Source organism: Pseudomonas sp. I2 (genome assembly GCF_040984075.1).
Taxonomy (GTDB): domain Bacteria; phylum Pseudomonadota; class Gammaproteobacteria; order Pseudomonadales; family Pseudomonadaceae; genus Aquipseudomonas; species Aquipseudomonas guariconensis_B.
Window position 1 is genome coordinate 1 of sequence record NZ_JBCGFQ010000017.1, and the last position, 104,054, is coordinate 104,054.

Annotated in this window: 115 protein-coding genes, 3 tRNA genes and 4 pseudogenes; 82 read left to right on the forward strand and 40 right to left on the reverse strand. The window is 63.5% G+C overall.

From position 1 onward, the window contains the following. The 42 genes and pseudogenes from WCE05_RS10630 to WCE05_RS10835 all read left to right on the forward strand — a co-directional run. Positions 1–387 (forward strand): annotated as a pseudogene (locus WCE05_RS10630) (helix-turn-helix domain-containing protein); the annotation flags it as partial. Continuing rightward, positions 380–1,762, forward strand: a complete 1,383-nt coding sequence (gene dnaB, locus WCE05_RS10635) for a replicative DNA helicase (RefSeq protein WP_368815872.1) — start codon at positions 380–382, stop codon at positions 1,760–1,762. The pseudogene WCE05_RS10630 and the gene dnaB, both read left to right, overlap by 8 nt. Next, positions 1,759–1,968, forward strand: a complete 210-nt coding sequence (locus WCE05_RS10640; protein ID WP_368815873.1) for a hypothetical protein — start codon at positions 1,759–1,761, stop codon at positions 1,966–1,968. Before dnaB ends, WCE05_RS10640 begins: the two co-directional genes overlap by 4 nt. Beyond that, entirely contained in the window at positions 1,950–2,246 is a 297-nt protein-coding gene (locus WCE05_RS10645) for a DUF1364 domain-containing protein (RefSeq protein ID WP_368815874.1), read from the forward strand. The genes WCE05_RS10640 and WCE05_RS10645 overlap by 19 nt, the downstream gene beginning before the upstream one ends. Further along, the gene (locus WCE05_RS10650; RefSeq protein ID WP_368815875.1) at positions 2,243–2,410 is read left to right on the forward strand and encodes a hypothetical protein; all 168 of its coding nucleotides are present in this window, start codon (positions 2,243–2,245) and stop codon (positions 2,408–2,410) included. Before WCE05_RS10645 ends, WCE05_RS10650 begins: the two co-directional genes overlap by 4 nt. Further along, positions 2,407–2,817, forward strand: coding sequence for a VRR-NUC domain-containing protein (locus WCE05_RS10655; protein ID WP_368815876.1), 411 nt, complete (start codon positions 2,407–2,409; stop codon positions 2,815–2,817). Before WCE05_RS10650 ends, WCE05_RS10655 begins: the two co-directional genes overlap by 4 nt. Next, the gene (locus WCE05_RS10660) at positions 2,814–4,103 is read left to right on the forward strand and encodes a tyrosine-type recombinase/integrase (protein WP_368815877.1); all 1,290 of its coding nucleotides are present in this window, start codon (positions 2,814–2,816) and stop codon (positions 4,101–4,103) included. Before WCE05_RS10655 ends, WCE05_RS10660 begins: the two co-directional genes overlap by 4 nt. Further along, positions 4,100–4,417 (forward strand): hypothetical protein, encoded by a 318-nt coding sequence (locus tag WCE05_RS10665; RefSeq protein WP_368815878.1) that lies wholly within the window; start codon positions 4,100–4,102, stop codon positions 4,415–4,417. Before WCE05_RS10660 ends, WCE05_RS10665 begins: the two co-directional genes overlap by 4 nt. Before the next feature lie 10 nt (positions 4,418–4,427). Next, entirely contained in the window at positions 4,428–4,769 is a 342-nt protein-coding gene (locus WCE05_RS10670) for an antiterminator Q family protein (RefSeq protein WP_368815879.1), read from the forward strand. Positions 4,770–4,931: 162 nt separating this feature from the next. Further along, positions 4,932–5,255, forward strand: a complete 324-nt coding sequence (locus tag WCE05_RS10675) for a phage holin, lambda family (RefSeq protein WP_368815880.1) — start codon at positions 4,932–4,934, stop codon at positions 5,253–5,255. Between the two features lie 4 nt (positions 5,256–5,259). Then, the gene (locus WCE05_RS10680; protein ID WP_368815881.1) at positions 5,260–5,454 is read left to right on the forward strand and encodes a hypothetical protein; all 195 of its coding nucleotides are present in this window, start codon (positions 5,260–5,262) and stop codon (positions 5,452–5,454) included. Beyond that, on the forward strand, positions 5,454–5,789 hold the full coding sequence (locus tag WCE05_RS10685; RefSeq protein ID WP_368815882.1) for an HNH endonuclease: 336 nt from the start codon (positions 5,454–5,456) through the stop codon (positions 5,787–5,789). The genes WCE05_RS10680 and WCE05_RS10685 overlap by 1 nt, the downstream gene beginning before the upstream one ends. 164 nt (positions 5,790–5,953) lie before the next feature. Further along, a complete protein-coding gene (locus WCE05_RS10690; protein WP_368815883.1) occupies positions 5,954–6,430 on the forward strand; it encodes a terminase small subunit in 477 nt (158 codons plus the stop codon). Positions 6,431–6,433: 3 nt separating this feature from the next. Next, positions 6,434–8,113 (forward strand): terminase large subunit, encoded by a 1,680-nt coding sequence (locus tag WCE05_RS10695; RefSeq protein WP_368815884.1) that lies wholly within the window; start codon positions 6,434–6,436, stop codon positions 8,111–8,113. A 2-nt stretch (positions 8,114–8,115) separates the two neighbouring features. Continuing rightward, positions 8,116–9,327, forward strand: a complete 1,212-nt coding sequence (locus WCE05_RS10700) for a phage portal protein (protein ID WP_368815885.1) — start codon at positions 8,116–8,118, stop codon at positions 9,325–9,327. After that, a complete protein-coding gene (locus tag WCE05_RS10705; protein WP_368815886.1) occupies positions 9,314–9,955 on the forward strand; it encodes an HK97 family phage prohead protease in 642 nt (213 codons plus the stop codon). The genes WCE05_RS10700 and WCE05_RS10705 overlap by 14 nt, the downstream gene beginning before the upstream one ends. After that, positions 9,952–11,154 carry a phage major capsid protein gene (locus WCE05_RS10710; protein ID WP_368815887.1) on the forward strand — a complete coding sequence of 401 codons (1,203 nt, stop codon included), beginning with the start codon at positions 9,952–9,954 and terminating at the stop codon, positions 11,152–11,154. Before WCE05_RS10705 ends, WCE05_RS10710 begins: the two co-directional genes overlap by 4 nt. 54 nt (positions 11,155–11,208) lie before the next feature. Further along, on the forward strand, positions 11,209–11,427 hold the full coding sequence (locus WCE05_RS10715) for a hypothetical protein (protein WP_368815888.1): 219 nt from the start codon (positions 11,209–11,211) through the stop codon (positions 11,425–11,427). Then, positions 11,428–11,727: a head-tail connector protein gene (locus tag WCE05_RS10720; RefSeq protein WP_368815889.1), complete on the forward strand. Its 300-nt coding sequence runs from the start codon at positions 11,428–11,430 to the stop codon at positions 11,725–11,727. Beyond that, a complete protein-coding gene (locus WCE05_RS10725) occupies positions 11,727–12,047 on the forward strand; it encodes a phage head closure protein (RefSeq protein WP_368815890.1) in 321 nt (106 codons plus the stop codon). Before WCE05_RS10720 ends, WCE05_RS10725 begins: the two co-directional genes overlap by 1 nt. An 8-nt stretch (positions 12,048–12,055) precedes the next feature. Continuing rightward, positions 12,056–12,232, forward strand: a complete 177-nt coding sequence (locus WCE05_RS10730; protein ID WP_368815931.1) for a hypothetical protein — start codon at positions 12,056–12,058, stop codon at positions 12,230–12,232. Between the two features lie 3 nt (positions 12,233–12,235). Next, positions 12,236–12,811: an HK97 gp10 family phage protein gene (locus WCE05_RS10735; RefSeq protein WP_368815891.1), complete on the forward strand. Its 576-nt coding sequence runs from the start codon at positions 12,236–12,238 to the stop codon at positions 12,809–12,811. Further along, positions 12,804–13,190 carry a DUF3168 domain-containing protein gene (locus WCE05_RS10740; RefSeq protein WP_368815892.1) on the forward strand — a complete coding sequence of 129 codons (387 nt, stop codon included), beginning with the start codon at positions 12,804–12,806 and terminating at the stop codon, positions 13,188–13,190. Before WCE05_RS10735 ends, WCE05_RS10740 begins: the two co-directional genes overlap by 8 nt. Before the next feature lie 55 nt (positions 13,191–13,245). Then, a complete protein-coding gene (locus tag WCE05_RS10745) occupies positions 13,246–13,746 on the forward strand; it encodes a phage tail protein (protein WP_253168277.1) in 501 nt (166 codons plus the stop codon). A gap of 40 nt (positions 13,747–13,786) precedes the next feature. Continuing rightward, positions 13,787–14,131, forward strand: coding sequence for a hypothetical protein (locus tag WCE05_RS10750; protein WP_253168278.1), 345 nt, complete (start codon positions 13,787–13,789; stop codon positions 14,129–14,131). Continuing rightward, positions 14,128–14,352: a hypothetical protein gene (locus WCE05_RS10755; protein WP_368815893.1), complete on the forward strand. Its 225-nt coding sequence runs from the start codon at positions 14,128–14,130 to the stop codon at positions 14,350–14,352. Before WCE05_RS10750 ends, WCE05_RS10755 begins: the two co-directional genes overlap by 4 nt. Before the next feature lie 48 nt (positions 14,353–14,400). Then, on the forward strand, positions 14,401–17,691 hold the full coding sequence (locus WCE05_RS10760) for a phage tail tape measure protein (protein WP_368815894.1): 3,291 nt from the start codon (positions 14,401–14,403) through the stop codon (positions 17,689–17,691). After that, entirely contained in the window at positions 17,691–18,029 is a 339-nt protein-coding gene (locus WCE05_RS10765) for a phage tail protein (protein WP_368815895.1), read from the forward strand. Before WCE05_RS10760 ends, WCE05_RS10765 begins: the two co-directional genes overlap by 1 nt. Further along, the gene (locus tag WCE05_RS10770) at positions 18,026–18,775 is read left to right on the forward strand and encodes a phage minor tail protein L (RefSeq protein ID WP_368815896.1); all 750 of its coding nucleotides are present in this window, start codon (positions 18,026–18,028) and stop codon (positions 18,773–18,775) included. The genes WCE05_RS10765 and WCE05_RS10770 overlap by 4 nt, the downstream gene beginning before the upstream one ends. Before the next feature lie 2 nt (positions 18,776–18,777). Then, positions 18,778–19,533 (forward strand): C40 family peptidase, encoded by a 756-nt coding sequence (locus WCE05_RS10775; RefSeq protein WP_368815897.1) that lies wholly within the window; start codon positions 18,778–18,780, stop codon positions 19,531–19,533. Between the two features lie 30 nt (positions 19,534–19,563). After that, positions 19,564–19,986, forward strand: a complete 423-nt coding sequence (locus tag WCE05_RS10780; RefSeq protein WP_368815898.1) for a hypothetical protein — start codon at positions 19,564–19,566, stop codon at positions 19,984–19,986. Between the two features lie 44 nt (positions 19,987–20,030). Beyond that, a complete protein-coding gene (locus WCE05_RS10785) occupies positions 20,031–20,627 on the forward strand; it encodes a tail assembly protein (protein WP_368815929.1) in 597 nt (198 codons plus the stop codon). 56 nt (positions 20,628–20,683) lie between these two features. Next, on the forward strand, positions 20,684–24,601 hold the full coding sequence (locus WCE05_RS10790) for a phage tail protein (protein ID WP_368815899.1): 3,918 nt from the start codon (positions 20,684–20,686) through the stop codon (positions 24,599–24,601). A gap of 37 nt (positions 24,602–24,638) precedes the next feature. Continuing rightward, positions 24,639–24,923 (forward strand): hypothetical protein, encoded by a 285-nt coding sequence (locus tag WCE05_RS10795; RefSeq protein WP_368815900.1) that lies wholly within the window; start codon positions 24,639–24,641, stop codon positions 24,921–24,923. Beyond that, the gene (locus tag WCE05_RS10800; RefSeq protein WP_368815901.1) at positions 24,923–25,597 is read left to right on the forward strand and encodes a hypothetical protein; all 675 of its coding nucleotides are present in this window, start codon (positions 24,923–24,925) and stop codon (positions 25,595–25,597) included. The genes WCE05_RS10795 and WCE05_RS10800 overlap by 1 nt, the downstream gene beginning before the upstream one ends. A 12-nt stretch (positions 25,598–25,609) precedes the next feature. Continuing rightward, positions 25,610–27,592: a pyocin knob domain-containing protein gene (locus tag WCE05_RS10805; protein ID WP_368815902.1), complete on the forward strand. Its 1,983-nt coding sequence runs from the start codon at positions 25,610–25,612 to the stop codon at positions 27,590–27,592. Beyond that, positions 27,592–28,032 carry a hypothetical protein gene (locus WCE05_RS10810; RefSeq protein ID WP_368815903.1) on the forward strand — a complete coding sequence of 147 codons (441 nt, stop codon included), beginning with the start codon at positions 27,592–27,594 and terminating at the stop codon, positions 28,030–28,032. The genes WCE05_RS10805 and WCE05_RS10810 overlap by 1 nt, the downstream gene beginning before the upstream one ends. Further along, a complete protein-coding gene (locus tag WCE05_RS10815; protein WP_368815904.1) occupies positions 28,019–28,297 on the forward strand; it encodes a tail fiber assembly protein in 279 nt (92 codons plus the stop codon). The genes WCE05_RS10810 and WCE05_RS10815 overlap by 14 nt, the downstream gene beginning before the upstream one ends. Before the next feature lie 57 nt (positions 28,298–28,354). Next, entirely contained in the window at positions 28,355–28,798 is a 444-nt protein-coding gene (locus tag WCE05_RS10820) for a structural protein P5 (RefSeq protein WP_368815905.1), read from the forward strand. Then, positions 28,795–29,292: a DUF2514 domain-containing protein gene (locus WCE05_RS10825; protein ID WP_368815906.1), complete on the forward strand. Its 498-nt coding sequence runs from the start codon at positions 28,795–28,797 to the stop codon at positions 29,290–29,292. The genes WCE05_RS10820 and WCE05_RS10825 overlap by 4 nt, the downstream gene beginning before the upstream one ends. 34 nt (positions 29,293–29,326) lie before the next feature. Further along, on the forward strand, positions 29,327–29,515 hold the full coding sequence (locus WCE05_RS10830) for a hypothetical protein (RefSeq protein WP_253080884.1): 189 nt from the start codon (positions 29,327–29,329) through the stop codon (positions 29,513–29,515). A 467-nt stretch (positions 29,516–29,982) separates the two neighbouring features. Beyond that, the gene (locus tag WCE05_RS10835) at positions 29,983–30,165 is read left to right on the forward strand and encodes a hypothetical protein (RefSeq protein WP_225790754.1); all 183 of its coding nucleotides are present in this window, start codon (positions 29,983–29,985) and stop codon (positions 30,163–30,165) included. Between the two features lie 122 nt (positions 30,166–30,287). Here WCE05_RS10835 and WCE05_RS10840 read toward each other — a convergent pair whose 3' ends face one another. Both WCE05_RS10840 and WCE05_RS10845 read right to left on the reverse strand, forming a co-directional pair. Further along, positions 30,288–30,710, reverse strand: a complete 423-nt coding sequence (locus WCE05_RS10840) for a hypothetical protein (RefSeq protein ID WP_225790753.1) — start codon at positions 30,708–30,710, stop codon at positions 30,288–30,290. Positions 30,711–31,743: 1,033 nt separating this feature from the next. Then, positions 31,744–32,325 carry a hypothetical protein gene (locus WCE05_RS10845; protein ID WP_368815907.1) on the reverse strand — a complete coding sequence of 194 codons (582 nt, stop codon included), beginning with the start codon at positions 32,323–32,325 and terminating at the stop codon, positions 31,744–31,746. A 521-nt stretch (positions 32,326–32,846) separates the two neighbouring features. Between WCE05_RS10845 and WCE05_RS10850 the strand changes: the two genes are divergently transcribed. Further along, positions 32,847–33,038, forward strand: a complete 192-nt coding sequence (locus WCE05_RS10850; RefSeq protein ID WP_253081183.1) for a hypothetical protein — start codon at positions 32,847–32,849, stop codon at positions 33,036–33,038. 61 nt (positions 33,039–33,099) lie between these two features. On the opposite strand, the gene WCE05_RS10855 is transcribed toward WCE05_RS10850, so the two are convergent. Together WCE05_RS10855 and WCE05_RS10860 are read right to left on the reverse strand one after the other, a co-directional pair. Then, a complete protein-coding gene (locus tag WCE05_RS10855; RefSeq protein ID WP_368815908.1) occupies positions 33,100–33,513 on the reverse strand; it encodes a DoxX family protein in 414 nt (137 codons plus the stop codon). Positions 33,514–33,613: 100 nt separating this feature from the next. Continuing rightward, positions 33,614–33,698 (reverse strand) — tRNA-Leu (locus tag WCE05_RS10860). Between the two features lie 200 nt (positions 33,699–33,898). On the opposite strand from WCE05_RS10860, the gene WCE05_RS10865 reads away from it, so the two are divergent. The 4 genes from WCE05_RS10865 to WCE05_RS10880 all read left to right on the forward strand — a co-directional run bounded on the left by WCE05_RS10865 (position 33,899) and on the right by WCE05_RS10880 (position 37,307). Next, on the forward strand, positions 33,899–34,183 hold the full coding sequence (locus WCE05_RS10865; RefSeq protein ID WP_225790777.1) for a hypothetical protein: 285 nt from the start codon (positions 33,899–33,901) through the stop codon (positions 34,181–34,183). Positions 34,184–34,323: 140 nt separating this feature from the next. Next, positions 34,324–35,484: a nitrogen regulation protein NR(II) gene (locus WCE05_RS10870; protein ID WP_225790749.1), complete on the forward strand. Its 1,161-nt coding sequence runs from the start codon at positions 34,324–34,326 to the stop codon at positions 35,482–35,484. Positions 35,485–35,489: 5 nt separating this feature from the next. After that, on the forward strand, positions 35,490–36,935 hold the full coding sequence (locus WCE05_RS10875) for an ATPase domain-containing protein (RefSeq protein WP_253081185.1): 1,446 nt from the start codon (positions 35,490–35,492) through the stop codon (positions 36,933–36,935). Between the two features lie 12 nt (positions 36,936–36,947). Next, the gene (locus WCE05_RS10880; protein ID WP_225790747.1) at positions 36,948–37,307 is read left to right on the forward strand and encodes a response regulator; all 360 of its coding nucleotides are present in this window, start codon (positions 36,948–36,950) and stop codon (positions 37,305–37,307) included. 69 nt (positions 37,308–37,376) lie between these two features. Here the strand turns inward: WCE05_RS10880 and csrA are convergent, their stop codons facing one another. The 7 genes from csrA to WCE05_RS10915 all read right to left on the reverse strand — a co-directional run bounded on the left by csrA (position 37,377) and on the right by WCE05_RS10915 (position 42,333). Beyond that, positions 37,377–37,574, reverse strand: a complete 198-nt coding sequence (gene csrA / locus WCE05_RS10885; protein WP_043211735.1) for a carbon storage regulator CsrA — start codon at positions 37,572–37,574, stop codon at positions 37,377–37,379. Between the two features lie 449 nt (positions 37,575–38,023). Further along, positions 38,024–39,115, reverse strand: coding sequence for a molybdenum ABC transporter ATP-binding protein (gene modC, locus WCE05_RS10890; protein ID WP_368815909.1), 1,092 nt, complete (start codon positions 39,113–39,115; stop codon positions 38,024–38,026). 1 nt (position 39,116) lies between these two features. Continuing rightward, positions 39,117–39,797 carry a molybdate ABC transporter permease subunit gene (modB, locus tag WCE05_RS10895; protein WP_225790745.1) on the reverse strand — a complete coding sequence of 227 codons (681 nt, stop codon included), beginning with the start codon at positions 39,795–39,797 and terminating at the stop codon, positions 39,117–39,119. Beyond that, on the reverse strand, positions 39,797–40,555 hold the full coding sequence (gene modA, locus WCE05_RS10900) for a molybdate ABC transporter substrate-binding protein (RefSeq protein ID WP_225790744.1): 759 nt from the start codon (positions 40,553–40,555) through the stop codon (positions 39,797–39,799). Before modA ends, modB begins: the two co-directional genes overlap by 1 nt. Positions 40,556–40,748: 193 nt before the next feature. Then, on the reverse strand, positions 40,749–41,822 hold the full coding sequence (locus tag WCE05_RS10905) for a nitronate monooxygenase family protein (protein ID WP_253091425.1): 1,074 nt from the start codon (positions 41,820–41,822) through the stop codon (positions 40,749–40,751). A gap of 29 nt (positions 41,823–41,851) precedes the next feature. Beyond that, entirely contained in the window at positions 41,852–42,022 is a 171-nt protein-coding gene (locus WCE05_RS10910; RefSeq protein WP_225790742.1) for a hypothetical protein, read from the reverse strand. Positions 42,023–42,030: 8 nt separating this feature from the next. Next, positions 42,031–42,333, reverse strand: coding sequence for a DUF1883 domain-containing protein (locus WCE05_RS10915; RefSeq protein WP_225790741.1), 303 nt, complete (start codon positions 42,331–42,333; stop codon positions 42,031–42,033). A 174-nt stretch (positions 42,334–42,507) separates the two neighbouring features. On the opposite strand from WCE05_RS10915, the gene WCE05_RS10920 reads away from it, so the two are divergent. The 9 genes from WCE05_RS10920 (at position 42,508) to WCE05_RS10960 (ending at position 51,500) form a co-directional block, all read left to right on the forward strand. Next, positions 42,508–42,867, forward strand: coding sequence for a hypothetical protein (locus WCE05_RS10920; RefSeq protein ID WP_225790740.1), 360 nt, complete (start codon positions 42,508–42,510; stop codon positions 42,865–42,867). 145 nt (positions 42,868–43,012) lie between these two features. Then, on the forward strand, positions 43,013–43,663 hold the full coding sequence (locus WCE05_RS10925) for a cytochrome c (protein ID WP_225790739.1): 651 nt from the start codon (positions 43,013–43,015) through the stop codon (positions 43,661–43,663). Further along, complete coding sequence (locus WCE05_RS10930; RefSeq protein ID WP_225790738.1) at positions 43,660–44,574, forward strand: c-type cytochrome; 915 nt, start codon at positions 43,660–43,662, stop codon at positions 44,572–44,574. The genes WCE05_RS10925 and WCE05_RS10930 overlap by 4 nt, the downstream gene beginning before the upstream one ends. 141 nt (positions 44,575–44,715) lie before the next feature. Further along, on the forward strand, positions 44,716–46,077 hold the full coding sequence (locus tag WCE05_RS10935; RefSeq protein WP_253103281.1) for a UDP-glucose/GDP-mannose dehydrogenase family protein: 1,362 nt from the start codon (positions 44,716–44,718) through the stop codon (positions 46,075–46,077). Positions 46,078–46,126: 49 nt separating this feature from the next. Further along, positions 46,127–46,966, forward strand: a complete 840-nt coding sequence (gene galU, locus WCE05_RS10940; RefSeq protein ID WP_253081190.1) for a UTP--glucose-1-phosphate uridylyltransferase GalU — start codon at positions 46,127–46,129, stop codon at positions 46,964–46,966. Between the two features lie 119 nt (positions 46,967–47,085). Further along, positions 47,086–48,441, forward strand: a complete 1,356-nt coding sequence (gorA, locus tag WCE05_RS10945; RefSeq protein ID WP_368815910.1) for a glutathione-disulfide reductase — start codon at positions 47,086–47,088, stop codon at positions 48,439–48,441. Between the two features lie 500 nt (positions 48,442–48,941). Continuing rightward, a complete protein-coding gene (gene ahpC / locus WCE05_RS10950) occupies positions 48,942–49,505 on the forward strand; it encodes an alkyl hydroperoxide reductase subunit C (RefSeq protein ID WP_225790636.1) in 564 nt (187 codons plus the stop codon). Between the two features lie 125 nt (positions 49,506–49,630). Beyond that, positions 49,631–51,193, forward strand: a complete 1,563-nt coding sequence (gene ahpF / locus WCE05_RS10955; RefSeq protein WP_225790637.1) for an alkyl hydroperoxide reductase subunit F — start codon at positions 49,631–49,633, stop codon at positions 51,191–51,193. A gap of 115 nt (positions 51,194–51,308) precedes the next feature. Further along, on the forward strand, positions 51,309–51,500 hold the full coding sequence (locus WCE05_RS10960) for a hypothetical protein (RefSeq protein ID WP_225790638.1): 192 nt from the start codon (positions 51,309–51,311) through the stop codon (positions 51,498–51,500). A 1-nt stretch (position 51,501) separates the two neighbouring features. Here WCE05_RS10960 and WCE05_RS10965 read toward each other — a convergent pair whose 3' ends face one another. From WCE05_RS10965 to nhaR, 3 genes are all read right to left on the reverse strand, one after another. Further along, the gene (locus WCE05_RS10965; RefSeq protein WP_253081192.1) at positions 51,502–52,149 is read right to left on the reverse strand and encodes a YceH family protein; all 648 of its coding nucleotides are present in this window, start codon (positions 52,147–52,149) and stop codon (positions 51,502–51,504) included. 158 nt (positions 52,150–52,307) lie between these two features. Next, on the reverse strand, positions 52,308–53,519 hold the full coding sequence (sstT, locus tag WCE05_RS10970) for a serine/threonine transporter SstT (RefSeq protein ID WP_225790640.1): 1,212 nt from the start codon (positions 53,517–53,519) through the stop codon (positions 52,308–52,310). Between the two features lie 116 nt (positions 53,520–53,635). Further along, positions 53,636–54,529, reverse strand: a complete 894-nt coding sequence (gene nhaR / locus WCE05_RS10975; RefSeq protein WP_225790641.1) for a transcriptional activator NhaR — start codon at positions 54,527–54,529, stop codon at positions 53,636–53,638. A gap of 135 nt (positions 54,530–54,664) precedes the next feature. Between nhaR and WCE05_RS10980 the strand changes: the two genes are divergently transcribed. Both WCE05_RS10980 and WCE05_RS10985 read left to right on the forward strand, forming a co-directional pair. After that, complete coding sequence (locus WCE05_RS10980; protein ID WP_225790642.1) at positions 54,665–54,904, forward strand: hypothetical protein; 240 nt, start codon at positions 54,665–54,667, stop codon at positions 54,902–54,904. A 25-nt stretch (positions 54,905–54,929) separates the two neighbouring features. Continuing rightward, entirely contained in the window at positions 54,930–55,682 is a 753-nt protein-coding gene (locus tag WCE05_RS10985; protein ID WP_225790643.1) for a TerC family protein, read from the forward strand. A gap of 54 nt (positions 55,683–55,736) precedes the next feature. Here the strand turns inward: WCE05_RS10985 and WCE05_RS10990 are convergent, their stop codons facing one another. Then, the gene (locus tag WCE05_RS10990) at positions 55,737–55,916 is read right to left on the reverse strand and encodes a hypothetical protein (protein ID WP_225790644.1); all 180 of its coding nucleotides are present in this window, start codon (positions 55,914–55,916) and stop codon (positions 55,737–55,739) included. A 155-nt stretch (positions 55,917–56,071) separates the two neighbouring features. Between WCE05_RS10990 and WCE05_RS10995 the strand changes: the two are divergent. Beyond that, positions 56,072–56,814 (forward strand): annotated as a pseudogene (locus tag WCE05_RS10995) (peptidase C39 family protein). Positions 56,815–56,923: 109 nt separating this feature from the next. On the opposite strand, the gene WCE05_RS11000 reads toward WCE05_RS10995, so the two are convergent. Beyond that, the gene (locus tag WCE05_RS11000; protein WP_225790645.1) at positions 56,924–58,207 is read right to left on the reverse strand and encodes an FAD-binding oxidoreductase; all 1,284 of its coding nucleotides are present in this window, start codon (positions 58,205–58,207) and stop codon (positions 56,924–56,926) included. A 202-nt stretch (positions 58,208–58,409) separates the two neighbouring features. Between WCE05_RS11000 and WCE05_RS11005 the strand changes: the two genes are divergently transcribed. After that, positions 58,410–58,486 (forward strand) — tRNA-Val (locus WCE05_RS11005). A gap of 139 nt (positions 58,487–58,625) precedes the next feature. Beyond that, positions 58,626–58,835 (forward strand): annotated as a pseudogene (locus WCE05_RS11010) (ABC transporter substrate-binding protein); the annotation flags it as partial. Positions 58,836–58,884: 49 nt separating this feature from the next. Here the strand turns inward: WCE05_RS11010 and WCE05_RS11015 are convergent. From WCE05_RS11015 to WCE05_RS11065, 11 genes and pseudogenes are all read right to left on the reverse strand, one after another. Then, on the reverse strand, positions 58,885–59,391 hold the full coding sequence (locus tag WCE05_RS11015; RefSeq protein ID WP_253103293.1) for a GNAT family N-acetyltransferase: 507 nt from the start codon (positions 59,389–59,391) through the stop codon (positions 58,885–58,887). A gap of 3 nt (positions 59,392–59,394) precedes the next feature. Next, positions 59,395–59,952 (reverse strand): annotated as a pseudogene (locus tag WCE05_RS11020) (HD domain-containing protein); the annotation flags it as partial. A 117-nt stretch (positions 59,953–60,069) separates the two neighbouring features. Next, on the reverse strand, positions 60,070–60,627 hold the full coding sequence (locus WCE05_RS11025; RefSeq protein WP_368815911.1) for a helix-turn-helix domain-containing protein: 558 nt from the start codon (positions 60,625–60,627) through the stop codon (positions 60,070–60,072). Positions 60,628–60,914: 287 nt separating this feature from the next. Beyond that, positions 60,915–61,619 (reverse strand): GntR family transcriptional regulator, encoded by a 705-nt coding sequence (locus WCE05_RS11030; RefSeq protein ID WP_253081193.1) that lies wholly within the window; start codon positions 61,617–61,619, stop codon positions 60,915–60,917. A gap of 183 nt (positions 61,620–61,802) precedes the next feature. Further along, complete coding sequence (locus WCE05_RS11035; protein WP_368815912.1) at positions 61,803–62,831, reverse strand: proline racemase family protein; 1,029 nt, start codon at positions 62,829–62,831, stop codon at positions 61,803–61,805. Positions 62,832–62,841: 10 nt separating this feature from the next. Beyond that, a complete protein-coding gene (locus tag WCE05_RS11040) occupies positions 62,842–64,323 on the reverse strand; it encodes an aldehyde dehydrogenase family protein (RefSeq protein ID WP_225790650.1) in 1,482 nt (493 codons plus the stop codon). After that, entirely contained in the window at positions 64,320–65,600 is a 1,281-nt protein-coding gene (locus WCE05_RS11045; RefSeq protein ID WP_253081195.1) for an FAD-binding oxidoreductase, read from the reverse strand. The genes WCE05_RS11040 and WCE05_RS11045 overlap by 4 nt, the downstream gene beginning before the upstream one ends. Before the next feature lie 142 nt (positions 65,601–65,742). Further along, positions 65,743–66,618 carry a dihydrodipicolinate synthase family protein gene (locus WCE05_RS11050; protein ID WP_225790652.1) on the reverse strand — a complete coding sequence of 292 codons (876 nt, stop codon included), beginning with the start codon at positions 66,616–66,618 and terminating at the stop codon, positions 65,743–65,745. 22 nt (positions 66,619–66,640) lie between these two features. Beyond that, positions 66,641–67,306, reverse strand: coding sequence for an amino acid ABC transporter permease (locus tag WCE05_RS11055; RefSeq protein ID WP_225790653.1), 666 nt, complete (start codon positions 67,304–67,306; stop codon positions 66,641–66,643). Positions 67,307–67,316: 10 nt separating this feature from the next. Then, entirely contained in the window at positions 67,317–67,988 is a 672-nt protein-coding gene (locus tag WCE05_RS11060; RefSeq protein WP_225790654.1) for an amino acid ABC transporter permease, read from the reverse strand. 10 nt (positions 67,989–67,998) lie between these two features. Continuing rightward, on the reverse strand, positions 67,999–68,820 hold the full coding sequence (locus WCE05_RS11065) for an amino acid ABC transporter ATP-binding protein (RefSeq protein WP_225790655.1): 822 nt from the start codon (positions 68,818–68,820) through the stop codon (positions 67,999–68,001). Between the two features lie 622 nt (positions 68,821–69,442). Here WCE05_RS11065 and WCE05_RS11070 point away from each other — a divergent pair. The 3 genes from WCE05_RS11070 to WCE05_RS11080 all read left to right on the forward strand — a co-directional run bounded on the left by WCE05_RS11070 (position 69,443) and on the right by WCE05_RS11080 (position 71,890). Then, positions 69,443–70,264, forward strand: coding sequence for a transporter substrate-binding domain-containing protein (locus WCE05_RS11070; protein ID WP_368815913.1), 822 nt, complete (start codon positions 69,443–69,445; stop codon positions 70,262–70,264). An 84-nt stretch (positions 70,265–70,348) separates the two neighbouring features. Next, positions 70,349–71,119 carry an SDR family NAD(P)-dependent oxidoreductase gene (locus tag WCE05_RS11075; RefSeq protein WP_253081197.1) on the forward strand — a complete coding sequence of 257 codons (771 nt, stop codon included), beginning with the start codon at positions 70,349–70,351 and terminating at the stop codon, positions 71,117–71,119. A gap of 15 nt (positions 71,120–71,134) precedes the next feature. Then, a complete protein-coding gene (locus WCE05_RS11080; protein ID WP_225790658.1) occupies positions 71,135–71,890 on the forward strand; it encodes an SDR family NAD(P)-dependent oxidoreductase in 756 nt (251 codons plus the stop codon). Positions 71,891–71,944: 54 nt separating this feature from the next. Here the strand turns inward: WCE05_RS11080 and WCE05_RS11085 are convergent, their stop codons facing one another. Beyond that, positions 71,945–72,997 (reverse strand): proline racemase family protein, encoded by a 1,053-nt coding sequence (locus WCE05_RS11085; protein WP_368815914.1) that lies wholly within the window; start codon positions 72,995–72,997, stop codon positions 71,945–71,947. Between the two features lie 305 nt (positions 72,998–73,302). Between WCE05_RS11085 and WCE05_RS11090 the strand changes: the two genes are divergently transcribed. From WCE05_RS11090 to WCE05_RS11105, 4 genes are all read left to right on the forward strand, one after another. Next, positions 73,303–74,694, forward strand: a complete 1,392-nt coding sequence (locus WCE05_RS11090) for an FAD-binding oxidoreductase (RefSeq protein WP_225790660.1) — start codon at positions 73,303–73,305, stop codon at positions 74,692–74,694. A 10-nt stretch (positions 74,695–74,704) separates the two neighbouring features. Then, entirely contained in the window at positions 74,705–75,673 is a 969-nt protein-coding gene (locus WCE05_RS11095; RefSeq protein ID WP_253081198.1) for an NAD(P)-dependent oxidoreductase, read from the forward strand. Next, on the forward strand, positions 75,670–77,121 hold the full coding sequence (locus tag WCE05_RS11100; protein WP_253081199.1) for an aldehyde dehydrogenase family protein: 1,452 nt from the start codon (positions 75,670–75,672) through the stop codon (positions 77,119–77,121). Before WCE05_RS11095 ends, WCE05_RS11100 begins: the two co-directional genes overlap by 4 nt. A 392-nt stretch (positions 77,122–77,513) precedes the next feature. Next, positions 77,514–78,842: an MFS transporter gene (locus tag WCE05_RS11105; RefSeq protein ID WP_225790663.1), complete on the forward strand. Its 1,329-nt coding sequence runs from the start codon at positions 77,514–77,516 to the stop codon at positions 78,840–78,842. Positions 78,843–78,988: 146 nt separating this feature from the next. Here WCE05_RS11105 and WCE05_RS11110 read toward each other — a convergent pair whose 3' ends face one another. Then, positions 78,989–79,156 carry a hypothetical protein gene (locus WCE05_RS11110; protein WP_225790664.1) on the reverse strand — a complete coding sequence of 56 codons (168 nt, stop codon included), beginning with the start codon at positions 79,154–79,156 and terminating at the stop codon, positions 78,989–78,991. Between the two features lie 3 nt (positions 79,157–79,159). Next, positions 79,160–79,405, reverse strand: coding sequence for an FCD domain-containing protein (locus tag WCE05_RS11115; RefSeq protein WP_225790665.1), 246 nt, complete (start codon positions 79,403–79,405; stop codon positions 79,160–79,162). A gap of 53 nt (positions 79,406–79,458) precedes the next feature. Here WCE05_RS11115 and WCE05_RS11120 point away from each other — a divergent pair, with 53 nt between their 5' ends. Next, complete coding sequence (locus WCE05_RS11120; RefSeq protein WP_368815915.1) at positions 79,459–80,043, forward strand: fumarylacetoacetate hydrolase family protein; 585 nt, start codon at positions 79,459–79,461, stop codon at positions 80,041–80,043. Between the two features lie 135 nt (positions 80,044–80,178). Then, positions 80,179–80,255: transfer RNA gene (locus tag WCE05_RS11125), tRNA-Val, on the forward strand. Between the two features lie 246 nt (positions 80,256–80,501). Here WCE05_RS11125 and WCE05_RS11130 read toward each other — a convergent pair. Further along, the gene (locus WCE05_RS11130; protein WP_368815916.1) at positions 80,502–81,482 is read right to left on the reverse strand and encodes an MBL fold metallo-hydrolase; all 981 of its coding nucleotides are present in this window, start codon (positions 81,480–81,482) and stop codon (positions 80,502–80,504) included. A gap of 93 nt (positions 81,483–81,575) precedes the next feature. Beyond that, on the reverse strand, positions 81,576–82,784 hold the full coding sequence (locus tag WCE05_RS11135) for an OprD family porin (protein WP_225790668.1): 1,209 nt from the start codon (positions 82,782–82,784) through the stop codon (positions 81,576–81,578). A gap of 297 nt (positions 82,785–83,081) precedes the next feature. Here WCE05_RS11135 and hpaR point away from each other — a divergent pair, with 297 nt between their 5' ends. The 9 genes from hpaR (at position 83,082) to WCE05_RS11180 (ending at position 90,591) form a co-directional block, all read left to right on the forward strand. Then, positions 83,082–83,504 (forward strand): homoprotocatechuate degradation operon regulator HpaR, encoded by a 423-nt coding sequence (gene hpaR / locus WCE05_RS11140; protein ID WP_225790669.1) that lies wholly within the window; start codon positions 83,082–83,084, stop codon positions 83,502–83,504. Between the two features lie 235 nt (positions 83,505–83,739). Beyond that, positions 83,740–84,669, forward strand: coding sequence for a LysR family transcriptional regulator (locus WCE05_RS11145; RefSeq protein ID WP_368815917.1), 930 nt, complete (start codon positions 83,740–83,742; stop codon positions 84,667–84,669). A 160-nt stretch (positions 84,670–84,829) separates the two neighbouring features. Beyond that, the gene (locus WCE05_RS11150; protein ID WP_368815918.1) at positions 84,830–85,324 is read left to right on the forward strand and encodes a hydroxyquinol 1,2-dioxygenase; all 495 of its coding nucleotides are present in this window, start codon (positions 84,830–84,832) and stop codon (positions 85,322–85,324) included. Positions 85,325–85,359: 35 nt separating this feature from the next. Then, entirely contained in the window at positions 85,360–86,376 is a 1,017-nt protein-coding gene (locus tag WCE05_RS11155) for a hydroxyquinol 1,2-dioxygenase (RefSeq protein ID WP_368815919.1), read from the forward strand. A 69-nt stretch (positions 86,377–86,445) separates the two neighbouring features. Continuing rightward, the gene (locus WCE05_RS11160; protein WP_368815920.1) at positions 86,446–87,909 is read left to right on the forward strand and encodes an aldehyde dehydrogenase family protein; all 1,464 of its coding nucleotides are present in this window, start codon (positions 86,446–86,448) and stop codon (positions 87,907–87,909) included. A 12-nt stretch (positions 87,910–87,921) separates the two neighbouring features. Then, on the forward strand, positions 87,922–88,989 hold the full coding sequence (locus WCE05_RS11165) for a maleylacetate reductase (protein WP_368815921.1): 1,068 nt from the start codon (positions 87,922–87,924) through the stop codon (positions 88,987–88,989). 68 nt (positions 88,990–89,057) lie between these two features. Further along, positions 89,058–89,933 (forward strand): intradiol ring-cleavage dioxygenase, encoded by an 876-nt coding sequence (locus tag WCE05_RS11170; RefSeq protein WP_368815922.1) that lies wholly within the window; start codon positions 89,058–89,060, stop codon positions 89,931–89,933. Then, positions 89,930–90,235, forward strand: coding sequence for a YciI family protein (locus WCE05_RS11175; protein ID WP_368815923.1), 306 nt, complete (start codon positions 89,930–89,932; stop codon positions 90,233–90,235). Before WCE05_RS11170 ends, WCE05_RS11175 begins: the two co-directional genes overlap by 4 nt. 17 nt (positions 90,236–90,252) lie before the next feature. Further along, positions 90,253–90,591: a Rieske (2Fe-2S) protein gene (locus tag WCE05_RS11180; protein ID WP_368815924.1), complete on the forward strand. Its 339-nt coding sequence runs from the start codon at positions 90,253–90,255 to the stop codon at positions 90,589–90,591. Between the two features lie 75 nt (positions 90,592–90,666). Here WCE05_RS11180 and WCE05_RS11185 read toward each other — a convergent pair whose 3' ends face one another. From WCE05_RS11185 to WCE05_RS11195, 3 genes are all read right to left on the reverse strand, one after another. Continuing rightward, on the reverse strand, positions 90,667–91,962 hold the full coding sequence (locus WCE05_RS11185) for an alginate export family protein (RefSeq protein WP_368815925.1): 1,296 nt from the start codon (positions 91,960–91,962) through the stop codon (positions 90,667–90,669). Positions 91,963–92,171: 209 nt separating this feature from the next. Next, positions 92,172–93,143: an MBL fold metallo-hydrolase gene (locus WCE05_RS11190; protein ID WP_368815926.1), complete on the reverse strand. Its 972-nt coding sequence runs from the start codon at positions 93,141–93,143 to the stop codon at positions 92,172–92,174. A 133-nt stretch (positions 93,144–93,276) separates the two neighbouring features. After that, complete coding sequence (locus tag WCE05_RS11195; RefSeq protein WP_368815927.1) at positions 93,277–94,968, reverse strand: arylsulfatase; 1,692 nt, start codon at positions 94,966–94,968, stop codon at positions 93,277–93,279. A gap of 274 nt (positions 94,969–95,242) precedes the next feature. Here WCE05_RS11195 and WCE05_RS11200 point away from each other — a divergent pair, with 274 nt between their 5' ends. From WCE05_RS11200 to WCE05_RS11210, 3 genes are all read left to right on the forward strand, one after another. Next, entirely contained in the window at positions 95,243–97,513 is a 2,271-nt protein-coding gene (locus WCE05_RS11200) for a tetratricopeptide repeat protein (protein WP_368815928.1), read from the forward strand. 455 nt (positions 97,514–97,968) lie between these two features. After that, positions 97,969–99,195, forward strand: a complete 1,227-nt coding sequence (locus WCE05_RS11205; protein WP_225790670.1) for an NADH:flavin oxidoreductase/NADH oxidase family protein — start codon at positions 97,969–97,971, stop codon at positions 99,193–99,195. Positions 99,196–99,286: 91 nt separating this feature from the next. After that, the gene (locus WCE05_RS11210) at positions 99,287–99,430 is read left to right on the forward strand and encodes a hypothetical protein (protein ID WP_225790671.1); all 144 of its coding nucleotides are present in this window, start codon (positions 99,287–99,289) and stop codon (positions 99,428–99,430) included. Here WCE05_RS11210 and WCE05_RS11215 read toward each other — a convergent pair. From WCE05_RS11215 to WCE05_RS11235, 5 genes are all read right to left on the reverse strand, one after another. Beyond that, positions 99,384–100,013, reverse strand: a complete 630-nt coding sequence (locus WCE05_RS11215) for a TetR/AcrR family transcriptional regulator (protein ID WP_225790672.1) — start codon at positions 100,011–100,013, stop codon at positions 99,384–99,386. The two genes, WCE05_RS11210 and WCE05_RS11215, sit on opposite strands and share 47 nt — an antisense overlap. Positions 100,014–100,087: 74 nt before the next feature. Further along, complete coding sequence (locus tag WCE05_RS11220; protein ID WP_225790673.1) at positions 100,088–101,494, reverse strand: cytosine permease; 1,407 nt, start codon at positions 101,492–101,494, stop codon at positions 100,088–100,090. Between the two features lie 103 nt (positions 101,495–101,597). Continuing rightward, positions 101,598–102,743 carry an acyl-CoA dehydrogenase family protein gene (locus tag WCE05_RS11225; RefSeq protein WP_225790674.1) on the reverse strand — a complete coding sequence of 382 codons (1,146 nt, stop codon included), beginning with the start codon at positions 102,741–102,743 and terminating at the stop codon, positions 101,598–101,600. 2 nt (positions 102,744–102,745) lie between these two features. After that, entirely contained in the window at positions 102,746–103,903 is a 1,158-nt protein-coding gene (locus WCE05_RS11230) for a CaiB/BaiF CoA-transferase family protein (RefSeq protein ID WP_225790675.1), read from the reverse strand. Positions 103,904–103,914: 11 nt separating this feature from the next. Next, a partial coding sequence (locus WCE05_RS11235) for a hypothetical protein (RefSeq protein ID WP_368815930.1) occupies positions 103,915–104,054 on the reverse strand: 140 nt, incomplete at its 5' end.

The window sequence follows — 104,054 nt, forward strand, 5'->3', positions numbered from 1 at the left end:
GCCCCCCACCCCGGCACCTCGTGCCCCCAGAACCGTAAAGGAACCATCAAGGAACCGTCAGGAGACTCCACGGGCATGCGCGAATGTTCGAAACGAGTTCCGGTGGATGGGATCGTCGGTCTGTTCAACGAGCTGCTGCCAGAACTGCCGAGCGTGGTCCTGATCAACAAGGACCGCACGAGCAAGATCAAAGCGCGCTGGGAGGAGAGCCCGGTTCACCAGGATCTGGAGTTCTGGCGGGACTTCTTCACCACGGTCAAGAACAGCGATTTCCTGATGGGCAAGATCGACGGCCGGAATGGCGCGAAACCATTCCGTTGCACCTTCGACTGGCTGATCTCCCCGTCCAACTTCGTCAAGGTGGTGGAGGGTAACTACCATGCGTGAGCCCTACAACGCCGAGGCCGAGCACGGCCTGCTGGGTGCCATGCTCCAGCGCCCGGAGCTGATCGACACCCTGTCCGACGACCTGTCGCCGGAGTCGTTCTACTTCGCCGAGAACGCCGAGGTGTTCCGCGGAATCATGGCGCTGCGTGCTGCTGGCAAGGCTGTGGACTTTCTGACCGTTGCGGATCACATCGGCGTTCTCGACAACGGCGACAAGGCGCTGGGTCACTGCGCTGCCCTGGTCGCCAACACGCCCAGCGTGGCCAACGCCGGCACCTACGCGGGCATCGTTCGGGAGCGGGCCATTGAGCGCGCCCTGTACGACCTGAGTGACAAGACCCTGGAGATTGTCCAGGGCAGCGGCGATATCCAAGACAAGATCGCCGCGGTGCAGGCCGCCGCCATGGCTATCGATTCGGGCAGTGATGCCGATGAGGTGGTGAAGGCTGCTGACCTGATGGCGGACCAGGTGGAGGTTTGGCAGGAGCGGCATGATCGCCATTGCCGAGGCGAGACCTTGATTGGCCTGTCCACGGGCCTGGCTGACCTGGATGCGAAGCTGGGCGGCCTCCAGCCGGAGCAGTTGATCATCGTCGCCGGTCGCCCAGGCATGGGCAAAACAACCCTGGCCATGGGGTTTGCCCTCGATGCTGCGGTGCGCCAGAAGAAATCGGCCCTAGTGGTCAGCCTGGAGATGAGCCAAAGCCAGCTGATCGACCGCGCTGTGGCTTCGGAAGGGCGAGTCCCGCTCAATCTGATCAAGAACGGCTCCGCGTGCCAGTCCCACTCGACCGAGCTTGGCCTCGGCGCACGAAATGTGCAGCAGGCCAACCTGTTCATCGCTGACCGCTCGGGCGGCACCGTGGGGCGCATCCGCTCCCTGGCCCGCCGTCACAAGATGCGTTACGGCCTGGACCTGCTGGTGATCGACTACCTGCAGTTGATGGATGGCGAGGGCGGCAACCGCACCGAGGAAGTCAGCAGCATCAGCCGCGGTTGCAAGCTGCTGGCCCGCGAGCTGGGCATTCCGGTCGTGCTGCTGAGCCAGCTTTCCCGCAAGTGCGAGGAGCGTCCGAACAAGCGCCCGGTGCCGTCCGACCTGCGCGAATCGGGTGCCATCGAGCAGGACGCCGACGTGATCCTGTTCGTATACCGCGACGAGGTCTACCACGAAAACAGCGAATACAAGGGCGTAGCCGAGATCATCGTTGGCAAGGGCCGCGACATCGAGACCGGCACCGTCCGCGCTGCCTTCCTGGGCCAGTACAACCGCTTCGAGAACCTGTCCGCCAGCTGGCAGCCACCCGTGAAGGCGCAGCCCGCCAGCGACCGTCCGCTGTCGGACCGCTATCGCCGAAAGGAGATCGCTGTATGAGCACGCTGCTCACCCCAAACCCAGCTGAGTACCGCTACGCGCTCTACTGCCGCAGCGACCTGCTCGACCTTTCCTTTGGCGCACGGGAGCCCGTGGCGTTGTACCGCGAGGAGACCGTGGCCCAGGCGCACGGCGCCCGGATGTGGCCCGGCGCCTTCACCGTCATCGACCTGCAAGGAGGCGATCCATGCGCCAATCCAAACTGACCAAGGCCGCCCGTGGCCGCGACTGCCAGGTGCGCATTCCAGGGGTGTGCAACGGCAATCCCGAAACCACCGTCCTGGCCCACTACCGCATGGCCGGTACCTGTGGCGTGGGTATCAAGCCGAACGACCTGCAGGGTGCTTGGGCCTGCAGCGCCTGCCACGATGCCTGCGACGGTCGAAGCCGCGTCGTTGATCGCGACACGGCCCGGCAGTACCACGCCGAGGGCGTCATGCGCACCCAGGCGCAACTGATCAGCGAAGGGGTGTTGGTCGCATGACTATCGAAATTCTAAAGGCCTGCGCGCCGATCGCGCTTTTACTGGTCGCATGCCTGGCGATTCGAGCGGCAGACCGCCGTCGGCAGGCCTATTACGACGATGCCCGGCGTCGTTTTCGCGCTCGCCGCGAGCAGGTAGAACGTGATGCGAGGAAGCGCCTATGAAGGCTTTCTCCGTCAATCCCTCACGCGCCAAGCCGATCGACCGCGAGGGCCAGGAGCAGGCTGCGCTGATGCGGGAGATCGAACTGCGCTTCCCAGAGGCCTACGCGCTGATCTACCACGTCCCCAACGGTGGTCATCGCCTGAAGGCCGTGGACGCCAAGCTCAAGGCCCAAGGGGTGAAGGCCGGCATTCCCGACCTGGTGCTGCCGATGGCCCGCGGTGGTTACTTCGGCCTGTATATCGAGTTCAAGGCGACCGTCGAGCCGGCCGCCGTGTCGCCGAGCCAGCGCGACTACCTGCGCCGCCTCAACGAGCAGGGCTACCTGGCCATCGTGTGTCGCGGGCACTTCGACGCGATGGAGCAACTGCGCGCCTACCTGCTGTTGCCGGCGACGGTGGCGGCATGACGCGGGTGGTCGCGTTCTCCGACGCCGAGCTGCGCCGCCGCAGCGATGACCTGTCCGCTGTACTGCTGCGTGATCCGCGTTACCCGGGCCTGCGCTTTCGCTTCACTGAGGCACGCCCGCGCGGCAGCTGGTACCTGGTGGTGCGCAAGCGCTGGCACCGGATCGGCGCCTACCCGGACCAGTCCGCCAAGGTGGTGTTGGCCGCGTTGCCGGAGATCCGCCAGCGCCTGGCCGCCGAGGGCGCCGCGGCGGTGTCGGGCTGGGAGCAGGTGGGCGAGCTGCTGGCCTGGTTCGCCGACCGCTTGGCGCGCAACCGCAGCCTGTCGGCCAAGCGCAAGGCGACAGCCAAGTCGGCGATCACCCGCCACCTGATACCGCGCCTGGGCGGCCTGGCCATTGCCGAGGTGAGCCGCAGTACGCTGGACCGCGAGCTGGTGTGGCCGCTGCAGGAGCAGCTGTCGCTCGAGTTCGTGCGCCTGGTGTTTGGCCTGCTGGCCGACGCCTTCAAGAAGGCCCACGGCCTGGGCCTGATCGCCCACAACCCCATGGCCGGGATCAGGTTCAGCGACTTCTCCCGGACCAAGATCAAGGCCAAGGCCGCGCGCCTGCGGGAAACGCAGATCAAGCAGCTGCTCGACGACCTGGCCGAGGCCATCCACGACCGGCCCGCCGACGCCATGCTGGCCCTGCTGATGCTGTGCCATGGCAACCGGGTCGGGGAGACCCGTCGGGCGCAGTGGCCGCACGTCACCCTGGCGACCCGTACCTGGTACTTGCCGGCCGAGCACACCAAGACCCGTGCCGCGCATTCGCTGCCGCTGACCGCGCAGGTGTGCGCCTTGCTCAGTTGGTACCGCGCCGAGCAGCAGGCCCGTGGCTACAGCGGTCAGTACCTGTTCCCGGCCAAGGGCGGCAAGTGCCTCAGCGAGAAGCAGGCCTCGACCGCCTTCACCCGCCTGGGCAAGGGCCAGTGGACCAGCCATGACCTGCGCAAGCTGGCGCGGGGCTGCTGGGCCGAGCAGGGCATCGACTTCCTGATCGGCGAGCTGCTGATCAACCACGCCATGGGCCACAACGTCCAGGCCTACATCCAGACCACCGTCGAGCAGCGCAAGCGTGCCGCCCTGGAGCAGTGGCATGCGTTTCTCGACAGCAAGGGCTTTGCCCGCATCCATGGGTGGAAGGAGGGTAGAAACGCCGATTCGGGTAACGGACCGCAGGCCGCGCCGCACAAGGGTTGCGCGCTGATTCAGGAAACAACCATAGGCGAGGATTCCAACGCATGAAAAAGAGCCACGGCCCAGCCTTCAAGAAGGCGGTGATCGAGCTGGCTCAGTGCCCTGTGTGCCGTGGGAGAGCGGTCATTCAGGGGGTGTTTCACGAACTGCCGTGCGACCACTGCAACGCCTCGGGCTGGGTGGCAGCCGCAACTGGCGAGGCCCTGGCCCTGGATGAGCTGGTGACCCAACTCAGCATGAGGCTGCGGGCCGCGAACCGGCAGATCGAGCAATTGAAGAAGCCGCGGGCGACTGGCCCGGAGGCGCTGTATCAGGAAGGCAACCGGCTGGGCGCCGGCGGCACGAATTACACCGGGGACTAAGGGGAAGGGCATGAACAAGGTAGAGAGAACGGCAGAGGACTTGCTGAACCATTGGGGGCGCTGGGTGGTGTTGGGGTCTGGTGTGTCCTGCTGTGCGTCGCGGGAGAACACGCTGGTTACGCCGATGATCACCGATGACGAGGCGCTGATGATCGACCGCCTGGTTGGTCGCCTCAAGAACCGCTACCCAGAGTGCGGCGAGGTGATCATCAAGTATTACACGTCCTTCGACGCCAGCTTGGAGCAGGTGGGCAAGAAGCTTGGCTTCGGGCAGGAGAAGACCCGCCAGCTGTGGAAAGCTGGGATTGCTTGGGTGGACGGCGCATTGGATGCTCGCCGAGAAGCCGCTTGACATCCCCGGTCCTGCCCTATAGATTTCGTGTTACTTTGCGGTAGGTCCGCGAGAGCAAAGCCCGATCGTCACAGGTCGGGCTTTTTTGTTTCTGCCCAATCCCAAGCCCCGGCACATGCTGGGGCTTTTTCATTTCCGCTCCCCGTAACGGGAGGAATCGAGATGGCCCATATGCCTGAGAAAGATCCTGGCCTTTGGGCCGCCGTGCTGGCCTGGGTAATTGCTCACCAGCCACAGCTGTACGCCGCCGGGCTGTCCGTCGCAATCGCCGTCCTTCGGGTGGTGTATGGAGGCGGCACTCGGCGGCAAATGCTCCTCGAGGGCGCCTTGTGCGGACTCATCACGCTGGCCCTGGTGCCGCTGCTCGAATGGATGGGCTTGCCACAGGGCATGGCCACCTTCGCCGGCGGCGCCGTTGGGTTCATGGGTGTGGAGAAGCTGCGCAGCTACTCCGACCTTTTCCTGTCTCGCAAGGCGCAAGGGTGACCACATGATCACGCTGACCGATACCAACCACCTCAAGCACTACCTGGCCCCGGATGCGATTGCCCATGTGCAAGAGGCAGGCGCCAGTTCCCAGTGGCACGGCACCTGCGCCATCGTCCGTACGTTCGATGGCCAAGTGCTGGAAGTGCGAGAGCGTGCCGATGATGTGGTTCGCCAGATCAACGAGGCCAAGGGCTGATGGCCCGGCTCAAGACGCTCGGCTCTCGCATCAAGGAGAGCGCAGGCTCACGGGTTAAGGTGGTGACCCCAGGCAGCTGGCGGAGCGGCATGACCAGCTCCCAGCGAGGCTACGACTACCGGTGGCAGAAGGCGCGGGAGCAGTACCTGCGAGACAACCCACTGTGTGTCTACTGCGCTCGGCAAGGGCGAACCACTGCTGCGTTCATTGTCGACCACATCGTGCCGCATCGCGGCGACAAGGATCTGTTCTGGGACCAGGACAACTGGCAGTCGCTGTGCAAGCCCTGCCATGACTCGGTGAAGCAGGCTGAAGAGGCTGCTGGGATCTTATAGCGCTATAAAAATCTTATTTTTCTAAGAAAAAAAGCACGGCGAAGGCTCTAGATCGAAAAATTGGGTCATGTGGAGGGGGGGACCAAAAATATTGGGATTCCGCCGTAGCTAGACCGCCACCGACCCCACGCGCACATTTTTTCCCGTTTCAGGAAAAGTTAACGATGGCTTTAACCGACAAGAAGCGGCGGTTTGTTGACGCTTTGCTGTCGGGAGCCACGAACCGCGAGGCGGCGATCGCTGCCGGGTATTCGGAGAAGACCGCGTCACAAGCGGGCTCCAAGCTGGCCAAGGACGCCGATGTCCTGGCCGAGGTCGGGCGTCGGCTTCACGAAAAAGCCGAGTCCAGCACCAAAGTTAAACCAGGTCGAAAAGTTAAAGATGACCCAGCGGCGCCAGAGGTGAGCAGCGAGGTCACTTTCGCGACGACGGACGACCCCCGCGTGTTCCTCACCGAGCTGATGAACGCAGACGGTGCCGACCTGCGCATGCGCCTGGAAGCGGCCAAGACCCTCATGCCCTACGTGCACGGGAAGGTCGCCGATCAGGGCAAGAAAGAGCAGAAGGCCGAAGCCGCCAAGCAGGCAGGCAAAGGGCGGTACGCCCAGGGCAAACCGCCGCTCTCTGTCGTGAAGGGGTAACTCATGCAATGGGCAACTGCCTGCCCGGACTGGTGGCGGCGTCTGGCTGCCGGCGAATCGATCATCCCGCCGCCGCTGTTCCCCGAGGAAGCGGAGGCCAGCCTTGAGGTCTTCAAGGGGCTGAAGATCGTCGATGCGCCGGGAAGCCCGACCATAGAGGCTTCCTGCGCACCGTGGGTGCTGGCGTTCGCCGGTGCCGTGTTCGGCAGCTACAACAGTGAGACTGGCGAGCGGCTGATTCGGGAGGTGATGCTCTGCATCCCGAAGAAGAACAGTAAATCGACCATTGCGGCTGGGATCATGCTGACGGCGCTGATCCGCAACTGGCGCCTCTCGGCCGAGTTCATCATCCTCGCGCCGACCAAGGAGATCGCGGACAACTCGTTCATCCCGGCCAAGGACATGGTCAACAACGATGAGGAGCTGAAGGCCTTGCTGCATGTGCAGCCGCACTTGAGGTTGATCACCCACCGCGAAACGGGGGCAACGCTCAAGGTCGTGGCGGCTGATAGCGACGTGGTCGGCGGCAAGAAGGCGGTCGGCGTTCTGATCGATGAGGCCTGGTTGTTCGGCAAGAACCCCAAGGCTGCGGACATGATCCGTGAAGCCACCGGCGGCCTGTTGTCCAGGCCGGAGGGCTTCATCATCTGGCTGACGACTCAGTCGAACGAGCCTCCGGCCGGCGTGTTCAAGTCGAAGCTGACCTATGCCCGCGGTGTGCGTGACGGCCGCATCGACGACAACCGCTTCCTGCCGATCATCTACGAGTTCTCGAAGGAGATGATCGACAGCGGTGAGGCCCGGAAGCCCGAAAACTTCCACCTGGTAAACCCGAACATTGGCTACTCGGTAGACCGTCCAACGCTCGAACGCCTGCACATGCAGGCGGAAATCGACGGCGAGGCGGAGATGCGTGGCTTCCTGGCCAAGCACCTCAATATCGAGATCGGCCTGGCCCTGATGTCCGACAGTTGGGTCGGTGCCGCGTTCTGGGAGCCCCAGGCCAAGCCCGGCATGACCTTGGATGATCTGCTCGAGCAATGTGAGGTCATCGTCGTCGGCGGTGACGGCGGCGGCCTGGATGACTTGCTGGGCCTGTCGGTCATCGGTCGGGTTCGTGAATCGCGCACCTGGCTGCACTGGGCGCATGCCTGGGCCCACCCGTCCGTGTTGGAGCGCCGCAAGTCCGAGGCGCCGCGCTTGCTCGACCTGCAGGCAACTGGCGACCTCACCATCGTCGACAAGATCGGCGACGACGTTGATCAGCTGGCCGCCATCGTGGCCCGGATCAATGAGGCCGGTCTGTTGGACAAGGTCGGCCTCGACCCGGCCGGCATCGGCGCGGTTCTGGATGCGCTGGCGGATGTCGGCATCGACGAGGAGCAGATCGTTGGCATCTCGCAGGGCTGGAAACTCACCGGCGCGATCAAGACCACCGAGCGTCGGCTTGCCGAGGGCACATTGCTGCACTGCGGACAGCCACTGATGGCCTGGGCCTGCGGTAACGCCAAGGGCGTGCCATCGGCCAACGCTTTCTTGATCACCAAGCAGGCGTCCGGTACCGCGAAGATTGACCCACTCATGGCCACCTTCAACGCCGTTTCGCTGATGTCCCTCAACCCAGAGGCGCGCGGCGGCATGGACGACTACCTCAACAACGGCTTCTTTGGACTAGTAGGCTGACCATGGCATTCAAATGGTACAACCCCATGACCTGGGGCTTCTTCGGCTACACCGACCCGACCACGGGCGACTATGTCGAGGTTGACCTGGAGGTTGGCGGCAAGCGCACCAAGGCGGGTGTTCGGATCTCCGCCAAAACGGCCTTGTCCATCAGCATGGTCTGGTCCTGCATCAAGATCCTTTCCGAGTCACTGAGCGGCTTGCCGCTGAAGCTGTACGAGGACAAGCAGGGCGGTCGGGCGTTGATCACCGGTAATGACCGGATGCTCAAGCTGCTGCGCAAGCCAAATCCGTACATGACCATGTTGAACTTCCTCAAGTTCGTGGTCGTGAACATGGCGTTGCGCGGCAATGCGTTCGCCCTGATCGAGCGCAACGTCCATGGCGATCCGATCGGCCTGGTGCCGCTGGATGGCAGGACCGTAAAGATCGACACCGACGAGGAGCTGATCTACCTGGTCACCCCCAAGGAAGGGGACCCGTTCCCGGTGTCCCCAGAGCACATGCTGCACTTCAAGCTGTTCAGCTTGGACGGCATTGTCGGGCTGTCGCCGATCGAGCACCAGGCCGAGACCATGGGCCTGGCCAAGGCTGGTCAGCAGTGGTCGGCCCGCTTCATGCGCAAGGGTGGCTTTACCGGCGGCTATGTCATCTATGAGCAGTTCCTGACCAAGGCGCAGCAGGCCCAAGTCATGGAGAAGTTTCCCGATGTGCGCAAGGCCGATGCCGACGACATCGGCAAGATGGCGATCCTGCAGGGCAACCCCAAGATCGTTCCTGCCGGCATCAGCCAGAAGGACGCCCAGTTCATCGAGTCGCAGCAGTTCCAGGAGGAGGCCCTGGCGGGCATCTACGGCGTTCCGCTGTGGCTGGCCAACCGCGCCGGCAAGACCTCGATCATGGGCTCCAACTTGGAGCAGCAACTGACAGGCTTCATCACCTTCGGCCTCAAGCCCTACATCGACACCGTCGAAGACGAGTTCAACAACAAGCTGTTCGGCTCTGGCGACCGCTTCGTGGAGTTCGTTGTCGAGGGCCTTCTGCGCGCCGACAGTGCTGGCCGGGCAGCCTACTTCCAGGCCGCACTGGGCGGATCGGGCGGTTCCGGATGGCTGTCGATCGACGAGGTGCGCGAAAAGGAAAACTACCCGCCGCTGGGCGGCGACTACGCCCGGGTCACCCGGTGGGAGATGCAAAAAAATGGCGAACCTTGAATGCCCGTTCGAACTCAAGGCCGTTGACGAAGCCGGCAATTTTGAGGGCTACGCCGCGGTATTCAACAACGTGGACCTGGGCGACGACGTGATCGTGCCAGGGGCCTTCACCCGGGTGAAGGCCACCCGGAAAGGCCAGCTGAAGCTGGCCCTGTATCACGATCTGACCCGCCTGGTAGGTGCTGCTGACTACACCCAGGACGACCACGGCCTCCTGCTGAAGGGCCAGGTCAACCTCAACGTCAGCTATGCCCGCGACGCCTACGAACTGATGAAGGCCGACATCCTCGACAGCATGTCGATCGGGTTCAACACCATCAAGGCAGATTTCGAGGAGCGCGCCGGCCGCCGCGTGCGCGTCATCAAGGAGGCGGAGCTATGGGAGGCCTCCTTCGTTCCGTTCGGCATGAATCCCGAGGCCCAAGTCCTCAGCGTCAAGTCGGACATCAGGCTTTTCGAGAAGGCCCTGCGCGAACGCATGGGCCTCTCGCAGAAGGAAGCGGCTGCGGTCGCTTCGCTCGGCTACACCGCGCTACGCCGTGACGGCGGGAGCGAGGCCACGGCGATCGTGGATGAGCTGAAAGAACTTCCCAACTTGTTCACCCAATATTTTGGAGTATCGCCATGAGCGAAGTTAAAGAACTGAAGGATTCCATCGAGCTGCAACTGAAGAACGGCTTCGAAGGGCTGCAGGAAAAGTACGACGCAGCCATGGATGAGGTGCAAAAAGGCAATCAGGTCACCGCCGACCTGAAAAAGCAGATCGAAGACCAGAAGGGCGAGCTGCAGAAGGTCATCGATCAGGTCGTCGACCTCGAGCAGAAAGGCGTCAAGCTGCGCGGCCAGCCTGGTGAGGGCAAGAGCTTCATCGATCTGATCAAGGGTGACGACACTTACAAGGCGCTGAGCCAGAAGAACGCCTCCCTGGCCCAGCTCGAAGTGACCAAGTCCGACATGGCCAGCATGAAGGAAATGAAGGTCACCAGCGCCGGCATCGTCGTGCCGAACTACGATCCGGTCATTCAGCCGGGTATCCGCCAGGAACTGCGCATTCGCGACCTTCTGACCGCGATCCCCGTTTCCGGCCAGAGCTACACCTACTTCCGCGAGAACGTGCACACCCGTGGCGCGGCGCCGGTGGCAGAGGGCGGCCTCAAGCCGACCAGCAACGTGACCTTCACCACCGAGACCGACCGCGTCAAGAAGATTGCGGTCTGGATGCCGGTCACCGACGAAGCGCTGGACGACGTGCCGCAGCTGTTCGCCTACCTGCAACAGCTGCTGCGCTACGACCTCAAGCTCGAAGAGGAGGCGCAAATCCTCAAAGGCGACGGTACCGGCGAGAACCTGAACGGCCTGATGACCCAGGCTACCGCCTACGACACTGGCCTGAGCAAGGCTGGCGACACGTCGATTGACCTGGTGCGCCGCTCCATCTACCAGGTGCGCAAGCAATCGAAGATGTCCGCCGATGGCGTGGTGATGACCGAGCTCGACTGGATGAACATCGAGCTGCAGAAGGATGGCGAGAACCGCTACCTGTTCGCCAACCTGCAGGGCCTGGTCACGCCGATCCTGTGGGGCCGCCCGGTGATCACCTCCGACAGCATGGACGAAGGCGATGCGGAGAACGGCGGCGAGTTCCTGACTGCGAACTTTGCGCGCTCCACCACGCTGTTCGACCGCATGTCGTTCTTGTTCAAGATGGGCCTGATCAACGATCAGTTCATCAAGAACGAGCGCGCGCTGCTGGTCGAAGAACGCCTGGGCCTCGGCGTGCGCCGCAAGGAGGCGCTGGTCAAAGGCCGGTTCCCGGTTGCCGGGTAACCCAACCCCAACGAAGGCCGGCACCCCGCCGGCCTTTTCGCTCCTGGAGGCAGCATGAAGATCAAGATTCTGTGGGGCTTCGTCGGCAATGGTGCGCTGTTGCGCGCTGACTCGAACCAGGTCAAGGCCGGTGCGGTGTTTGACGATGCTGATGACGAGTACGCCCATACCCTGATCGGCAAGGGCCTGGCCGTAGAGGTGGGTGACGACGGCAAGCCGAAGGTGGCCAAGCCCAAGGAAACCAAGCCGACGGCTTCCAAAGAGGCCAAGTAAATGTTCGACCTGGCCACCGTGAAGCTGCACCTGAGGGTCGACGGTGATGAAGAGGACGCCTTGATTGGCGGCTACATCGAGGCGGCCAAGGCCCACGTCGAGCAGCACTGCGACCGCAAGCTCGTTGACGCCGAGCCGGTCGAGCCTGACGAGATGGGTCTGACCCGCGACGTTGAGCAGGCCATCCTGCTGTTGGTCGGGCACTGGTACGCCAACCGCGAGGCTGTGGCCGTTGGCACGATTGCCACGGCCATGCCGCTCGCAGTCGAAAGGCTGCTCTGGTACAGGAAGCGCTTCTGATGAAAGCCGGCCCCCTGCGTCATCGCTGCGACGCATCCCGCCCTGAGCTGACCCGCAATGCCTCTGGCGGCGCGACCAAGACGTGGGTCGGTGCCGGCAAGGTCTGGGCGGAAATCACCATGCCGACCGGCCGTGTCGCTCCAGTTGCCGAGCAACTGAAGGCGACGATCACCGCCGAGATCCGCATCCGCCCGCGGACGGACATCGCAGTTGAATGGCGACTCACCGAGCGCGGCGTGACCTACCAGGTCGAGGCCGTACTGCTCGACAACGACAGGACCATGATGAGGCTGTTGTGCTCATCGGTCCCCAACCCATGAGGTGAACCATGAAGATGAAGATCCAGGCCCTAGGCGTGCTCTCCGGTGCCTCCGGCGAGCGCGAGAAGGGCGAGGTGTTCGAGGTGGAGAAGGCGTATGCCGAGGGGCTGATCGCCCGTGGCTACGCCGTCAAGGTCGATGAATCTGTTGCGAAGCCAGCGAAGGCCTCCCAGGCCAAGGAGTGAGCCATGGCCCGCCGCTCGAGCATCCGGGGCGATATCCGGCTGCGCCGGACGCTCCGCAACATCAACAAGACCATGGACAACGAACTGAAGCCTGCCATGGAGAAGGCGGCGGGCAGAATCTTGGCCACCCAGCAGCAGCTGATCCCGAAAGACACCGGAGCAGCTGCGGCAGCTCTGAAGGTCTATGTCTCGCCCAGCGGTCTGGATGCTCAAGTCGGAATCCGGGGAAAGCGCGACAACCGCCGATTCTTCTACTTGCGCTTCATCGAGTACGGCACCAAGGGCTACTCCGGCACCATGTACCAGCGAGCCGACCGCAATGCCGTCGGTGGGGTGCACACCAACAACCGCGACAAGTCACAGCTGCGCGGGCGTCGGAATGCGCTTCGCCAGCGTGACACTAAGAACAAGTCCGATGGGCAGCACTTCTTCGGCAAATACCCGGATATCCCAGCCAGGCCCGCTCACCCGTGGCTGAGACCGTCGATAGACGTGAACAGGGAATACGTGATGGCCGATATCGAGGCGGCGATCCGTCTGACGCTGCGCAAGGCGAGCCAGGGGGTAGGCAATGGCTGATCCGTCGCTGGCGCTGCAAGAGGCGATCTTCGCCAGGCTTGAGGCTGAAGTCAGTTGTCCGATTTACGACGGCGCCCCGATGAATGCTGATATGCCCTACGTGTCGATTGACCGCGAGGTTTCGACGAACGCCAGCCCCATCGCTGGGCGCAAGCGCGAGACGCGGCTGATCTACCTGTCGGTCTGGTCCGATGCCATCGGTCAGGCCGAGGTAAAGCGCATCAACGGCGAGATCATCGCCGCCCTGGACGAGCGGCGGCTGCCGCTGGCGGTCGGGCGCGCCGTGTCCGTCCGTGTCGAACAAGCCGACGCCCAGCGCGATGCTGACGGCGTCACCTATCAGGGCTCGATCACCGTTCGCGTGATCACCACCCACTGAATCCAACACCGGCCGCGCCGCGGCTTTTATCCAATGAGCCTTTGGAGGAACCCCCATGGCCGAAGACAACCTCAACACAGCCGCCGGCTGCCGCCTCGCCATCGGCGGCAAGACCGGCGCGGACACCGAAACCGAGTATGAGGCCGACACCTACGTCGATGTCGGCGAGATCGAGGACTTGGGCGAGTTCGGCGATACCTTCAACCCGGTGAACTTCACCGCGCTGAGTGATGGCCGGGTGCGCAAGTACAAGGGCACCGCCGACGCCGGCAACATGACCCTGACGGTTGGTCTGGACAATGGCGACCTCGGCCAGAAGGCCGTGGCAGCTGCGCACAAGGACCGCACCAAGGGCAACTACAACATCAAGGTCACCCTCAACGATGGCGACCCGGATGCATCCCCGGCCATCCTGCCCACCACCTTCTACTTCGGCGTGAAGGTGATGAACAACACCGTGGCGGCCGGCTCTGCCGACAACGTCGTGCGCCGCAACATGACCCTGGCCATCAACACCGACATCATCGAGATTCCTGCCGGCCCGGCCACCCCGTGATAGACGGGGCTGAGCCCCGTCACCTACTGCGAGAACCCCCATGAGCGAAGCATTGCATGGCACCGTTACCCTGGTGGTCGGTGCGCGCAGCTACACCTTGAAGCCGACCCTCGAGGCGGCCTTGCTGATCGAAGCCCGGTTCGGCGGCCTGCGCGCCGCACTGGATGCCATGCGCCTGATGGCGATCGGTGCTTGCGCCGACATTATCGTCGCCGGCGCCGGGCTGCCAGGCGAGCAACACCCCACGGTCGCCAATGAGGTCTTCCAGACCGGCGTGGCCAAGGTGTCGGGCAAGCTGACGGAGTACATCACCTTCCTGCTGAACCCGGTGCCGCCGAGCGTGGCCGGCCGGGGAAAGCCCGAGGCGGTCAGCACAGCGCCGTGAGGAATGGCAGCTACGTCGACTACCTGTTCGGCGTGGCCACCGGCTGGCTTGGCTGGCCGCCTGACACCGCATGGCGCACCCCGATACCGCAGATCATGCTCGCCCTCGACGCCCGCCTGGATTGGATGAACGTCGGTAAGGCGAAGCCGCAGGCTGCACCGCAGAAGCGCGGAAGCGTGGCGGATCGCCTGAAGGCCTTCCTGCGAGGCCGACGCGAATAGTAGGCAGACCGCCGCCTTGGGGCGGCTTATTTGTGCTTGGAGTTTCACATGGCCGACCAACAAGTCCAGGGCATGCTGGTCCAGATCGAGGCCACCACGCAGCAGTTGCGCCGCGAGCTGGCCAGTGCGGACCAGGTGGTCGCGCGCACCACCCAGTCGATCGACCGCAACCTGGCTCAAGTCGACTCCGCCTTTGACAGCGCCGGCGGTGCGGCTCAACAGGCCGGGGCGCTTATCCGCGGCGCCTTCGCGGCTGTTGCCGGTGCCGGCCTGATCGGCGGCATCATCAAGCAGGTCGATGCCTACGGGCAGATGGCCGACCGGATGAAGGCCGCCGCTGGTAGCGCTGGCGAGTACCAAGTGGTGCAGGAGCGCCTGCTGCAAACCGCGCAGGAGACCTACCGGCCCCTGGCCGAGGCTCAGGAGCTGTACATCCGTACGGCCGACGTGATGCGCAGTCTGGGCTTCAACACCCAGCAGACGCTCGACATCACCGACAGCTTCAGCTTCCTGCTGGTGACCAACGCTGCAGCGGCCGACAAGGCCGGCTCGGCTCTGGATGCCTATTCGAAGGCGTTGCAAACCGGCAAGGTCGATGCGGACGGCTGGGTGTCGATCCAGTCGGCCATGCCGACCATCGTCGATGCGATTGCCAGCGCGACCGGCAAGAGCGCGGAAGAGATCCGCAAGCTGGGCGTCCAGGGCAAGCTGTCGCTCGAGGCCATCAACACCGGCCTGTTGCGCACCGTTGAGGTCAACCGCAAGGCAGCAGCCGACATGTCCACCAGCGTCCAGGACGCGATGGTGAACATCGGCAACGCCATCAGCTCCTACTTGGGCAACATGGAGGAGCGTACCGGCGCGGTCGCTGGGCTTTCCAGCGCGCTGATTGCGGTCGCAGACAACATCAACCTGGTTGCGGCGGCCATGGGTGGCGCTGGCGTGGCGGCGCTGACCAACTACGTCGCCAAGTCCGGCCTGGCGCTGAAGGCTGCGCTCGCCCAGCGGGCCGCAGAGATCCAGAATGCCCAGGCCGCGTTGCGTGCTGCCGACGCGCAGCGCATCTACGCCCAGGCGCAATTGCAGCAGGCTCAGGCATCCGTGGCGGCTGCCACCGGCATGCAGCGCCTGTCCCTGGTGCAAACGCAACTGATCCCCAAGCAGGCAGCCCTCAAGGCTTCCACCGATGCACTGGCCATCGCCCAGACCAACCTGACGCGCGCCGCCACCGGCGGCCTGCTGGCGGCGCTGGGCGGACCAATGGGGCTCGCGCTGCTGGCCGGCACCACCGCGGCCAGCTTCCTGCTGCTGAGTGACAACGCGGACCAGGCCGGGGTCAGCCTCGACGACCTGCACAAGCCCGTTGCCCAGCTGCGCGAGGAGTTCCAGAAGCTCAACCGCGACCAGCGTGAAGCATCGCTGGTGAAGTGGCAGCAGGAGCAGATCAACGCGACGGACAAGGTCAAGGACGCCTATGGCGATCTGGCTCAGTCCATCCGTTCCGCAACCGTCACGGCGCCCGCCCGGGATTCGGGGGGGCAGTATGGGAAGCAGCTTCGCGAATACCAATCGGTGATCGACCGGTTGAACGAGGCCCGCGCGTCCGGTGCCGACTTGGCGCCGATCCTGCGAGAGGTCGGCGAGCGCCTGCAACTGCCGGCCGGTACCGTGCAGCAGTGGATCACCCAGGCCGGCGCTGTCAGCGATGCCGATCAGCGTTCGAACCTGATCGCCGAGACCCTGCGCGTTCTGACCAGTGTCACGCAGGAGAACACGGTCGCCACCGACGCGAATAATGCCGCCAAGGCCGGAATGAGCACGGCCGGGCAGACGTACCTGGACACGTTGCAGAAGCAGTTGGCCGGCCTGCAGGACAATGGCGACGCGATCAAGATCGCCAATCGCTACATTGCTGAAAACGCTGACCTCACTGAGACCGACCGCCAGGCGATCCTGTCGGCGGCGAATGCGATCGAGGCGCAGAAGAAGGCCAGCAAGGCGGCCACTGACAGCAGCAAGGACCGCACCAAGGCGCTCAAGGATGAAATCAAGGCGCTCGATGCGATCATTGATCGCGCGCTACCCGAGAAGAAGCGCCTGGAGGACCTGGCCGAGGGTGTGAAGGGGCTGCGCAAGGCTCAGGCCGCCGGCAAGATCACCGCCGCCGAGATGGAGCTCGGCATCAAGAACCTGAATGCGGCCTATGCCGACGGCACCATCCAGAAGCGCACCGAGGAGGAGCGGAAGCTGGCGGAAATCAGGCGCAATAGCGCCGAGGCTTACCGCAAGGCCATGGAGGTGGTGCTGCAGGCGCGGCAGGACGCAATCAGCGCAGATGTCGCCGGTGTCGGTATGGGCGACAACGAACGGGAGCAGGCCGACCGCCTCAACGCTGTTCGCGAGAAGTACGCCCAGGCGCGCCGCCAGCTGGAGGAGCAGCAGGAGGATGCCTCCCGGAAGCTCACCCAGTCGGCCTACGAGCAACGTCTTGCCGACCTGGCCGATTACCAGGCACGCGAGATCCAGATGGAGGTCGACGGCTTCGACGCCCGGCTGCAAGCGCAGGCGGACTATCGCAACGGCGCACGCCGCGCCTGGGACAACATCCGTGCCGATGCTGCCGATGTAGCGGGCGCGACGGATGACATGTTGACCGCCGGCTTCAACACGGCCAGCAACGCCATCGCCAATTTCGCCATGACTGGCAAGGCGAAATTTAAGGACTTCGCCACCAGCGTTATCGCGGACATGGCCAGGATCGCCAGCCAACAGGCTGCGAGCTCCTTGCTCAGCGGCCTGGTAGGGCTTGGGGTATCCGCAGTGGGCAGCTACTTCGGCGGCGGAGGGAATGGCCTGGAGGCTGGGTCGGCGGGAGCGGTGTCGTCAAACCTTGGCGCATCGCAGGCGGGCTATTCCAACACCTACTTCCCGCAGGCGCTTGGCGGCGCCTGGAGCGGCGGGGTGCAGATGTTCGCCAAGGGTGGCGCCTTTGCGTCGAACAGCATCCTGAACCAGCCAACGCCATTCGGCATGGCTGGCGGGAGGCTGGGCATCGCCGGCGAGGCCGGGCCGGAGGCGATCATGCCGCTGGCGCGAGGCTCCGACGGCTCCCTGGGTGTGCAAGTGGTTGGTGGATCGCCTGCCGGCGGCACGGTGGTGCAGGTGGATGCGCCGATGTACTTCACCGTCGAGGACCGGGGTGCTGAAGGGATGCAGCTGGACAGCGCCGCGTTGCAGCAGAACCTGCAGCAACAGATGCAACTGACGGCCGAGCGGGCTATTGCCGCTTCCTGGCGGCCTGGCGGGACGAGCTATCGCAACAGCAACGGGAGGGGCTGATGGCCATCGAGACCTTTATCTGGGTGCCGGACGACGAAGTCAGCACGGACAGCACGCTTCGGGTTCGCCGGTCCCGGTTCGGGGACGGCTATGCCCAGGTGAGCGGCGATGGTCTGAACGCTGAGGACGAGACCCATTCGCTGACCTTCGGTGGCCTCAAGGAGGAGCTACAGCCGATCTTGAGCTTCATCCGCGCCCATGGTGGCTATCGGTCGTTCCTGTGGACCACACCCGCTGGCGTCCTCGGTCTGTACCGCTGCTCGACATTCCGTGAGCAGTGGAGGCCCGGGGGCATCGGCGTTCTTTCAATGACCTTCGAGCGGGCGTATCACCCATGAGCCTTATCACACAGCTCCAGAAGCTGGAGCCTGGCGCTGAGATCATGCTGTTCGAGCTGGACGGCAGCGACTTCGGCGCCGATGTTCTCCGATTCCATGGGCACGCCATACCACATACTCCGGAGGAACTGGCTGCCGCTGGCGCTGATGCCGATCAGCTGCCGGCCAAGTCCATCTGGTGGCAGGGGCATGAATACGGCGCCTGGCCCATGCAGATCGAGGGCATCGAGGCCAACTCGGACGGCACGGCGGTTCGGCCCACCATCTCGGTCGGTAACGTCAACGGGCGGATCACGGCGCTGTGCCTGGCCTTCGATGACCTGCTCGAGTTCAAGCTGACGATCCGGCACACGCTGGGCCAGTACCTCGATGCGGCGAACTTCCCTGGGGGCAACCCCGAGGCCGACCCGACCGAGGAGAGCCTTGAGGTCTGGTACATCGACCAGAAGGTCTCTGAAAACGGCACCACCGTGGCCTGGGAGCTGGCCAGCCCTGGCGACGTGGGGGGCGAGTCGATTGGTCGGCAGATGACCCAGTTGTGCCACTGGGCCATGACTGGAGGCTACCGGGGGCCAAACTGTGGCTACACCGGGCCATACCGGGACAAGGATGGCAACCTGACCGACAACCCCGAGCTGGACGAGTGCGATGGGTGCCTGGGTACCGGCTGCATCCCACGCTTCGGCGAAGGCAACCCGTTGCCCTTCGGTGGGTTCCCCGCCGTCTCTCTCATCGCGCGGAGCTGACCATGCGTAAACACATCCTGGCCGCCGTGCAGAAGCACGCCGCGGCCGAATACCCGCGCGAGTGCTGCGGGTTGATCGTCGCCGCCGGCCGGACCCAGCGGTACATCCCGTGTGACAACACGGCCAGCGACCCAGCGGAAGAGTTCCGGATCTCACCCGAGCAGTACGCCGCGGCCGAGGATCAGGGCGAAGTGATCGGCATCGTGCACTCGCACCCGGACGCCACCAGCCGGCCGTCGCCGCGCGACCTGGCCATGTGCGAGGCCACGGCGTTGCCCTGGCACATTTTGTCTTGGCCCGAAGGGGATCTCAGGACGATTACGCCCGCTGGCCAGACGCCGCTACTTGGGCGCCCATTCGTGCACGGTGCCTGGGATTGCTGGCAGGTCTGTGCGGACTGGTACCAGCGCGAGCGGGGGTTGGAGTTCCCGGCCTACGCCCGAGAGGACGGCTGGTGGGAACAGGCCGACGGCCCGAGCCTTTACGAGCAGGCCTATGAGGCCGCCGGCTTCTACCAGGTCAGCCAGCCCCGGCGCGGCGACATGATCGTCATGGCTGTGGGGCGCACCGCGCACCCGAACCACGCCGGCATTTACCTGGGAAGCGATGCCCAACTGCCCGGCGAGCAAGCCCAGGTGTTCGGCCCTGGCCCATTTCTGCTGCATCACTTGTACGGCAGGCCATCAGAAATCATCGTGTTCGGCGGCCCCTGGTTCGACCGGACACGCCTGGTACTGCGTCACCGGGACGCCAAGTGATACATTCCGCCTTTTCAAGGGAGGGATCACATGCGAATTCTGATCGGGGTGGTGGGGCTGGCGTTGCTGGCGGGGTGTGCGACTTCGGCAGTTCCTGTTCAACAGGCTGATCCTGTGCCTAGAAATGAGCTCTATGCATTCCAGTCGAAACCGGCCGATGGTGGCGGGACTTTGACTGTGGTCCGTGATTCGGGTGCATTAGGCTCGGGTTGTGACATTGTCGTGTACATCGACGGGAAAAAGTCAGCGAAAGTCGGTCCAGGTCAGAGAGCCACGTTTTATTTGCCTCCTGGCCAGCCGAATCTCGGAATCGGCTTATCTGGCTCAGGCCTCTGCGGAGGGATGGCCGTTCGCTCAATTGCCGGGCGTGTGGAAGCCGGCCGGGAGAGTGTGTACCGGATTAGTGGTGACATGAACGGGGTCTACATTGGGCCCTACATCAATTACGACTGACAGACCGCCTTCGGGCGGTTTTTATTACCTGGAGATTCTGCATGATCGCGGCATCCGCAAGCTCTGGAATGGCAACCATCAAACTGTCTGGCCCACTTATGCGGCGATTCGGCCGAATCCATCGGCGCCTCCTGGATGGCGGTACCGTAAAGGAGGTGTTCTCAGCGTTGCGGGCAACACTGCCCGGTTTCGAGGATGAGGTGAAGAGGCTGGACTCACTTGGCATGCGGTTCGCTATATTCCGGAACGGTAAGAACATCGGCCAAGAGGATTTCGAGCGCGGCGGAAGTCACGATATTCGAATTGTGCCCGTGCTCGGAGGGAGTAAGCGGGGCGGCATTCTCCAGACAATCGTGGGGGCCGTCATGATCGTTGCGGGCGTATTCTTGTCGGCCACCCCATTCGGCACGCCCTTGATTGGAGCGGGTATTGGTTTGGTCGCCGGCGGCGTCATCCAGATGCTCAGTCCCCAGGCCAAGGGCCTATCCCAGAGCGCCGCCCCGGAAAACCTGCCGTCCTACGCCTTCGGTAGCGCCAAGAACACCACGGCCAGCGGCAACCCGGTCCCGATCTGCATCGGTGAGCGCCGATGGGGCGGGGCGGTCATCTCTGCGTCGATCCGCGCCGAAGACAAGAAATAGCAACGCATCAGCGAACAAGCCGCCTCCGGGCGGTTTTTTTATGCCCGGAGGAAAGCATGGGCGCAGCACAGCAGCTCGGCATTGCTGGCGCGAAAGGCGGCAGCAGCAAGCCAAAGACGCCGGTGGAGTCGCCGGACACCCTGCAGTCCACCAACATCGCCAGCATTCTCCTGGCTGTTGGCGAGGGCGAATTCGATGGCACGCCGACGGATCGCGATATCTACCTCGACAACACGCCGATCATGGATGCCAGCGGCAACGTGAACTTCCCGGGCGTGAAGTGGGAATGGCGCCCAGGCAGCATTGATCAGCAGTACATCAAGGGTATCCCGGCGATCGAGAACGAGACCACGGTCAACGTCGAGCTGCGCAGTGATACGCCGTTCACCCGTGCCCTGAGCAACATCCAGCTTTCGCGCCTGCGCCTTCGTTTCACCTGGCCGCGTCTGGCCAGCCAGGACAGCAGCGGCAATACCAACGGCTACCGCATCGAATACGCCGTCGATATCGCCACCGATGGTGGGGCTTATGCCGAGGCGCACCGCGGCGCCGTGGACGGCAAGACCACCAACGGCTACCAGCGCTCTGTCAGCGTGGACCTGCCGACCGCCACCTCGGGCTGGATGTTCCGCGTGCGCCGGATCACGCCGAACCAGAACAGCGGCACGGTCGCCGATACGATGACCATTGCGGGCTACACCGAGATCATCGACGAGAAGCTGCGCTACCCGAACACCGCGTTGCTGTACATCGAGTTCGACGCCCAGCAGTTCCAGAACATCCCCGAGGTCACGGTGCGGTGCAAGGCGCGCCGCTGGCCGGTGCCGAGCAACTACGACCCGATCACCCGGACCTACACCGGCGTGTGGGATGGCACCTTCAAGCAGGCTTGGACCAACAACCCGGCGTTCGTGACCTATGGCCTGTGCGTCGAGGATCGCTTCGGCCTGGGCAAGCGTATCAAGTCGTGGATGGTCGACAAGTGGGAGATGTACCGCATCGCCCAGTACTGTGACCAACTGGTGCCGGATGGCCTGGGCGGCCAGGAGCCGCGTTACCTGTGCGACATGAACCTGCAGGGCAGGGCCGAGGCCTGGATGCTGCTGCGGGATCTCTCGGCCATCTACCGGGGCATGGTCTATTGGGCGCATGGCTCGCTGTTCATGCAGGCCGACATGCCGCGCGCCCAGGACATCGACTACGTCTTCACGCGCTCGAACGTCATTGACGGCGACTTCGTGTATGGCGGTGCCGAGCGCAACACCCACTACAGCCGGGCCCTGGTCAGCTACGACAACCCGGCCAACAACTACGACACCGACGTTATCCCGGTGACCGACCTGGCGCTGCAGCGCCGGTACCGGGACCGACCGATCGAGATCTCGGCCATCGGCTGCACCCGCGCCTCCGAGGCCCAGCGCCGCGGCAAGTGGGCGCTGCTGAGCAACGACCAGGATCGCACCGTCACCTTCCGGACAGGCATGGAGGGGCGCATTCCGCTCCCGGGGTATGTCATCCCCGTGGCTGATGAGCTGGTGGCCGGCAGGCCCAACGGTGGCCGGATCTCGGCGGCCGCCGGCCGGGTGGTGACCCTGGACCGCGACACGCCGATCAAGGCGGGCGACCGCTTGATCCTGAACCTGCCGAACGGCACTGCCCAGGCGCGCACGGTCCAATCGGTGAACGGCCGTGCGGTGACCGTGACCACCGCCTACAGCGTCCAGCCTGAGCCGCAGCTGCAGTGGGCGATCGACTACGAGGACCTGGCTATCCAGCTGTTCCGCGTGTTGAAGACTTCGCGCACCCAGGAAGGGCAGTACGAGATCACGGCCCTCGAGTTCAACCCCAGCAAGTTCGCTGCGATCGACACCGGCGCCAAACTGGAAAGCCGGCCGATCAGCGTGATCCCGGTCACCACCGTGGCACCGCCGGCGAGCGTCACGCTGACGTCGGAATACGCAATCTCCCAGGGCATTGCGGTCAGCACCATGACCATCGCCTGGCCTGCGGTTGAAGGTGCCGTGGCCTATGACGTGGAGTGGCGCAAGGACGACGGCAACTGGATCCGCCTGCAGCGCGTCGGCACCACCTCGGTTGACGTGGTGGGCATCTACGCCGGGGCTTACCTGGCTCGGGTACGGGCTGTGAGCGCCTTCGACATCACGTCGATCTGGCGCAACTCCATGCTGACGGAGCTGAAAGGGAAGGAAGGACAGCCGCCGGCGCCTGCTTTCCTGAATACCTCCCCGGAGATTTTCGGTATTCGCCTGACCTGGGGCTTCCCGGCAGGCGCGGGTGATACCGAGTACACCGAGATCGAGATGGCCTCCGAGCCTACCGGCCAGAACCCGGTTGCCCTTGGCCTGCAGGCGTACCCGACCTCGACCTACCTGCACAGCGGCATGGCCGCAGCGGTAGTGAGGTATTTCCGGGCGCGCCTGGTAGACCGAAGCGGCAACATTGGCCCTTGGACTGACTGGGTGTTTGGGCAGTCGAACGCCGATGCCAGCGAGATTCTCGACTACATCACCGGCAAGATCACCGAAACTGAGCTCGGCCAGGAGCTGCTGTCCGAAATCGAGAAGATCTCTGGCAACGGCCCAGGCTCGGTGAATGTCCGGATCACCGAGGGTGACACGGCGCTCCAGAGCCAGATCGACTCGCTGCAGTCGCAGATTGCCGATATCGCGGGCACTCCCGACTGGGACGCGAATCAAGCCTATCTGGCGGGCTCCCTGGTCAAGCTGGACGGCAAGCTGTACAGAGCCAGGCAGGACGTTCCGGCGGGCACCCCGGTGACCAATGCCACGTACTGGGAGTACATGGGCGATTACGCCTCTCTTGGCGAGATGGTTTCGGCCTTGGCGGTTCGAATCGATGGCGTCGAAACCAGCGTCGAGGAGATCAACGGTGAGCTGGCCGCGATGGCCACCAGGATCATCGGCGTCGAGGCGCAGGTGTTCCCCAGGATGGCTGGTGGTACCGACTGGAAGGCCGGCGACTCTGGCGTCAAGGCTACAGCCTGGACGACGTACAGCGCCTTCGCCTCGGCGGACTTGGCGATCAGTCAAAGGATCGACACCATCGCCACCGAACTGGGCCCCGCAATCGATGCGAAGATCCAGGAGGAGGCCTACGCTCGCGCCTCCGAAGACGAGGCTCTGGCGCTCCGGATCACGTCCCTCAGTGCCAACCTCGATGGCGTCAGCGCTGACTTGTCCACCGAAATGATCACGCGGGCCACCGCGGACGAGGCGCTCGCCTCCCAGATCACGCATTTGAGCGCGGACCTGGACGGTGTGAGCGCTGACCTGGTGACAGAGATCACTGCGCGAGCGACGGCAGATGAGGCGCTGACGACTCAGATCACCAACGCCAACTCCAGGATCGACGACAACGAAGCCTCGATCATTACCGAGGCCACTACCCGTGCCACGGCTGACGAAGCCCTGTCAACGTCCATCACCCAGCTGAGCAGCCGTACGGGCGACAACGAGGCCTCCATCCAGACGATTGCCCAAACCCAGGCAACGACCGATGGCAAGCTCAACGCGATGTACAGCATCAAGCTGGGCGTCGACTCGCAGGGGCGCTACTACAGCGCCGGCATGGGGATTGGCATCGAGAACACGCCGAGCGGCATGCAGTCGCAGGTGCTGTTCCTGGCTGACCGGTTCGCGGTATTGAACCAGATCAACGGCGTGGCCAAGTCGGTGTTCGCGCTGGAGAACGGGCAGGCGTTCCTGAACAGCGCGATCATCAAGCAGGCCGACATCATCAACTTGATCATCACTGGCGAGTTGAAGAGTTCGAACTATGTGGCGGGCTCGCAGGGGATTCGCATCAACTTCGTTACCAATGAATTCGAGATCAACGGAGTGCGAGCCGGGCAAGGCCGTATGAACGTGACGAACCAGCTTCTGACCGTCTACGACCAAACCCGTATGCGTGTCAGGCTTGGGATATGGGGGTGATATGCCAGAAGGCCTACAAACATGGAATGCGAACGGTGTGCTGATGTTGGACCTTACGTCTCGCATCGGCCGTATCCATGAGACCTGGTCGAGCGGTACGGCCAATGGAAGTAGAACTGTTGCTGGGCTCGCGGATGGTGGTGAGCCGTTTGTGTTCGTCGAAGACAACTCGGCGGATCTTACGCTGGCCACCCTCTATGCCTATCCCAACGTCAGTATCAGCGGTACGACGGTGACTTGGTCATTTGTCGATTTCACCAACCCGATGGGCGGCGCTAGCGTTCCGCGACGTGCTGTCAACATCTCAGCAGGAACGTTCTGATGCCAGCAGGCATGACGGTTTGGTTTGATGATGGCGTGTTCCAGATTGATTCGGAGACAAGAGTGGCGACCTTGGCCTATCAAGCCACGTTCAGCGGCCCGTTTGTAAGCAACACCGGGCCTTTCGTCAGCGCCAATTACTACTTCGATATTACAATCCCGACCTCGGTCAAATCTTTGTTCTTCTACTCCGACACCTCGATGTTCATCGGGTTGTGGACACGGGTAGGCACGACATGGCGGTTCAAATGCTCAGCAGAGGGAACGATCAAAATCTATGGATTTGCTGATCAAACCATCACCCCTTCGACTTCTGGCCTTCAGCTCTTCGATTCGGCAGGGATCCTAACCTTCGATTCCGATTGCAAGTTTCTAAGGGTGTCGGACATCGTGCGCGGTGCTGCGTCCGGTACCACTCGGGCGTGGCCCAGCACTACCAGAAACTATGCAGCTGGAATTGGTAGTTTCCCAAAGCGCGGTACTGGTGCCGCCCTGGCTGGCATCCCGTACTGGGTTCAAATGTCGTACGGCGTGAGCATTGGCCCTTCCAGCGCTGGGGTTGGCGAGTTGCCGATCTCGTCAAGGCCAACCGGCGGTGCGGGAGTGGCGCCACCGGCATCCTCTCCAGCAATGCAGCCCCCCACTTTGATGATCGTAGACGTTACCGGATTCTAAATAGGAGGCCTGATGGCCAAGCAAGATATCAACCTGGGTACGGCGCCGTCCGGCCTGGATGGCGATGACGCGCGCACGGCATTCCAGAAGACGAACGCGAACTTCACCGAACTGTACGAGCGAATCGGCGGCACGGGCGGTGTTGGTGTCACGATTGCTGACGCAAACTCGCCGACGGCCAGTGGATTCTACCTGCTGTCGACTGCGGCCTCTGGTGGCGTCAACGGCCCGCCTCAGATTCCATCGATCGCTTGGTCGATCATCCATATCTCGGGTTCGTCCAACGGCAATGCGTCGGGGCAGATTGCATTCCCCCTGACCTCCGTTGCCGCGAACAAGCACCGGATGTTCCATCGGCAGCAGTTCGGCGGTACCTGGTCCGACTGGAAAGAAGTGCTGGACGTCGAAGCCGCGAACGCGGTGATTGCTTCGGTAGTTGCTGCGTTCGGCCTAGGGGTATCGCAGCAGCCCAACTGGCCCAACACGTCGATCAACGACTGCTCCAACGTCGGCGCGGGCGTCTACCGGACGCTGGGAGGGAATACCGGCATGCCCGCCGGCTGGAACACTTCGAACACCATCGAACTGCAGATCCGGCAGAGCGACTCTTCGCAGTTCCAGGCCACCCAGGTTCTTCACAACCCCGGTACCAACAGGACAGCGTTCCGCCATTGCACCGGGGCTTCGACGACCCCTGCGAATCCGACGTGGGGTGACTGGGTTATCGTGTCCTCGGAAGCGTACGTGACTAGCACGCTGGCATCTGTCCTGGCCTCTTATGGCTTAGGGGTGACCTCGATTTCCGTGGTCCCCATGGCAACGGTTGACGCTAACCGGGTCTCGAACTTCTTGGCGATCTCGTCTGCCGACGCCACGGCGTCCGGTCTCCCGCTCGCTGTTAACCATGTAATCGAGCACATCCCTGGCGGCTCCGGTGTCTCCGGGCACAAGCAACGGGCCTATCCTTTGACGTCCGTGACCGGCAACTATCGTAGATGTTGGATCCGGGCAATGTGGTCCAGCAGTTGGGGGCCATGGGAGGAGTGCGCTAACGAGAGCATGGTGGATTCGAAGCTGACTACTGCTCTCGGCAGCTACGGCATCGGCACCATCGGGCCCAACATCACCGATCTCGACGTCGCCACTGATGGAGGTATCTATCGGTTCAGCAATACTGCTGCCAACACGCCGCTGTCGGGTGCCTCCGGGTTGCTGCTGGTCGAAGGGTATTCGGCTGGAGCATCGGGTTACACTGCTCAGACTGTCATCACGGTACAGACCAACAACGCGGACCTGTACAACCGGATGTTCACCCGGACGCGGAACCAAGGGACGTGGGGGCCGTGGAAGGAGCGTATGGATACCGGCATGATCACCAGGTCTGCTCTGGACAGCACAGCCGGCAAGATCCTTAAGGTTGGTGATTTCGGGTTGGGGGCTCTCTCCGGGATGCAGCTGACCACGGCGCAGCTGGACAGCTACACGCTGCCCACGGGGCTGTACCGTATTGACATTGTTGGCACCCACAAGGGATTGCCGGCTGGCCCTTACTCCGTCACGCACAACTCCCTCAACTCGGGTAACGCGGCCAACCAAGTGCTTACTCACTTCACCAGCGGCGTTACTTATATCCGCAGTAACCAGGACAATGATTTTATCCCGCAGATGGAGTACGGCAGCAACGCAAACGGGGAATACTTCAAGTACGCAAACGGCGCTCTTATCTGCCGTCTTTGGGCGCGAGCGTTCAACTTTGTGAATGCATCAAACCTTAATGTGACCTGGACTTATCCGATGCCATTTGTACAAGTTCCAACTGTTTCGGTAAACCTAGTGTCCTCAACGCTCCCCACGCAAAAGCAAATCACGACTGTTGGGGCGTACTCAAGAAACGTGTCGTCAGCCGTTCTTGCCGCGCTTTCCGTTGGCGCCTTCGTTGCCGCTGATGCTTCTGGAAACTTTTTTGACGCCGTTGCTGTAGGGAGATGGTCATAATGCGCATCAATCTTTCCCCAGTTCGCCTGGACGAAGAGCTCGTCGTCGACCGCGAGGGCGACGTGCTTTACCTGAATGGCCAGGAGTTCGACTTCAGCCCGCTTCCAGACGGGGCAACCCTCCCTCGGGAGGCAATCGACTCAACCTGGTTCGCGGGCCCGGTGGAACGCATCGATGGTGAACTGCACCTGACCCTGGTCCTCCCGCATGGGGCCAACGCACCGAAGGAGACCAGGTTCCCCGAACCGATCATTCTGCAGGACGACGGCCCCCTGGGGTTGCCGGTTCATGACGCTGCTCCCATTCCAGCCCCTGAGATTCCGGTGCCCGTGATCCCCGAGCAGGAGCAGGAGGCTCCCGTCGACGATGGTTCGATGGAAGACCCGATGGACGACGATCCACAGCAAGACGGCGAGGCGAACGCAGATGAGCAATATTGATTGGTCGAAGATGGTCACGGCAGAAATGAAGGCCGCGCAGGCGGCAGCCAGTCTGCTCGCGGATGTGCAGGCGGAGATCGCCAGGCTGCGCAAGGCCGCTGACGAAGCCATCGCCCCGCTCCAGGATGCCGTCGACCTCGATGAAGCCACTGAGGTCGAGGCCGACTCACTGAAAGCCTGGAAACGTTATCGAGTCGCCCTGAACCGCCTGCCTGACCAGCCAGGCTACCCCGCAGAGATCGACTGGCCCGCGCTGCCGGCCTGATCCGCCCCGAACCCACCGACCGCCGCCTGGCGGTATTTTTTTGCCTGGAGAAAACCTATGACCGCTCGCGGTATCCGCAACAACAATCCCGGCAACATCGACTTCAACCCCCGCAACGCTTGGCAGGGCCAGCTCGGCCTGGAGATGGGTGTGGCCAAGCCACGATTCGCCCGGTTCGACACGCCCGAGAACGGCATCCGCGCCCTGGGCAAGCTGCTGATCAACTATCGCGGCAAGGACGGCATGCCCGGCGTGGGCGGGAAGGGCATCGACACGGTGCTGGAGACCATCAATCGCTGGGCGCCGGCGAACGAGAACGACACCCAGGCCTACGCCTCGGCCGTGGCCAAGCGCCTGGGCGTGCGCACCACCGCCCCGATCAACATCAAGGACCCAGCCACACTGCGGGTTTTCGTCGAGAGCATCATCATCCATGAGAACGGTGGCAACCCGTACAAGGCCACGGTGATCGATGAGGGTGTGCGGCGGGCCCTGGCATGAACCCCTGGGCAACAGTTGGCGTGGCAGTGCTGGTACTGCTGGCCTCCCATTGGGGAGCATACGAGCACGGTCGTTCAGTGGAGCTGGCCCAGGCCGCCCAGGCATCAGCACAGCGGGACAGTGGCGATCGCCTGGCTGAGGTGCTTGGCGAACGTAGCGCCCGGGAAGAAGAACAACGACGCGCCGAGGCGCAGGAGGAGGGGAGAGCCCATGCAAGACAGGAAAGCCAAGTGGCTGATGCTGGTGGTGCTGGCGCCGATGCTGCTGGCCAGCGGATGCGCGATGACGCAGCCAAGCTTGCCGCCACCGTCGGTTGCCCCGCCACGGATACCGGTGCTATCGCCCGAGGCCAAGCAGCCACCCGCGCCGCCATGGTGCTCTCCGACCTGCTCGCACGGGCTGATGAACGAGCGGGAGAGCTGGCGAAGGCGTATGACAGAGCTCGAATAGCCGGCCTGGCCTGCGAGGCGGCCTATAATGCGTTGACCAAGTGACAGGAGCCAGGCGGTGAAGCGCACCCTAGAAGGAATGATCCTCGCCGGCGAGCCGCTGATACAGCAGGCGGTCGATGCTCTGCGGCAGTATCACCAGGCCGAGGATGCTGGTGCGGCGCCGGAGGAGATCGAGCGCCTACGCTTGCTGGCCGAGTCGCTTTTCCAGGTCGTGACGGACTACCAGTTGCGTGCCTTGGGCGGGCCTTCTGAAACGCTTCATTGAGTGGGGATTTGGGTTGGCAGAACGCCGGAGGAGGGACGAAAATCGGTTCCGCAACCTCTTCCGCACCCCTTGATTTTAAAGGGCTGCAGCCGAGCTAGAAATGCTTTCATGCGGAACTGATAATCTCGTAAGTTACTGAAATTCAAAGAAATACGGTTCGGATTGCAAATCCGTCTACGCCGGTTCGATTCCGACCTCGGCCTCCACTCTTCAAAACCCCGTAGATCTAGGTCTACGGGTTTTTTCGTTGTGGGCTGGAAAAGGCAGGAGTTCTGAAACCAAAGGCTAGGAGTTCCGAAACGTCAGCCTTTCGAGGGCTTGGCGATCGCTCCGACGCGGCGGTAAACACGCGTCGTGATCTCCTCCTTAATGGCGGTGCCCAGCAGCTTTTGGCGCTCGAGCAGAGTCTTTCCGCGCCGCCAGTGGTGGCATGTATGGTTAAATGGCTGCCCCACAGGAGAATCGATATGAGCAAGGCTGCCAAAACCCCGTTCTATATCGCTGGCGCACCAATGATTGCCATTGGCGCCGCTTTCGCTGCGGTTGGTGCCGCCGGCCAGCCCGCGTTCGGCTGGACAGCTGCAGGGTTGCTGATTCCTGGCGCTGTGTTGCTGATCGTTGGTGCCTTCCGGAATCGTCGGCGGGCTTGAGTAGTTGTAGGAGGAGGGCTGCGCGCGCGCTTCGAACAGATCGATCTGCGTTGCATTCCCTCAATCCTATTGCACCGAGCCAAAGGCGCCGCGCCCAAGATCGTGCGGCTGGACTAGGCGTCTCAGGTCTTGCTGCCGTAACACGCCCTGAGAGTTTCCTGATATTCGTGACTGAGTTCACGTAGCGCTGCGATTCGGGAGAGCGAGTAACCCCACTTCTCTGCGTTCTGGATGGTGTGGCTAATATCGTTCACTTCATCCCTGAGGGGGATGCATCGGTCGTTCTCTAATGCATGCAGCCTGCTGCTTGTAGCGCCCAGCTGAGCTTGCAGTCGATCGTTCGCGGTCCTCCATTGCTCGATGTAGCCACGTAGCTGTGCATTCGATTTTTCAAGCGCTTGGACCTTGTTAGTTGATACAGATAGGTCGCCCTTGATCTCTACGAATTTGACAGTTGCCGTGATGAGTGACGAAGCCACGGAAAAGATGAGTGTGAAAAGACCAACGGTCCACCAGGTGGGGCTGGTGCTTTCTTGCTGTGACATTGAGGCTCCTGTGGGCAGAGTAGGATCAGGAGTCTACAGCAATGGCCTTTGGGTGTTCAGTCGCGACGTTACCGAGTTTCTAATCGCCAAAACTAAACACACCAACATTCGTTGATGTGAAAATGGTTTTTTGTACATGCCCGCTAAAAAGGGTCGGTATTGTACATGGGGCAACCCTGCCTTTCGTCGTGCAGTGGATGCCTGTTTATACCGCCTATCGAGCGTGGGCTTTTTCACATGGAGAAAAGGATGACCATTTACCCGGATAACGCAGGGCTATTCTTCTACGCGACGGCGCGGGCATTAAAAAGAAAACGCCCGATAACGCGGGCGTGATCCATGAGTCTGTATTCGGTTAGCTTCGAATATGTGCTGTAGTCGTAGGGCAGGTGGAAGAGCGTTAGCCAACAAGGTTTTCGATTTTTTCCCGGTCTCGCTTCATTAACTCTATTCGAATTAAGTCTTTAATGAAGTCGATTTGATCGTCTGTGAATGTTCCCGACATCTTTTCGTAAAGTTCTTTTTCAAGATTTTCTATCGATCTGCGACTGATATCTTCCATTGGCTCCCCGCTTATAAATGCTAAACATTCTGTTAAATATTTTTATAGTCAAGACAGCCTGGAAGTGGCTGTCGATGGCCTTTTGCCATGGCTCTGGATGGTACCTGATCCATTGAAGTCAAGCGACGGGATGAGTAAAAAAATCTTCCATCGCGAGGCAGCGGTATGGCTGTGCGATGGCTGGGCACGTAGGAGCCTTTTCTGTAGGGAAACCCAATGACCTGCCGATACCGGCGCTCTGGCTAGCGACGATGGCTACACCTTGTGCTGGCTGGAAGCAAACGCTCAGTTGCAGCAAGTATCGACAAGCACTGACGCGTACTCGCGCCGCCACCAGGCTATGGGATCAGCAGCACCCCAACTGGTATCAGTCCGATCAATTGATGAGGTAGATAACACGCGACCGCGACGCCGCCGTCTTTATGCAGGAGTGAGTGGAAGGCGGCCTCATGACCGCCACCCTTTCACTTCTCAAAGCTTAGAAACATCCGCCTCAACCACATCAGCCGCCGGCGCCTCAGTGCTGGTGGCCAGTTCCGTAGGAAGGGTAGAGAAGGTCACGGCATACTTGCCCAGGTCGTTTTCCTGCCGCTGGAAGCTGATCGCCACCTTGTCTCCGTTCCACTTCATCACCTCCGTCAGATACGACGCCCCGGACTTCATCTTGACCCACTGGCTATTGCGCTCGGCAGGCTCACCGAAGCGTTCGGTCAGCATGTCCGTGACCAGGTGGAGGCTGTTGGCATTGCCGCTGAAGACCAGCTCGCGCACCTGTCCGTCTGCCAGGGTGGCGACGAGGTTGTAGCCTGGCGAAATGGGTAGGTAGGGCAGGCCGTGGATTTCAAAGCGGCTCGGGTCGGCGGTCGCTACCCGGCAGGGCTCGGTGGGGCGGGTTTCGTCGGTTGGGCATTCTGCGACCTGCTGCAGGAAATCGCCTTGCAAATCGACGCCCAGGAACGAACTTGGCTCCTGTGTCCAGACGCGTTCGGCCTGGCGGGAGTCTGCCCAGGCAGGGAGGGTAGCGAACAGGCTTGCCGAAGCGGCCAAAAGCATTAGAGGCCTCATGGATCCATCCTTGGGAGGAAAAAGTGGATTCAGCGCCGCAGAGTACCCGCCTGTGCAGCAGGTTAAAATGCTGCCGGAATGCCATTGCGGCGGCCTGACAATCCTGGGTAAGAGACGAGAACAGCGCGGAAAAGTTTAAGGCAATGCCTGAAACTGTGCGCTGCGTCACATTTTTTGGCCTGTAAAGGCGATCTTTGTGGCAGGCAAAGAAAACCCGCCATCAGAGGCGGGTTGAAAGAACGTACGAAGCCTGTGCATTGTGCTCGGGATGATGTCAGAAATTCGTGAAGAGCATGTCCAGAGTCTGTCGAAATGCCGCAATGATGGGCTTGTCCACGGCTGATGCGATAGGAGGGCGCAAAAAAGAGCCCGCCATGGGGCGGGCAAGGACGTTTGAAGGGAGAGCATCCAGGCTAGCTGGCAGGGGGTTAAGCCAGCGTTAAGCACGAGCGATTGACCTGGCGCTCGGATCGCCCTATACAGGCGGGCGCTAACCTCAGGAGCCAGGTATGCACGACGAAGACGACCTTCCCGAACCCGAGCACGATCATCTGCTCGATCATGAATTCCTCTACGACGACTTCGACCCGGAGGCCGATGCCCAAGGTGCCTTGGATGAAGCCGAGGAAGACGAAGCGCTGCTGGATGATTTCGACGATGAGGACCACCCGGCCTGGCACGACGAGGTCGACGACAATTGAGGCCTGCGATACGCAGGCCTCTTTGCAGGTAGCCTCACCGCGAGGCGCGTCCGGCCAGGCGTCAACGGCGATCGAGCGAGAAGCGTCCGGCGCCGGTCAGGGCCAGCAACAGCAGGCCGCCAACGATACTCAGGTTCTTGAAGAACTGGGTCATGTTGGCGCTGCGCTCGGGGTCGACCATGTTCCAGAAGGGGTGGCCGAGCAGCGCCGTGCCCACCACGAACAGCGCGAACAGAAACGCCAGCGGGCGGGTATAGAAGCCCAGGATCAGCAGGATGCCGACGGCGAACTCCATGATCACGGCGATCGCCGCTGCCAGCATCGGGACGGGGGCGCCCAGCGACGTCATGTAGCCGACCGTGCCTTCGAAGCCGGTGAGCTTGCTCCAGCCGGACATGATGAACAGGATCATCAGCAGGACGCGGGCGATCAGGATGATCAGGTCGCGTTGACCTTCGAACAAGGAGTAGCGCATGGCGAGGTTCCAGTGGACGGGGACATGTTCCACTTTAGCAGCCGCTTCGATTTGCGCCGGATGGAAGAAAGGCGCCGCGAGGGCGCCTTTCGAAAGAAGATGGTGCGAGTGGCGGGACTCGAACCCGCAAGGCTGACGCCGACAGATTTTAAGTCTGCTGTGTATACCAATTCCACCACACTCGCACGCTTGAAAGGGTCGTGGCGACCGGCGCGCTTCAGGGCAGAAGGGCCTGGCAATCAAGCGCGCTTTATAACCCATCGTTATAGCCGAGTCAACCACACCGCGTCTTCCAGGCGGATATGGGCAGGGATTGGATATGTCCGTTGACACCTTGCTGTCACTGGGCCACTGTTACGTCATTGGATCCAATGGGTACGCAATCATGCCTTCGGCCACGCCGTCCTCCACCCCTGCGCGTATCGTCCGGCCGAAGCTGTTCTGGCGCTTGTTGTTCCTCCAGGTCTATCTGTTGGCGATTTTCCTCTATCTGAGCCTGATGGCCTTGGGCGGTTACCTGCTGATGCTGGGCTTCGACGAGCCGCGCCCGGAGGCGCAACGGCTGATGGCCCTCGGGGGAGGGGGCGCGATCATGCTGGTTTGCCTGTGGCTGCTGAAGGTGGCGCTGCCGCGGCGGCTCAGCCCTCAGGTGGTCGAGCGGGAAAGCTGACGAACGTCTCATGCAAACCGGGCGGTGAGCCTGCAATGGGCTTGCCGCATGATCAGGCCTGCGCGCAGCTGTCTATCCTGTATCGGTACCCATACACTACGCTCAATCAATATGTCCCCTGCGGTGCCCGTGGAGCTTGCATGGTTTCAGCCGACCGCCCCAACCAGCCGGAAATCCCCACCAACCTCTACGAACGGCTGGTCCAGTCGGTGTTGGACTACGCCATCTACATGATCGATCCCACAGGTACCGTGGTGTCCTGGAATGCCGGTGCCGAGCGGATCAAGGGCTACCGTGCCGATGAAGTGATCGGCCAGCATTTCTCATTGTTCTTCACGCCCCAGGATCGTGCCGACGGGCGTCCCGAATATTTGCTGCGCCAGGCCCTGGAGCAGGGGATGGCCCAGGATGAAGGCTGGCGGGTACGCAAGGATGGCACGCAGTTCTGGGCCCTGGCTGCGCTGGATGTGATTCGCGACGAGGCTGGGCGGATCATCGGCCTGGCCAAGGTCACCCGCGACATCACCGACCGCCGCGAATCGATGCTGCAACTCGATGCCATCCGCGTCCAGTTGTTCCAGGCGCAGAAGCTCGAGGCCCTGGGCCAGTTGACCGGCGGGCTGGCCCACGACTTCAACAACCTGCTGACCATCATCCTCAGTTCCGCCCGCCTGGCCCTGGGCAGCCAGGATTCGCAACGGGTGCAGCGCCTGCTCCAGCACATCCTCGATGCCGGCCAGCGCGGCACCCAGCTGACCCGGCAACTGCTGACCTTCGCCCGCAACCGGCAAATGAGCGTCACGCGCATCGCTCCGGCTGAACTGATCGACTCCACCCGTGGTCTTCTGGAGCATGCCCTGGCCAGTGACATCGAACTGGAGGATCGGGTGGAGCCGGACCTGCCGCTGATCGAAGTGGATGCCGGGCAGTTGCAGATGGTCCTGCTCAACCTGCTGTTCAATGCCCGCGATGCCATCGAAGGCCAGGGGCGTATCCGCCTGGAGGTGGGCTGTGTGGAGCTGGCGGGCGAGGTGGAAGGATTGCAAGGGCGTTTCGTGCGTTTCGATGTGCACGACACCGGCCAGGGCATAGCGCCAGAGGTGTTGCCGCGCATCTTCGAGCCGTTCTTCACCACCAAGGCGTTCGGCAAGGGTACCGGCCTGGGGCTCAGCCAGGCCTATGGTTTCGCCAGGCAGAGCAATGGCGCCATCTGCGTGGCCAGCCAGGTGGGCGAGGGGACGAGCATGAGCCTCTACCTGCCGGCTTGCCCAGGCGCCCCCGACCCCGATCACAACGAGTAGACAACATGGCAGAACCACTCAAGCGGCTGGCGACGGGAATCGAAGGGCTCGATACCCTGCTCAAGGGGGGGCTGGTGGCGGGCGCCTCCTATATCGTCCAAGGCCCGCCGGGAGCAGGCAAGACCATCCTGGCCAACCAGCTGGCCTGCGGCCATGTGCGGGACGGTGGGCGGGTGCTGGTGGCGACCTTGCTCAGCGAGTCTCACGAGCGGTTGTTCCAGTACCTGTCGACCCTGGCGTTCTTCGATCCGGCGCTGGTCGGCGACCCGATCCAGTTCGTCAGTGCCTTCGACACCCTGGAGCAGGAAGGGCTCGATGCCGTGGTCAGGCTGTTGCGCCAGGAGATCGCCCGGCAGCAGGCCAGCCTGCTCATCGTCGACGGCCTGCTCAATGCAAGGGTACGGGCCGAAACCAGCCTCGACACCAAGAAGTTCGTTTCCGAGCTGCAGGGGCATGCGGCGTTCGCCGGGTGCACGGTGCTGTTGCTGACCAGTGCACGGGTGCAGGAGGGCAGCCCGGAGCACACCATGGTCGATGGGGTGATCGAGCTGGGCGAGCACCTGGTGGGCAGCCGCGCCGTGCGCCAGATCCAGCTGCGCAAGACGCGTGGCAGCGGCGCGTTGTCAGGCCTGCACGAGTGCCTGATCAGCGAGGCCGGCTTGCAGGTCTACCCGCGCCTGGAGGCCTTGTACAGCCACCCGAGCCAGATGGGGTCGGAAACCTTCAGCCGGGTCACCACTGGCATCACGGCCCTGGACGAGATGCTCGGCGGTGGCGTGGGCAAGGGTTCGGTCAGCCTGGTCATGGGGCCTTCGGGCATCGGCAAGACCTCCTTGGGGCTGGCCTTTCTCGCCGCCTCCAGCCACGAGGCGCGCGGCTTGCACTTCGGCTTCTACGAAACCCCGGCGCGGCTGCGCCTGAAGGCCACTGCGCTGGGCCATGACATTGCCATGCTGGAGCGCCAGGGCGACCTCGAGCTGTGCTGGCAGCCGACCACCGAAGGGCTGCTGGACCAGGTCGGTGCCCGCTTGCTCGAACGGGTCCAGGCGCTGGGGGCCCAGCGCGTGGTGATCGACAGCCTGGGCGCCTTCAGCCGGCTGGCGGTCGATCCGGCGCGGCTCAATGCGTTCTTCCGGGCATTGACCGGCGAGTTGCGCGCCCGCGATGTCAGTGTCCTGTTGACGTGGGAAATGCGCGATATCTTCGGCTCGGAAATCACGGCCCCGGCGCCGGACCTGTCGAGCATCGTCGACAACCTGCTGTTGATGCGCTTCGTCGAGCTGGATTCGCAACTCAGGCGCATGGTCTCGATCCTCAAGGTGCGCGACAGCCACCATGATCCGGCCCTGCACGAGCTGTGCCTGGGCCCGCAGGGCATCACCCTGCGCAAGGCCTTCGAGGGCGCCAGCGGCGTGCTTTCCGGCACGGCGGTGCCCCAAGGGGGCGACTGATGGGATAGCGCGATGAACACCATCCTGATCGTCGACGACGAGTACCTGATAGCCGACATCCTCGGGTTCGCCCTGGAGGATGAGGGGTTTCTCGTCGAGAAGGCCAGCAACGGCCGCAAGGCACTGGACGCGCTCAAGGACAAGCGGGTGGAGCTGGTGATCACCGACTACATGATGCCGGTGCTCAATGGCGAGGAGCTGGTCAGGGCGATTCGCGAGGAGTTGCAGTTGCCGGACTTGCCGGTGATTCTCATGAGTGGCGCGCAAGCCAGCCAGGGCCGCATCTGCCCGGAGCTGTTCGCCGCGGTATTCGACAAGCCCTTCGACATGGACAGGATGATCGCCAAGGTGCGCGAACTGCTGGGCACCTGAAAGGTGGCCCGCCGGGGCGGGTGGGGCGTCGGTCAAGCGCATCCGTGCGGCTCGAGACTTTAAGGAAGGTCAGTGCTGGTCGTCGTTTTTCTCCGGTGCCGGATTGCCGGCCTGGATGCGCTTGAAGATCTCTTCGCGATGGACCTGGACATCCTTTGGCGCATCGATGCCGATCCTCACTTGCATCCCTTTGACTCCCAGAATGGTGACTTTGATGTCATCGTCGATGACGATGCTTTCGCCAACCTTGCGGGTGAGTATCAGCATGTAGTTCTCCTTGGTGATGATGAAATCCGCACGGCCAGGTGCCGTGGCGGTGGGAGCTTGTCCCTCTTCCTTCTCATTAAAGACGCTTTCGGCGCAGAGTAATTCCCCTGCAGACAAATTCTGTTGCCTGTCTTTAGTCGCAGGCGCCGACCAAGGCTCGAGGCAGTCAATCGGCGAAGGTGCTCGGTGGCAAGGATAGGGTGCTTGCGTCCATATGGGAAATTTCTCTGCTTGATAGCGTAAATAGTCGGGCTCAATGATCGTTTATATGTCCAGCGCCTGCAGAAAATGCAGCGATCGAGCGCTATTGTGGCGCTGCCCATGAGCATCTTCAGGCCGGGATGGGGATCGTCGACAGCGTGCTGGTTCGCGAGCAGTGGGCCGTCGGGCATCGGCGGTGTCCATCGGCCAGTGGCTGAAACAATGGATAACGCGCGTTCGGTCGATGCTCAGCCCAACAGCGCCACCGACTTGATCTGCGCCCACAGTGCCTGGCCCGGGTGCAGGCCGAGCTGGTCCGCCGAGTAGCGGGTGATACGTGCAAGCAGGGCATTGCCGGCGGCGTCCAGGCTCACCATGACATGGGCCGGGTTGTCTGCCGGGCGGCATTCACGGACCCGTACCGGCAGCCGGTTGAGGATGCTCGAGGCGCCGTCGGCGGTAAGTGCCAGGCTGACGTCGCGGGCCTGCACCTTGAGCCTGAGGGTACTGCCCACCACCTGGGCAGGATGGGCGATGCGCAGCACAGGACCGTCGTTGCCCGGCAGGCGCAGGTCGAACAGTTCGTAGTGCGGGTCATGGCCGACGACCACGCCTTCGAGCACCACGCCGGCATCCTCGCCTTGGGCCAGGGGCAGGTCGAGGCGGGCCAGGGTCTGGCCGATCGGCCCGCTGGCCGTGGCCTGGCCCTGTTCCAGCAGTACCAGGTGGTCGGCCAGGCGGGCGACCTCGTCCTGGGCATGGCTGACGTACACCAGGGGGATGTCCAGTTCGTCGTGCAGGCGCTCCAGGTAAGGCAGGATCTCGCGTTTGCGGGGAGCATCGAGGGCGGCCAGGGGTTCGTCCATCAGCAGCAGCCGAGGGCTGCTGAGCAGCGCCCGGGCAATGCCGACCCGCTGCGCCTCGCCCCCGGAGAGGGTGGCCGGCCTGCGCTCGAGCAAGTGGCCGATCCCCAGCAGCTCGCAGGCCTGCTCCAGGCTGACCTTGCGTTCATGGGGCGCGATCCGCCGCCAGCCGAAGGTCAGGTTGCCACGCACCGACAGGTGCGGGAACAGGCTGGCCTCTTGGAACACATAGCCCACCGGGCGTTTGTGCGGTGCCAGGAAATAGCCGCAGGCGCTGTCTTCCCAGACCTCGCCGTTGACTTCGATGTAGGCGCTGGCGGCACGCTCCAGCCCGGCCAGGCAGCGCAGGCAGGAGGTCTTGCCCGAGCCCGAATGGCCGAACAGCGCACTGATCCCGCGGCCAGGCAGGTGCAGGTCGACATCCAGGGTGAAATCGCCGCGCGCCAGCTTCAGGCGCGCCAGTATCGATGAAGGCATGTCAGCTCCAGCCAGCCTTGCCGCGGCGGCCAGCATAGAGCATGAGCAACACCAGGAAGGAGAACACCAGCATGGCGCCGGCCAGCCAGTGTGCTTGCGGATAGGCCATGGCCTCGACGTGATCGAAGATCTGCACCGAGACCACGCGGGTCTTGTCGGGGATGTTGCCACCGATCATCAGCACCACGCCGAACTCCCCCACGGTGTGGGCGAAGCCCAGGATACTGGCGGTGACGAAGCCCGGTCGGGCCAGCGGCAGCACCACGTGAACGAAGGTGTCCCAGGGGCTGGCGCGCAGGGTGGCGGCCACCTCCAGTGGACGCTGGCCGATGGCGCCGAAGGCGTTCTGCAGGGGTTGCACCACGAACGGCATGGAGTAGACCACCGAGCCGATCACCAGCCCCGTGAAACTGAACACCACGCTGCCCAGGCCCATGGCCTGGGTGGCCTGGCCGATCCAGCCATGGGGGCCGAGGGCGATCAGCAGGTAGAAGCCGATCACCGTCGGCGGCAGCACCAGCGGCAGGGCTACCACCGCACCGATCGGCCCGCGCAGCCAGGAGCGCGTGCGGGCCAGCCACCAGGCGATGGGCGTGCCCACTATCAGCAGGATCAGGGTGGTCAGGCTGGCCAGCTTGATGGTCAGCCAGATCGCGCCCAGGTCACTGGCGTCCAGTGGCATCAGATTTCATAGCCGTAGGACTTGATCAGCGCGGCCGCTTTCGGGCCCTTGAGGTAGTCGACCAGAGCCTTGGCGGCCGGGTTGTCCTTGCCCTTGTCGAGGATCACGGCATCCTGGCGGATCGGCTCGTGCAGCTCGGCGGGGACGATCCAGGCCGAACCGCTCTGGACCTTGCCATCCTTGTAGATCTGCGACAGGGCGACGAAGCCCAGCTCGGCATTGCCGGTGGAGACGAACTGGAAGGCCTGGGTGATGTTCTGACCTTCGACCAGCTTGGCCTTGGTGGCTTCGGTCAGTTGCAGCTTGTCCAGCACCTGGGTGGCCGCCAGGCCGTAGGGTGCGGTCTTGGGGTTGGCGATGGACAGGTGGCGGTATTCGTTTTTCTTCAGGACCTCGCCCTTGTCGTCGACATAGCCGGGCTTGGCCGACCACAGGGCCAGGGTGCCGATGGCATAGGTGAAGCGCGAGCCTGGGACGATCTGTTTTTCCTGTTCCAGCTTGGCGGGTGTGGTGTCGTCGGCGGCGAGGAATACCTCGAACGGTGCGCCGTTCTTGATCTGTGCGTAGAACTGGCCAGTGGCGCCGTAGGCGGCGACCAGCTTGTGGCCGGTGTCTTTCTCGAAGTCCTTGGCGATGGCCTGGATGGGCGCGGTGAAGTTCGCCGCGACCGCCACCTGGACTTCATCGGCCCAGGCGCTGTTGAGGGAGACCAGGCTGGCCAGGGCACTGGCGGCCAGGTGGAACAGGCGGATACGCATGGGGACAGCTCCTTGGGATGGTTTTCGTTATGTGGCGGAATATATAGCGATAAGCCATCCATCGGGAAGGGGCGGGCAGGGGATTTGTGGGTAGTACGGGCCCCATTCGCGAGCAAGCCCACAGGGGGCGGTGCCCACGAATCATGTGCCCGGCAGAGGGCTTTGGGGCGCGAGCGGCCTCACATGGCAGTGCTCAGCGCCCCATCTGTTCCAGCGCCTTGTCAGCCATCTCCCGGGTCAACTCGCCAGCCGACCGCTGTCGCCCCAGGCGCAGCGCCTGGCCCGCCCACAGGTTGCTGAAGTCGCTGTTGCCCTGCGGGTCGCGAATCGCCCGCAATGGCATCAGCGCCCCTCCAGCCAGGGGGAAGTGCGGTGCCAGTGGGCTCATCGGCCCCAGCTCACGCATGATGCGGTTGTTGATGCCCCGGGCAGGACGGCCGGTGAACAGGTTGGTCAGCGCCGTGTCGCTGGCCGGCGCGCTGTCCAGGGCGCGGCGGTGCGCCGGCGACACCTTGGCCTGCGGGCAGAACAGGTACGCGGTGCCGACCTGCACCGCCGAGGCGCCGAGCGCCAGGGCGGCGACCAGGCCACGGTGGTCGCCGATACCGCCGGCGGCGATCACCGGCAGGCGCACCGCGTCCACCACCTGGGGCACCAGGGCGAAGGTGCCGATCTGGCTGGTGATGTCGTCGCTGAGGAACATGCCGCGGTGGCCGCCGGCTTCATAACCCATGGCGATGATCGCATCGCAGCCGTTGGCCTCCAGCCATACCGCTTCCTCTACCGTGGTGGCGCTGGACAGCACCTTGGCGCCGCTGGCCTTGACCCGTTGCAGCAGGTCGGCGCGGGGCAGGCCGAAATGGAAACTCACCACCTCCGGGCGCAGTTGCTCCACCAGCTGGCAGCTCTGCTCATCGAAGGGCGCGCGGTTGGATACCGGGGTCGGGGCGTCGAAGTCGGCGCCCACCTCCTCGTAGTACGGCTTGAGCGCCTGCTTCCAGCGTGCCTCGCGCTCGGCATCGGGCGCTGGCGGCTGGTGGCAGAAGAAATTCAGGTTGAGCGGGCCCTGGCAACTGGCGCGGAAGGCCTCGATCTCGCCACGCACCTGCTCGGCAGAGAGCATGGCACAGGGCAGGGCGCCCAGCCCGCCGGCATTGCCCACGGCGATGGCCATGGCCGAGCCGGTGGCGCCGGCCATGGGGGCCTGCAGGATGGGCAGTTGGATGCCCAGCAAATCGAGGATACGGCGGTCTGGCCAGGTGCTCATGCGCTACTCCTGTCAAAGGGGGTTGCCGGTCAAAGGGCCTTGCTGACCTGGATGTCGCTGATCTTCTCGGCGTCCTCGCCGTGGATCTTGCGCAGCGCTTCCAGGGCCTGCTCGTGGGAGGCGTCGGGCATCACGGCGAAGTCCCAGCGGCGCTCGCCGTCGAGCTTGTACTTGATGACGTATTTGATGGTCTGGGTCATGGCGGGCCTTATCCGAGTTTCGACGACGAGCGACGGATGATCTTGATCTTGTGGGTGAAGGTCGGCTTGCGCGTCACCGAGATCGGCCGTGGGCTCACGGTATCGATGGTGATGTTCCAGAAACCGGTGCTGGGCACGGTGATCTTGGCCGGGAAGCGCACGAAGTGGCCACCGTGGTAGGTGTGCCGGCCGCCGTTCTTGAAACTGCGGAAATTGGCGTCGTTCATCAGGCGGATGTTGCAGCGCTGGGAACACTCGATGACGACCACGTCGTCCTCGTTGAGGTGTTCGCGCTGGTGTACGAATTTCATGTGATGCTCCGCAAGGGTCGGTTTTGCAAAGACGAAAGATACCACGATGTCGGGGTGCGCTTGCGCCTGCCATGGCCGGCACGGGGATAAATCCGCCAAAGCCGGGAGCAAATCGGCCCGGCCGTTGTCCAACGGTTCCTGTGTGATGTCTGTGTGATGCAAGGGGTAGATCGAATGAAGTGGGTGGTGGCGGCGGTGTCGTTGGCGTTGGGTGGTTGTGTCAGCGTTTCGGAGCTGGAGCAGTCGAGGGAAACGCTCGACGTGATTTCCGGAAAGACACCGCGTGAGTATGCCGATTGCGTCAAGTCCAGGCTGGCCGACAGCCGTGATCCGTTGGTGGAGGAGCCGCGTGGCGACGGCCTGCGCCTGATCGTGCCGCAGAAGCTGGCCGCTGGTGCCGGCCCTGCGGCACTGGTGGATATCGACAAACGCGGCAGCGGCAGCAGCATCAAGCTGCACGAGCGGCTGAACAACTTCCCCCTGCGCCTGGGTGACGTGCGTACTGCGGCTACCCAGTGCATCTCCGGTTCTTGATCCAGCTCAGCAAATGAGCGATTAGCAGGCGGACTGCCATTCTCCTTGTCCGGTGGGCGTTGTTCCCCACCGGCGATAGGCCTACTATTTTCAGGCTTATATCGTTTAAGCCTAAGCTTATAACAAGGAAATGGAGCGTCCCGTGATGAACCCGTTGAGTCGTGTCGTGATCGGCAGCCTGCTGATCCTGGCCTGGCCTTCGGCGCATGCCGTCGATGGCCAGAAAGTCTTCACCCAGGGCGGGCAGAACCCCGCCGCCATGGCCTGCCTGGGCTGCCATGGCCCGGATGGCAAGGGCATCGCCGCCGCCGGCTTCCCGCGCCTGGCCGGCCTGCCGGCTGGATACCTGAGCAAGCAACTGGATGATTTCCGCGCGGGCAGCCGCAAGCAGGCGGTCATGGAGCCGCTTGCCAAGGCATTGAGCGATGAGGAAATCAAGGCTGTCAGCGCCTACCTGGCCAGTATGCCGGCCGACCCCGCACCTGACCTGCGCCGCCAGCAGATGGCCACGGACCCTGTGTCCAGGCTGGCGCTGTACGGCGACTGGAGCCGGCAGATACCCGGCTGTGTGCAGTGCCACGGCCCAGGCGGCAGCGGTGTTGGCGAACACTTCCCGCCGCTGGCCGGGCAGCCGGCCGCCTACCTGGTGGCGCAACTCGACGCCTGGCGCGACGGCAGCCGTCGCAACGACCCCAATCAGTTGATGGTCGGCGTGGCCAAGGCCATGACCGACGAGGAGGTCAAGGCGATCGCCGCGTTCTTCGCCCAGCCCGCCAGCCAGGAGGTCAAGCCATGAAACCGATGCTTCCAGCCCTGTTGCTGATTGCCCTGGGCAGCGCCCAGGCGGCGCCCATCGCGATGGAGGACCAGTCCCAGCTCAAGGTGCCCGGCAGCCAGGCGGCCCCGGTGTTCACCCCGCCGGCGGAGAGCGACCTGCCCGACAACGCCTTCGGCCAGATGGTCCGCGAGGGCCATGCGCTGTTCGTCGATACCCGTCGGCTGATGCCCGAGGCGGTGGGCAACGGCATGAACTGCAGCAACTGCCACCTCGACCAGGGGCGCCTGGCCCATTCCGCGCCGCTGTGGGGCGCCTACCCGATGTACCCGGCCTATCGCAAGAAGAACGACAAGGTCAACACCTACGCCGAGCGTATCCAGGGCTGCTTCCAGTTCAGCATGAACGGCACGCCGCCGGCCGCCGACAGCCCGCAGATGACCGCCCTCAGCGTGTACTCCTACTGGCTGGCGACCAAGGCAGCCACCGGCGTGGAGAGCCCGGGCCGTGGTTACCCCGAAGTGCCACAGCCCAAGGGGGGCTATGACTTCACCCGGGGCCAGCAGGTCTACCGTGAGCAGTGTGCGATCTGTCACGGCGACCAGGGCGAGGGGCAGAAGGTGGCCGGTGAATACGTGATGCCGCCGTTGTGGGGCAAGGACTCCTACAACTGGGGCGCCGGCATGCACCGGATCAACACCGCGGCGTCCTTCATCAAGCACAACATGCCCCTGGGGCGGCCTGGCAGCCTGAGCGACCAGCAGGCCTGGGACGTGGCGGCCTGGATCAATCGCCATGAGCGGCCCCAGGATCCGCGTCTGGTGGAAGGCTCGATCGAGAAGACGCGGCTGAAGTTCCATGCCAACGACGGGGTCAACCTGTACGGGCAGAAGGTCGATGGCGTGCTGGTCGGGCAGGGGACTGGCGGCTGATCGTGGCAACGGGGCTGCTTTGCAGCCCTGGATGTCTGGGTGGTGTTCCCTACCGTTGTCACATCCCCGCCCCCAGGTTGTCACAGCCCTGCAATGGCGCCTGGGGTGCAATGGCTGCAATCTTCGCAAGGGAGCGTGGCCATGGAACTCTGTGTGATCGGGGCGGGGTATGTGGGGCTGGTCACGGCGGCGTGCTTCGCCGAAATGGGCAACCGCGTGGTCTGCCTGGAGCGCGATCCGGCGCGCCTGGCACAGTTGCGCCAGGGCCAGTGCCCGATCTACGAGCCCGGCCTGCACGCCTTGCTGCAGGCCGGGCTGCGCGCTGGCCTGCTGAGTTTCACCGAGCAGTGGGAGTTGGCCTTGGCCAAGGTCGACGTGGTGTTCATCGCTGTCGGCACACCGAGCCAGGAAGATGGTTCGGCGGATCTGCAGCATGTGCTGGCGGTGGCCGACAGCCTCGCTCGCCACCTCACCCGGCCGTGCCTGGTGGTGAACAAGTCGACCGTCCCCGTGGGCACCGCCGAGCGGGTGGGCCAGCGCATCGCCAGCGGCCTGCGCGAGCGCGGCGCACGCTTTGCCGTGGAGGTCGCGAGCAACCCGGAGTTCCTCAAGGAAGGCAGCGCCGTCGACGACTTCATGCGCCCGGACCGCATCATCATCGGCAGCGACAGCGAGCAGGCCAGCCAGTGCCTGCAGCGGCTCTACGCACCCTTCGTGCGTAACCGCGAGCGGGTGCTGGTGATGTCGCCGCGGGCCGCGGAATTCAGCAAGTACGCCGCCAATGCCTTCCTCGCCGCCAGGATCTCCCTGGTCAACGAACTGGCCGGGCTCTGCGCGCGCCTGGACGTGGACATCGAGCAGGTACGCCGGGGTATCGGCAGCGACCGGCGCATCGGCAGCCACTTCATCTATGCCGGCTGCGGCTACGGTGGTTCGTGCTTCCCCAAGGACGTGCGGGCATTGATCCACTGCGCCGAGCAGGCCGGCTACCCGCCTGACATCCTGCGTGCCGTGCAGGCGCGCAACGATGTGCAGAAGACCATGCTGTTCCAGGCCCTGCGGCAGCACTTCGGTGGTTTTTTGCGCGGGCGCAACGTGGCGATCTGGGGGCTGGCCTTCAAGCCGGGGACCGACGACCTGCGCGAGGCGCCCGGCCTGGTGCTGCTGGATGCCCTGCTGGCAGCAGGCGTACAGGTCCAGGCCTGCGACCCGGCGGCGCTGCCAGGGGTCGCCGCGCGCTACCCGCAGGCCCTGGCCTCGGGCCAACTGCACCTGACGCACGACCCCTATGCCTGTGTCGAAGGCGCCGACGCCCTGGTACTGGTGACCGAGTGGAAGCAGTTCCGTCAGCCGGACTTCCCGCGTGTGCGTGGCCTGATGCGCATGCCGGTGCTGTTCGATGGGCGCAATATTTACGATCCCTCGGAACTATCTACACTGGGTTACCTCTATCATGGCATCGGTCGGCCACGGGCGGGGCATTGTAAGGTGACTGCCGCCTGATTAGACTGCGCCGAACTCCACAGGCCCAGCCTTTGTTTTAAGGACGTATATGATCAAGAAATGCTTGTTCCCGGCAGCCGGTTACGGCACCCGCTTCCTGCCCGCTACCAAAGCCATGCCCAAGGAAATGCTGCCGGTGGTGAACAAGCCGCTGATCCAGTATGGCGTCGAAGAGGCGCTGGATGCCGGCCTGAACGAGATTTCCATCGTCACCGGCCGCGGCAAGCGCGCCCTGGAAGACCACTTCGACATCAGCTACGAGCTGGAGACCCAGATCAAGGGCACCGACAAGGAAAAATACCTGGTCGGCATCCGTCGCCTGATCGAGGAGTGCTCGTTCTCCTATACCCGCCAGACCGAAATGAAGGGCCTGGGCCATGCCATCCTCACCGGCCGCCCGCTGATCGGCGACGAGCCCTTCGCCGTGGTCCTGGCCGATGACCTGTGCGTCAACCCGGAAGGCGACGGCGTGCTGACCCAGATGGTCAAGCTGTACAATCAGTTCCGTTGCTCGATCGTCGCCATCCAGGAGGTCGATCCGCAGGAGACCAACAAGTACGGCGTGATTTCCGGCGAGATGATCCGCGATGACATCTACCGGGTGAACACCATGGTCGAGAAACCCAAGCCGGAAGATGCCCCGTCCAACCTGGCGATCATCGGCCGCTACATCCTGACCCCGGACATCTTCGACATCATCAAGAACACCGATCCGGGCAAGGGTGGCGAGATCCAGATCACCGACGCCCTGATGCAGCAGGCGCAGAACGGTTGCGTGATCGCCTACAAGTTCAAGGGCAAGCGTTTCGACTGCGGGGGCGCCGAAGGCTACATCGAGGCGACCAACTTCTGCTTCGAGAACTACTACAAGGCCGGCAAGGCTTATTGAGCCTCGAGCCATGAGCGGCGAGCGGGCGACGGTGTGACCGCCGTTTCTTGCAGCGTGAAGCTTGCAGCTCGCCACAAAAAGAGCCACCCTCGGGTGGCTTTTTTTGTGGAGTCTGGATTGTGGCCTACGATTTTGATCTGTTCGTGATTGGCGCCGGTTCCGGCGGTGTGCGTGCGGCGCGCTTCGCTGCGGGCTTCGGCGCGAAGGTGGCGGTGGCCGAGAGCCGCTACTTGGGAGGGACCTGTGTCAACGTCGGTTGCGTGCCGAAGAAGCTGCTGGTCTACGGCGCCCATGTGGCCGACGAGCTCGAGCAGGCCGCAGGCTTCGGCTGGACCCTGGAAGAGGGGCATTTCGACTGGGGCACGCTGATCGCCAACAAGAACCGCGAGATCGAGCGGCTCAATGGCATCTACCGCAACCTGCTGGTCAACAGCGGCGTGACCCTGCTGCGAGGCCATGCGCGCCTGACCGGCGCCCATGAGGTCGAAGTCGAGGGCCAGCGCTATAACGCCGAGCACATCCTCATCGCCACCGGCGGCTGGCCGCAGGTGCCGGACATCCCGGGCAAGGAACTGGCGATCACCTCCAACGAGGCCTTCTACCTCAAGGCGCTGCCACGGCGCATCCTGGTGGTCGGTGGCGGCTACATCGCGGTGGAGTTCGCCGGTATCTTCCAGGGGCTGGGTGCCAGTACCACCTTGCTGTATCGCGGCGACCTGTTCCTGCGGGGCTTCGACGGCTCGGTGCGGAGCCACCTGAAGGAAGAGCTGGAAAAGCGCGGCCTGGACCTGCAGTTCAACAGTGACATCCAGCGCATCGACCAGCAGGACGATGGCAGCCTCAAAGCCACTCTCAAGGACGGTCGCGAACTGGTCGCCGACTGCGTGTTCTATGCCACCGGCCGCCGCCCGATGCTCGACGACCTGGGCCTGGAGAACACCGGCGTTGAGCTCGACACACGCGGCTTCATCCGCGTCGATGAGCAGTACCAGACCACCGAGCCATCGATTCTCGCCATCGGCGATGTGATCGGCCGTGTCCAGCTCACCCCGGTGGCCCTGGCCGAAGGCATGGCCGTGGCGCGCCGGTTGTTCAAGCCCGAGCAGTACCGCCCGGTGGATTACCAGAACATCCCCACCGCGGTGTTCAGCCAGCCGCCGATCGGCACCGTGGGCCTGACCGAGGAGCAGGCGCTGGAGGCCGGGCACAAGGTGCAGATCTTCGAGAGCCGCTTCAGGCCGATGAAGCTGACCCTGACCGACATCCAGGAGAAGACCCTGATGAAGCTGGTGGTCGATGCCGAGACCGACAAGGTCCTGGGATGCCACATGGTCGGGCCGGACGCCGGCGAGATCATCCAGGGCCTGGGCATCGCCCTCAAGGCCGGTGCGACCAAGCAGCAGTTCGACGAGACCATCGGCGTGCACCCGACGGCGGCCGAGGAGTTCGTGACCCTGCGTACGCCTGCCCGCTGACCTGCAATGCCTATTCGCGGGCTTGCCCCGATGCCCTGGCAGTTGGGGCCGCTTTGCGCCCCGTCGCGGGCAAGCCCGCTCCCACAGGGGCCGCTTTGCGCCCCGTCGCGGGCAAGCCCGCTCCCACAGGGGCCGCTTTGCGCCCCGTCGCGGGCAAGCCCGCTCCCACAGGGGCCGCGTAAAGCCCCTATCAGTTCTCTGCGTGACAGCGCAGCCCAAAGACTGGGTAATCTCCCACAGGTACGAGTCGTACCCTAGATGACGCGGTTTGCAGGGACTCTGTGGGAGCCGGCTTGCCGGCGATGGGCTGCAAAGCAGCCCCAGCTGTTTGACTGACAGCCCCGCGCAATCCTTTGCTCAGCTCGAACCCTTCTATTAATAAACCCCGGTTATAGCCAAAACCAATCAGCAGCATGAGGTTTGCCAATGAGCCTTTCCCGGTCCCATTGGTTAGGATTCTCTCCGTCAACGATTTTCAACCCCATGAAGGAGCGTCTCTCATGCCTATCATCAACAGCCAGGTCAAACCGTTCAACGCCACTGCCTACCACAACGGCGAGTTCGTCGAGGTGAGCGAAGCCGACCTCAAGGGCAAGTGGTCCGTCGTGTTCTTCTACCCAGCCGACTTCACCTTCGTCTGCCCGACCGAGCTGGGCGACCTGGCCGACAACTACGAAGAGTTCCAGAAACTCGGCGTGGAAATCTACGGTGTGTCCACCGACACCCACTTCACCCACAAGGCCTGGCACGACACTTCGGAAACCATCGGCAAGATCAAGTACCCGCTGATCGGTGACCCGACCCACGCCATCGCCCGCAACTTCGACGTACTGATCGAGGAAGCCGGCCTGGCCGACCGCGGTACCTTCGTGATCAACCCCGAAGGCCAGATCAAGATCGTCGAGATCAACGACGGTGGTGTAGGCCGTGACGCCAGCGAGCTGCTGCGCAAGGTCAAGGCTGCCCAGTACGTCGCCGCCCACCCGGGTGAAGTCTGCCCGGCCAAGTGGAAAGAAGGCGAGGCCACCCTGGCCCCTTCGCTGGACCTGGTCGGCAAGATCTAAGACCGTGCGCCAGCCGCGGGCGGTGAGCAGCCGCCACACCTGAAGCTGTCACCGCCCCGTCGAACGCCCGGGCGCACCTGCCTGGGCGTTTTTGTTTGAAGAGATTGAAAAAGGAAATCGCCCGTATGTTGGACGCCACGCTTAAATCGCAACTCAAGGCCTACCTGGAGCGGGTCACCCAGCCGATCGAGATCGTCGCTTCCCTCGACGACGGCGCGAAGTCCCGCGAACTGCACGACCTGCTGGTGGAAATCGCCGGCCTGTCGAACCACATTACCCTGCGCGAGGACGGCACCGACGCCCGTCGTCCATCGTTCTCGCTCAACCGCCCCGGGGCCGATATCAGCCTGCGTTTCGCCGGCATCCCCATGGGCCATGAATTCACTTCCCTGGTGCTGGCCCTGCTGCAGGTCGGCGGCCACCCGTCCAAGGCCAGCGCAGAGGTGATCGAACAGATCCAGGCGCTCGAAGGTGAGTTCCTGTTCGAGACTTATTTCTCGCTGTCCTGCCAGAACTGCCCAGACGTGGTCCAGGCCCTGAACCTGATGGCGGTGCTCAACCCCAACGTGCGCCATGTCGCCATCGACGGCGCGCTGTTCCAGGACGAGGTCGAGGCACGCAAGGTCATGGCCGTGCCCAGCATCTACCTCAACGGCCAGGTCTTCGGCCAGGGCCGCATGGGCCTGGAGGAGATCCTTGGCAAGATCGACACCAATGCCGGTGCCCGTCAGGCCGAGAAGATCAACGCCAAGGACGCCTTCGACGTGCTGGTGGTCGGCGGTGGCCCCGCTGGCGCCTCCGCCGCCATCTACGCGGCGCGCAAGGGCATCCGCACCGGCGTTGCGGCCGAGCGCTTCGGCGGCCAGGTGCTCGACACCCTGGCCATCGAGAACTTCATCTCGGTGCAGGAGACCGAAGGGCCCAAGCTGGCTACCGCGCTGGAAGAGCACGTCAAGCAATACGACGTCGACATCATGAACCTGCAGCGCGGCGAAGCGCTCATCCCGGCCACCGATGGTGGCCTGCACGAAGTGCGCCTGGCCGGTGGTGCCTCGCTCAAGGCCAAGACCGTGATCCTGGCTACCGGTGCCCGTTGGCGCGAGATGAACGTGCCGGGCGAGCAGGAGTACCGCGCCCGTGGCGTGGCCTACTGCCCGCACTGCGACGGCCCGCTGTTCAAGGGCAAGCGCGTGGCGGTGATCGGCGGTGGCAACTCGGGCGTGGAAGCGGCCATCGACCTGGCCGGCATCGTCGCCCAGGTGACCCTGATCGAGTTCGACAGCCAGCTGCGCGCCGACGCGGTGCTGCAGCGCAAGCTGCACAGCCTGCCGAACGTCAAGGTGATCACCAGCGCACTGACCACCGAGGTGCTGGGGGATGGCGAGAAGGTCAACGGCCTGCGCTACAAGGACCGCACCAGCGACGAGCTGCATGAGCTGGCGCTGGAAGGCATCTTCGTGCAGATCGGCCTGCTGCCGAACACCGACTGGCTCAAGGGCACCGTCGAGCTGTCGCCGCGTGGCGAGATCATCGTCGATGCCAAGGGCCAGACCAACATCCCCGGCGTGTTCGCTGCCGGTGACGTGACCACGGTGCCCTACAAGCAGATCGTCATCGCCGTGGGCGAGGGCGCCAAGGCCTCCCTGGCAGCCTTCGATCACCTGATCCGGACCTCGGCACCGGCGTAAGCTTGTAGCGAACCCTTCGCGGCGGTCCGGCGCGAAGGGTTCGTCACGCATGGCTCAAGTCAATCAGGTTCACCGGGTGTCTATGCTTAATCAGACACTTTCGGGAATCTCATCCATGACCCTGATCAGCCGCGAACCCTGGTGGTTCGAGCCACCCAAGCCCGGGCAGAAGGAGCAGGACCTGCACTGGGGCTACCTGGAAATCTACGCCGACGGGCGCACCGTATTCGTCGACCAGCGCCCCAGCGACCGGGAGCTGGCCGAACGCAAGAGTTGCCGCAACTTCCCCGACCCCGAACAGCCCTGACTCAGCCTTCGAGCTGGGCCAGGCGTGCCTCCAGTGCGGCGATCCGCGCCTCCAGCGCCTCGATGCGCTCCTCCGACACGTTGCTGGCGCCACTGCGCTCGCCGCCACCCTGCTGGCGCGCGGCGAGGATCGCCTCGATCTCCGCCGGGTCGCCCAGGGCATGGGTGTAGCGGTCCTCGCGCTGGCCGGGCTGGCGTGGCAAGTGCAAGGCCAAGCCGCGCGACACCAGGCGTTCGAGCTGATGCTGGACCTGGTCGATGTCTTCGAAGTCGTGCAGGCGGTTGCTGCGGGTCAGCAGTTCGTTGAGGGTCTGTGGCCCGCGCAGGAACATCAGCCCCATCAACACCAACTGCGCCGGTACCAGTTCCAGGCCCTTGTCCACCCGCTGCTCCCAACGGTCGGCGCGGCTGCCCATCTGCAGGCGGGTCATGCCTTGCCCTTCCAGGGCGCGCAGCGCCTGGCCGACCTGGCCGGGGGAGAGGTTCATCACCGGTTCCCGGCTGGTCTTCTGGTTACAGGCCAGGACCAGGGCGTTGAGGGTCAGCGGGTAGGTTTCCGGGCTGGTGGCCTGCTTTTCGATCAGCGAACCGAGCACGCGGATCTCGATGCTGTTGAAGCGGCCTTCGCCTGCGGTTTCGTGTTCTGACATGGCCCTGTCTCATTGCGAGGAAAAGGCCACTAGCCTAGGTAAAGCGCTGGGCTTAATCAATCGGGGGCGCCGATCTCAAGAGCGGCGCGGGCTTTGGGGGAGCGGGCTTGTCGGGGTGCCGAACCGCCGCGAAGGGGCCGCAATGCGGCCCCGCTGACTCAAGCGCTACGCCGCTCCTGCGCCTGGCACGCCGCCGCGGTGAACAGCACGTCGGTGGAGGAGTTGAGCGCGGTTTCCGCCGAGTCCTGCAGTACGCCGATGATGAAACCGACCGCCACCACCTGCATGGCGATCTCGCTGGGGATGCCGAACAGGCTGCAGGCCAGCGGGATCAGCAGCAGCGAGCCACCGGCCACGCCCGAGGCGCCGCAGGCGCAGATCGCCGCCACCACGCTGAGCAGCACGGCGGTAGGCAGGTCCACGGGTATACCCAGGGTGTGCACGGCAGCCAGGGTCAGCACGGTGATGGTGATGGCGGCGCCGGCCATGTTGATGGTCGCACCCAGTGGGATCGACACCGAATAGGTGTCCTCATGCAGGCCGAGTTTTTCCGACAGCGCCAGGTTGACCGGGATGTTGGCTGCCGAGCTGCGGGTGAAGAACGCCGTGATGCCGCTTTCGCGCAGGCACAGCAGCACCAGCGGATAGGGGTTGCGACGGATCTTCCAGAAGACGATCAGCGGGTTGACCACCAGGGCCACGAACAGCATGCAGCCGATCAGCACGGCCAGCAGGTGCAGGTAGCCGAGCAGGGCATCCAGGCCGGACTGGGCCAGGGTCGAGCTGACCAGGCCGAAGATGCCGAGCGGGGCGAAGCGGATCACCACGCGCACGATCAGGGTGACGCCGTTGGACAGGTCCTCGACCACGGTACGGGTGGTCTGCCCGGCGTGGCGGATGGCCACGCCCAGGCCGATGGCCCAGGCCAGGATACCGATGAAGTTGGCATTGAGCAGGGCATTGACCGGGTTGTCGACGGCGCTCAATAGCAGGCCCTGGAGGACTTCGCCGATGCCGCCGGGGGCGCTGAGCGAGGCTTCGCCGGTGCTCAGCACCAGGTTCGAGGGGAACAGCATGCTGGCGACTACGGCCACCACCGCCGCGGCGAACGTGCCCAGCAGGTAGAGCCAGAGGATCGGGCGGATGTGGGTTTCCTGGCCGTGGCGGTGGTTGGCGATCGACGCCATGACCAGGATGAACACCAGCACCGGCGCCACGGCCTTGAGGGCGCTGACGAAGACCTTGCCGAGGAACGCAAGGTCACGGGCTGCGGCCGGGGCGAGCAGGGCCAGGACGATACCGGCCACCAGGCCGATGCAGATCTGCGTTACCAGGCCGGTGCGGTTGATGAGGCGGAGGACGGGGGTCATGTGCAGCAGAATCTCGTTCTTGTAAAAACCGGCCACTCTACCACAGGCCTTGGCTGACCGGTGCTGCATGGCCGTGGGGGGGCGTTGCGCAAGGCGCCCTCATGACCCCGCCGAAGTCACCAATGAAACAATTCCCGCCGCGCCCCCTCGGTAATCGCCACGATCCCCGGGTGCTTCACCTTCCGCTCCACGGAAATGGCATAGAACGACTCGTGCACCGCCTCGGTCTGCCCGATCAGTTGCACGCCATACTGCCGGCACACTTCCTCGGCGATCACGCTGGGCGCGACGAAAATGCCACTGCCGGACTGGCCGAAGGCCTGCATCAGGGCGCTGTCGTCGAATTCGCCGACGATCCGCGGCTGCACCTGCTGCTCGGCCAGCCAGCGCAGCAGGCGGCTGCGCACCACGGTTTCCTGGCCGGGAACCAGCAGCGGTGCATCGTCCAGGCAAGCGGGAAACGGCCGGTCATGGCGGTGGGCCAGGGCAGGGGTGGCGAAGAAGCTAAGGCCGCATTCGCCGAGCTTCTGGCTGTAGCCCTTGATGTCCAGGTGGCTGGGCATCGGGCTGTCGGAAATCACCAGGTCCAGGCGCTGGATGGCCAGGTCGGCGAGCAGGCGTTCGAGCTTGTCTTCGCGGCAGTTGATGCGCAGCACGCTGTCCAGCTCCATGGTCGGCGCCAGCAGGCGATAGACGATGGACTTGGGGACCACGTCGGCCACGCCCACGCGGAACAGGATCTGCTCCTGGGGCCCGGCCCGCAGCATGGCTTCGAGCTCGCCGCCGATCTGGAACATCTGCTCGGCGTAGGCCAGGGCCTGGCGGCCGGTCTCGGTCAGCTCGAGCTGGCGGCCGACGCGCTGGAACAGCTCCAGGCCGTAGGTCTGCTCGAACAGGCTGATCTGGCCGCTGATGGTCTGCGGGGTCAGGTTCAACTGTTCGCTGGCGCGGGCGATGCTGCCGGTCCGGGCCACCACCCAGAAGTAATGAAGCTGGCGGTAATTGAGCATCCTGGATGTCCAATGTTCGTAAAAGCCGAAGTATAACCGCCAAAAATACGAATTTTCCTGATGTATTGCGCTCTCTAGAATACGACCCCATCAGGCGCCAGGGGCGCCAGCGTAATATCGACGAGCGAGGACTTCATGCTGCAACTCAAATCCATCGGCACCCCCTTGGTGCTGGTTCTGGCACTGTTCACCATGGCGGGCTGCGACCAGGCCGAGAAATCCGCCCAGCAGATGCTCGACCAGGCCGCCGAGTCGGCCAAGCAGGCCATCGACAAGACCAACGACGCTGCCCAGCAGGCCCTGAGCGAAGCGCTCGGCTCCCAGGGCGAAAAGCCCCAGGCCGATGAAGGCCAGCGCAAGACCCAGGACATCTGACCCAGACCCGACTTAGGATCGACCAATGGAATATTTGCTGGAACTCGCCGCAAGCCCTACCGCCTGGGTTGCCCTGGCCACCCTGGTGGCCATGGAAATCGTGCTGGGTATCGACAACCTGATCTTCATCTCCATCCTCACCAACAAGCTGCCCGAGGCCTACCGTTCCAAGGCGCGGCGCATCGGCATCAGCATGGCCCTGATCATGCGCCTGGCGCTGCTTTCCACCGTGGCCTGGATCGTCCAGCTGACCGAGCCTGTGATCGATGTCTTCGGCCAGAGCTTCTCCTGGAAGGACATGATCCTGATCGCCGGTGGCCTGTTCCTGTTGTGGAAGGCGACCAAGGAAATCCACGAGAACGTCGACCCGCGCGGCGCCAAGGAAGAAGCCAAGGCCGGTTCCACCGTGACCCTGGGCTTCGCCGCCGCCATCGGCCAGATCCTGCTGCTCGACATCGTCTTCTCGGTCGACAGCATCATCACTGCCGTGGGCATGACCGAGCACCTGCCGATCATGATCATCGCCGTGATCTGCGCTGTGGTGGTGATGCTGGTGGCCGCCGACCCGCTGGCCAAGTTCATCAACGACAACCCGACCGTGGTGATGCTGGCCCTGGGCTTCCTGATCATGATCGGCATGACCCTGATCGCCGAAGGCTTCGGTGCCCATGTGCCGAAAGGCTATGTGTATGCCGCGATGGCCTTCTCCACGGCGATCGAAGTGCTCAACATCCTGGCGCGCCGGGCGCGGGTGAAGCGCGAAGCCGCGCAAGGCTGAGGGCTGGGGCCTTGTATAGCGAAAGGGCTGCGTTGCAGCCCTGGGACTATCCGATCAATGCGCACCCGCATGCCGCCGGGCACGACGCACCGGCTGTGGCTTGGGCTGGGCTTGGGGGGGCAGGTGGTGATGGTGGGCGTGACGGCGCACGATGCGCAACACACCCCACAGCATGGCGGCTGCGACACTGAGCCACATACCTACCAGCATGAGGATTGCCATTGTCAGGCTCATGTGTGCCTCCTTCTCTCAGGCGGGCTGCGCTCGCCTTCCAGACACTGCTTTAGTCTAGCGCGTTGCCCGTGACGTTCCATTGACCGAAGGTCTATTCCCTTGGGCCGATTCGTTCCAAGCCGGTGCCGGGCTATACCCAAGCGCGTGCCCGGCCTATGATCGGTACCCATGGCCGGGCGCTGCCTGCCTGGCGTCGAACAAGCGAGTGTCCATGTTGCAAGATTCCTTCACCTCACGGGCCACGGGCCCGCGCCGCCTGCTGGCCGCGTGCCTGGTGATCGCCAGCCTGGCCGGATGCGCCGGCACGCCACCTCCCGCGCCCAAGGGCCTGCCGCAGCGGGTCGAGATCAGCAGCGTGCCGTTCTACCGCGGCAATGCCAATCACAGCGGTGCCATGGCCCTGGCGGCGGTCCTCTCGCAGCAGGGGGTGGGCATCACCCCGGGCCTGCTGGACAAGCCCTTGAACCTGCCACAAGGTGTCGACGCGCTGGAAACCGGCATTGCGAGGGTGGCACGGGAGTACGGCATGGTCGTCTACCCGCTGGACAAGCGCCTGGACGCCCTGCTGGCCCAGGTGGCCGCAGGCAATCCCGTGCTGCTGCGTTACCAGGAGGGGGCGGCCTGGTGGAGCGAGCCGCGCTATGCGGTGTTGATCGGCTATGACAGCTACAAGCAGCGCGTGTTGCTGCGCTCAGGGATGCATCGTCGGCAACTGATGGCATTCGACGACTTCCAGGCGGCATGGGCGAAGGAGGGGCGTTGGGCGGTGCTGGTGCAGCCGCCACGGCAACTGCCGGCCCAGGTGGACCGACAGCGCTGGCTGCAGGCTGCCGACGAATTGGCCCGGGCGGGCCAGGAGATCGCGGCGAAGCAGGCGGTGCGCAGCCTGGGGCAGTGACTTTGCCTGTACCGGCCTATTCGCGCCGAACCGCCGCGAATAGGCCGGTACAGCCAGCAACTACCTCAACTGACGGGTACCGGCATGGCGGTACCCGCCAACCAGGGACTCAGATCCCCAGACGGTCGCGCAGGCTGTAGTACCAGGCGCCGAGGGCGCTGAACGGCACGCGCAGCAGCTGACCACCCGGGAACGGGTAGTGCGGCAGGCCGGCGAAGGCATCGAAACGCTCGGCCTGGCCGCGCAGGGCCTCGGCCAGCACCTTGCCCGCCAGGTGGGTGTAGGTGACACCATGGCCGGAGCAGCCCTGGGAGTAGTAGATGTTGTCGCCGATACGGCCGACCTGCGGCAGGCGCGACAGGGTCAGCAGGAAGTTGCCGGTCCAGGCATAGTCGATCTTGACGTTCTTCAACTGCGGGAAGGCCTTGAGCATCTTCGGACGAATGATCGCCTCGATGTTCGCCGGGTCACGGGCGCCATAGACGACGCCGCCGCCGAAGATCAGGCGCTTGTCGCTGGTCAGGCGGTAGTAGTCGAGCAGGTAGTTGCAGTCCTCGACGCAGTAGTCCTGCGGCAGCAGGGTGCGCGCCAGGTCTTCGCCCAGCGGCTCGGTGGTGATCACCTGGGTGCCGCAGGGCATCGACTTGGCCGCCAGTTCCGGCACCAGGTTGCCCAGGTAGGCGTTGCCGGCGACGATGATGAACTTGGCGCGCACCTTGCCCTGCGGGGTGTGCACGACCGGGTTGGCGCCACGCTCGATGCGCACGGCAGGGGTCTGTTCGTAGATCACGCCGCCCAGCGACTCCACGGCGGCAGCTTCGCCCAGGGCCAGGTTCAGCGGGTGGATGTGGCCGCCGCTCATGTCCAGCATGCCGCCGACATAGTTGTCGCAGGCGACCACTTCACGGATACGCTTCTGGTCCATCAGCTCCAGCTGGGTATGGCCGAAGCGCTCCCACAGGCGTTTCTGCGACTCCAGGTGGCCCATCTGCTTGGCGCTGAGCGCGGCGAACACGCCGCCGTCCTTCAGGTCGCACTGAATGTTGTACTTGGCCACGCGCTCACGGATGATGCGGCCGCCTTCGAAGGCCATCTGGCCCAGCAGTTGCGCCTGCTTCGGGCCGACGGTGCGCTCGATCACGTCGATGTCGCGGCTGTAGCTGTTGACGATCTGGCCACCGTTGCGGCCCGACGCGCCGAAGCCGACCTTGGCAGCCTCGACGATGCTCACCTTGAAGCCGTTTTCCAGCAGGAACAGCGCGCTGGACAGGCCGGTGTAGCCGGCGCCGATGATGCAGATATCCGTCTCCACCTCACCCTGCAGCGCCGGACGTGGCGGCACCGGGTTGGCCGAGGCGGCGTAGTAGGACTGGGGGTAGGGGGTATTGGCCATGCTCGGGGAACCTCGTGTTTTATATTTTTAACGAATGTACCGATGCTATCAATAATAATAAACACCCGCTAGTCGTCTGTTGAAAATCCTTTACTCGGCCCTGGTGCTGGCTTCTGTCCAAATATTTTTTAGATTCAGTGGGTTAGCGTGAAAAAAACAGTTGACACCGATTTTGGAATGCGTAGAATGCGCCCTCATCGACAGGCACATAGCTCAGTTGGTTAGAGCACCACCTTGACATGGTGGGGGTCGTTGGTTCGAGTCCAATTGTGCCTACCAAACGAAAGTCCCGGTTTACGGGCATGAAGAAGGGCGATCCGCAAGGGTCGCCCTTCTTCGCTTTTGCAAAAGCCCACTGGATCTCGGCGACCCTGACGCAGGCCGCCGACGTCCATGCAAAAGCTGTCAGAGCACGTTCGCGGCACGTATCCTCGGGCCGCTGTGGGGCAACCTGGACAGCGCCACGGTGCAGCAGGCCAATGCCCGGCGCAGCTATGACGTGCAGCCGGTGAAGCTGGACAACCTCGATGAGCAGCAGCGCATCGCCGATGCGTTCTACCGCGAAGGCTTGCTGCCCAAGCCGGTGGATGCGCGAGCGGTATCTGTATTCGAGCCGCTGGGCGAATGATCGTCGCGGCGGGCTAGCCGGGCAGAGCGCGAATGCCAGGGGGCGTTCGCTACTCGGTCGCTTCAAAAGCCTTGTGGTACTCCACGATGCCTTCGGGGAGTTCACCGCCAAAAGACAAGGCTTGGAAGTACTCAGGCGCAACGCCAGGCAGCGTGAGGCCGGCGTGGGCTCGGAACCCGAAGCGGCCATAGTAGCCTGGGTCGCCCAGCACCACGCAGCCAGCCCCGCCAAGGCGCTGTAGTTGGGCAAGGGCGGCTTTCATCAAGGCCGAACCGATACCTTGCCCCTGGCGGCCCGGCTGCACGGAGATAGGCCCAAGGCCGTACCAGCCCGTTGCACCGGACGAGATCGTGACGGGTGAAAGGGCGACATGGCCAATGATCGCATCATGTTCTACCGCGACCAAGGAGACGGTCAGCTGGTTGGCGCGTCGCAGTGCATCGACAATGAATTGTTCGGTATGGCTTGAATGCTCCTCGTGCTCGAACGCCGCCTCGGTCAGTTGGGCTATGGCGCTGATGTCTTGGGGGTGTTCAGGGCGGATGGTCATGTTCATGCTGATGTTTTCTCTGGTGTCCTTGTCGATGATGCTGCGAAGCACCTCGAATAGAGGGGCGGCATCGGTGTATTTCCTGCCATAGGCCAGATTGAATGCGTAATCGAAGCCAGTTGGGTTCTTGCCCTGGTTGTGCTGCAGGAGGGTCTCCAGCTTGTCTAGCGCCTTGACGGCTTTTGCTTCTGGCGATCGTGCATGTTCATAGTCATCCCAGAGCGCCAGTATCTCGGCTTGCAGCGTTTCATCCAGTGCCTGGGTCAAGAGCAGAAGATCATTTCGCTCTTGCTGGCTCTTGTTGGGAAACGCGTGTTGGCTGACGGCGGGAATGTCGCCGTTGATGGCCTCGCCCAAGTCGTGAATCACGCACATCTTGAGCATTTTCAGCGTATCGAGGCCGCTTAGCTGCGCCTCGAAAACAATGGCCATCAGGCAAAGGCGCCAACTGTGCTCGGCCGTGCTTTCGGTGCGCCCGGAGGAGGTGTGTGCGCTTCTGAGCACGTCCTTGAGCTTTTCCGCCTCGCGCAGGAATGCAAGGCGCCCTTTGAGTTTCTCGATGTCCATAGACCCCTCTGATTTCGTCGGTGAACAGCATGCCGTTCACCTTGATGAGGCCAGCCTAGATCCGAAGGTGTTCAGCGTCCACGCATAAAATATGCGAGCAAAGGGGAGGGCGATCCGTCAGAGCGTCTCTACCAGGCGCGCGGCCGTTCCATCCGAGAGGGGGATGCGTGTCCAGCGACAGAGGCTCTGGCTGATCGGCACGAGGGACGAGTCGTTGTTGCCGGTTGTGAACTCCAGCGCTGGCGGTGCGAGGGCTTCCCGCCACCCCGATTCATCCAGCGCGAACTCCTTGCTGACGATCTCTGGCGTAGCGAAGCGCCACAGCGAACGACCCAGCAGGTCGTTGAGCGGGCTGGCGAACTGGGCGGCGCGCGAAGGGGAGCAGGCCAGCAAACGATGCGTCAGGTCGCAAATGAGGTGAACGGGCCGTGAGCTTTCCCTGACCAGCCGGGCCAACGCTTGATCGGCGGCTGCATCGAGGCGCGCGGCCAGCAGTCGTTCAAGTTTTTCGTGTGCGAGGGGATCCATGGCCTGTACGCCGCTTTCCCAGCGCGAGATGGTCGACTGAGTGACGTTGAACAACGCCGCGGCATGGGATTGCTTGACGCGGTGCAGTAGGCGCCATCGCCTGAGCGCAATGCCGGGCAATGCTGGTTTTAGCGACAGGTCAGGCATCTTGGCGTCCGGGGACGTGGCGGGCTGGCCAGTGTGATTTAGGCAAGGCCAGCCTGCAAGTTGGTTCGATAAACGGGAGTCAGGTGGGAGGTGCTCGCCGTGCAGACATTGTGCCTTTAGAGAGCCTTGATCCCCTATCCTGGTCATTGTTGTCGCAAGAAAGAAACCGTAGCCATGCCCCAGCGACGCGTCGAGAGGGGCATGCTTTGGCCCCAGAGCAACCCCTTTATAAGAGGGCCAGTCAGTGCGTTAGCCGTGCCCCGTTCGCAGCCGTGTGCCAATTGGCACTACGCCACGGACATCCGCGCCGTGAGGTTCTGTTGCATGTAGTCGAGGAACCGGCGCTGAAACAGCATCGTATGCTCATGCGCAGCGGCTTCCGCCGCATCCGGATCACGGGCGGCGATGGCATCGATGATCTCGTCATGGTCACGGCCCAGCCGGTGGGTGCTCGCCGAGCTGACCACGTGATCGAAGTGCAGGTGCAACAGGCGTTGCCCTTCACTCAGCAAGCGCTCGTAGTAGTTGATGAAGTACGGATTTCGGCCGGCCTGGGCGATCGCCAGGTGGAAGGCCTTGTTCAGCTCGGACATGGTCTGGAAGTCGCCATCCGTTACGGCCTTGAGGTAGGCCGCGTCGGCCTGGCGGATGGCCTCGAGGTCTTCGGCGCGGTGCTGGGTCGCGGCCAGGCGAGTCACCGCACGCTGCATCAGGTCCAGCGCCGAGATGTAGTTGGGGAATTCCTCGATCTCGAACGGGGTCACCAAGGTGGTGCGGTTGGGAAGGATGACCACCAGCCCTTCGGTAATCAGCCGTGCCAGGGCATCGCGCACCGGTGAGCGCGACAGGCCGAACTGGGCGGCGAGCGACACTTCATCCAATTGCACGCCGGGCTTGAGCTTCAACGTCAGGATCTGCTTGCGCAGTTCTTCATATATGTAGCGGCCGCTGTGACGACGGGGGCCGCCTTCGAGGTCGTTGTCTTTTGCCATCATCGGTTCTCGGTTGGACCGCGCCATGGTCGCGTGCGGCCTTCGTTATCTTGCCGTGCTTGTCGACGGTGTAGCCGGCAGCATGCTGCGGGGATGGCGGCTGCGTCAAACATGCCTGGCGGGTGTCGAGCAGTAGAGGCAGGAACGCACCGTGCTCCGCCTGCCCACCACGGTGCGCATGGGCTATTGGTCCAGGCCCACCCCCCAAGTATCGCTGAGCATGAACCCCGCCGCCAGCGGATCGTCAGGGTCCACACCGATCTGCTGGAGGCCATAGAGCCAGGCCCGCCCGGTTACCCGAGGCAGTACCGCGGGGCGGCCGGCCACCTCGGTATGACCCAGCAGCGTGACCTGGAACTGCCCGCCGATGGTCGAGCGTGACACCAACTGGTCACCCGCCTGCACCAGCCCCCGCGCCGCCAGCGTGGCGAGGTTGGCGGAACTGCCGGTCCCGCAGGGCGAGCGGTCGACCCGCCCCGGGGGCAGGGTGGTGCAGGTCTGGTAGGTGCGGTCGTCCAGCCGATGACGGAACATCACGTAGGCCACTTCGTTGACCGAAGGCAGCAGTGGGTGCTGGATCGCCAGTTGGCGGTTGATCACAGCCTTCAGCGCCACCCCGGCATCGGCCAGGGCGCGGGCATGTTCAGGGGCGATCGACAAACCGGTCTGCTCGACATCGACCAGGGCGTAGTACACGCCACCAAAAGCCACGTCGACCTTGAGCGTGCCGAACGCTTCGGTCTCGATGGCCAGGTCGAGGTGCTCCACGAACGCAGGCACCATGTCCAGTGAGACGTTCAGGCAACGGCCATCCGCGCATTGGGCGCGGGCGGTCACCAGACCGGCCGGGGTGTCGAGGACCACGGTGGTTTCCGGCTCCTGCATCGGCACCATGCCCAGCTCGAGCAGGGCGGTGACGACGCAGATGCAGTTGCTGCCGGACATCGGGTGCGCCTTGTCGGCCTGCAGCACGATGAAAGCGGCATGGGCCTCGGGGCGGGTGGGCGGTAGCAGCAGGTTCACCGACATCTGTAGGCAGCCGCGCGGCTCCAGAGTCACCAGGCGGCGCAGGCTGTCATCGACCTCGTTGATGTAGTTCATCTTGTCGAGCAGGGTGGCGCCCGGGATACCCAGGACGCCGCCAGTGATGACTTTGCCGATTTCGCCCTCGCAGTGCACTTCGGCCAGTTGCAGGGTCTGTTTCCAACGCATGGGTGTTACCTCACTTGATGTACCAGCCCCAGGGCTGTTCGCTGTCGTAGCGCGTGATCTGCTTGGTTTCCAGGTAGTTGTTCAGGCCCCACTCGCCCAGCTCGCGGCCGATGCCGCTCTGCTTGTAGCCGCCCCATGGGGCCTCGGTGAAGGTCGGCTGCGAGCAGTTGATCCAGACAATACCTGCACGGAAGCGACGGGCGACACGTTCACAGCGCTCCAGGTCCTTGGACATCACCGCGGCACCGAGGCCGAAGCGCGAATGGTTGGCCGAGCTGATGGCCTCTTCTTCAGTATCGAACGGGCGAATGCATACCACCGGGCCGAAGATTTCTTCGTTCCAGATCCAGCTGTCTTCCGGTACATCGGCGAAGATGGTCGGCTGCAGGTAGAACCCCTTGTCCAAGTGCGCCGGACGCTCGCCACCCGATACCAGGCGGGCGCCTTCTTCCAGGCCGCGGGCTATCGCCTGCAGGGTGTTGTCGTACTGGCTGCGGTTGACCAATGGGCCGAGCAGCACGCCTTCTTCCATGCCATTGCCGATCTTGATCTTGCGCGCCTCCTCGGCAAGGCGGGCCAGCAGCGGCTCGTACGCGGAGCGTTGCACCAACACGCGCGAGGTGGCGGAGCAGACTTCGCCCTTGTTCCAGAAGATCCCGAACAGGATCCACTCCACGGCGGCTTCGATGTCGCTGTCGGCGAAGATCACGAAGGGCGACTTGCCGCCCAGCTCCAGGGTGACGTTCTTGATGTCCTGGGCCGCGGCTTGCATGATGCGGCTGCCCACCGGGACGCTGCCGGTGAACGCCAGCTTGTCCACGCCAGGGTGGGCGGTCAGCGCGGCGCCGACCGTGGACCCGGAACCGGTGACGATGTTCAGCACACCTGCCGGCAGACCGGCTTCATCGGCGATGCGGGCCAGCTCCAGCGCCGTCAGCGAGGTTTGCTCGGAAGGCTTGAGAATGATGCAGCACCCTGCGGCCAAGGCCGGGGCGACTTTCCAGGCGGCCATCAGCATTGGGAAGTTCCACGGCACGATGGCCCCGGCAACACCGATCGGCTCCTTGCGCGCCACCGAGCTGAAGCGCTCGTCCGACAGCGCGACAGGTTTTTCACGCTGGGCATCGAGCGCTTCGGCCATGTTGGCGTAGAAGTCGAAGCAGCCTGCGGTATCGCCGATGTCCCACATGGCCTCGGGGAACGGTTTGCCATTGTCGCGAACCTCCAGGGTTGCCAGCTCTTGCTGGCGCGCGCGAATCCCATCGGCGATCTTGCGCAGGTAACGGCCGCGCTCTGCGCCGCTCATGCGCGGCCAGGGGCCCTCGTCGAAAGCGGCACGGGCCGCCTTCACCGCGGCGTCCACGTCTGCGGCGCAACCGGCTGCCACCGTGGTGATCAGGCTCTCGTCACTCGGGTCGAAGGTCTCGAAACTATCGCCATTGACGGGGCTGACCCATTGGCCGTTGATGTAGAACTGGTCGTAGCGGTTCATGCGTTTCCTCCAAGGACGGCGAAGCGTCGGGCACTGAATGCAGAGAGATCCTGGGTTGGGCTGCGTTGGGCAGCGAGGTCGCTCACCAGGCGGCCGGTGGTAGCGCCGAGGGTGAGGCCGAGCTGGCCGTGACCGAAGGCCAAAAGGGCGTTCTTCAGCCGTGGCGAGCGGTCGATCACAGGTTTGGTATCGGGCAGGAACGGGCGGTAGCCGACACCGAACTCCATGCCTTGGGTGTTCAATTGCGGCAGGACGCGGCGGGCCTTTTCCATGATGATTTCGGCACGCTTGAAATTGGGCTCGGCATCGGCGCCGGCGAACTCGAGGGTGCCGCCGATCTGCAGGCCGCGGGTCATGGGGGCGAAGCAGAAGCCGCCGTCGGCGTAGATCACCGAATGGCGAAATTCCACGTCGGGTCGTGGCAGCACCGCCTGATAGCCGGCGATACCCGCCAGCGGAATGTTCACGCCGAGGGTGTCGAAGAATGCCCGCGCGCCAGTGCCTGCGGCCACTACCAGCAAGCCGGCGGGTACGCGACTGCCGTCGGCCAGGGTCACGCCAGTCGCCTGGTCGAGGTTTTCATCGATTTTCACCACCCGCTGGCGCACGCGCCTGCCGCCCTGGGCAATGAAGCTTTCGGTCAGGGCGGCGATGAAGCCTTCGGTGTCGTTCACCGCACGCCAGTCAGGGAACATCAGGCCATGTTGGAACTTGCCAGCCAGGGCCGGCTCCAGGTCAGCGATCTGCGCGCCGTCGAGCTCCTCGGAACGAAAGCCCAACTGCTTGCGCAAGGCCAGGTGGGGGCGCTCGTGGGCCAGGCCGGCAGGGGAGTCGAACACCTCGATAATCGGCCGGTCGCCAAGCAGAGCCTTGTCCGGGCAGGCATCGAGTAGAGGGGCATAGTCTTCATAGACATGCTGGGTCAGGCGCGCCATGTCCTGGGCGATCTCATGGATCTTCGACGGGCGGGCACAGGCCAGGAAACGCATGAACCAGGGCAGGATCCCCGGCAGCGCGCTGGGGCGCAGGGCCAGCGGGCCTTTCTGGTCCAGCAGCCAGCCAGGGATCTTCATCAGGATGCCAGGCTTGGACAACGGGATGACTTCGCTGACCGCCATCTGGCCACAGCTCCATTTCGCGGTGCTGTCGCCGGGCGCGGCAGGGTCGACCAGGGTGACCCGGTGGCCGTCGCGCTGCAGGTACAGTGCGCAGCATACGCCGACAATGCCGCCACCGATGACCACGGCCTGTTGCGATGACGTTTGCGGGTTGTTCATGAGAGGCGTGCTCTTCAAAAGGTGGTGGGGTTCCTGTGGGGGCGGGCTCGTCCCGCACACAAGGGCATGGCCCTTGCCATATACCGGTGTCGTCAGGGGCCGGCCTATTCGCGGGCAGGCCCGCTCCCACAGGGGGAGTGCATCAGGCTTGCGACGCCTCGTACGCCTTGCGGAACTCGGCTTTTTCTTCGTCGGTCAACGGCAGCAGCGGTGCCCGTGCGTTGCCTACCTTGAAGCCGGACAGCTCGGCGCCGTACTTGACCTTCTGTACGAACTTGCCGCTTTCCAGGTTGGCCATGGCCGGGAACAGGCTGCGCATGACTTGCTGGGCACCGCGGATATCGCCGCTGGTGAACGCCTTGTGGAAGGCGACGACCTTCTCCGGGAAAATGTTCGCCGGGCCGCAGATCCAGCTGTCGGCGCCCCACAGGTAGAAGTCCAGGGCCTGGTCGTCCGAGCCGCAGGACAGCTGGATGCCCTTGTATTTCTCGCCGATCTCGATGGCGCGCAGCAGGTTGCCGCTGCTTTCCTTGATGCCGATGACGCGCGGGTGCTCATGCAGCGCGGCGACCACGTCCAGGCCGACTTCGACGTTGGTACGGATCGGGTAGTTGTACAGCACCACGTTGATCTCGGGGAAGGTTTCGAGAATGGTGTTGTAGTGGGCCAGCAGTTCCTCCTGGGAGGGCAGGGCGTAGTAGGGCGGCGCGATCAGCAGGTGGGTGTAGCCCGCCTCGACGGTCTGCCTGACCTGCTCCAGCACCTCGCGGGTGCAGGCGCCGTTGGCGCCGGCGATCAGGGTGCCACGGTCACCGACCACTTCCTTCACCGTGGCCAGCACCTGGCGGCGTTCTTCGTTGGTCAGCGCATAGTATTCGCCGGTGGAGCCCAGCGGCACGAAACCGCTCACGCCCGCGGCCAGTTGATGTTCGAGGATCGAGGCCAAGGTGTCGTGATCGACCTTGCCAGCGGCATCGAATGGGGTGACCAGGGCAGGCAGGATGCCATTGAGTTTCATGGTGAAGTCTCCTTGTTGGGAATCAGTAGGCGTAGCGGCGCAGCAGGCGCCCTTCGACCACACCGACCAGGCGGGTCAGCGGGAAGGCCACGAGGAAGTAAATGACTGCGACAGCCGACAGGAACTCGACCGGGCGGGCGGTGCTGTTGGAAATGTTCTGGCCGACGAACATCAGGTCGGCCACCCCGACCGAGGAGATCAGCGCGCTTTCCTTGAACAGGCTGACCACGTTCGACAGCAGTGGTGGCACAGCGCGCAGCAAGGCCTGGGGGAACACCACGTAGAGCACCTTGACGCGGGAGGTGAGGCCCAGGGCCGTGCAGGCGTCGTGTTGTTCGCTGGCGATCGACTTGAGCGCACCGCGGAACGTTTCGCTGGTGATCGCCCCCATGTACAGGGTCAGGGCGATCAGCACCGAGACGTAGGGCGGGATGTCCAGGCCGAATATCACCGGGAAGCAGAAGAACACCCAGAACAGCTGGATCAGCAGCGGCGTGCCACGGAAGAACTCCACGTACAGCGTCAGCGGCAGGCGCACCAGCTTCAGCTTCAGCTGCCGCAGCAGGCTGACCACGAAGCCGAACAGGCTGCCGAGCACGGCGCAGGCACCAGTGAATGCCAGGGTCAGGCCCAGGCCTTTGAGCAGCACCGGCCAGTAGTTCAGGACAACCGAGAAATCGAGTGGCATGGCTATCTCCTCAGCGCTGGCCGGCCAGTTCCTGGCGCCGTTCGAACCACTGCACCAGCTGCGCGATCGGTAGCGACAGGGCGAAGTAGATGAGGGCGATCAGGGTGTAGGTTTCCAGCGGGCGGTAGGCTTCGGTCGCGAGGCTTTTGCCCACGTACATCAGGTCGGCGACGGCAACGATGGCCACCAGTGCGCTCTGTTGCAGGGTGCCGATGCCGTTGGTGATCAGCACCGGCAGGGCGCTGCGCAGCGACTGCGGGAGGATCACGTACAGCGTGCGTTGCCAGCTTTTGAGGCCCAGAGCGATCGAGGCATCCAGGTGTTCACGCGGCACCGCCTGCACGCCGGCCCGATAGGCTTCGGCGTTGAACGCGGTGAGGTTCAGGCCCAGGGCCAGGAAGCCCATGGCTATCGGGTCGATGAACACGTCGAACAGCATCGGCACGCAGTAGAAGAACCAGACGATCTGCAACAACGCCGGTGTGCAGCGGAAGAACTCGATGAACAACTGCGCTGGCCAGCGAATGAAGAACCAGCGGCTCAGGGTCATCAGGCACAGCACGAAGCCCAGGGTCAGGCCGATGAGGTTGGAAACCAATGCCAGTTGCAGGGTGACCTTCAGCCCATCCAGCAGCGCAGGCAGGCTGCCGTTGAGGAAGTGGAAGTCGAATTGGTAGTTCATCACGGCGTCCTCAATCGAACTGCACGACCTTTTCGAGGAACTCACGCGTGCGTGCTTCCCGTGGCTGGGTGAAGATCTGCTCGGGATGGCCTTGCTCGACCACCTTGCCGTTGGCGCAGAACACCACGCGGGTGGCGATGTGGCGGGCGAAGTGCATGTCGTGGGTGACGATGATCATCGCCATCTTCTGCTCGGCCAGTTGCATCATCACGTTCTGCACTTCGATGACCATTTCCGGGTCGAGCGCCGAGGTGACCTCGTCGAACAACATCAGGCGGGGTTCGAGCATCAGCGCACGGGCGATCGCCACGCGCTGCTTCTGCCCGCCGGAGAGCTGGCTTGGGTAAGCGTGCAGCTTGTTTTCCAGGCCCAGGCGGGCGAGGTAGGCGCGCGCTTTCTCGGTGGCTTGGGCCTTGCCCAGGCCATGGACCTTGACCGGCGCCAGGATCAGGTTGCCCAGCACCGACAGGTGCGGGAACAGGGTGTAGTGCTGGAACACCATGCCGATCTGCTTGTGCAGGGTTTCATCCAGCGGCTTGCCCAGCTTGCGGCTGCCATCGATATAGGGCTTGCCCTGGAAATGGATCGTGCCGCCCTGGATGCCCTCGAGCCCCATCAGCACCCGCAGCAGCGAACTCTTGCCGCTGCCCGATGGCCCGATGATCACCAGGCGGTCGTCGGCACGCATGTCCAAGTTCATCTGGTCCATCACCACCAGTTGCTCGCTATAGGCCTTGCGCACGTCGCGTAACTGGATGAAGTCGCCGCCCTGGGGCGAATCCGGGCCGAGCGAAACCTGTGGCTGGGCTGCCACCAAACGAGGGATGTTCATCGCGATTGTCTCCACGAGGGCGCACTGGGCGGCACCTCGGCTCAGGGTTACGGGAGGCTGTTGCCTGCGGCGTTGGTTGCGGTGCGCGCTGTGTCGGTCAGGCCGACGGTCTTGCCGGGCCTGGCCAGTGGTGCATGGGGGCGTTTGCAGAAATGCCTAGCAGCCCGGGTGGGCGCTTGCCACCGCCATGGCGTTTGGAGCGAAGGGCTGGCAGCACCTGCGCAGGCGCTGTGGGAAGCGGTCTGAGCCATTTTGATTCTCTCCGATAGCTTGTTCTTGTAGGCAGAAGAGTCGATCAACAGTTGATGAGTGCTTTGCTGAGCTTCTTGTTGTGTGCAATGTTGTATTCAGACTATGGCCGCCTTGAGTGTACTGTCAACACACGTGGGGAAAAATTTATTCGCTTGCCTTGGCGCGCCGTCCATCCAGGACAAAAGGAAGGCCCGAGGGCGCGAGGAAAGAAACGAGGGGAGCGAGAGAGGCCGATTCCAACCATTCGAAAAAGCCTGTTGACAGCATCCGGTGTGCTTCATAATCTGTATGCAGCCATGCACACAATATGGCGTGCACTACCCAGCGCTTACCTTCCTGCCTACAACAATGATTAACAGTGAGGTCAAAAATGCTCCGTTCCCTCAAGCCGCTTTTCCTGGGTGCCAGCCTTTGCGGCGCCATACTTGGCCAATCCATGGCCCAGGCTGCTGAAACCTCGGTTTGGCAGAATGTGCAGAAAGCCGGTGTCCTGCGTTGTGGCGCTGCGGTAGCCGCGCCCTATGTCATGCGCGATGCGCGTTCGGGTGACTACAGCGGCTACTTCGTCGACCTGTGCAGGGACTTCGGCGAGAAGGTGCTGAAGGTCAAGGTCGATTTCGTCGACACGAGCTGGGACAACCTTGTCGCCGGCTTGCAGAGCGGCAAGTGGGACTTGGCCATGGCCCTCAACCAGACTCCCGAGCGCGCGCTGGCCGTGGCATTCACCACCCCCGCCACGGACTATCAAGTGTCGTTGCTGGTGAACAAGAACAACCCCAAGTTCACGGACATCGAGGACAATATCGGCGCCCTCGACAAACCCGACGTGACCTTCGCCGTCATGTCCGGCACCGCCCAGGACAAGGCGATCTCCTCGGTGATCCGGAACGCGAAGATCATGCGTCTGCCAGGCATGGACGAGACCCGTCTGGCGGTGATGTCCAAGCGCGCCGATGTACTGGTGGACGCCAGCGACACCAACCACCTGTTCGCATTGGCCAACGCCGATTGGGCGCGCGAGATCCTGCCCAAGCCGGCGCTGGCCAAGCAAGGCGTCGCGTTCGGCGTGCGCCGGGACATTTCCCCGGCTGACATGGACGTGCTGAACATCTACCTCAAGCAGCGCCGCGACAGTGGCGACATCGACAAGCTCGTGGACAAGGCCTCGGTGCAGGCCAACGCCGCGAAGTAACCCTTCGTCGTTAACCGGGAATGCCGTCTTCGCGCGCGAGGGAGGCGGCACCTTTGCATCTTTATCAAGAGAAGGTGAGCACGGATGAACGATTCCACACGCCCATTGGCTGGCCAGACATTGCTCGTCACGGGTGGCTCCGGCGGTATCGGTGCGGCGATTGTCGAGCGCCTGGCGGCTGAAGGTGCCCGACCGGTGATCCACTACAGTCGCGACGCGCAGGGCGCGCAAGCCTTGCTCGAGCGGATTGGTGGCCAGGGCTTTATCGTCCAGGGCGACCTGTCCCAGGACGATGGTCCCGAACGATTGTGGCAGGCAGCGATGGCCCTGGCCGGCGGACGCCTTCATGGCCTGGTCAACAACGCGGGTATTCGCACGGAGATTCCCTTGCACGCGCCGTCATCCGAATGGCGTGCCGCCTGGCGCCGCGAGTTCCAGGTGAACTTCTTCGCGGCGGCCGACCTGTGCCGTGAGGCGGTCGAGCATTTTCGCATCCATGGCGGTGGCCGCATCGTCAACATGGCCAGCCGTGCCGCCCAGCGTGGCTACGCGGCCGACGCCTTGCCCTATGGCGCCAGCAAGGCTGCGCTGATCAACCTGACCAAGTCACTGGCGCGCAGCGTGGCGGGCGAGGGTGTGGTCGCCGTGGCCATCGCGCCCGGTTGGGTCCGTACCGATATGGCCGAGCGCTTCGTCGCCCAGTTCGGCGAGGCCGCGGCGACTGCCGACATTCCCGTGGGGAGCATGGCCAGCCCCGAAGAGATCGCCGAGTTGGTGGCCTTCACCTTGCGTCCGTCCCAGGTTTCGCTCAATGGCGCGACCCTGGATGTGAACGGCGGCAGCTATATCCGATAAATCGAGGAGTCGACGATGAACAGGTTCGAAAACAAGGTGGCGATCGTGACCGGTGGTGCCGGGGGGATCGGCTCGGCGATCGCCGGTCGGTTGGCGGCCGAAGGGGCGACGGTGGTGGTCAGCGACGTCAATCTGGAGGCGGCCCAGGGCGTCGCCGAGGCCATTCAAGGCAACGGCGGCAAGGCGATCGCCGTGGCGGCGGATATCGCCCAGGGTGAGGCCTGCCGGGCGCTGGTGGAGACGGTTGTCAGGCAATTGGGGGGGATCGATGTGCTGGTCAACAACGCCGGGATCAACCGCCGCGGCAACCTCCTGGCGCTGACGGAAGATGACTGGCATACCAGTTTCGCGGTCAACTTGGACTCGATGTTCCACCTGTGTCGGGCGGTATTGCCGATCATGATCGAGGCGGGGGCCGGCGCTATCGTCAATACGGCCTCCCAGTGGGGGCTGCATCCTGCGCCCGGGCACATCGCCTACAACGTGACCAAGGCTGCCGTGGCCTCGTTCACCCAGAACCTGGCGCGTGACTATGCGCCGCAGAACGTTCGGGTCAACGCGGTATGCCCTGGCGAGATCCATACGCCGATGCTCGAGGCTGGCGTGCGGCGCTCGGGAAGGACCATCGCCGACCTGGACAAGCTGGTGCCCTTCGGCCGGATCGGCAAGCCCGAGGAGGTCGCGGCGCTGGTGGCGTTCCTCGCGTCGGATGAAGCGGCGTTCATGTGTGGTTCGTTGGTGGAGATTACCGGGGCGCAGGCGGTGGCTTGAGTGGCGCCGCCTTTGTGATACTGGGGCTGCAAAGCAGCCCCGAATGGAGACCGCTCACGCCCAGATGTCGCTCACGACAAAGCCTTCGGTGAACGGATCGTCATGGTCCAGCACATAGGTATTCAGGCCATAGATCCAGCTGGTACCGGTAATGGTCGGCACCACGGCCTTGTAGTCGCCGATACGGGTTTCCTCGACCAGGCGGCCGGTGAACACGTTGCCCAGCACACCCTGGTGGCGGAAGTCCTGGTTCAGCGGTAGCTCGCCCTTGGCGTGCAGGACCGCCATCTTCGCGCAGGTACCGGTGCCGCATGGGCAGCGGTCCAGTGCACCGGTCCAGGTGGAAGGGTTGTCCCAATCCAGCTCACCGGAGGCGACGGTGACGGCGTTCTTCCAGTCGGCGTCCGGGCTGTCGGTGGGGCCGGACAGCTGGGAAATGGTGATGCCGATGCCAGGGTAGTCGGGATGCGCGACCGGCAATTGCTCGGCAGCGGCCTGGCGGATCATGGCGCTGACGCGCGCGATCTCGCCGCCATGCTCGGGCTTGAGCTCCAGGCCCGGGAACTGGCGCACGTCGGCGATCGCATAGAACATGCCGCCCCAGCCCACATCGACCGTCACTTCGCCCAGGTGGGGCACCTGGATCTTGGCATCCAGGTGTGCGGCGAAGGCCGGCACGTTCTTGAACGTGACACTCTTGACCTTGCCGTCGCGGCATTGCGCCTTGATGCCGATCAGCCCGGCCGGCGCTTCGAGGATCAACTCGGTGACGGGTTCCTTCATGGGCAGCATGCCCATTTCCAGCAGTACGGTGACCACCGAGATGGTATTGCCACCGGACATCACTGGGTATTCGACCTGTTCCATGATGATATAGCCGGCATCGGCGTCGGGATGGCTCGGGGGCACGATGAGGTTGCAGCACAGGGGAGGGTAGCCGCGGGGTTCGCGCAGCATCAGCTTGCGCAACTGATCGTCGTTTTCGCGCAACCATTGCATCTTTTCGTGAACCGTCTTGCCCGGGATATGTGGAACGCCACCGGTGATGACGTGCATCGGCTCGCCGGCGTGCGTATCGACAGCATGAATGGTTCTTTTGAAGGCCATCGGGATCTCCAGCTTATGGGTATCGAACAGACTGTCTGTGGCGCAATGCCCGTCAGTTAAGCGGCATTGGCCTGTAGCGGCACTTTCTCACCCCTGGCACCTGCTGCCCTATAACGTCTGAGACAGCTCGTGTGACGCCAGGGCGCGCAGCTGTACGTCCTTCACGTCCTATCAATCGCCGGAAATAGCAAATCCATGACAAAAGGCGTGGCCGTTCTATCAATTGTCATGACTGTAATATCGGTGCCCTGTGCCGGCTGAGCATCATGTCGCGACAAGACAACCTGTTCAGAGGCACCCTCACTATGTACCGTGGATTCTGGTATGCCCAGGCACTCGACCTGGACAGCGACCTGGCCCCTGCGCTGCAGGACTCGATTCAAGCCGATGTCTGCATCGTCGGCGGTGGTTTCCTTGGCCTGTGGTCGGCCATCCGCCTCAAGCAGGCGCATCCCGGGAAGACCATCGTCATCGTCGAGCGCGACCGCTGCGGTTCCGGTGCCAGCGGGCGCAACGGCGGCATCGCCACCAACTGGTGGGGCAAGTACCTGTCGCTGCGCACCATCTGCGGAGACGTCGAGGCACGGCGCATCTGCGAGGCGGCCGAGTCGGCCATCGACGAGATCGGCAGCTTCTGCCAGGAGCACGGTATCGATGCCCAGTACCGCAAGGACGGCTGGCTGTGGACCGCCACCAACCAGCGCCAGTTGAATTCCTGGCGCGTGCTCACCGACGGCCTGCAGAACCTGGGCGTCAACCCGTTCCAGGAGATGGCGCGCCACACCATCCAGGGCCGCGTCGGCTCGCCGCTGGTGCTCGGCGGCATCTATGATCCCAACGCCGCCACCGTGCAGCCGGCCATGCTCGCTCGCGGCCTGCGCCGCGTCGCGCTCAAGCTTGGCGTGAAGATCTTCGAGAAGTCCCCGCTCACCCACCTGGCGCGCGGCCCCAAGCCTGTGGTGCACACGGCCAAGGGCCATGTGAAGGCCGACCGCGTGGTGCTGGCGATGAACGCCTGGGGCGCAGCGTTCCCGGAGCTGCGCCGGATGATCGCGATCATGTCCAGCGACATGGTGGCCACGGCGCCGGTCAAGGCCAAGCTCGACGCCATCGGCTTGAGCGGCGGCGAGTGCATGACCGACTCGCGCACCGTGCTCAACTACTGGCGCAACACGCCGGATGGCCGCGTGGTGTTCGGCAAGCCGCTGGGCCAGTTCGCCTTCGCCGGGCGCATCGGCAACCTCTACGAGAAGCCTTCGCCGGCCGCCGACAAGGTCGCCGCCGAACTGCGTCGGTTGTACCCGCAACTGGCGGACGTGCCGGTGGTCAGCAGCTGGACCGGCCCGATCGACCGCGCCATGAAGGGTTTGCCGAACTTCGGCTACCTCGACCGTCACCAGAACATCGCCTACGGCATCGGTTTCTCCGGTAATGGCGTGGCCACCACGGTGTTCGCCAGTCGCATCATCAAGTCGCTGGTCGAGCATGCCAACGACGCGTGGGCCAACTGCGGCCTGGTCAACCAGAAGATGAAGCTGCTGCCGCCCGAGCCATTTCGCTTCTTCGGCGCGCACATGGTGCGTGACGCCCTGGTGCGCAAGGAGTCGCTGGAGGACCACGACCAGGACGCCGGCTTCGTCACCCGCCAACTGGTGGCCATGGCGCCGGCCGGCTACGTCCCCGCCCAGAAAAAATAAGGACAAGATCGTGAGCGAACATATCGTCTTCCTCGACGACGAGGGCCTGGCATCCTCGACCCGTCTCAAGCGGCCTGACTGCGCGCACACCTGGCAGCAGTTCGCCTATACCCATCCGGACCAGGTGCTCGAGCACCTCAAGGACGCCACCATCGCCCTGACCTGCAGCGTACCGCTGCGTAAGGAGCACCTGCGTCAGTTGCCCAAGCTCAAGATGATCTCGCTGGCCCTGACCGGCCGCGACATCGTCGACGTCGACTATTGCGAGGCCCATGGTATCGAGGTGGCCAGCGTGCCTGGCTACGCCGCCAACACCGTGGCCGAGCACAGCATGGCGATGATCCTCGAGCTGTTCCGCCGCCCGGCAGCCTTCACCCGGCTGATGCGCCAAGTGCACGCCGGCCAGGCGCAGCACAAGAACATCTACTTCGACCACCGCATCCGCGATGTGCGCGGCAAGCAACTGGCGATCATCGGCAGCGGCCCGATCGCCCTGCGCCTGGCCGAACTGGCCCGTGCGTTCGGCATGGAGGTGTTCTTCGAAGACCGCGGTGGCAAGCGCAGCGGCCCGGATTGCCGTCCGCTCGCCGCGCTGCTGCGTAGCTGTGACGTGCTGTCGATCAACTGCCCACTGACCCCGCAAACCCACGACCTGATCGACGCAGGTCGATTGGCCCTGATGAAGCCCGACGCCCTGGTGATCAACACCGGCCGTGGCGGCATCGTCAACGAGGCGGCGCTGATCGATGCGCTGCACAACGATCGCCTGGGGGGCGTGGCGCTGGATGTGGTGGAGCATGAGCCGCTGCACCCGAGCAACCCGCTGTTCCAGCTGATCGATCGCGACGATTTCATCCTCAACCCACACATCGCCTGGAGCAGCGAAGACGCCATGCAGCAGTTGATGGACAGCGCCGTGGACAACATCAGCCGCTTCGTCGCCAGTCAGGCCCCGGAAAAAAGGATCCAGCGCGCATGAGCATCGTGATCAAGAGCAGTTATGTCGACGGCGCCTTCGTCGGTTTCGACGCGGCCAGCGACCTGCTGGAAAACCGCAACCCCTCCAACCCGGCCGAGGTCATCGAGCGCTTCGTGCGCGCCGATCAGGCCCTGACCGAACAGGCCATCGCCGCCGCCCGCCGTGCCCAGCCCGTCTGGGCGCGCAGCAACCCGCAGCAGCGCGCAGACGCGCTGGACTTCATCGGCAGCGAGATCCTCGCCCGCCGTGAAGAACTGGCGACCCTGCTGGCCCGCGAGGAAGGCAAGGTCGTCCGCGAAGCGCTGGGCGAGGTGGACCGCGCCGGCCGTTCGTTCAAGTTCTACGCCCAGGAAGCCCTGCGTGCCGAAGGCGAGAAATACCAGTCGGTGCGCCAGGACGTGGGTATCGACGTGTTCACCCAGCCCCTGGGCGTGGTGGGCATCATCGCGCCGTGGAACTTTCCCATCGCCATCCCGGCATGGAAGATCGCCCCGGCCCTGTGCTTCGGCAACAGTGTGGTGTTCAAACCGGCGGAGCTGGTGCCGTCCTCGGCCTGGGCGCTGGCCGAGATCATCAGTCGCGCCGGGTTGCCGGCCGGCGTCTTCAACATGCTGGTCGGCCCCGGCCGTAGTGTGGGCGACACGATCATCCGCTCGCCACAGGTCGATGGCATCAGCTTCACCGGTTCCGAGCACACCGGGCGGCAGATCGCCAGGTTGGCGGCTGAAGGCATGAAGAAGGTGCAACTGGAGATGGGCGGCAAGAACCCGCTGGTGGTGCTCGACGATGCCGACCTGGAGCAGGCGGTGGAGGTTGCGCTCAACGGCTCGTTCTACAGCACCGGCCAGCGCTGCACTGCCAGTTCACGGGTGATCGTCACCGAGGGCATCCATGATGCCTTCGTCGCCCGCCTGGCCGAGCGCACCCGGGCGCTGACGGTTGGCGACGCCTTGCAGGCCAGTACCGACATCGGCCCGGTGGTCGACGGCCGCCAGCTGGAGCAGAACCTGTCGTACGTGGCCAGCGGCGTGGAGCAAGGCGCGAAGCGGGTATGCGGTGGCGAGCGGGTGGAGAACGAGGCGGGTGCCTACTTCTTCACGCCGGCGCTGTTCACCGAGGTCACGCCGGACATGCGCATCTACCGCGAGGAGATCTTCGGGCCGGTAGTGAGCGTGCTCAAGGTGCGTGACTACGACGAGGCGTTCGCGGCCGCCGAGGACACGGCCTTTGGCTTGTCCGCCGGCATCGTCACCACCTCGCTGCGCCATGCCGAGCACTTCAAGCGCAACAGCTCGGCGGGGATGGTGATGGTCAACCTGCCGACGGCGGGGGTGGATTATCACGTGCCGTTCGGCGGCAACGGCGCCTCGAGCCTGGGCTCGCGCGAGCAGGGCACCCATGCCCGACAGTTCTTCACCCGAGTGAAGACCACCTACCAGTTGGCTTGAGTCAGCCCCCGGGGCTGCAAAGCAGCCCCAGGATTACCCGCTCAAGGTGATGACCGAGATCTCGCATTCTTTGAGGTAATCCTTCTATTTCTTATATTCATGCGAGCTTAATCTGAAGCTGTCATGTGGCGAAGTGCCCGGTGAACTTCAAGTCAACGGGTACACATGATTGAACGTTGTGGTGAAAGGAATAATCAAGGCACTTCCAGATTGTTTGGCTGGCGGCCAGGGAGTGCCTGGCTTCGGCCGGGTAATTAGTTTGAGGCCCTCACGAAGGTGAGCGGCACGATACGGCAGTCTCTAACAATAACAACATTATTCACTAGCGTACGACGCCATGTGTCATGCGTGAAGTGTAGTTCAGCAGCGAGAAGAAACCGAGGCAGCAAGACATGACCAATAATCATAAGATTTCATTAGAAGATGCCCCCCTTAACAGTTTCCACAAGAAACTGGCCGTTTATTCCTCAGGTGCTCCGTTCCTGGACGGTTATATCCTCAGCATCATTGGCGTAGTACTTGTCCAGCTCAGCCAATCGCTGCAGCTCACCGTCTTCGAAGAAGGCATGGTCGCGGCGGCATCGCTCATCGGCATGTTCTTCGGCGGCTTCGTCGGCGGCCTGTTCACCGACAAACTCGGCAGGAAAACGCTTTACGTACTCGTGTTGGTCGCGCTTGCGGTGTTCTCACTCGGGCAGTTCTGGGTCACCTCCGCGGCCGCACTGATCACGCTGCGCCTGTTGCTGGGTATCGCGATTGGCGCCGACCATCCCCTGGCCACCTCGCTGCTGGCTGAGTTCCTGCCCAGGAAACAGCGCGGCTCCATCCTCGCCAGCCTGGTGATGATGTGGTTCGTCGGGGCGGCGGTCGCCTATGTGGCTGGCGAGCTCATCTTGCGCAGCATGGGCCCTGAAGCCTGGCGCTGGGCATTGGCCAGCGCGGTGGTGCCGGCGGTGCTGTTCCTGATCATGCGTGCCGGCACGCCGGAGTCCGCCCGTTGGCTGCTGAGCAAAGGCCGTACTGCCGAAGCGGATCAGGTGATCAAGAAAGTCTATGGCGACGCCTTCTCGATCGCCGACCTGCCCGAGCCTGTGGCCGAGCGCCGGGTATCGGTCTGGTCGCTGTTCCATTCCCACTATGGCAAGCGCATCTTCTTCGTCAGCATCTTCTGGACCTGCTCGATCATTCCGCAGTTCGCCATTTATGCCTTTGCACCGAAGATCCTCTCGGCCATGGGGCTGACCGGTGATTTGGCAGCCTGGGGGGCTGTCGCCATCACCATCATCTTCGTCCTTGGCTGCCTGCTCGGTGTGAAGCTGATCAACCCATTGGGCCGGCGCAACATGCTCATCCACAGTTTCCTGTGGTCCGGCCTGGCGCTGCTGTTGCTTGGCCTGTATCCAGACGCCGCCGGCCTGTTGACCCTCGCACTGTTTGGCAGCTACGCGCTGTTCATCGGTGGTGCGCAGGTACTCCAGTACGTTTATCCAAACGAGCTTTTCCCTACTGAAGTACGGGGTTCGGCCGTCGGCCTCGCGACCTCCCTGTCGCGTATCGGTGCGGCGATTGGTACCTACCTGGTACCGATGTCCCTGTCTTCGATCGGTATCGCCAATACCATGATCGTGGCCTTCGGCATCTCCATGGTGGGCCTGTTCTTTACCTGGAAGATGGCCCCGGAAACGCGTTCGCTTGACCTGGCAACGGCGAGCGCCGCCTGAGGCGACAGGTTACGAGTGAGCCTATTGATTTAGCTGGAGCCTGCTTCCCCACAGGTCCCAGCTAAATCAACGCGTTACGATTCTTTTGTGGGTCGGCTTGCCGGCGACGAGGCGCGAAGCGGCCCCAGGCTCGACTACGGCGGGGTTCAGCGCTTGAGCGCCTCATGGGCGAGCACGCAGGCCTTGTTGGCATCTCGCGCCAGCGCAGCTTCGAGGATGGCCCAGTGCTCGCCGGGCACATCGCGCATGGCGCCGTCGGTGTAGTGCAGCGAGAGCAGCCGGTCGCGTGCGGTCTGGTCGCGCAGCAGGCGCAACAGTCAGGGGGAGCGGCAATTGGCGATCAGCGCCTGGTGGAAGACTTCGTGGGCGTTTTCCCATTCCGGCTTCATGAGCCGCTCCGAGCCTTCGACGATGGGCAGGCGATCGAGCCGGTGATGGGCGGCGATCAGCTGGCTTTCCCATTCCAGATCGCCATTGCGGATCGATTCGGCCAAGGCCTGGCATTCGATGAGCAGGCGGGTGCGGGTGATGTCGCGGATTTCCTCCGCAGGGTTACGAACCACAACAAGAGGTCTTCCCATGCGCTACGTTCGCTTCACTCTCCAAGGCACGCCCCGTGCTGGGCGTTCGCACCACCGAGGGTGTCAAGGTTCTTGGGGAACAGACGCTGGAGTCGCTGCTCGAGCGCGGCGTCGACCTGGCGACCTACGGTGCCCAGGCCCAGGGGCCGCTGGTCGAGCTCGGCGAGCAGGACTATCTGCCGCTGATGAGCAAGCCGGGCAAGATCATCTGCGTCGGTCTGAACTACGCCGACCACACCAAGGAATCGCCCTACGCCCAGCCGGACTACCCGACCCTGTTCCCGCGCTTCAACAGCAGCCTGACGGTGCACAACAAGCCGCTGATCCGCCCACGTATCTCCGACACCCTGGACTACGAAGGCGAGATGGCCGTGGTACTCAAGAGCGGCGGCCGCCACATCGCCAAGGACAAGGCCCTGGAGCACATGGCCGGCTACGCGCTGTTCAACGAAGGCTCGGTGCGCGAGTACCAGTTCAAGTCGCCGCAGTGGACGGTGGACAAGAACTTCGACGAGTCATGTCGGCCATTGGCCTGGGCAGTTGCCCGGGCGGTCGGACCGGGTAGGGCGCCTGCAGGTCGAGGATGCTGCCTGAAGCAGCATCTACAGGGATGGCGCTGAACTTCAGGGGTGCACCAACCTGTGGGAGCCGGCTTGCCGGCGATGGGCTGCAAGGACCTGCGCAAAGTTTTTGATTTTTTTGAAAAAAACGCTTTACAGCCTTTTGAATCCCCCTTAATATGCGCGCCACACGACAGGCACATAGCTCAGTTGGTTAGAGCACCACCTTGACATGGTGGGGGTCGTTGGTTCGAGTCCAATTGTGCCTACCAAACAAAAGTCCCGGTTTCCGGGCACGAGAAGGGCGATCCGAGAGGGTCGCCCTTTTTGCTGTGCAAAACTTTTGCCCCCACCTAGAGATGGTCCGGTCGTACCGAGGCCATCCAGCAAATGCTGCAATTCAACCTGGCGCAGGCATGTAAGCAAGCCCTTGACCCTGCACGCTCGGCCAGCTTCAGCCGCTACCCCGGCAACAAGAAAGCACCCGGCACGCCGTTGCGGCGGCCGGGGCTTGGCGGTCAGTCGCTCAACGGGATTTCCATGCCGTCATGGCCGACGATGATCGGTCCCTTGAAGGTCGTGCCCACGGCGGCGCGCCAGTCGGCATCGGTGATGCTCGGGTCGTCAGCCGGCACGAAGTGGCTCAGGACCAGGGTTTTCACCTTGGCTGCGGCGGCGACGCGACCAACGTCCTCGGCGGTGACGTGGTGGCTGATGATCGCCTTGGCCAAGGTCTTGCCATTGCCGATGCGCGCAGCCAGGCGATCGACCGCCTGGACATGCACCACTTCATTGATCAGCACATCGGCATTGCGTGAGAAATCGGCCAGGGGCGGGAAGTAGTTCAAGTCACCCGACAGCACGATGGTCTTGCCGCCCACCTCGAACTTGTAGGCGAAGGCCTCGCCATCGGCGAACGGTGGGTGCGGCACGCGCAAGGCGCTGACTTTCAGGCGGTCGTCCTGGAAGACCACGCCCTGGTCGATGTCGTGGGCGGTGACCAGTGGGCGTGGGTCGGGCTTGCCCTCGTCCTTGATGCGCAGGCCGATGTCGATGGCGAAGGTCTCCCACACATGGCGGGTCATCTCGGTGGTGCCCGGCGGCCCATAGACAGCGACCGGGGTTTTCAGGCCGCTGGCCCAGCTGTTCATCAACACCGCCGGGTAGTCGACGATGTGGTCGCTGTGCAGGTGGGTGATGAACACGCCCTTGAGCTTGGCCAGTGGAAGCTTGGCCTGGACCAGCCGCAGACTGGCGCCGTAACCGGCATCGAGCAGGTAGACATCGTCATCCACGACCAGCGCGGTGGATTGCGGCAGCTTCTCGGTGGCGAGCATCGACGGCCCGCCCTTGGTGCCCAGCAGAATCAGGCGCACCTTGGGGGGCTGGGCGTCTGGCTGGGGCGCTGCCAGGGCTGCACCGCTGGCGAACGACAAGGCGGTGGCCAGCGCCACGGCGCGGGGCAGGGTGGACAGGGCGGAGCGTAGGGTGAATGCCATGAGTGGGTTCTCTTATTGTTGGAAACAAGTGGGGTGGGGCGTGCGGCCGAGCCGGTCGCGTTATGGTTAATATATTAACTATCGTCAAGCCATTTACCACAGTGCCAGGCTGTAGCCGATGATCACGCGGCTTTCGTCGAAGTCGTTGGTCAGGCCGCTGCTGGAGCGGAAACTCGAATTGCGCAGCCGCAGGTTGACGTTCTTCAGCGGCCCGCTTTGCACGGTGTAGACCAGGTCGGTGTCGCGCTCCCATTCGCGGCCGTGTTTCACGGTTGCCGTGTTGACGTGGCGGCCATCGACATAACGGGTCATGAACGTAAGGCCGGGGATGCCCATGGCTGCGAAGTTGTAGTCGTAGCGCACCTGCCAGGCGTCGGTTTCGGCCTTGTTGAACACGCTGGCGGTCACCAGGTTGATCGAGTAGGGATCGCGACCGGGAAACGGGAAGTCGCCGTCGCCTGACAGGTTCTGGTAGCCGACGGCGAATTTCTGCGCACCCACGGTCAGGGTCAGCATGCCGTTGAAAAAGCGATTGTCGATCTTGCCGCCGTCCACGCGGGTGGGCGCGCGCAGGGCCTTGTCGCCTTGCTCTTGGGTGTCGAAGTAACGCAGGTCGCTGCGCAAGTTCATGCCTTCGCCCAGCGGCAGGTCATGCACCAGGCCAACGAAGTGCTGGCGGTAGATGTCCGCCATCTGCGCGACGTAATAGGTGGCGGCCAACTGTGGGCTGACCGCATAGGTGCCACCGGCAAGATCCAGGTGGTCGCTCTCGACGCCGGCATAGCCGATAGGGTCGTTGCTGGAGGCGTCGCGCAGGTTCTCTTCTTTCAACCGGCCTGCGTTCAGGATAAGGCCTTCGATGTCGTGCGAGGTGAGCAGGGCGCCGGAATAGGTCGAAGGCAGCAGGCGGCCATCGTTGTAGCTGACCACGGGCAGCAGGGGTTGCAAGGTGCCGACCTTCAGCACGGTCCTGGACACGCGCAGTTTTGCGGTCAGCCCCAGGTTGCTGTAGTCATCCACCGGCTCCTGGCTGGTGCCATAGGGCAGCAGGCCAGTACCCCGCCGATCGCGGCTGGCGTCGAGCTTGACGCCGAGTTTGCCCAAGGCGTCGACCCCCACGCCAATCAGCCCCTCGGTGTAGCCAGACGCCATACGCAGGACAAAACCCTGGGCCCATTCCTCGGACAGGTTTTGTGGGGCATTGGCCTGGTGGTAGTCGCGATTGATGTAGACGTTGCGCAGCTCCAGGCTGGCTTTGCTGTCGCGGACGAAATCGGCATGGGCGCTCAACGGGGCAAGCATGATGCACAAGCCGTTCGTTGCTGCTGCGCGCAGGCAGTAGGGGGGCATGAGTGATTCCTTTTTTGTTCTTGTAGGTGTCGATGAGGTTCGCCTCGTTGTTAAATTGTTAACATATTATCTTAATTTTTGTGAAGATTTTTTTGTGAATTCCCAATGAAAGAGCCGCTCGTGCGCGAAGCCCTCAGTGCGATTTCGTTTTTTTATTAATAAATTAATGGTGTGTTCGGCCCGTTGGATACTTGCGTACCCCTGCCGACGACTCTAATCTGCGGGCTTTCCCTTTTACGTGTGAAGTCAATGGCCGACCCCAGACCGTCCCTGACCCTGACCCTGTTGCAAGCCCGCGAGGCGGCGATGGCGTTCTTTCGCCCCTTGCTCAACGAGCACGACCTGACCGAACAGCAATGGCGGGTGATTCGCATCCTGCGGTTGCAGGGCGAACTGGAAAGTCATCAACTGGCGCACCAGGCGTGCATCCTCAAACCGAGCATGACGGGTGTGCTGGCCAGGCTGGAGCGCGAAGGCCTCGTGCGGCGTTGGAAGTCATCGCAGGACCAGCGCCGGCTGCTGGTGACCCTGACGGAGAAAGGGCAGCAGTGTTTCGTATCCATGAGCGAAGGCATGGAACGCAACTATCAGCGCATCCAGGAGCAGTTCGGAGAGGAAAAAATGCAACAGTTGCTGGGTTTGCTGGAGGAGTTGAAGCGCATCAAGCCTTGAGGGCCTGGTTGCGAAGGGGCCTGTTCAAGTCTTGATGTACTATTTTTTGGCTAGGGCACTTTGGGCCGCTCTCTTCAGTTAGCCCTCAGCTAGGAAAACGCCAATCAAGTCCGCCCAACTCGCCTAGCCTGTGCTGAACAGCCCTCGGTACAGCCTATACGCGCCTGGCCTCGGGAACATGCTCCACGTTCTGTCGGGGCGGTGTTATCAATAACTACAAGAATAGGGAGCCGCTATGGATCGCCTGTTAAGCATCGAGGCGTTCGTCCGGGTCGCCGAAACCGGGAACTTCGCTCGCGCCGCACAGCAGCTCGGTGTTACTCGATCCGTGGTCACCCACCGTATCCAGCAACTGGAAGCGTTCATCAATACGCCGCTGTTTCATCGCAGTACCCGGCACGTCAGATTGTCGGAGGTTGGCGCCTCGTTCTATCGAGAGTGCGCTGACATGGTGGCGGGGTTCAATACCCTGACCGAACAGATGCGCGATCAACGGGCCAAGCCGGTCGGCAAGCTCAGGGTGCAAATGTTGCCCGGTTTTGCCATCAATCGCTTTGGCACCTTGCTGGCCGAGTTCACCGAGCGCTATCCAGACATCGAAGTCGATGTCATCGTCAACGACCGCGTCGTCGACCCGATCGAAGAGGGCTTCGACATCGCTTTCCAGATGTTCCCCGCCCAGGCCGAGACCCTGATCGAACGCAAGCTCTTCAGCGTGCGTCGCCTGTTCATGGCGACCCCTGAGTACCTTCAGGCCCACGGTATCCCTGAGCGGCCGCAAGACCTGCTCGAGCATCGGATCGCCTTGTACGAGGGGTACCCCACCCGCAACCGCTGGCAGTTTCACCATGCCGGGGGGCTCATCGAGCTGAGCATGCAGGGCCAGGTCCGTTCGAACTCGGTGCACTTGCTCCGCGACTATGCGCTGACCGGTAAGGGCCTGGTCTGCCTGCCGACGTTGATCGTCAGTGACGATCTACTCAGTGGGCGCATGGTGCCGCTGCTCACCGACTACTCGCTGGCATCGTTCAACTTTTCCGCCGTATTCCCGGCCACCCAGCGCAATGCCTTGAAGGTCCGCAGCCTGATCGACTTCCTCTTCGAGCGCATTGGCGACGAACCCGCCTGGGACAAGCCTTTGCTGGAGAGAGGCTGGATACGCTGACGGCGGGTTCGCACGTGGGATGACGGGGCGGGCAAGCCTGTTACGGGCACCGGGATTGTTCGATTTTCGCAAACACTGAGGTCGGTGGATGTGGGATTGTTGAACATCCCCTCGGGATTTACCTTGGACTCAACGATTACAACAACAAAGGTAAACCGGCATGAGTGCTACCTACCAAACTGTCTTCGGGTCCCTGGCGAATTACCGCAAGGGCTCCATCGAGCTGGTCAAGGGCGATGCTCGCCATTACGCATTCTCCAACGTGTTCGAAGTCGCTGAAAAATCCCAGCCCTATGAAAAGGTCATCGTCGGCCTGAACCTTGGCTATGTCATCGAGGTGCTGCGCGCCGAAGGTCGTTCGCCCTGGTTCACCTGTGCCCATGACGAATTCGCCATTTGCATGGACGGGGAGGTGCGCATCGACTTTCTCAAGCTCGACCAGCCATTGAGCGAAGGCGAGGAAGGTACCCGGCTTGCAGGCGACTTGCCGAAGGGCCGCCCCATGGGCTACGTCCTCCTACGTCGCGGCCATCAGGCCCTGTTGCCGGCCGGTTGTGCCTACCGCTTCGAAAGCTCGCGTCCTGGCGTGTTGATTCAGCAGACCATCCAGGGCCCTCTCTCGGTAGAGAAATGGGCCGAGATCTGCCTGAAGTAACCCATCCGGACTGACAAGAACAAGGAGACCCGAACATGGCTATGCTTGAGACCCTCGAACCGAACCTGGCTCCGATCGATGAGGTGGACGCCAGCGCTCCCGATAACGTGACTGGCTACCGTACTTTCCGACTGGGAGCGTTCACGCTCTCGCGCGATGAATACTTCGCTCGCATCGAGTGGCCGGCCAAAGGGCAGACCCGATCGCACCTCATCCCGGCGGACGCCTTCCTGCGCGCGATGATGCGCGATGTCGCCTGGGGATTCTTCTACGGCTGGGTGAACTTCGACTCGGTCATCGGTACCCAGAACCATTACGGCAAAGTCGATATGTATGCCGGTACCTTCAATGGCGTCCTGCGCGATGCAGGTGTCGACTACGTCGAGCAGTTCGAGACGCCGAAGATCATGGCGACCTTCAAGGCGATTCTGCACGACTGGACGAACGAGAACTTCGATCCGTTCGCCGCGCCAGACGAGACCGGGACTGCCTTTGGCCGCAAACACGGTCACAACCCTGAAGCCATCGAGCGCTTTCGCATCGCGACCAAGCGCATGCCGGGCCTGCCTGGCGATTCACCGCTGCGCAACGACCTGCCGGTCAACCGTCATTTCCAGGATGTTGCCCAGGACGAGCCAGAGGTGCATGTCGCCGAGGGTTTCGAAGGCGAACTGCACGCGATCAACCTGTTCAAGTACCTGTCGCGTTCTGACGTGACCTGGAACCCTTCGGTCAGCTCTGTCTGCAAGGCCAGCCTGTTCTGCCCGACCACCGAGGAGTTCATCCTCCCGGTTTTCCATGGTAACGACCGTGTCGAATGGTTCATGCAATTGTCCGACGAGATCATCTGGGATGTGGGCGATAAAGACGATGGTACTCCACGCGCTCGTCTGACCATGCGTGCCGGTGATATCGCGGCGATGCCCGCCGATATCCGCCACCAGGGCTACTCGACCAAGCGCTCGATGCTCCTGGTCTGGGAGAACGCTACCCCGAACCTGCCACAGCGCTACGCGAGCGGTGAGCTCAAGCCGTACCCCGTGGATTTCTGAGCCCTTCGAGCTGACCTGTTCTACAAGCCACGCCGTCTCCTATGAGGCGGTGTAGGGAGAGTGTTGATCATGCAAAACCTACTGTTCATCGATGGTCGCTTCGTTCCTGCGGTCAACGGTGCCGAGATCGATGTGCTGTGCCCGGCCGATGGCACGCTGATTACCCGCATCGCGGCGGCCGAGGCCGAGGATGTCGACCTGGCGGTCGCCGCCGCGCAACGTGCGTTCCCAGCCTGGGCGGCATTGTCCGCCGCTGAGCGTGGCCGTCTGTTGCTCAAGCTGGCCGACGCTATCGAAGCCAATGCCGAGGAGCTGGCGCAACTGGAGTCCCGCGACACAGGCCATCCCATTCGTGACACGCGCAACCTGGATGTCCCACGCACGGCGGCCTGCTTCCGGTACTTCGGCGGCATCGCCGACAAGATCGAGGGTTCGGTCATTCCGGTGGAAGCGGGCTTTCTCAACTATGTGCAACGCAAGCCGATCGGCGTGGTCGGGCAGATCGTCCCGTGGAACTTCCCGCTGATGTTCACCAGCTGGAAAATGGGGCCTGCGCTGGCTGCCGGCAACACCGTGGTGATCAAGCCGTCCGAGATCACCCCGTTGTCGACGTTGCGGATTGCCGAGCTCATGAAGGAGGTCGGCTTCCCGGATGGTGTGGTCAACGTGGTGCCGGGGTACGGCCACACTGCGGGCCAGCGTCTGGCCGATCACCCGGATGTGGGCAAGATCGCCTTCACCGGTTCGACCGCTACCGGCAAGCGGATCGTCGAGGCATCCCAGGGCAATCTGAAGCGCGTGCAACTGGAACTGGGCGGGAAGGGTGCCAATATCGTCTTCGACGATGCCAATCTCGACGCCGCGGTCAACGGCGCGGCCTGGGCGATCTTCCACAACCAGGGCCAGGCCTGCATCGCCGGCTCGCGGTTGATTCTGCACGAACGCATCGCGGACGCCTTCCTGGAGAAGTTCATTGCCCTGGCCAAGTCGATTCGCCTGGGCGATCCGCTCGATGCCAATACCGAGATGGGGCCACTGACCTCGGCACTGCACCGCGACCGGGTGCTGTCCTACGTCGCCGTGGCCGAAGAAGAAGGTGGCAAGATTCTCACCGGCGGGCGTGCGCCAACGGCCCCGGCGTTGCAGGACGGCTACTATGTCGAGCCGACGGTGGTCGAGGCGCAGCCGCATCATCGTGTCGCCCAGGAAGAGGTGTTCGGGCCGTTCGTGACCGTGCTGCGTTTTTCCACCGACGAGCAAGCCCTGGCCATCGCCAATGGCACGCCTTATGGGCTGGGTAGCGGTTTGTGGACGCAGAACCTGCAGCGTGCCCATCGGATGGCGGCGCGGATCCACGCAGGCATGTGCTGGATCAACTGCTACAAGCGGGTGAGCCCAGGCAGCCCATTTGGCGGTCTGGGTCAGTCCGGCTACGGCCGTGAAATGGGCTTCGAGGCGATCCATGACTACACCGAGGCGCACTCGGTCTGGGTCAACGTCGATGCCACCATCCCCCCACACTTCAAGCGTTGAGGGGTATTGCACATGAACGCTTTTATCTACCAGGGCAACCCCAGCCGCGTCGTATTCGGTAGTGGCGCACTGGAGCGGCTCGCAGAGGAAATCCAGCACCTGGGCGCGAAGCGGGCGCTGATTCTCACCACGCCGGAGCAGCAGGCCATGGGCGATGAGGTCGCCAGGTTGCTGGGCGATCGCTGCGCAGGGGTCTATCCCAAGGCCGTGATGCACGTGCCCCTGGAGGTCGCGCAGGCCGCCCGGGAGCAAGCCCAGCGCTTGGGGGCCGATTGCTGTGTCGCGGTTGGCGGTGGTTCGACCATTGGTTTGGGCAAGGCGATTGCCCTGACCTCTGGCTTGCCTATCGTGGCCGTCCCGACCACCTATGCGGGGTCGGAAATGACGCCGATCTGGGGGGTGACCGAGAACCGCCTGAAGAAGACCGGCCGAGACAGCCGGGTCCTGCCCAGGACGGTCATTTATGACCCCCGTCTGACCCATACGCTGCCGGTCGACATTTCCGCCTGTTCGGGCATGAACGCGATGGCCCATGCGGTCGAAGCGTTGTATGCCCAGGACGCCAACCCGGTGATCAGCTTGATGGCTGAGGAGTCGATTCGCGCGCTGGCCGAGTCGCTGCCGGCGGTGGTCGCCAACCCGCAGGACGAATCCGCGCGCGAAGCGGCGCTGTATGGTGCCTGGCTAGCCGGGATCTGCCTGGGGTCGGTTGGCATGGCCATCCACCACAAGCTTTGCCATACCCTGGGCGGCACCTTCAACCTGCCGCATGCCCAGGCTCACGCGATCATGCTGCCGCATTCGGCCCACTACAACCGCGAGGCCGCCGAAGCGCCGCTCAAGCGTGCGGCCCGGGCGCTCGGCGGCACAGAGGCCGCCGAAGTCGGCCCGCTGTTGTATGCGCTCAATCGCAAGCTGGGCATACCCCTTGACCTGGCTTCCATCGGGTTCCCGCCTGAGGGGCCTGCCGAAACCGCTCGCATCGCCTGCGACAGCCCCTACTACAACCCGCGTCCGTTCGAGCGCGGCCCCATCCAGGCGCTACTCGAACGCGCCAGGGCAGGGCTGGCGCCAGCCTGACGCAAATCCTGCCAACCGGGCGCTCATTCGAGCGCTCGTTTTCGTTTTCAACCAGGGATTCAATAACAATGATCCAGACCCCTGAGGAAGCCGCCATCACCGAGCGGGCAGTCGCCAGTTTCGCTGCGACAGCAGACCCTCGCCTACGTGAAATCGTGCAAGGCCTTGTTCGTCACGCACATGCTTTTGCCCAGGAAGTCGAGCTCACCGAACGGGAGCTGCTCGCGGGCCTTCAGTTTCTGACGGCGACCGGCCAGATGTGTGACGGCCTGGTGCGTCAGGAATACATTCTTTTGTCCGATGTCATCGGTTTGTCCATGCTGGTCGATGCGATCAATCACCGCAGCGACAGCCAGGTCACCGAAAGCACGGTGTTCGGCCCGTTCTACATCGAGGGCATGCCCGAGCGGGCCTATGGCGAAAACATGGCTTTCACGCCGGGTGAGCCTGCGTTGTTGACGGGCCGTGTGACCGACGCCAATGGGCAGCCCCTGCCCGATGCCGTCCTGGATATCTGGCAGACGGCCGCGAACGGCATGTATTCCGGCCAGGACACTCAGCAGCCTGCCACGAACCTGCGGGGCCGCTACCGAACCGATGCACAGGGCCGCTATGCCATCAGAACCATCCTGCCCGTGAGCTATCCGATCCCTACGGATGGCCCGGTCGGCCGACTGCTCGCCGCGACCGGCCGTCATCCCTGGCGGCCGGCACATCTGCACTTCATGGTCGAGGCCCCCGGGCATCGAACCCTGGTGACGCACTTGTTCAACCATGACGATCCCTACCTCGACTCCGATGCGGTATTCGGGGTGAAGGAATCGCTGCGTATCGCTTATACCCCTTTGCCTGCCAATGATCCGATTGCACGCCCCTTCGGTATCGAGGGGGCGGTGTTCCACGCACACTACGATTTCGTCCTGCCGCCGGTGACTCCAGCATGAACCAGTACTTTACCGTCTACGCCACGGATAAACCCGGGCAGCAGGATGTGCGCGAGCGTGTTCGTCCTGCACACCGTCTCTATCTGCGTCGCCCTGGGGAGCATCGCGTCGTGGTGCGAATCGGGGGGCCGACGTGGGACAGGGGCGGCGCACGCATGAATGGCACGCTGTTGGTCGTCGAGGCGGCCTCGATCGAGGAAGTGCAAGCGTTCGTGGCAGACGACCCCTATGTCCAGGCCGGCTTGTTCGAGTGCCTGGAAGTGCGGCCCTGGAGTTGGGGCTTGGGTAATCCGGAGTTATGAGCATGGTGTGTGAAGCCGTGACCCTTTGCAGCGTCGAAGACATCCCCGACGGTGGCGCCAAGGGGCTGAGCGTCGAATGGGCGGGGCGACCGCAGGCCTTGGTGGCCGTGCGACAGGGCCCCAAGGTGTGGCTTTACCGCAACTGCTGCCCGCACTTTTCCGTCCCGTTGGATTATCACCCTGGCGAGTTCTGCACCTACAAGCAGCAGTTGATCATGTGCGCCCATCACTCGGCGATGTTTCGCTTCGAGGATGGGGTCTGTGTGGATGGGCCCTGCGCGGGGGCCAAGCTGGAGCCTGTCGCTTGCCATGTGCAGGAAGGGCAGGTGGTGCTTGTCCCTGCGCCGAGTGACTGACGTCTGCCAGCCACCTGCTCCGGTCCAACGGGATTGAAAGGCCAGCCACGTCCAACGTGCGCTGGCCTTCTTCGCTTAAAAGCGGAACGTGCTGCGCAAGGAAATGAACTGGCTGTCCTTCCCGTCGACACTGCGTATGGCTTTGCCTACGTCGTAGTACTTGTAGTCGACATCGATGGTCAGGTTGCTCGATGCCAGCCAGCGCACGTTGGCCCGGAAGATGGTGCCGATGTCCCGGCCCGAGCTTTGCGCAGGGTCGGCGGCGACCACCATGTTGGGCAGGTACACGGCGTCGTCCGGGCTTTGTTTCCACACCTTGAACACGCCAGGTTCGATACGCACATCCTGCCAGGGGGAAAACGCCAGGACCGGTCCCACGATGATGACGTTGGACAGGGTGGTCAGTACCGCCTCGCCGTAGACGCCATTGCGCGGAAACAACGGGTCGAAGGTTTCGACGCGATTGTCGTCGGCGTTTCGATCGCCGCTGGCCATGTCGACCCTGACGCCCAGACGCGGACGCCAGGAGCCTTCGAGACTGTAGCCGGTATCGGTGGACAAGCCCCAGGCACGGATACTGGCCCCGGCCATGTCACCGAACTGCCCGGCCAGGTCCCAGCTCCAGTCGTAAGGGCCTTGCTTGCCGAAGATCCTCGTGCCCAGCGTGTAGCGATCCTCGGCGCCGCTCAAACCTGCCAGGCGGCGTGTCTGGGTCTCCAGGCCGAAGGCGTAGAGGTCGATGTTCCAGACCTTGTCGAGCGGCAGCGTTGCGTAGAGCCCGTAGAATTTCACATTGTTGTTCGAGCCATCATCGAAGTCGTCGCCGTCGGCCCGTACCGGGCGCACGGCAAAGGCATCCAGCTTGGCGCCTTGCTGCCCGCTCAGGCTCAGCCGCAGGCCATCGAAGGCCAAGCGTATGTTGGGCACATCGCGATAGGTCACCCAGGCTTGCGCACCGTAGGCCATTTCCTGGCGCCCGACCCGGGCGGTCAAGCTGGCGGGGGAGAAATCGAAGCGCGCGTCGATGAACGCCTGGTGCACATCGTTGCGGCTTTCGTCGGTAGGCGAAAGCAGGTCCTTGCCCCAGGTGCGGGTGTTCTCCAGTTGTACGAAGGTGCGCAACCGTCCGTCCAGCAGATGAAGGTCGGCATGGGCTTGCAGGCGCTGCATGAGGAAGGAGTCGTCCTGGATACCGCGAAGTCCGAACACCGGTTCGTCGACCGCGTCGGCGCGGTACCGCACCTCGCCACCGAGCTGCAGCCAGGCCGAGTCGGACAGCCGATGGTAGCGCAGCGAGTCGAAGGGTGCTGGTTCATGGGCCGCGTCGAGGACGCGATAGTCTTCCAGCCAACGTGGTAACCCAGGGCGCAAGGGGAGCTGCAGTTCAGAGGGTTTGGCATGAGCCAGACCAACAGAGAAGATGAGGGGGGCGAAGAAACAACTGGTCGCAGCAAATAAGGGACCTTTGTATACGATTGGCTGGGGCATAGTAAGGTTCTTATGATTATTGGCTTTTAGAGCAGGAGGCTCGCCGCTCCCGCATGGCGTCATAAGGAGCAAGCGAGCCTTTTATGGTTCGCTCAATCGGTGAATGGAATTTCCATTCCGTCGTGACCTACCACGATCTCACCATCAAAAGTCTTCGCGACCGCTGCCCGCCAATCTTCGTCCCCCAGGAGCGGATCGTCTGCCGGGACGAAATGACTGAGCACCAGTTTTTTAACACCTGCGCTGCTGGCCATACGCCCTACATCTTCAGCCGTCACGTGATGGGAAATCACGGCATCGACGAACTTTTGACCGTACCCGACACGTTTTGCCAACCGCTCCACCGCTTCGACGTGGACGACCTCGTTGATCAATAAGTCGGCGCCCTTGGCGAACTCTGCGAGCGGTGGGTAATAGTTAGTGTCTCCGGAAAGCACGATGGTTTTCCCTCCGACTTCAAACTTGAAGGCGTAGGCCTGCCCTTTGTCGAAAGGCGGATGCGGCACAGCAAGTGCTGTGACCTGCAAATGGTCATCCTTATAGACCAGACCCTCTTCAAACTGCTCTACCGTGACAAGCTTGCGGGGATCGGGTTTGCCTTCGTCAGCAATGCGCAAGTCGATGTCGGTGGCGAACGCCTTCCAGATATGCTGGGTCATGGCTTGGGTTCCTTGCGGACCGAACACCTTAATTGGAGTCTTCAGACCGGTGGCCCAGCTGTTCATCAGCACGGAGGGATAATCGAGCACATGATCGCTATGCAGGTGGGTAATGAAGATGCCCCGAATGTTGCGCAATGGAATTCCGGCCTCGACCAAACGCAGGCTGGCCCCATAGCCTGCGTCCAATAAGTAGGCATCATCGCCGACCATCAGCACGGTCGATTGCGGCAGGCTTTTGGGTGTAAGTAGCGAAGGGCCGCCCTTGGTACCCAGTAACAGCACCCGGATTTTGGCATCGGGGGGCGTTGAAGCTGCCCAGGCCGCAGGGCCACTCAGCGCGAGACTGACCGCGGTGGCCAGCAGGTACTTGGTCGTTGCGTGCAGTATTCTCATGATTTTCATCTCTTATTCTTCTGGAATCAGTTTTGGCGGGCGCAAGCGGCCGTTGCTTCGTATAACAGGCGTTGCAAAGGAGTAGAGCCGTCCGCATGGCATAGGCCATGCGGGCGTTCTTGCCATTGGTTAAGCCGAAGGGTTATTGAATGCAGGTAGTGAACAGGCAGGTCATCTGCCCGTACTTGTAGCGGATCGGTGCCGGTACCACGCCTTTGTCCCGGGCGTAGGCTTCCCAGTCGGCCGACAATTCGGCGACCTTGTCAGGGTGCTGGCTGGACAGGTCATGCGTGAAGGCCGGGTCCTTGTTCAGGTCGTACAGTTCCCATTTGCCCGTCCCGTAGGGGGGCTTCTGCATCTGCGCGGCCCATTGCCCCTTGTACAGTGCGCGGCGTCCGTTGAACTCCCAGCCCAGGGCCCGCTCGGCCACCGGCTTGCCTTGCAGGGCCGGCAGCATGGAGACGCCCTGCAAGGGCAGCAGTGGGTTGCCCTGGTACTGGGCGGGGTACTTCACGCCTGCCAGCTCCAGGATCGTGGGCACGAAGTCGGTGGCGTGCAGGGTCTGGCGGTTGATTTCCCCAGGCTTGATCGCCTGCGGGTAACGAATGATCGCTGGAACCTGAATGCCGCCTTTGGCCGTGAAGCTCTTGAAGTAGGGGAAGGGGGTCGCGCCCACTTGCGCCCAACGTGGCCCAAGGGTGACGTAGGAGCCCTTGCGGCCCATGTTCGCCGGGCTGTTGTCGAATGTCTGGTCGACCCAGTCCTTGATCCCGTTATGGTCTTCCGTCGTGCCTAGCGATTCGGCCGTCGAGGATTCCGGCCCGTTGTCCGACATGAAGAGGATGAAGGTGTTGTCCAGCTCGCCCGTCTTGCGCAAGTGCTCGATGACACGACCGATGTTGTGGTCCATGTTGTCGACCATGGCGGCATAGATCTGCATGGCCTTGGTCTGCTCCTGGCGTTGCTGCTGCGTCAGGTCTTCCCAGGCGGGCAAGACATCCTTCAGTGGATCGTTGGCCGTCGTGCCAGGCGGCAGGATACCCAGCTTGATCATGCGCGCCAGGCGTTGCTGACGCAGGGCCTCATAACCCTTGGCATAGTCGCCTTGGTACTTGGCCAGGTACTCGTCCGGCGCCTGCAATGGCCAGTGGGGCGCGGTGAAGGCCAGGTAGGCGAAGAAGGGTTTGCCGGACTGGCGATTCCCGTTCAAGTAGCCGAGCAGGCGATCGGTGTAGAAATCGCTGGAGTAGAAGTCGTCCGGGATCGTGACGTCCTTGCCATCTTCCAAGTAGCGCGCCTTGTAGTTGCCCGGGAACATCTGCATCTGGTCCATGTGGCTCGCACCACCCGGCATCAAGGTGTAGGAGCGCTCGAAACCGCGAGCCGCGGCATTGCTTTGCGCAGTGGCGCCCAAATGCCATTTGCCGGTCATGAAGGTGTTGTAGCCCGCAGTGCCCAGCAGCTCGGCCAAGGTAGCGACGCGCTTGTTCAAGTGGCCTTCGTAGCCTGGCTTGCCTTGTTGTTCGGGTTGCAGGTACTCGGCCATGGTGCCCAGGCCAGCCTGGTGGTTGTCCACCCCGGTCAGCAGCATCGAGCGGCTCACCGAACAGGTCGGTCCGGCATAGAAGTTGGTCAGGCGTACGCCTTCATCGGCCAGGCCTTGCAGCGTGGGCGTGGAAATTTCGCCACCGAAGGGTTGGGTATCGGAAAATCCGAGGTCGTCGGCGACGATCAACAGCACGTTCGGACGTTCCGGCGTGGCCGCCTGGACCTGCCATGCCGAGCAGAGCAAGGGGAAGAGAAGCGCAAGGGCTTTTCGAGACGTTCTTATCATGGGCTACCTTTTTCTTGGTCTTATCCAGGTGCGTCGTGCCAACGGGTTAGAGTCGCAGACCCTTGCACGTTAATCGGTGGGTATAGGGGCAACAAGCGGGGACGGGGCAAACTGAGAATTCGCAGAACGCGAACAGTCCCTGCCAGCCCATGCCGTGCAAGGCTTGCTTGGCCAAGGCAGGTTCATACCCCGCGCATGCCCTCATGGACGCCTGTCGAGAATCTGTTAGTTTCGACGCCCTGACACTCCCCCTGGATCGACAAGGTTCGCCTGGATGCCGCGCAAGCCCCCTAGCTACGTCACTTCACCCCATGTCCTCGAGGCTCGCACAGCTGGCCTCCTGGGGAGGGGCCTGGGCAGCGTGTTGTGGGTACTGGTGTGTGCAGGGCACGCCTGGGCGGACTCCGATGAGTGGGTCGACGAAGCCCGCTGCCAAGGTTGTCATGTCGAACAAAGCGAACAATGGCGAGGCTCGCACCATCAACGGGCCATGCAGGCCGCGATACCCTCAAACGTGCTGGGTGATTTCAATGACGTTCGCTATCGCTACGGCGAGGAAACCACGCGCTTTTTCCGCAAAGGCGACGAGTACTGGGTCAATACGCCGGATGCCCATGGCAAGCCGGCCGATTTCAAGGTGGCCTACACCTTTGGCGTCGAGCCCCTGCAGCAGTACCTGCTGCAGACCGACAAGGGGCACCTGCAAGCGCTAGGCGTTGCCTGGGATACGCAGAAGAAGGCCTGGTTTCACCTCTACCCGGACGACAAGGTGGATTTTCGCAGCCCTCTGCATTGGACCAAGCCCCAGCAGAACGCCAATTTCATGTGCATTGAATGCCACACGACCGGCTTCAAGCGTCATTTCGATTCATCGACCGACGGCTTTGCCAGCCATTGGCAGGCGCTTGGCGTCGGCTGCCAGAGCTGCCATGGCCCGGCCTCGAAGCACCTACTCTGGGCCCAACAGCCCGACGACCAACCTCACGCAGGTTTCACCAAGAGCCTGCGTGCCACGGACAATCGCACCCAGGTGGAAACCTGCGCGCGCTGTCATTCCCGCCGCTCACCGTTGGGCGATGGGTTTCGCGCTCACTTGCAACTGATGGACGACTACCTGCCGAATCGGCTGACGCCCATCCTGTACGAGCTCGACGGCCAGATCAAAGACGAAGTGTTCGAATACGGCTCCTTCACCCAGAGCCGGATGTTCGCTGCAGGGGTAGCCTGTAGCGACTGCCACAACCCTCATTCCGGCACGTTGAAGTTCGACGGCGATCTCACCTGCCTGCAATGCCACAACCCTGCCGGGCAGCCGGCTCGACCTGAGATAGCGGGCAAGGAACTCCTGGCCAAGGACTACCAGTCGCCGACACACCATCACCATGCGGCGGGCAGCACGGCGGCACGTTGTACCTCCTGTCACATGCCCGGCAAGCTCTACATGGTCAATGACCTGCGCCATGATCACAGCTTCAGCGTGCCCAACCCTGCGCAGGCGCTGCGGTTGGGAACGCAGGATGCCTGCCTTGGCTGCCATGCGAAAATGGATAGCCAGCAGCTTGTCCAGCAGTTTCAGGCCTGGTATCCCACGGCAAAGCCGCGCGATGGTGGTTACAGCGAGGCCTTGGCGCTCGTTCGGGGTGGGCAGGCTGGCGCCATGCAGGCCTTGCGCACGCAGCTTGCCCGCGACGATCTGCCTGCCATTCGGCGCGCTACGTTACTGGACGAACTGCCACGCTACCCTGCCTGGAGCCTCTTGCAGCAGGCGCAGCGCAGCCTGGGTGACCGCGAGCCCCAGGTTCGCGTGGCGGCCATCGAGGCGATGGCCGCGTTGTTGCCGGCAACGCAGCGGGTGACGGCGCTGGGGCCCTTGCTGACGGACCCGGTGCAAGCGGTGCGCCTGAGCGCGGCCTATGCCTTGGGCGATGCGCAGGCTCAACTAGGCCCCTATGCCGAGCCCTGGAAGCAGGCCATCGGTGAGTACGAACAGGCCCAATTGGCCCAGGTCGATCGAGCGGAGGCCAACGTGAACCTGGCGCAGCTCTACCAGTTGGATGGGCGCCTGGAGCTCGTCGAGCCCAGGCTGCGCACGGCGCTAAGGCGCGATCCAGATTTCCTGCCAGCCCGGGTGGCCTTGGTGCAGTGGCTGGCGAACAATGCGCGTGGCGAGGAAGGGCGTGAGCTCTTGCGCAAAGGGATCGAACAGCATCCGCAGGCGGCCCTGCTGCACCATACGCTCGGTCTTCTTCTGGTTCGCGAAGGACAGCGCGAGGAGGGCTTGAGCGCTTTCAACGAGGCGGTTCGGCTCGAGCCGGACAACACACGCTATCGCTATGTCCTGGCCATTGCCCTGGCAGAGGCGGGGCAACGACCCCAGGCCATCGACATGTTGGAGCAGCTGTTGCGCCAGGCCCCGGCTGATCGTGAAGCGTTGCTGGCGCTGGTGGGGTACCTGCGCCAGGCGGGTGAAATGCAGCGGGTCAGTGAGCTGATGGCCAGCTTTTGGCAGATAAACCCGGAGGATCCATTGTTCAGGATGAACTGAAGTGGCTGGAGATGGCCCATCCTGGGCAAGGAGCCGAGGTGCTCTAACGTGTCCAGGGCGAGTGAGCTTGTCGAGTGCGCAATCGCTGCGTTCAGGTATATCGCAAGGGCTACCTACGCCCCTTGGGGCTGCAAGGCAACCCCAAAATGATGACTGACTGGCATGGGTCCACGGCGTGCCTACCGGGCCTGGAAGACCTGAAGGCACGCCCACCTTGAAGCCGGCGTCGTAGCTCTCGAGCCGCATGGCTTGCAGGCGTAAATCATGGTTGGCGTATTCGTACTGGATGAACGCCGTAGTCTTGGCCGGCGAAACACGCGTGGCCGGAAGGTCCCGCCATTCGCCGTCCTGGCCAAGTCGTTTGCGAGTCGACCGACTGCCCTGCAGTCAAGGCATTGACATTAAAGTTAACTTTAAGGCTACTGTCCGAACACGATCACCTTGAGGTACTCCCGATGAACGTGTTCAGCCCCCTGACCCTCCCCAATGGTTCGACCCTTGCGAACCGCATTGCCAAGGCCGCCATGGAAGAAAACATGGCCGATGCCGACCACGCGCCCTCGGCCCGGCTGATGCGTCTCTACCAGGCCTGGGCGGACGGTGGAGCCGGGCTCATCATCACTGGCAATGTCATGGTCGATAACCGTGCAATGACCGGCCCTGGGGGCGTGGTGCTGGAGGATGAGCGGCACCTCGACACGTTCCGCCAATGGGCGAGGATCGGGCGCTCGCAGGGCGCGCAGTTCTGGTTGCAGATCAATCATCCCGGTCGGCAGATGCAGGCCAACCTGGGGCAGAAGACCTGGGCGCCCTCCGCGGTACCTTTGGCGCTGGGCAGCATGTCCAGGCATTTCGCCACGGCGCAGGCCATGACGCCGGAGCTCATCGACGAGGTCATCCGCCGTTTCGCCAATACGGCGCGGCTGGGCGAGCAGGCCGGTTTTACCGGTGTGCAGATCCATGCCGCGCATGGGTATCTGCTCAGCCAGTTTCTCTCGCCACTGAGCAACCGGCGGACGGACCAGTGGGGCGGTTCCCTGGAAAACCGCGCGCGCCTGTTGCTGGACATCGTCAAGGCGGTGCGGGCGGTCGTCTCGCCTGGGTTCGCCGTGGCCGTCAAGCTCAACTCAGCTGACTTCCAGCGTGGTGGCTTCAGTGCCGACGAGGCCAAGCAGGTGGTGCGCCTGCTCAATGCGCTCGAGGTCGACCTGGTGGAGATTTCCGGCGGCAGCTACGAGGCACCGGCGATGCAGGGCGAAGCCCGGGATGGCCGGACATTGGCGCGGGAGGCTTATTTCCTGGAGTTCGCCCGCGACATTCGAGCGGTGGCGAAGATGCCGGTGATGGTGACCGGCGGTATTCGTCGACGCTCGATAGCCGAGCAAGTGATCGAGAGTGGGGTGCAGATGGTCGGGATCGGTACGGCCCTGGCGATCGATCCCGCCTTGCCTCGGCGCTGGCAGGAGGGCAAGGACACCGTGCCCCAGCTCCCGCCGATCCGATGGAAGAACAAAGCCCTCGCCTCGCTGGGCAACATGGCGGTGGTGAAGTTCCAGCTGCGCAGGCTGAGCGAGAACAAGGCACCCAATCCACAGGTGGCACCTTGGTGGGCCCTGGTGGTGCAGCAGTTGGCCAACGCCTTGCGTACCCGGCAGTACCGTCGGCGCATGGCTGGTCGATAGCCGGCTTGATCCCCAGGGAGGGGTACTCACGAGTCTCGGCTGCACACCCTACGCCTCGCTCTGCCGGACCGCGAATGCACTCGGGCATGGCATGCCAGAACCCGCGACCAGCACCGGTGCCAGCGTGGCCGAGACCGGCTTGGCGGTCTACCCGAGTACCCGGCGTGCGACGAACAAGATCAATGCGTTCATCGAGCACCTGCGCGAGTACTGGCATCGCCACCCATTGAGCTGATGCTCGCGGCGGCGCCGAGGATCATCGCGGTGAGTTGTTCGGTGACCTGCTGGGGCGGTTCGATGTCCTCGACGTCGGGAAGGCTTTCCAGCATGCCGATGACCCCGCGGGTGAAGCACTTCATCCGTGGGCCTTCAAGGCTCCCGTGGATCGTGACAGGGCCGATGATGGCGGCCAGGCACTGCGTGTATTCATGATGCAGAGCGCCGAGCAGGCGACGCTGCTCGGCCGTCAGGTTGCGCCGCTCCCGCAGCATGAGCTGCAACCGTTTGCGCTCGCCGAGCTGGAACTCGACGAAGGCGCCGACGAAGGCACGCAGGCGGGGGCGCATGCCCTGGACGTTCTTCAACCTTGCCCGGGTAAGGCCGAGCAGGTCGCTCATGCACTCCTCGATCAGGTCGAAGAGCAGGGCCTGCTTGCTTTCGATGTGGTAGTACAGTGATCCCGCGCCGATGCCCAGGTGGGCGGCCAGGTCGCGCAGGCTGGTGTTCTGGTAACCCTGTTCGGTGAACAGGTCCACGGCCGCCAGGTGCAGGCGTTCCTGCGTGCCGGTCGGCTGGGCGAATCTTGAGCGGCTGTTCATGGGGGCTTGGAGTGTGTCGTCGAAAGGGGCAGGGATCGGGCTTGCCGCCCCGGCGGGGCGACAAGCCGTGTTCGCTAGCAGCGTTGCTGGCCCAGGTCCTGGCCATGCGAATGCGGCCGGCGCCGGGCCCATTGCCGGGCGAGCGGATAATAGACCAGCGCCGGCAGGATCAGGCCCACCAGCCAGGAGATATCGGTATCACCCAGGTGCTGCACCAGTGGGCCGGTGTAGAAGCCAGTGGCGATGAAAGGCATCTGCACCGCCACGCCGAATGCATAGGTACCGATACCCACCCAGTTCCAGCGTCCGTAGCGGCCATCCGGGTCGCCCAGGGCGGGGATGTCGTAGCGCTCCTTGGTGATGAAGTAGTAGTCCACCAGGTTGATGGCGCTCCAGGGGGTGAAGAACGCCAGCAGGAACAGCAGGAACGACTTGAACGCGCTGAGGAAGGCGTGCTGGCCGACCAGCGCCAGGCTGGTGGAGACACCGACGATGCACAGGACGAACAGCAGGCGCTGGCCGTGGGAGACGGTAAAGCGGCTGCGGAACGCGCTGACGATGGTGGCGATGCACATGAAGCTGCCGTAGGCGTTCAAGGTGGCGATGGTCACCTTGCCGAAGGCCACGCTGAAGAACAGCAGGCTCGCCATCACGCCACTGGCGCCCAGGCCAACGATGTAGCTCACCTCATGACCGGAGAAGGCATCGCCCGCCAGCGCGGCTGCGAATACACCGAGCATCATGGAGGTTTGCGAGCCCAGCACCGAACCCAGGCCGACGGCCAGGAAGGTACGCAATGGGGAGGTCGCGCTCGGCAGGTAGCGCGAGTAGTCGGCGACGTAGGGGCCGAAGGCGATCTGCCAGGAGGCCGACAGCGAAATGGCCAAGAGGAAGGTACTCCAGCTGAAGTGGCGGTTGTCGAGCAAGGTGACGATGTCACTCACCGACAGCAGGCGCACGAACAGGTAGGCGAAGGCCACCAGGCCGAGCACGCTGGCGACCCGTCCCAACAGGTGGATCACCCGGTAGCCGCAGACCGTCAGCACCACGATCACGGCGGCGAAGACGAGGATGCCCGCCGTGTCGCTGACGTTGGCCATGCGACCGATGGCCTGGCCGGCCAGTACCGTGCCGGTGGCGTTGAAACCGATGTACATGATGCAGACCAGTACCAGGGGGATCACGGCCCCGAACACGCCGAACTGCACCCGGCTGGAAATCATCTGCGGCAGCCCCAGGCGCGGCCCCTGGGCGCCGTGCAGGGCCATGACGATGCCGCCGAACACCTGACCGATCAAAAGGCCGATCAATGACCAGAACACATCGCCGCCCAGCACCACCGCCAGGGCGCCGGTGACGATGGCGGTGATCTGCAGGTTGGCGCCGAACCACAGGGTGAACTGGCTGAAGAGGCGGCCGTGCCGTTCGCTCTCGGGGATGTAGTCGATAGAGCGCGTTTCAATGAGGGACTTGCCAGACATGAGGGTTTTCTCCTGCGGCGCCATTGGCCATGGCGCCTCTATTGTTGTTATGCAACGGATGCCCTGCAGGCCCGGGCGGCCACTACCGCCCAGGCCGGTCGCCTCAACTGCGGGCAGCGTCCAGTACGGCGCGGGAGATGATGATCTTCTGTACCTCGGAGGTGCCTTCGAAAATGCGCAGGATGCGCGCATCGCGCACGAAGCGCTCCAGAGGCAGGTCGCGGATGTAGCCATAGCCGCCATGCAGTTGCAGGGCGGCATCGGTGATGAAGCCGGCGGCCTCGGCGGCGAACAGCTTGGCGGTGGCCGACTCCAGGCTGAAACGCTCGCCCGAGTCGCGCCGAGCCGCGGCCTGCATGGTCAGCAGGCGCGCCGCTTGCAGTTGCGTGTGCATGTCCGCCAGGCGCCACTGGGTGCCCTGGTAGGCGGCCAGGGGCTTGGGGCCGATCTGCCGTTCCCGGGCCCAGCCGAGGCTGTACTCCAGGGCTGCGCGGGCGATGCCCAGGGACATCGCCGCCACTTCCACCCGGCCGCGGTCCAGCACTTCCATCGCGGTCTTGAAGCCCTGGCCCTGCTCGCCCAGCAGGGCCGAGGCGGGCAGCCAGCAATCCAGGGCCAGCTCGTAGATGGTGCTGCCGCGCAGGCCCATGGTCTTCTCCGGGCTGGAGAAGGTGATGCCCTCGGTGCCCTTGGGGATGAGGAAGGCGCTGATGCCGTGGTGGCCTGCGTCGGCGTCGGTCTTGGCGTAGAGCACGATGAAGTCGGCTTCGCGGGCATTGGTGATGTAGTGCTTGCTGCCCCGGATGCGCCAGCCGTCGTTTTCCTGGATAGCGCGGGTGCGCATGTCGGCTGGGTTGGAGCCGGCGGCAGGTTCGGTCAGGCCGAAGGCGCCGAGCAGCTCGCCGGTGGCGGCGCGGGGCAGCCAGGCCTGGCGCTGCGGTTCGCTCCCACCGATGAGGATGGAGTCGGTGGCCAGGAAGTGCGCGGTCAGCGCCGAGGCGGTGGAGGCGCAGGCGGCCGCCACCGCCTCCACCACACGGCTCATCGTCAGGCTGCCGATGCCCAGGCCGCCGTAGGCCTCGGGCAGGTTGATACCCATGAAGCCCAGCTCGCCCAGGGCCTTGAGGCTACCGGCGCAGAAGGCCTCGGCCTCGTCGTAGCCTTGGGCGTTGACCTGCAGCACCTCGCGGGCGACACGCTCGGCAGATTCGATGACCGCGAGCTCCGCGGCGTCCAGTTCGAAGTTCATCTTCATTCTCCAGTGGGGTTCAGGCCGAACAGGGCATTGGCCTCGCCCAGGCGTGGGGCGGGCGAGGTGGCGTGGGGTTTGTTGCCGTTGAAGAAGATCGGCTGCGGGACCAGGGGCGACTGCACGCCAGCCTCCACCAGCAACTGGCGGGTTTCGGCCTGTTCGCTGCCGGTGGCTTGTGCCAGGTTCCAGACCGGGGAGGCGGGTACGCCGGCGTCCAGCAGCAGGTCGCAGATCTGCGCGACACTGCGAGTGCCTGTCCAGGCTTCGATCTGCGCCTTCAGTGCCGCCTCGTTCGCGGTGCGCGAGCCGTCGTCGACGAAGCGTGGGTCATCGGCCAGGGCCTCGTGCGCCATGCAGTGGCACAAGCGGCGGAACAGCTTGTCGCTGGCCACCGCGATCACCACCAGGCCATCGACGGCACGGTAGGTGTCGAAGGGTGTCGAGACCGGATGGCGGTTACCCACCAGGCCCGGTGCACTGCCACGGGCGAAGAGGTTGGACAGGCCGGTCACCTGCAGGCTGACCAGCACGTCGAACATGGCCACGTCGAGGTACTGCGCGCCTGTCCCGTGGAACTCGCGGGCGAACAGCGCCGAACTGATCGCCCAGGCGGCATAGACCCCGGCGCATAGATCGCCCAGGGCTTCGCCGCTGCGAGTCGGGCCGGTCTGCGGGAAACCCGTCACGCTCATCAGACCGGACATGGCTTGGGCAACGATGTCGTAGGCCGGGCGCGCGGACAGCGGCCCGCTCTGGCCGAACCCGGAAATGCTGGCATAGATCAGCCGGGGGTTGAGCGCCTTGAGGCTGTCGAAATCGATGCCCAGCCGCTGCGTCACGCCGGGGCGGAAGTTCTCCACCACGACGTCTGCGTCGGCCACCAGCTCATGGAAGCGGCGCAGGTCGGGCGGCGCCTTGAAGTCGAGTTCGACACTGCGCTTGCCACGGTTGATCAAGCCGAAGTAGATGCTCTGGCCATCTGCGCCGAAAGGGCCCAGGTGGCGGCTGTCGTCGCCATGGCCAGGGACTTCGAACTTGATGACCTCGGCGCCCAGGTCGGCCAACATCGCGGTGCAATGCGGGCCGGCCAGCACGCGGCTGAGGTCGAGCACACGGATGCCCTGCAATGGCCTTGGCGTAGAGTTGTGCTGGTTCATGACAGTGGCCCTCACGGCTTGCCTGTGATCATCGGCAGGTCCAGGCCCTGCTCCTTGGCGCAGTCGATAGCGATCTGATAGCCGGCGTCGGCGTGGCGCATCACGCCGGTGCCCGGGTCGTTGGTCAGCACGCGCGCGATACGCGCCGCCG

Bases quoted from the DNA above. Each gene is read 5' to 3' on its own strand.
- WCE05_RS10645 (WP_368815874.1), top strand. From the start codon at position 1,950: ATGCGCCAATCCAAACTGACCAAGGCCGCCCGTGGCCGCGACTGCCAG.
- WCE05_RS11060 (WP_225790654.1), bottom strand. From the start codon at position 67,988: ATGAACTACCAATTCGACTTCCACTTCCTCAACGGCAGCCTGCCTGCG.
- WCE05_RS10875 (WP_253081185.1), top strand. From the start codon at position 35,490: ATGGCAGAACCACTCAAGCGGCTGGCGACGGGAATCGAAGGGCTCGAT.
- WCE05_RS10680 (WP_368815881.1), top strand. From the start codon at position 5,260: ATGATCACGCTGACCGATACCAACCACCTCAAGCACTACCTGGCCCCG.
- WCE05_RS10780 (WP_368815898.1), top strand. From the start codon at position 19,564: ATGCGAATTCTGATCGGGGTGGTGGGGCTGGCGTTGCTGGCGGGGTGT.
- WCE05_RS10800 (WP_368815901.1), top strand. From the start codon at position 24,923: ATGCCAGCAGGCATGACGGTTTGGTTTGATGATGGCGTGTTCCAGATT.
- WCE05_RS10705 (WP_368815886.1), top strand. From the start codon at position 9,314: ATGGCGAACCTTGAATGCCCGTTCGAACTCAAGGCCGTTGACGAAGCC.
- WCE05_RS11135 (WP_225790668.1), bottom strand. From the start codon at position 82,784: ATGCTTGCCCCGTTGAGCGCCCATGCCGATTTCGTCCGCGACAGCAAA.
- WCE05_RS10655 (WP_368815876.1), top strand. From the start codon at position 2,407: ATGAAGGCTTTCTCCGTCAATCCCTCACGCGCCAAGCCGATCGACCGC.
- WCE05_RS11225 (WP_225790674.1), bottom strand. From the start codon at position 102,743: ATGAACTTCGAACTGGACGCCGCGGAGCTCGCGGTCATCGAATCTGCC.
- WCE05_RS11055 (WP_225790653.1), bottom strand. From the start codon at position 67,306: ATGCCACTCGATTTCTCGGTTGTCCTGAACTACTGGCCGGTGCTGCTC.
- WCE05_RS11000 (WP_225790645.1), bottom strand. From the start codon at position 58,207: ATGGCCAATACCCCCTACCCCCAGTCCTACTACGCCGCCTCGGCCAAC.
- WCE05_RS10905 (WP_253091425.1), bottom strand. From the start codon at position 41,822: ATGAGCACCTGGCCAGACCGCCGTATCCTCGATTTGCTGGGCATCCAA.
- WCE05_RS11190 (WP_368815926.1), bottom strand. From the start codon at position 93,143: ATGAAAATCATGAGAATACTGCACGCAACGACCAAGTACCTGCTGGCC.
- WCE05_RS10670 (WP_368815879.1), top strand. From the start codon at position 4,428: ATGAACAAGGTAGAGAGAACGGCAGAGGACTTGCTGAACCATTGGGGG.
- WCE05_RS10775 (WP_368815897.1), top strand. From the start codon at position 18,778: ATGCGTAAACACATCCTGGCCGCCGTGCAGAAGCACGCCGCGGCCGAA.
- WCE05_RS11015 (WP_253103293.1), bottom strand. From the start codon at position 59,391: ATGAACATGACCATCCGCCCTGAACACCCCCAAGACATCAGCGCCATA.
- WCE05_RS10665 (WP_368815878.1), top strand. From the start codon at position 4,100: ATGAAAAAGAGCCACGGCCCAGCCTTCAAGAAGGCGGTGATCGAGCTG.
- WCE05_RS10760 (WP_368815894.1), top strand. From the start codon at position 14,401: ATGGCCGACCAACAAGTCCAGGGCATGCTGGTCCAGATCGAGGCCACC.
- WCE05_RS11165 (WP_368815921.1), top strand. From the start codon at position 87,922: ATGAACGCTTTTATCTACCAGGGCAACCCCAGCCGCGTCGTATTCGGT.
- WCE05_RS10700 (WP_368815885.1), top strand. From the start codon at position 8,116: ATGGCATTCAAATGGTACAACCCCATGACCTGGGGCTTCTTCGGCTAC.
- WCE05_RS10770 (WP_368815896.1), top strand. From the start codon at position 18,026: ATGAGCCTTATCACACAGCTCCAGAAGCTGGAGCCTGGCGCTGAGATC.
- hpaR (WP_225790669.1), top strand. From the start codon at position 83,082: ATGGCCGACCCCAGACCGTCCCTGACCCTGACCCTGTTGCAAGCCCGC.
- WCE05_RS10765 (WP_368815895.1), top strand. From the start codon at position 17,691: ATGGCCATCGAGACCTTTATCTGGGTGCCGGACGACGAAGTCAGCACG.
- WCE05_RS11050 (WP_225790652.1), bottom strand. From the start codon at position 66,618: ATGAAACTCAATGGCATCCTGCCTGCCCTGGTCACCCCATTCGATGCC.
- WCE05_RS10720 (WP_368815889.1), top strand. From the start codon at position 11,428: ATGTTCGACCTGGCCACCGTGAAGCTGCACCTGAGGGTCGACGGTGAT.
- WCE05_RS10880 (WP_225790747.1), top strand. From the start codon at position 36,948: ATGAACACCATCCTGATCGTCGACGACGAGTACCTGATAGCCGACATC.
- nhaR (WP_225790641.1), bottom strand. From the start codon at position 54,529: ATGCTCAATTACCGCCAGCTTCATTACTTCTGGGTGGTGGCCCGGACC.
- WCE05_RS10710 (WP_368815887.1), top strand. From the start codon at position 9,952: ATGAGCGAAGTTAAAGAACTGAAGGATTCCATCGAGCTGCAACTGAAG.
- ahpF (WP_225790637.1), top strand. From the start codon at position 49,631: ATGTTGGACGCCACGCTTAAATCGCAACTCAAGGCCTACCTGGAGCGG.
- WCE05_RS10745 (WP_253168277.1), top strand. From the start codon at position 13,246: ATGGCCGAAGACAACCTCAACACAGCCGCCGGCTGCCGCCTCGCCATC.
- WCE05_RS11145 (WP_368815917.1), top strand. From the start codon at position 83,740: ATGGATCGCCTGTTAAGCATCGAGGCGTTCGTCCGGGTCGCCGAAACC.
- WCE05_RS11210 (WP_225790671.1), top strand. From the start codon at position 99,287: ATGCCAGAACCCGCGACCAGCACCGGTGCCAGCGTGGCCGAGACCGGC.
- WCE05_RS10640 (WP_368815873.1), top strand. From the start codon at position 1,759: ATGAGCACGCTGCTCACCCCAAACCCAGCTGAGTACCGCTACGCGCTC.
- WCE05_RS11230 (WP_225790675.1), bottom strand. From the start codon at position 103,903: ATGAACCAGCACAACTCTACGCCAAGGCCATTGCAGGGCATCCGTGTG.
- WCE05_RS10935 (WP_253103281.1), top strand. From the start codon at position 44,716: ATGGAACTCTGTGTGATCGGGGCGGGGTATGTGGGGCTGGTCACGGCG.
- WCE05_RS11175 (WP_368815923.1), top strand. From the start codon at position 89,930: ATGAACCAGTACTTTACCGTCTACGCCACGGATAAACCCGGGCAGCAG.
- WCE05_RS10810 (WP_368815903.1), top strand. From the start codon at position 27,592: ATGCGCATCAATCTTTCCCCAGTTCGCCTGGACGAAGAGCTCGTCGTC.
- WCE05_RS10750 (WP_253168278.1), top strand. From the start codon at position 13,787: ATGAGCGAAGCATTGCATGGCACCGTTACCCTGGTGGTCGGTGCGCGC.
- WCE05_RS11065 (WP_225790655.1), bottom strand. From the start codon at position 68,820: ATGAACATCCCTCGTTTGGTGGCAGCCCAGCCACAGGTTTCGCTCGGC.
- WCE05_RS11100 (WP_253081199.1), top strand. From the start codon at position 75,670: ATGAGCATCGTGATCAAGAGCAGTTATGTCGACGGCGCCTTCGTCGGT.
- WCE05_RS11090 (WP_225790660.1), top strand. From the start codon at position 73,303: ATGTACCGTGGATTCTGGTATGCCCAGGCACTCGACCTGGACAGCGAC.
- WCE05_RS11130 (WP_368815916.1), bottom strand. From the start codon at position 81,482: ATGGCATTCACCCTACGCTCCGCCCTGTCCACCCTGCCCCGCGCCGTG.
- WCE05_RS11215 (WP_225790672.1), bottom strand. From the start codon at position 100,013: ATGAACAGCCGCTCAAGATTCGCCCAGCCGACCGGCACGCAGGAACGC.
- WCE05_RS10865 (WP_225790777.1), top strand. From the start codon at position 33,899: ATGCCTTCGGCCACGCCGTCCTCCACCCCTGCGCGTATCGTCCGGCCG.
- ahpC (WP_225790636.1), top strand. From the start codon at position 48,942: ATGCCTATCATCAACAGCCAGGTCAAACCGTTCAACGCCACTGCCTAC.
- WCE05_RS10740 (WP_368815892.1), top strand. From the start codon at position 12,804: ATGGCTGATCCGTCGCTGGCGCTGCAAGAGGCGATCTTCGCCAGGCTT.
- WCE05_RS10835 (WP_225790754.1), top strand. From the start codon at position 29,983: ATGAGCAAGGCTGCCAAAACCCCGTTCTATATCGCTGGCGCACCAATG.
- WCE05_RS10965 (WP_253081192.1), bottom strand. From the start codon at position 52,149: ATGTCAGAACACGAAACCGCAGGCGAAGGCCGCTTCAACAGCATCGAG.
- WCE05_RS10725 (WP_368815890.1), top strand. From the start codon at position 11,727: ATGAAAGCCGGCCCCCTGCGTCATCGCTGCGACGCATCCCGCCCTGAG.
- WCE05_RS11025 (WP_368815911.1), bottom strand. From the start codon at position 60,627: ATGCCTGACCTGTCGCTAAAACCAGCATTGCCCGGCATTGCGCTCAGG.
- WCE05_RS10805 (WP_368815902.1), top strand. From the start codon at position 25,610: ATGGCCAAGCAAGATATCAACCTGGGTACGGCGCCGTCCGGCCTGGAT.
- WCE05_RS10920 (WP_225790740.1), top strand. From the start codon at position 42,508: ATGAAGTGGGTGGTGGCGGCGGTGTCGTTGGCGTTGGGTGGTTGTGTC.
- WCE05_RS10815 (WP_368815904.1), top strand. From the start codon at position 28,019: ATGAGCAATATTGATTGGTCGAAGATGGTCACGGCAGAAATGAAGGCC.
- WCE05_RS10855 (WP_368815908.1), bottom strand. From the start codon at position 33,513: ATGCGCTACTCCTTGTTCGAAGGTCAACGCGACCTGATCATCCTGATC.
- WCE05_RS11205 (WP_225790670.1), top strand. From the start codon at position 97,969: ATGAACGTGTTCAGCCCCCTGACCCTCCCCAATGGTTCGACCCTTGCG.
- WCE05_RS11155 (WP_368815919.1), top strand. From the start codon at position 85,360: ATGGCTATGCTTGAGACCCTCGAACCGAACCTGGCTCCGATCGATGAG.
- csrA (WP_043211735.1), bottom strand. From the start codon at position 37,574: ATGCTGATACTCACCCGCAAGGTTGGCGAAAGCATCGTCATCGACGAT.
- WCE05_RS10915 (WP_225790741.1), bottom strand. From the start codon at position 42,333: ATGAAATTCGTACACCAGCGCGAACACCTCAACGAGGACGACGTGGTC.
- WCE05_RS10790 (WP_368815899.1), top strand. From the start codon at position 20,684: ATGGGCGCAGCACAGCAGCTCGGCATTGCTGGCGCGAAAGGCGGCAGC.
- modC (WP_368815909.1), bottom strand. From the start codon at position 39,115: ATGCCTTCATCGATACTGGCGCGCCTGAAGCTGGCGCGCGGCGATTTC.
- WCE05_RS10685 (WP_368815882.1), top strand. From the start codon at position 5,454: ATGGCCCGGCTCAAGACGCTCGGCTCTCGCATCAAGGAGAGCGCAGGC.
- WCE05_RS11170 (WP_368815922.1), top strand. From the start codon at position 89,058: ATGATCCAGACCCCTGAGGAAGCCGCCATCACCGAGCGGGCAGTCGCC.
- WCE05_RS11195 (WP_368815927.1), bottom strand. From the start codon at position 94,968: ATGATAAGAACGTCTCGAAAAGCCCTTGCGCTTCTCTTCCCCTTGCTC.
- WCE05_RS11220 (WP_225790673.1), bottom strand. From the start codon at position 101,494: ATGTCTGGCAAGTCCCTCATTGAAACGCGCTCTATCGACTACATCCCC.
- WCE05_RS11105 (WP_225790663.1), top strand. From the start codon at position 77,514: ATGACCAATAATCATAAGATTTCATTAGAAGATGCCCCCCTTAACAGT.
- modA (WP_225790744.1), bottom strand. From the start codon at position 40,555: ATGCGTATCCGCCTGTTCCACCTGGCCGCCAGTGCCCTGGCCAGCCTG.
- WCE05_RS10715 (WP_368815888.1), top strand. From the start codon at position 11,209: ATGAAGATCAAGATTCTGTGGGGCTTCGTCGGCAATGGTGCGCTGTTG.
- WCE05_RS10695 (WP_368815884.1), top strand. From the start codon at position 6,434: ATGCAATGGGCAACTGCCTGCCCGGACTGGTGGCGGCGTCTGGCTGCC.
- WCE05_RS11040 (WP_225790650.1), bottom strand. From the start codon at position 64,323: ATGAACCGCTACGACCAGTTCTACATCAACGGCCAATGGGTCAGCCCC.
- WCE05_RS10690 (WP_368815883.1), top strand. From the start codon at position 5,954: ATGGCTTTAACCGACAAGAAGCGGCGGTTTGTTGACGCTTTGCTGTCG.
- WCE05_RS10825 (WP_368815906.1), top strand. From the start codon at position 28,795: ATGAACCCCTGGGCAACAGTTGGCGTGGCAGTGCTGGTACTGCTGGCC.
- WCE05_RS11070 (WP_368815913.1), top strand. From the start codon at position 69,443: ATGCTCCGTTCCCTCAAGCCGCTTTTCCTGGGTGCCAGCCTTTGCGGC.
- WCE05_RS10830 (WP_253080884.1), top strand. From the start codon at position 29,327: ATGATCCTCGCCGGCGAGCCGCTGATACAGCAGGCGGTCGATGCTCTG.
- WCE05_RS10910 (WP_225790742.1), bottom strand. From the start codon at position 42,022: ATGACCCAGACCATCAAATACGTCATCAAGTACAAGCTCGACGGCGAG.
- WCE05_RS10870 (WP_225790749.1), top strand. From the start codon at position 34,324: ATGGTTTCAGCCGACCGCCCCAACCAGCCGGAAATCCCCACCAACCTC.
- sstT (WP_225790640.1), bottom strand. From the start codon at position 53,519: ATGACCCCCGTCCTCCGCCTCATCAACCGCACCGGCCTGGTAACGCAG.
- WCE05_RS11045 (WP_253081195.1), bottom strand. From the start codon at position 65,600: ATGAACAACCCGCAAACGTCATCGCAACAGGCCGTGGTCATCGGTGGC.
- WCE05_RS10985 (WP_225790643.1), top strand. From the start codon at position 54,930: ATGGAATATTTGCTGGAACTCGCCGCAAGCCCTACCGCCTGGGTTGCC.
- WCE05_RS11075 (WP_253081197.1), top strand. From the start codon at position 70,349: ATGAACGATTCCACACGCCCATTGGCTGGCCAGACATTGCTCGTCACG.
- WCE05_RS10850 (WP_253081183.1), top strand. From the start codon at position 32,847: ATGCACGACGAAGACGACCTTCCCGAACCCGAGCACGATCATCTGCTC.
- WCE05_RS11030 (WP_253081193.1), bottom strand. From the start codon at position 61,619: ATGGCAAAAGACAACGACCTCGAAGGCGGCCCCCGTCGTCACAGCGGC.
- WCE05_RS10845 (WP_368815907.1), bottom strand. From the start codon at position 32,325: ATGCTTTTGGCCGCTTCGGCAAGCCTGTTCGCTACCCTCCCTGCCTGG.
- WCE05_RS11035 (WP_368815912.1), bottom strand. From the start codon at position 62,831: ATGCGTTGGAAACAGACCCTGCAACTGGCCGAAGTGCACTGCGAGGGC.
- WCE05_RS10660 (WP_368815877.1), top strand. From the start codon at position 2,814: ATGACGCGGGTGGTCGCGTTCTCCGACGCCGAGCTGCGCCGCCGCAGC.
- WCE05_RS10675 (WP_368815880.1), top strand. From the start codon at position 4,932: ATGGCCCATATGCCTGAGAAAGATCCTGGCCTTTGGGCCGCCGTGCTG.
- WCE05_RS11150 (WP_368815918.1), top strand. From the start codon at position 84,830: ATGAGTGCTACCTACCAAACTGTCTTCGGGTCCCTGGCGAATTACCGC.
- WCE05_RS10960 (WP_225790638.1), top strand. From the start codon at position 51,309: ATGACCCTGATCAGCCGCGAACCCTGGTGGTTCGAGCCACCCAAGCCC.
- WCE05_RS10925 (WP_225790739.1), top strand. From the start codon at position 43,013: ATGAACCCGTTGAGTCGTGTCGTGATCGGCAGCCTGCTGATCCTGGCC.
- WCE05_RS10735 (WP_368815891.1), top strand. From the start codon at position 12,236: ATGGCCCGCCGCTCGAGCATCCGGGGCGATATCCGGCTGCGCCGGACG.
- modB (WP_225790745.1), bottom strand. From the start codon at position 39,797: ATGCCACTGGACGCCAGTGACCTGGGCGCGATCTGGCTGACCATCAAG.
- WCE05_RS10730 (WP_368815931.1), top strand. From the start codon at position 12,056: ATGAAGATGAAGATCCAGGCCCTAGGCGTGCTCTCCGGTGCCTCCGGC.
- WCE05_RS11080 (WP_225790658.1), top strand. From the start codon at position 71,135: ATGAACAGGTTCGAAAACAAGGTGGCGATCGTGACCGGTGGTGCCGGG.
- WCE05_RS11160 (WP_368815920.1), top strand. From the start codon at position 86,446: ATGCAAAACCTACTGTTCATCGATGGTCGCTTCGTTCCTGCGGTCAAC.
- WCE05_RS10930 (WP_225790738.1), top strand. From the start codon at position 43,660: ATGAAACCGATGCTTCCAGCCCTGTTGCTGATTGCCCTGGGCAGCGCC.
- WCE05_RS10820 (WP_368815905.1), top strand. From the start codon at position 28,355: ATGACCGCTCGCGGTATCCGCAACAACAATCCCGGCAACATCGACTTC.
- dnaB (WP_368815872.1), top strand. From the start codon at position 380: ATGCGTGAGCCCTACAACGCCGAGGCCGAGCACGGCCTGCTGGGTGCC.
- WCE05_RS10990 (WP_225790644.1), bottom strand. From the start codon at position 55,916: ATGAGCCTGACAATGGCAATCCTCATGCTGGTAGGTATGTGGCTCAGT.
- WCE05_RS11085 (WP_368815914.1), bottom strand. From the start codon at position 72,997: ATGGCCTTCAAAAGAACCATTCATGCTGTCGATACGCACGCCGGCGAG.
- galU (WP_253081190.1), top strand. From the start codon at position 46,127: ATGATCAAGAAATGCTTGTTCCCGGCAGCCGGTTACGGCACCCGCTTC.
- WCE05_RS10650 (WP_368815875.1), top strand. From the start codon at position 2,243: ATGACTATCGAAATTCTAAAGGCCTGCGCGCCGATCGCGCTTTTACTG.
- WCE05_RS10980 (WP_225790642.1), top strand. From the start codon at position 54,665: ATGCTGCAACTCAAATCCATCGGCACCCCCTTGGTGCTGGTTCTGGCA.
- WCE05_RS10840 (WP_225790753.1), bottom strand. From the start codon at position 30,710: ATGTCACAGCAAGAAAGCACCAGCCCCACCTGGTGGACCGTTGGTCTT.
- WCE05_RS11200 (WP_368815928.1), top strand. From the start codon at position 95,243: ATGCCGCGCAAGCCCCCTAGCTACGTCACTTCACCCCATGTCCTCGAG.